Origin of the sequence: Occultella gossypii (assembly GCF_019947135.1) — a bacterium.
Lineage (GTDB): Bacteria > Actinomycetota > Actinomycetes > Actinomycetales > Beutenbergiaceae > Occultella > Occultella gossypii.
This window is the reverse complement of record NZ_JAGSHT010000011.1, coordinates 1-115,343: the sequence shown is the minus strand read 5'-3', so window position 1 is coordinate 115,343 and position 115,343 is coordinate 1. Positions and strand designations below refer to the sequence as shown.

84 protein-coding genes (1 of these 84 running past the window's edge) are annotated in these 115,343 nt (G+C 70.1%); 51 read left to right on the top strand and 33 right to left on the bottom strand.

Annotated features, from left to right (window positions below; all coding sequences use genetic code 11):
• Positions 1–1,089, bottom strand: partial view of a DUF4838 domain-containing protein gene (locus KCQ71_RS11765; protein ID WP_223406063.1) — the start only. 1,272 nt of this gene lie to the left of the window's left edge; the window shows 1,089 of its 2,361 coding nt (coding positions 1–1,089); the start codon lies at positions 1,087–1,089; its stop codon lies off the left edge, out of view.
• A gap of 119 nt (positions 1,090–1,208) precedes the next feature.
• Positions 1,209–2,714 (bottom strand): right-handed parallel beta-helix repeat-containing protein, encoded by a 1,506-nt coding sequence (locus tag KCQ71_RS11760; RefSeq protein WP_223406061.1) that lies wholly within the window; start codon positions 2,712–2,714, stop codon positions 1,209–1,211.
• 270 nt (positions 2,715–2,984) lie between these two features.
• On the opposite strand from KCQ71_RS11760, the gene KCQ71_RS11755 reads away from it, so the two are divergent.
• The 7 genes from KCQ71_RS11755 to KCQ71_RS11725 are packed head-to-tail and all read left to right on the top strand — an operon-like array spanning position 2,985 to position 12,850.
• A complete protein-coding gene (locus KCQ71_RS11755) occupies positions 2,985–5,123 on the top strand; it encodes an alpha/beta hydrolase family protein (protein WP_223406059.1) in 2,139 nt (712 codons plus the stop codon).
• Positions 5,120–6,532, top strand: coding sequence for a Gfo/Idh/MocA family protein (locus KCQ71_RS11750; protein ID WP_223406057.1), 1,413 nt, complete (start codon positions 5,120–5,122; stop codon positions 6,530–6,532). Before KCQ71_RS11755 ends, KCQ71_RS11750 begins: the two co-directional genes overlap by 4 nt.
• Entirely contained in the window at positions 6,529–7,737 is a 1,209-nt protein-coding gene (locus KCQ71_RS11745; protein WP_223406055.1) for a hypothetical protein, read from the top strand. The genes KCQ71_RS11750 and KCQ71_RS11745 overlap by 4 nt, the downstream gene beginning before the upstream one ends.
• The gene (locus KCQ71_RS11740) at positions 7,737–9,269 is read left to right on the top strand and encodes an NAD-dependent epimerase/dehydratase family protein (RefSeq protein ID WP_223406053.1); all 1,533 of its coding nucleotides are present in this window, start codon (positions 7,737–7,739) and stop codon (positions 9,267–9,269) included. The genes KCQ71_RS11745 and KCQ71_RS11740 overlap by 1 nt, the downstream gene beginning before the upstream one ends.
• A 1-nt stretch (position 9,270) precedes the next feature.
• The gene (locus tag KCQ71_RS11735; protein WP_223406051.1) at positions 9,271–10,038 is read left to right on the top strand and encodes a creatininase family protein; all 768 of its coding nucleotides are present in this window, start codon (positions 9,271–9,273) and stop codon (positions 10,036–10,038) included.
• Between the two features lie 2 nt (positions 10,039–10,040).
• Positions 10,041–11,573: a M81 family metallopeptidase gene (locus KCQ71_RS11730; protein ID WP_223406049.1), complete on the top strand. Its 1,533-nt coding sequence runs from the start codon at positions 10,041–10,043 to the stop codon at positions 11,571–11,573.
• Positions 11,570–12,850 (top strand): aspartate aminotransferase family protein, encoded by a 1,281-nt coding sequence (locus KCQ71_RS11725; protein WP_223406047.1) that lies wholly within the window; start codon positions 11,570–11,572, stop codon positions 12,848–12,850. The genes KCQ71_RS11730 and KCQ71_RS11725 overlap by 4 nt, the downstream gene beginning before the upstream one ends.
• A 26-nt stretch (positions 12,851–12,876) precedes the next feature.
• Here the strand turns inward: KCQ71_RS11725 and KCQ71_RS11720 are convergent, their stop codons facing one another.
• A complete protein-coding gene (locus KCQ71_RS11720; RefSeq protein WP_223406045.1) occupies positions 12,877–13,296 on the bottom strand; it encodes a RidA family protein in 420 nt (139 codons plus the stop codon).
• A gap of 81 nt (positions 13,297–13,377) precedes the next feature.
• On the opposite strand from KCQ71_RS11720, the gene KCQ71_RS11715 reads away from it, so the two are divergent.
• The 7 genes from KCQ71_RS11715 to KCQ71_RS11685 all read left to right on the top strand — a co-directional run bounded on the left by KCQ71_RS11715 (position 13,378) and on the right by KCQ71_RS11685 (position 20,991).
• Positions 13,378–14,418, top strand: coding sequence for a lactonase family protein (locus tag KCQ71_RS11715; protein ID WP_223406043.1), 1,041 nt, complete (start codon positions 13,378–13,380; stop codon positions 14,416–14,418).
• Positions 14,419–14,449: 31 nt separating this feature from the next.
• Positions 14,450–15,646: an ROK family transcriptional regulator gene (locus KCQ71_RS11710; protein ID WP_223406041.1), complete on the top strand. Its 1,197-nt coding sequence runs from the start codon at positions 14,450–14,452 to the stop codon at positions 15,644–15,646.
• 111 nt (positions 15,647–15,757) lie between these two features.
• Positions 15,758–16,999: a Gfo/Idh/MocA family protein gene (locus tag KCQ71_RS11705; protein WP_223406039.1), complete on the top strand. Its 1,242-nt coding sequence runs from the start codon at positions 15,758–15,760 to the stop codon at positions 16,997–16,999.
• 55 nt (positions 17,000–17,054) lie between these two features.
• Positions 17,055–17,972: a carbohydrate ABC transporter permease gene (locus KCQ71_RS11700; RefSeq protein ID WP_223406037.1), complete on the top strand. Its 918-nt coding sequence runs from the start codon at positions 17,055–17,057 to the stop codon at positions 17,970–17,972.
• A gap of 10 nt (positions 17,973–17,982) precedes the next feature.
• Positions 17,983–18,936 (top strand): carbohydrate ABC transporter permease, encoded by a 954-nt coding sequence (locus tag KCQ71_RS11695; RefSeq protein WP_223406035.1) that lies wholly within the window; start codon positions 17,983–17,985, stop codon positions 18,934–18,936.
• Positions 18,937–18,947: 11 nt separating this feature from the next.
• Positions 18,948–20,327: an ABC transporter substrate-binding protein gene (locus KCQ71_RS11690; RefSeq protein WP_223406033.1), complete on the top strand. Its 1,380-nt coding sequence runs from the start codon at positions 18,948–18,950 to the stop codon at positions 20,325–20,327.
• 133 nt (positions 20,328–20,460) lie between these two features.
• Positions 20,461–20,991 (top strand): hypothetical protein, encoded by a 531-nt coding sequence (locus KCQ71_RS11685; RefSeq protein WP_223406031.1) that lies wholly within the window; start codon positions 20,461–20,463, stop codon positions 20,989–20,991.
• A 70-nt stretch (positions 20,992–21,061) separates the two neighbouring features.
• On the opposite strand, the gene KCQ71_RS11680 is transcribed toward KCQ71_RS11685, so the two are convergent.
• Complete coding sequence (locus KCQ71_RS11680; RefSeq protein ID WP_223406029.1) at positions 21,062–23,116, bottom strand: elongation factor G; 2,055 nt, start codon at positions 23,114–23,116, stop codon at positions 21,062–21,064.
• A gap of 197 nt (positions 23,117–23,313) precedes the next feature.
• On the opposite strand from KCQ71_RS11680, the gene KCQ71_RS11675 reads away from it, so the two are divergent.
• From KCQ71_RS11675 to KCQ71_RS11665, 3 genes are all read left to right on the top strand, one after another.
• A complete protein-coding gene (locus KCQ71_RS11675; RefSeq protein ID WP_223406027.1) occupies positions 23,314–24,195 on the top strand; it encodes an Fpg/Nei family DNA glycosylase in 882 nt (293 codons plus the stop codon).
• Positions 24,196–24,286: 91 nt separating this feature from the next.
• Complete coding sequence (locus KCQ71_RS11670; RefSeq protein WP_223406025.1) at positions 24,287–24,544, top strand: antitoxin; 258 nt, start codon at positions 24,287–24,289, stop codon at positions 24,542–24,544.
• A complete protein-coding gene (locus tag KCQ71_RS11665; RefSeq protein ID WP_223406023.1) occupies positions 24,541–24,969 on the top strand; it encodes a type II toxin-antitoxin system VapC family toxin in 429 nt (142 codons plus the stop codon). The genes KCQ71_RS11670 and KCQ71_RS11665 overlap by 4 nt, the downstream gene beginning before the upstream one ends.
• 63 nt (positions 24,970–25,032) lie before the next feature.
• On the opposite strand, the gene KCQ71_RS11660 is transcribed toward KCQ71_RS11665, so the two are convergent.
• From KCQ71_RS11660 to KCQ71_RS11620, 9 genes are all read right to left on the bottom strand, one after another.
• Positions 25,033–26,412 (bottom strand): UDP-glucose dehydrogenase family protein, encoded by a 1,380-nt coding sequence (locus tag KCQ71_RS11660; RefSeq protein WP_223406021.1) that lies wholly within the window; start codon positions 26,410–26,412, stop codon positions 25,033–25,035.
• Complete coding sequence (locus tag KCQ71_RS11655) at positions 26,409–27,524, bottom strand: phosphotransferase family protein (RefSeq protein ID WP_223406019.1); 1,116 nt, start codon at positions 27,522–27,524, stop codon at positions 26,409–26,411. Before KCQ71_RS11655 ends, KCQ71_RS11660 begins: the two co-directional genes overlap by 4 nt.
• A complete protein-coding gene (locus KCQ71_RS11650) occupies positions 27,521–28,819 on the bottom strand; it encodes a phosphotransferase (RefSeq protein WP_223406017.1) in 1,299 nt (432 codons plus the stop codon). Before KCQ71_RS11650 ends, KCQ71_RS11655 begins: the two co-directional genes overlap by 4 nt.
• On the bottom strand, positions 28,803–30,707 hold the full coding sequence (locus KCQ71_RS11645; protein WP_223406015.1) for an ABC transporter ATP-binding protein: 1,905 nt from the start codon (positions 30,705–30,707) through the stop codon (positions 28,803–28,805). Before KCQ71_RS11645 ends, KCQ71_RS11650 begins: the two co-directional genes overlap by 17 nt.
• Positions 30,694–31,905 carry a glycosyltransferase family 4 protein gene (locus tag KCQ71_RS11640; RefSeq protein WP_223406013.1) on the bottom strand — a complete coding sequence of 404 codons (1,212 nt, stop codon included), beginning with the start codon at positions 31,903–31,905 and terminating at the stop codon, positions 30,694–30,696. The genes KCQ71_RS11645 and KCQ71_RS11640 overlap by 14 nt, the downstream gene beginning before the upstream one ends.
• On the bottom strand, positions 31,902–33,209 hold the full coding sequence (locus KCQ71_RS11635; protein ID WP_223406011.1) for a glycosyltransferase: 1,308 nt from the start codon (positions 33,207–33,209) through the stop codon (positions 31,902–31,904). The genes KCQ71_RS11640 and KCQ71_RS11635 overlap by 4 nt, the downstream gene beginning before the upstream one ends.
• A complete protein-coding gene (locus KCQ71_RS11630; protein WP_223406010.1) occupies positions 33,196–34,398 on the bottom strand; it encodes a glycosyltransferase family protein in 1,203 nt (400 codons plus the stop codon). Before KCQ71_RS11630 ends, KCQ71_RS11635 begins: the two co-directional genes overlap by 14 nt.
• Before the next feature lie 172 nt (positions 34,399–34,570).
• Positions 34,571–35,326, bottom strand: a complete 756-nt coding sequence (locus KCQ71_RS11625; protein ID WP_223406008.1) for a phosphotransferase — start codon at positions 35,324–35,326, stop codon at positions 34,571–34,573.
• Between the two features lie 42 nt (positions 35,327–35,368).
• Positions 35,369–37,318, bottom strand: coding sequence for a hypothetical protein (locus KCQ71_RS11620; RefSeq protein ID WP_223406006.1), 1,950 nt, complete (start codon positions 37,316–37,318; stop codon positions 35,369–35,371).
• A 227-nt stretch (positions 37,319–37,545) separates the two neighbouring features.
• Between KCQ71_RS11620 and KCQ71_RS11615 the strand changes: the two genes are divergently transcribed.
• Positions 37,546–38,640: a hypothetical protein gene (locus KCQ71_RS11615; protein WP_223406004.1), complete on the top strand. Its 1,095-nt coding sequence runs from the start codon at positions 37,546–37,548 to the stop codon at positions 38,638–38,640.
• On the opposite strand, the gene KCQ71_RS11610 is transcribed toward KCQ71_RS11615, so the two are convergent.
• The 4 genes from KCQ71_RS11610 to KCQ71_RS11595 form a co-directional block, all read right to left on the bottom strand.
• Positions 38,622–39,419 (bottom strand): YidC/Oxa1 family membrane protein insertase, encoded by a 798-nt coding sequence (locus tag KCQ71_RS11610; RefSeq protein ID WP_223406002.1) that lies wholly within the window; start codon positions 39,417–39,419, stop codon positions 38,622–38,624. The two genes, KCQ71_RS11615 and KCQ71_RS11610, sit on opposite strands and share 19 nt — an antisense overlap.
• Before the next feature lie 123 nt (positions 39,420–39,542).
• The gene (locus KCQ71_RS11605; protein WP_223406000.1) at positions 39,543–39,851 is read right to left on the bottom strand and encodes a DUF6412 domain-containing protein; all 309 of its coding nucleotides are present in this window, start codon (positions 39,849–39,851) and stop codon (positions 39,543–39,545) included.
• Positions 39,852–39,918: 67 nt separating this feature from the next.
• Positions 39,919–40,530, bottom strand: a complete 612-nt coding sequence (locus KCQ71_RS11600) for a histidine phosphatase family protein (protein ID WP_223405998.1) — start codon at positions 40,528–40,530, stop codon at positions 39,919–39,921.
• Positions 40,493–41,716, bottom strand: a complete 1,224-nt coding sequence (locus KCQ71_RS11595) for a PEP/pyruvate-binding domain-containing protein (protein WP_223405996.1) — start codon at positions 41,714–41,716, stop codon at positions 40,493–40,495. The genes KCQ71_RS11600 and KCQ71_RS11595 overlap by 38 nt, the downstream gene beginning before the upstream one ends.
• Before the next feature lie 56 nt (positions 41,717–41,772).
• Between KCQ71_RS11595 and KCQ71_RS11590 the strand changes: the two genes are divergently transcribed.
• From KCQ71_RS11590 to KCQ71_RS11565, 6 genes are all read left to right on the top strand, one after another.
• Entirely contained in the window at positions 41,773–42,159 is a 387-nt protein-coding gene (locus tag KCQ71_RS11590; protein WP_223405994.1) for an SANT/Myb-like DNA-binding domain-containing protein, read from the top strand.
• 2 nt (positions 42,160–42,161) lie between these two features.
• Complete coding sequence (locus KCQ71_RS11585) at positions 42,162–42,797, top strand: transcriptional regulator (protein ID WP_223405992.1); 636 nt, start codon at positions 42,162–42,164, stop codon at positions 42,795–42,797.
• Between the two features lie 82 nt (positions 42,798–42,879).
• Entirely contained in the window at positions 42,880–43,323 is a 444-nt protein-coding gene (locus KCQ71_RS11580; RefSeq protein ID WP_223405990.1) for a methylglyoxal synthase, read from the top strand.
• Positions 43,324–43,379: 56 nt separating this feature from the next.
• Positions 43,380–43,835, top strand: a complete 456-nt coding sequence (locus tag KCQ71_RS11575) for a hypothetical protein (RefSeq protein WP_223405988.1) — start codon at positions 43,380–43,382, stop codon at positions 43,833–43,835.
• Between the two features lie 45 nt (positions 43,836–43,880).
• Positions 43,881–44,672: a deoxyribonuclease IV gene (locus tag KCQ71_RS11570; RefSeq protein WP_223405986.1), complete on the top strand. Its 792-nt coding sequence runs from the start codon at positions 43,881–43,883 to the stop codon at positions 44,670–44,672.
• 165 nt (positions 44,673–44,837) lie between these two features.
• Positions 44,838–46,166 (top strand): DUF1254 domain-containing protein, encoded by a 1,329-nt coding sequence (locus tag KCQ71_RS11565; RefSeq protein ID WP_223405985.1) that lies wholly within the window; start codon positions 44,838–44,840, stop codon positions 46,164–46,166.
• Positions 46,167–46,230: 64 nt separating this feature from the next.
• Here KCQ71_RS11565 and KCQ71_RS11560 read toward each other — a convergent pair whose 3' ends face one another.
• On the bottom strand, positions 46,231–47,571 hold the full coding sequence (locus KCQ71_RS11560) for an ABC transporter substrate-binding protein (protein ID WP_223405984.1): 1,341 nt from the start codon (positions 47,569–47,571) through the stop codon (positions 46,231–46,233).
• Positions 47,572–47,839: 268 nt separating this feature from the next.
• Positions 47,840–48,214 carry an Hsp20/alpha crystallin family protein gene (locus KCQ71_RS11555; protein WP_372454008.1) on the bottom strand — a complete coding sequence of 125 codons (375 nt, stop codon included), beginning with the start codon at positions 48,212–48,214 and terminating at the stop codon, positions 47,840–47,842.
• A gap of 329 nt (positions 48,215–48,543) precedes the next feature.
• On the opposite strand from KCQ71_RS11555, the gene KCQ71_RS11550 reads away from it, so the two are divergent.
• On the top strand, positions 48,544–50,346 hold the full coding sequence (locus KCQ71_RS11550; protein WP_223405982.1) for a gamma-glutamyltransferase family protein: 1,803 nt from the start codon (positions 48,544–48,546) through the stop codon (positions 50,344–50,346).
• Positions 50,347–50,562: 216 nt separating this feature from the next.
• Positions 50,563–52,125, top strand: coding sequence for a peptidoglycan DD-metalloendopeptidase family protein (locus tag KCQ71_RS11545; protein ID WP_223405981.1), 1,563 nt, complete (start codon positions 50,563–50,565; stop codon positions 52,123–52,125).
• Between the two features lie 16 nt (positions 52,126–52,141).
• On the opposite strand, the gene KCQ71_RS11540 is transcribed toward KCQ71_RS11545, so the two are convergent.
• The gene (locus KCQ71_RS11540) at positions 52,142–53,089 is read right to left on the bottom strand and encodes a helix-turn-helix transcriptional regulator (protein ID WP_223405980.1); all 948 of its coding nucleotides are present in this window, start codon (positions 53,087–53,089) and stop codon (positions 52,142–52,144) included.
• Between the two features lie 146 nt (positions 53,090–53,235).
• On the opposite strand from KCQ71_RS11540, the gene KCQ71_RS11535 reads away from it, so the two are divergent.
• Positions 53,236–53,691 (top strand): DUF8738 domain-containing protein, encoded by a 456-nt coding sequence (locus KCQ71_RS11535; RefSeq protein WP_223405979.1) that lies wholly within the window; start codon positions 53,236–53,238, stop codon positions 53,689–53,691.
• A 49-nt stretch (positions 53,692–53,740) separates the two neighbouring features.
• On the opposite strand, the gene KCQ71_RS11530 is transcribed toward KCQ71_RS11535, so the two are convergent.
• Positions 53,741–54,409: a hemerythrin domain-containing protein gene (locus KCQ71_RS11530; RefSeq protein ID WP_223405978.1), complete on the bottom strand. Its 669-nt coding sequence runs from the start codon at positions 54,407–54,409 to the stop codon at positions 53,741–53,743.
• A gap of 249 nt (positions 54,410–54,658) precedes the next feature.
• On the opposite strand from KCQ71_RS11530, the gene KCQ71_RS11525 reads away from it, so the two are divergent.
• The 5 genes from KCQ71_RS11525 to KCQ71_RS11505 all read left to right on the top strand — a co-directional run bounded on the left by KCQ71_RS11525 (position 54,659) and on the right by KCQ71_RS11505 (position 64,142).
• Positions 54,659–55,639 carry an ATP-binding cassette domain-containing protein gene (locus KCQ71_RS11525; RefSeq protein ID WP_223405977.1) on the top strand — a complete coding sequence of 327 codons (981 nt, stop codon included), beginning with the start codon at positions 54,659–54,661 and terminating at the stop codon, positions 55,637–55,639.
• The gene (locus KCQ71_RS11520) at positions 55,636–56,457 is read left to right on the top strand and encodes an ABC transporter permease (RefSeq protein WP_223405976.1); all 822 of its coding nucleotides are present in this window, start codon (positions 55,636–55,638) and stop codon (positions 56,455–56,457) included. The genes KCQ71_RS11525 and KCQ71_RS11520 overlap by 4 nt, the downstream gene beginning before the upstream one ends.
• Before the next feature lie 124 nt (positions 56,458–56,581).
• Positions 56,582–57,799 (top strand): Gfo/Idh/MocA family protein, encoded by a 1,218-nt coding sequence (locus KCQ71_RS11515; protein WP_223405975.1) that lies wholly within the window; start codon positions 56,582–56,584, stop codon positions 57,797–57,799.
• Positions 57,800–58,142: 343 nt separating this feature from the next.
• Complete coding sequence (locus KCQ71_RS11510) at positions 58,143–62,720, top strand: golvesin C-terminal-like domain-containing protein (RefSeq protein WP_223405974.1); 4,578 nt, start codon at positions 58,143–58,145, stop codon at positions 62,718–62,720.
• 75 nt (positions 62,721–62,795) lie between these two features.
• On the top strand, positions 62,796–64,142 hold the full coding sequence (locus tag KCQ71_RS11505) for a Gfo/Idh/MocA family protein (RefSeq protein ID WP_223405973.1): 1,347 nt from the start codon (positions 62,796–62,798) through the stop codon (positions 64,140–64,142).
• A 321-nt stretch (positions 64,143–64,463) separates the two neighbouring features.
• Here the strand turns inward: KCQ71_RS11505 and KCQ71_RS11500 are convergent, their stop codons facing one another.
• Entirely contained in the window at positions 64,464–65,858 is a 1,395-nt protein-coding gene (locus KCQ71_RS11500; protein ID WP_223405972.1) for a hypothetical protein, read from the bottom strand.
• Positions 65,859–65,944: 86 nt separating this feature from the next.
• Here KCQ71_RS11500 and KCQ71_RS11495 point away from each other — a divergent pair, with 86 nt between their 5' ends.
• Complete coding sequence (locus tag KCQ71_RS11495; protein WP_223405971.1) at positions 65,945–67,990, top strand: beta-galactosidase; 2,046 nt, start codon at positions 65,945–65,947, stop codon at positions 67,988–67,990.
• A gap of 19 nt (positions 67,991–68,009) precedes the next feature.
• Positions 68,010–68,717, top strand: coding sequence for an IclR family transcriptional regulator (locus KCQ71_RS11490; protein WP_223405969.1), 708 nt, complete (start codon positions 68,010–68,012; stop codon positions 68,715–68,717).
• A gap of 15 nt (positions 68,718–68,732) precedes the next feature.
• On the opposite strand, the gene KCQ71_RS11485 is transcribed toward KCQ71_RS11490, so the two are convergent.
• Positions 68,733–70,619: a beta-N-acetylhexosaminidase gene (locus KCQ71_RS11485; protein ID WP_223405967.1), complete on the bottom strand. Its 1,887-nt coding sequence runs from the start codon at positions 70,617–70,619 to the stop codon at positions 68,733–68,735.
• Between the two features lie 63 nt (positions 70,620–70,682).
• Positions 70,683–71,879, bottom strand: a complete 1,197-nt coding sequence (locus KCQ71_RS11480) for an ROK family protein (RefSeq protein WP_223405965.1) — start codon at positions 71,877–71,879, stop codon at positions 70,683–70,685.
• 170 nt (positions 71,880–72,049) lie between these two features.
• On the opposite strand from KCQ71_RS11480, the gene KCQ71_RS11475 reads away from it, so the two are divergent.
• The 8 genes from KCQ71_RS11475 (at position 72,050) to abmR (ending at position 85,438) form a co-directional block, all read left to right on the top strand.
• Entirely contained in the window at positions 72,050–73,198 is a 1,149-nt protein-coding gene (locus KCQ71_RS11475; protein ID WP_223405963.1) for a hypothetical protein, read from the top strand.
• Between the two features lie 29 nt (positions 73,199–73,227).
• On the top strand, positions 73,228–74,691 hold the full coding sequence (locus KCQ71_RS11470) for an ABC transporter substrate-binding protein (protein WP_223405961.1): 1,464 nt from the start codon (positions 73,228–73,230) through the stop codon (positions 74,689–74,691).
• Positions 74,692–74,701: 10 nt separating this feature from the next.
• The gene (locus tag KCQ71_RS11465) at positions 74,702–75,625 is read left to right on the top strand and encodes a carbohydrate ABC transporter permease (protein WP_223405959.1); all 924 of its coding nucleotides are present in this window, start codon (positions 74,702–74,704) and stop codon (positions 75,623–75,625) included.
• Positions 75,622–76,524: a carbohydrate ABC transporter permease gene (locus tag KCQ71_RS11460; RefSeq protein WP_223405957.1), complete on the top strand. Its 903-nt coding sequence runs from the start codon at positions 75,622–75,624 to the stop codon at positions 76,522–76,524. The genes KCQ71_RS11465 and KCQ71_RS11460 overlap by 4 nt, the downstream gene beginning before the upstream one ends.
• Positions 76,525–76,549: 25 nt before the next feature.
• Positions 76,550–78,151 (top strand): FAD-dependent oxidoreductase, encoded by a 1,602-nt coding sequence (locus tag KCQ71_RS11455; RefSeq protein WP_223405955.1) that lies wholly within the window; start codon positions 76,550–76,552, stop codon positions 78,149–78,151.
• A 39-nt stretch (positions 78,152–78,190) separates the two neighbouring features.
• Positions 78,191–82,909: a golvesin C-terminal-like domain-containing protein gene (locus KCQ71_RS11450; protein ID WP_223405953.1), complete on the top strand. Its 4,719-nt coding sequence runs from the start codon at positions 78,191–78,193 to the stop codon at positions 82,907–82,909.
• On the top strand, positions 82,906–84,735 hold the full coding sequence (locus KCQ71_RS27615) for a hypothetical protein (RefSeq protein ID WP_223405951.1): 1,830 nt from the start codon (positions 82,906–82,908) through the stop codon (positions 84,733–84,735). The genes KCQ71_RS11450 and KCQ71_RS27615 overlap by 4 nt, the downstream gene beginning before the upstream one ends.
• A 94-nt stretch (positions 84,736–84,829) precedes the next feature.
• On the top strand, positions 84,830–85,438 hold the full coding sequence (gene abmR, locus KCQ71_RS11440; protein ID WP_283248666.1) for an ATP-binding transcription factor AbmR: 609 nt from the start codon (positions 84,830–84,832) through the stop codon (positions 85,436–85,438).
• Between the two features lie 53 nt (positions 85,439–85,491).
• Here abmR and KCQ71_RS11435 read toward each other — a convergent pair whose 3' ends face one another.
• From KCQ71_RS11435 to KCQ71_RS11425, 3 genes are all read right to left on the bottom strand, one after another.
• On the bottom strand, positions 85,492–86,376 hold the full coding sequence (locus tag KCQ71_RS11435) for a carbohydrate ABC transporter permease (protein WP_223405949.1): 885 nt from the start codon (positions 86,374–86,376) through the stop codon (positions 85,492–85,494).
• Complete coding sequence (locus tag KCQ71_RS11430; RefSeq protein WP_223405947.1) at positions 86,373–87,245, bottom strand: carbohydrate ABC transporter permease; 873 nt, start codon at positions 87,243–87,245, stop codon at positions 86,373–86,375. The genes KCQ71_RS11435 and KCQ71_RS11430 overlap by 4 nt, the downstream gene beginning before the upstream one ends.
• 105 nt (positions 87,246–87,350) lie before the next feature.
• Positions 87,351–87,833 carry a hypothetical protein gene (locus KCQ71_RS11425; RefSeq protein ID WP_223405945.1) on the bottom strand — a complete coding sequence of 161 codons (483 nt, stop codon included), beginning with the start codon at positions 87,831–87,833 and terminating at the stop codon, positions 87,351–87,353.
• Positions 87,834–88,032: 199 nt separating this feature from the next.
• Here KCQ71_RS11425 and KCQ71_RS11420 point away from each other — a divergent pair, with 199 nt between their 5' ends.
• The 4 genes from KCQ71_RS11420 to KCQ71_RS11405 all read left to right on the top strand — a co-directional run bounded on the left by KCQ71_RS11420 (position 88,033) and on the right by KCQ71_RS11405 (position 92,909).
• A complete protein-coding gene (locus KCQ71_RS11420; protein WP_223405943.1) occupies positions 88,033–90,942 on the top strand; it encodes an FAD-binding and (Fe-S)-binding domain-containing protein in 2,910 nt (969 codons plus the stop codon).
• Positions 90,943–90,994: 52 nt separating this feature from the next.
• Positions 90,995–91,342 (top strand): PadR family transcriptional regulator, encoded by a 348-nt coding sequence (locus tag KCQ71_RS11415; protein WP_223405941.1) that lies wholly within the window; start codon positions 90,995–90,997, stop codon positions 91,340–91,342.
• On the top strand, positions 91,339–92,040 hold the full coding sequence (locus KCQ71_RS11410) for an HAAS signaling domain-containing protein (protein WP_223405939.1): 702 nt from the start codon (positions 91,339–91,341) through the stop codon (positions 92,038–92,040). Before KCQ71_RS11415 ends, KCQ71_RS11410 begins: the two co-directional genes overlap by 4 nt.
• 116 nt (positions 92,041–92,156) lie before the next feature.
• On the top strand, positions 92,157–92,909 hold the full coding sequence (locus KCQ71_RS11405; RefSeq protein ID WP_223405937.1) for a hypothetical protein: 753 nt from the start codon (positions 92,157–92,159) through the stop codon (positions 92,907–92,909).
• Between the two features lie 28 nt (positions 92,910–92,937).
• On the opposite strand, the gene KCQ71_RS11400 is transcribed toward KCQ71_RS11405, so the two are convergent.
• Genes KCQ71_RS11400 through KCQ71_RS11390 form a run of 3 tightly spaced genes read right to left on the bottom strand, consistent with a single transcriptional unit; the run spans position 92,938 to position 94,539 of the window.
• Complete coding sequence (locus KCQ71_RS11400; RefSeq protein ID WP_223405935.1) at positions 92,938–93,414, bottom strand: NUDIX hydrolase; 477 nt, start codon at positions 93,412–93,414, stop codon at positions 92,938–92,940.
• Between the two features lie 40 nt (positions 93,415–93,454).
• Complete coding sequence (locus tag KCQ71_RS11395; protein ID WP_223405933.1) at positions 93,455–94,045, bottom strand: protein-L-isoaspartate O-methyltransferase family protein; 591 nt, start codon at positions 94,043–94,045, stop codon at positions 93,455–93,457.
• Positions 94,046–94,077: 32 nt separating this feature from the next.
• A complete protein-coding gene (locus KCQ71_RS11390; protein ID WP_223405931.1) occupies positions 94,078–94,539 on the bottom strand; it encodes a SprT-like domain-containing protein in 462 nt (153 codons plus the stop codon).
• Between the two features lie 120 nt (positions 94,540–94,659).
• On the opposite strand from KCQ71_RS11390, the gene KCQ71_RS11385 reads away from it, so the two are divergent.
• Positions 94,660–95,409, top strand: a complete 750-nt coding sequence (locus tag KCQ71_RS11385; protein WP_223405929.1) for a class I SAM-dependent methyltransferase — start codon at positions 94,660–94,662, stop codon at positions 95,407–95,409.
• A gap of 244 nt (positions 95,410–95,653) precedes the next feature.
• Positions 95,654–95,896 carry a hypothetical protein gene (locus tag KCQ71_RS11380; RefSeq protein ID WP_223405927.1) on the top strand — a complete coding sequence of 81 codons (243 nt, stop codon included), beginning with the start codon at positions 95,654–95,656 and terminating at the stop codon, positions 95,894–95,896.
• Between the two features lie 6 nt (positions 95,897–95,902).
• Here the strand turns inward: KCQ71_RS11380 and KCQ71_RS11375 are convergent, their stop codons facing one another.
• The 3 genes from KCQ71_RS11375 to KCQ71_RS11365 all read right to left on the bottom strand — a co-directional run bounded on the left by KCQ71_RS11375 (position 95,903) and on the right by KCQ71_RS11365 (position 99,322).
• Positions 95,903–97,111, bottom strand: a complete 1,209-nt coding sequence (locus KCQ71_RS11375; RefSeq protein WP_223405925.1) for a Dyp-type peroxidase — start codon at positions 97,109–97,111, stop codon at positions 95,903–95,905.
• Entirely contained in the window at positions 97,104–97,853 is a 750-nt protein-coding gene (locus KCQ71_RS11370; protein WP_223405923.1) for a hypothetical protein, read from the bottom strand. The genes KCQ71_RS11375 and KCQ71_RS11370 overlap by 8 nt, the downstream gene beginning before the upstream one ends.
• 122 nt (positions 97,854–97,975) lie before the next feature.
• Entirely contained in the window at positions 97,976–99,322 is a 1,347-nt protein-coding gene (locus tag KCQ71_RS11365; RefSeq protein WP_223405921.1) for a right-handed parallel beta-helix repeat-containing protein, read from the bottom strand.
• Between the two features lie 592 nt (positions 99,323–99,914).
• Here KCQ71_RS11365 and KCQ71_RS27610 point away from each other — a divergent pair.
• The 3 genes from KCQ71_RS27610 to KCQ71_RS11350 all read left to right on the top strand — a co-directional run.
• Positions 99,915–104,825, top strand: coding sequence for a CLIPPER-2 domain-containing protein (locus KCQ71_RS27610; RefSeq protein ID WP_223405920.1), 4,911 nt, complete (start codon positions 99,915–99,917; stop codon positions 104,823–104,825).
• Between the two features lie 452 nt (positions 104,826–105,277).
• Complete coding sequence (locus KCQ71_RS11355) at positions 105,278–110,131, top strand: SdrD B-like domain-containing protein (protein WP_223405918.1); 4,854 nt, start codon at positions 105,278–105,280, stop codon at positions 110,129–110,131.
• A 433-nt stretch (positions 110,132–110,564) separates the two neighbouring features.
• Positions 110,565–115,343: SdrD B-like domain-containing protein (locus tag KCQ71_RS11350; RefSeq protein WP_223405916.1), on the top strand; the 4,779-nt coding region annotated here is incomplete at its 3' end.

The window sequence follows — 115,343 nt, the reverse complement described above, 5'->3', positions numbered from 1 at the left end:
TGGACGCACGTAGTTCGCATAGGCGAGGAACGGGATCCGGAAATTCGAGTGCCCGCGCGCGTCGAGTTCGGCGAGCACCAGGTTGAGGAACCTGACGTAGCGATCGGTGATCGACGGCGAGTTGTTCAGTGGGTCGTAGTCCTCCGCGTCCCACTCGGGGTTCGGCTCGAGCACCGGGGGGAGGCCGTCCTTCGGGGACATCGAGATGAAGCGCGTCTGCGGGTCGGCCTCGAGGATCTCGAGGCAGGCCTCGACCACGCCGACGAGGGCGTCCGGCTGGGTCACGTCCAGGTGTGGGGTGACGACGCCGTTGGCGTCCTTCAGGTAGAGGTCGGGACGCTCGGTCCGTGGGTAGATGTTCGGGAAGTCCTGGGCGCCGATGTTCACCGGCCACAGCCGCATCCGGTCGTTCCACGGCTTCGGCTCGAGCGGGTCGAAGACCTTGGGCACGCCGGACTCGTGATACCGCCGCGGCGAGACGACCCGGACCTCGAAGTACGGGTCCGAGGTGGCGTCCTGGTGCGCCACCTCGAGCGTGCCGGTCGCCGGGGTGATGCGGCCGAGGTCGCCGGGCATGTACCAGCGCACCCCGAGGCTCTCCAGCAGCCCGTACGCGGCGTACAGGGTCGCGCGGTCGGTGTGCCCGATGAGCTGGAGCCCGTCGGCGTCGGCGAGGATGCGGTAGCCGTCCGGGTCGACCCCGGAGTCCCCGAGCTCGGCCACGGTGGCCTCCGCCTCGGGGGCAATGGCGCCGAGATAGATGGGCACGGTGCCGTCCGACGGCGCTTCGTTCACGATGGGCAGCTCGGCGCCCGTGATGAGCTGCACGTGCTCGACCAGCTCGGCCGCCGCCTGGACGACGTTGGCGTCGGCATCGGCCGCGTGCACGATCACGGCACGCGCTTCGCCGTCCTCGGTCAGGCGCAGGGTCGGACCCTCGGTCGGTTCGGCGTGCGCGGCACCGGCGTTGACCAGGTTGCCGACGAACGCGGCGGCACCGGCGGCGCCGGCGAGTTGCAAGGTGGTGCGACGGCGCATGTTCAGGCGATCGCGGACGGTCGCTCGCAGCGTGGGACGGTTCTCGGACATGCCGAAGTGCTCCTTCAGGTGAGGGGAGGGCTGCGCAGGGCCGACGGTCGACCCTGCAGATGGGTGGATGGGTGGTGGGGAACGGGCAGGGGCAGGTTTGGGCCCGCCGGACCCGCTTGTCAGGTATAGGTGCCGGGCGGGATGACGCCGGTCAGGCCCTCCCATGTCACGCGGGGCCCCGAGACGACGGTGTCGCCGTCGCCCGCGAGGACCTCCGCGTTCACGGTGATCGTGTAGTTCTTCGTGAAGCCGGCCGGATAGTTCTCGGTGAAGGTGCAGCCGGCCACGTGGCTGCCGATGATGAGGGCCAGGTATCCGGTGGAGGCGGGTTCCTGCCACTCGTGGGTGAACGTGCAACGACGCAACACCTCGGTGGTGTCCACATCGGGGAGGTAGACCGAACGCACCTGATGGGCGGTGAGGGTGCAGTCCTCGAGGAGGACGCCGTTCCCGTTCCCGCCGGGGCTGAACAGGTAGTTGCCGAGCCGGGCGACGGCACCGTTCGTCCACGGCCGGTCCTCGAACGTGCAGCCGAGGAACTGGGTGGCATCGACCGGTTCCTCGGTCGATCCGTAGGCCCGCGGCACCGTGCCGTAGATCTCGCAGTCCTGGAACACGAACCTCGGGCTGTCGACCCAGACGCTGTAGTACTCCGTGCCCCAGAACACGCACCGCACGAACGTCACATCCGTGGTGGTACGCAGGGCGCTGGCGAGCCCGGGGCCACGGTTGTCGATGAACTCGCAGTCCTCGAAGTAGCCGTCCCGTCCGAAGGTCGCCGAGTTCGGCTCGATGTCCAGGCCACCGTTGGGAGCACGGGTCACGCCACCCCGACCGGTGTGGCTGAACGAGCAGCGGTAGCAGCGGATGTCGCTGCCACCGCCCCAGGTGAACGCCTGCCTGCCGTTGTATTGGCTGCGGACCTCGGTGAACGTGTGCGGCGTGGCCGGACCGTCGGCCGGGTACTCGTGCCAGTTGACGCTGAGCCCGTCGAGCGCGTGGTGATGCGTGTGCACGTTCGTGACCGTCACGTCCGAGCACTGCTCGAAGCGCAGGCCGTAGGCGTGGATGTCCGGGGCGGTCGCGCCACCGATGACCAGGGCGCCGCAGTTCCCGTCCAGCTCGAGGTCCTCGATCACGACGCCGGTGCAGTTCTTGAACAGCATCACGTAGCCGAGATGGGCGCGGAAGGCGTAGTCGACGCCGACCATGTCCACCGGCTCGCCGGTGTCCGGATCGAACGAACCGTAGTGGAGCCCATCGGCCATGCGGAGGGTGGCGCCGTTGCCGACGATGGTCACCGGGACGCCCTCGACGGTGAACACCTCCCGGAGCTGGTAGTACGGCGTCGGGGCGGTCGAGCCGGCCTCGTGGAACTGGTCGCCCACCACATACGTCCCGGACGGGATCACGAGCGTGCCGCCGCCGGCGGCCTCCAGCAGCTGGGCGGCGGTCCGGAACGCGGCGGAGTCGTTCGTGACCCCGTCGCCGACGGCGCCGCAGTCCGCCCGCACGTCGATGACCTGGGTCGGTGCCAGGGGTACGTGTGGTCGCGTCGGCACCGCCGCGGCTGCGCCCGCTGCCGGTCCCGCCGACCCAGCCGCTGCCACGGCGCCGACTGCCACCGTTCCGAGAAAACTCCGACGACCCAGTGTTCGTCGCATGAATGCCCCGCCTCACGATCCTCATCGATGTGAACGGGGCCAGTATGCAAGCGATGTGAAAGCGCTGTCAAGGATTGCAAACGCCTACTAGAAACGATATTCGGGCGCGAGCGTTCACCCGACGCGGAGAACATGGGAACGTTGTCGCAACCGCTGTCATCGCCGGCGTCGGTGCGCTAGGGTCCTCCGTGAACCGAGAAACACACTGAGGATCCGGGGAGTTGACGCGCCATGGTGGGGCTGGGATTCACGGCCAACCTCGACGGCTATATCGACGTCGACACCGACCTGCAACGACACGTCTACGGCCGCACCGAGCGTCGGATCGCCGGCTGGCAGGCGGAGCGCGATCATCTCGCCGCCGGCGGCGTGGCGGACTATCAGGAGCAGGTTCGCGCCGCCGTGCTCGCCGGCATCGGCGACCTGCCGGACTCGCCGGCGGGACCGCCACCCGTCGAGTGGCTGGGCGAGGTGAGGCACCCCCGGCAGGCTCGGGCGCGGATCGACCGACTCATGCTCGAGACCCTGCCCGGGACGCGGGTGCCGGCCACGCTGTACCGGCCGGCCGCTGCTCTGACCGCCCCCTCCGGGTCGGTGCCGGCCGTGCTGTTCGTGTGCGGTCACGGGCCGCTGGGGAAGGCCTACCCCCGATACCAGTCGGTGTGCACCCAGCTCGCGGCCGCAGGGCTGGTGGTGCTGGTCCTGGACCCGGTCGGGCAGGGGGAGCGGTTCGGATACCTGGACGCGGACGGGAACGCGCTCGTGGCGGACGGGACCGTCGAGCACACCTACTCCGGCCTGCAGTCCTGGTGGGCCGGGTGGTCACCGGCCCGCTATTTCGTCACCGACGCCCGCCGGGGTCTCGACCTGCTCGAGTCGTTGCCGGTCGTGGATCCGGCCCGCCTCGCAATCACCGGGAACAGCGGTGGCGGCACGCTCTGTTCCCTGATGATGGCCCTGGAGCCTAGGCTGGCCGCGGCCGCGCCGGGGACGTACATCACCTCGCGTGGCCACTATCTCTGGTCCGGCCAGCGTCAGGATGCGGAGCAGATCCTGCTCGGTGGGACGGCCGCCGGCGTCGATCATGACGATCTGCTCGCCAGCATGGCCCCCCGGCCGGTGCAGGTCCTCGCCGTGGACTACGACTTCTTCCCGATCGAGGGCACGATCGCATCGGTCGACCGGGCCCGGCGCATCTACGGCCTCCTCGGCGCCGAGCAGGAGTTGCGCCTGGCCCGGGCCCGGTCCACGCACGAGTACGCCCCGGCCCTGGCACGAGCCGCCGTCGACTTCTTCACGGAGGTGTTCGACCTACCGCCGGCCGAACCGGTCCAACTCGACGACGACCAGGCTCTCGACCCCCGCCTGCTCTGGTGCACCACCAGTGGCCAGACCGCGCTGGACCACCCCGACACGAGGTTCCCGCACGACCTGGTCAGAGCGGAGTACCTGGATCGGATCTCCGCGACAGCCCAGCCCGCGGCCGATGACATCCGGCGATGGGTCGCCGAACGCGTCCGCGCCCAGCGCGAGGTGCCCGCCTGTCCGAGGGCTCGCTGGCTGCCCGGGCCGGCCGGTGCCGAGCACGCGTTCTGGCGGTCCGAGGTCGACCTGTGGGCCGCCGGCGTCCTGCTCCCCGATCCACCGACCGGCGCCGGCGCACAGGCGCGTGCCACCGGTCCGCGACACGACCCTGTGCAGGCTCCGGCGACGACGCCTGCCCTGACGCTCCTGCTCCTGCACGGTGGCACCGATGCCCTCACCGATGATCATCCGGAGGTGCTCGCCCGGGCTGCCGGTGCGCACGCCGAAGGGCCGGCCGTTGCCCTGGATGTGCGCGGGACCGGCGCGCTGACGCCGAGGGACCGGGACGGGCGAGCGTGGACGGACCAGTCCGGAACCAGTTACAAACTGCTCTGCGACCTGCTCTGGCTGGACGACTCGTTGGCCGCGGGCCGCGCCTTCGACGTGATCCGGGCGATCGACGTGCTGACGTCCGACCCGCACCTGCAGGAGCGCTATCCCGGCCTGGGGCCGGAGTCCGAGATCCACCTCGTCGGAGCCGGGGTGGGCGCGCAGGTCGCGACGCTCGCCGCGGTGAGTGATCCCAGGGTCGCCACGATTGCCGTCACCGATCTCGTGGACACCGACCGGGTCCTCACCGAGCGGCTCCACGATCGGGGGACCGGCGCCTGGCAGGGCCTCATCCCGGGGATGGCCCTGTGGGCATCCACCCGGATGCTGCGCGAGTTGCTCGGCACCCGGCTGCGTGAGCGTGCGACCCCGACGGCAGAGGCGGCGAGCACCGGTACCCACGGGCGGCCGGCCGCGCCCGATCCGATCCGCGAGCGTCCGGGAGGACCGACATGACCACACCGGAGCACGCCACCGAGACACCTCGCGAGAGCGGAAGGCGACGCTACGCCGTCGTCGGTCTCTCGAACCGTGGTGTGGCCAGCTTCGTGCGACCGCTCCTGGGCGTCGCCGATGCCGGGACCACGGCCGCCGACAACTCGGGGCTGGGCTACGGCGCGAGCGCGGACGACTTCTCCGGTCACGGCGAACTCGTCGCGGTGCTCGACATCGACCGGGCCCGTGCGGACGCGTTCGCCGCGACGATCCTGCCCCCGGGACATCCCGAGGTGCCGATCTATGCGCCGGACCAGTTCGCGGACCTGGTCCGCGAGGCGCGCCCGGACGTGGTGATCGTGACCTCTCCGGACCACACCCACGCCCGGTACCTCGAGGCAGCGCTGGCCGCGGGCGTCGACGTGGTCTCCGAGAAGCCCATGGTCGCCACCGCCGCCGACGCGGCCCGCGTGCTCGAGGCCGAGCGGGCCTCGCCCGCGACCGTACGCGTCACCCACAACCTGCGGTACACGTCCCGGCACCGGCAGATCAAGCGGATGGTCCTGGCCGGCGCGATCGGCCGGCCGCTGCACGTGAACATGGACTACCACGTGGACATCCGGCACGGCGCGAGCTACTTCCTGCGCTGGAACCGGGAACGGGCGAACTCCGGCGGCCTGACCATCCACAAGTCGACGCACCACCTGGACCTGATCTCCTGGTGGCTCGCGGACGCCCCGAGCACCGTCTACGCCGTCGGCGGCCGCGACTACTACGGCCCGGACAGCCCACACCGCCCCGCCGGTGCGAGCAACGCGCAGGTCCGCGAGCGCGACCCGTACTATCAGGCCCAACGCGGCAGCGGTGCGTTCCACGACGGTGCCGACGAGGCCCGGCGCGGGCTGTTCGACCTGCCCTACGAGGTGCAGTACCCGGCGGGCACCGACCTCTACCTCTACGACGACGAGATCGATATCGAGGACCACGTCGCCGCGCTCCTGACGTTCGCCTCCGGTGCCACCGCGGCGTACGCCGTCGACTTCTCCTCACCATGGGAGGGATACCGGGCCACCCTCACCGGCACCCACGGGACCATCGAGGTGTTCACCGGCCGCACGCCCGACGGCGAGGCGTTGCCCGGGTCCGGGCAGGTGACCCACCGCCCGCTCTTCGGTCCGGCCGAGGTGATCGACATCGAGAGCGTGTCGGGCGGACACGACGGCGCCGACCCGCTGATGCGACGCGACCTGTTCGTCGGCCCGGACGACGAGTCGGTGGCGCTGGGCCTCGGGGCGTCCGCGCGCGAAGGTGCGCTCGCCGTCGCGGCGGGGGAGGCGATCTGGCGGTCCGTCGAGGAGGGCCGGATCGTCTCGGTCGCCGAGCTCCTGCAGACGCCTGTGGTCCCGCCCCGAGCCGCGGCGCGACGATGACGACGACGGCGACCCAGCGGCGGCCGCGCGTCGCGATCATCGCGACCACCTGGTTCACGGACTCCCACGCGGATGTGATCGGCACACGCCTGGTCCAGGGCTACAGCTGGGCCGGTCACCGGATCGACCCGAGGGTCGAGGTCGCCTCGGTGTACGTCGAGCAGCTCGGCGCTCACGCCGGCGAGCGGCTCCGGCCGGACATCGCGGTCGAGCTGACCGACCGCCACGGGGTGCCGCGCTACCCCAGCGCCGCGGAGGCCATCGGCCTCGGCCGCGGTGGCGTGAACGTCGACGGCGTCGTCATCATCGGCGAGCACGGTGACTACGAGGAGAACGAGTTCGGCCAGAAGCTCTATCCCCGCCGGCGGCTGTTCGATGCGGTCGTGGCCACCATGATCGGGGCGGGACGGACCGTGCCGGTGTTCACCGACAAGCATCTGGCCTGGTCCTTCGCGGACGCGCACGCCATGTATGAGGTGGCGCGACGGCACGCGATCCCGCTGCTGGCCGGCTCGAGCGTGCCGCTCGCATGGCGGGAGCCGACGGGATCCGAGTGGCCGCTCGGCGCACCGATGACCGACGCCGTCGGGGTCTGTTACGGCTCCACGGAGGCGTATGGCTTCCACAGCCTCGAGGGGATCCAGGTATTCGCCGAACGCCGCGCGGGCGGGGAGAGCGGGGTTCGCTCCGTGCGTACGTTGACCGGCGCGGCCGCGGCCCGCGCGCTGACCGATGGCACGGTCGATGCGGAGCTCTTCGAACGCGCCCTCGCGACGCTGCAGGTCGACCCGCGCAGTGCCGAGGAGGCGCGGCGAGCACCACAGGCGGTCTTCCTGATCGAGTACCTGGACGGGCTGCGGGCAGCCTCGGTGAACTGCCAGGGCGCCGTGGCGGGCTTCGCGACCGCCGCGCGCGGGCCGGCGGACGAGGCCGCGGCCCAGCTGTGGCTGCAGGGCGGGCCGGAGTACGGCCACTTCATCTTCCTGGTTCGCCAGATCGAGTCGATGATGCTCGCCCGCCGGACGCCCTACCCGGTTGAGCGCACGCTGCTGACGACCGGGATCCTCGCCGCCGCGATGCGCTCGCTGCGTGGCGGCGCCCGCCTGGACACCCCGGAGCTCGCGATCTCCTACCAGCCCACCGCCCACGTTCCGGACACCGGTGTCCAGCTCCCGGTCCCCGGCGCGCCCGCGGGAGGCCAGTGATGCGGGTCCTGCTCGTCGATGTCCCGGACCCGTTGCGCGGTCCGTTGCGGGTGGCGCTGGGGGAGCGGCACGAGGTCGAGGAGTTCGACGGCGATGTGCGCGAGCCCGCCGCGTGGGCCGGGCGACCGGTGGTTGACGTGGTGGTGCACGGCGACCCGGACGCGGAGGCGGACGCGTCCACCCGGATCGAACGGGCCACCCTCGGTACCTGGAACCTGCTCACCACCACGTCCGCCACCCGCTACGTGCGCCTGTCCACGATGCGCCTCTTCGACTCCTACGACTCCGGGTGGGGCGTGACCGAGGAATGGTCGCCGCGACCCACGGCGCGGCCGCGCGACCTCGCGGCCCACCTGGCCGAGATCACCTCGCGGGAGCTGACGCGGTCGCGGCCGATCGAGGCCCGGGTGCTGCGCCTGGACGACGTGGTCGACCGGGCGGGGTTCGAGGCCGGACCAGCGCCGACGTGGCTGCACGTCGAGGATGCCGTGCGGGCGATCGTACGTGCCGTGGAGTTCCCGGCGGCGTCCTCCGAGCCGACCGGCCCGCGGTGGCGGGCCTGGCACATCGTGCGCGGCAGCGGCCGCTACCCCCTCGCCGACGCGCGCCGGGAGCCGTTGGCCTTCGCGCCGCGCCACCCCGGTCCGGCCCAGTTCCGTCCGGACGCGGCGGCACCGGCACCGGCCTGGCCGCAGCGCCCCGCGCGGCTTGCCGGCCTGCCGCGGCCGGAGCGCATCACGCTGTTCGGCGCGGGCGGCCCCTTGGGCGTCGTCACCTACGCGGCGCTGTCGGACCGGCACGTACTTCGGGTCACCGACGCCCGACCGCTCGCCGAGATCGCCGCCCGGCCGCCGCAGTCGGCGAACGCACCGGTCCCGGCCGGGGCCCCGCCGGCTCCGCATGAGGAGCTGGTCGTCGACATCGCCGACCTCGACGCGGTCCGGTCGGCGGCTGCTGGTGCGGACTGTTTGATCAACTGCGCGGTCGTGCGGGCGGACCCGGTCGGCGCGTTCCGGGTGAACGTGCTCGGTGCCCTGCACGCGATGCTTGCCGCGAGGGACGCCGGCGTCCCCCGGGTGGTGCACACCGGCCCGACCCTCACGCTGCCGCCGCACCCTCGTGGGTACACCGATGATCGCGACGTGGGGGAGGGGGCGCCGTCCCGGTCCGGGGACGACCTCTACTTCCTGACCAAACTGCTCGGCCAGGAGGTCTGCCGCGTCATGGCCGAGCAGCACGCCATCGCATGCCCGGTGCTGCTGTTCTGCGCCTTCGTGGACCCGACCCGGCCCCGGGAGCAACCGCTGCATCCGTTCGCGGTGTCCTGGGCCGACGCGGGCCGGGCGATGGCTGCCGCGGCGCGCGTCGAGAGCCTGCCGGAGCCGAGCCCGGTACTGAACGTCCTGGCCCCCTCCCCGCACGGGCGCTACCTGGGTGACCGGGTGCAGGACGTGCTCGGCTGGCACGCGGTGGACCGCCTCGACGCGTTCTGGCTGCGCGCAACCGCTCCGACATCGACACAAGGGACATGACATGGCCGCGCTGATCTTCGACGAGCTGACCCGTGCCGAACTGCGGGCGGTGGCGCCCGATGCCACCGTCGTGGTCCCGATCGGATCCACGGAACAGCACGGCCCGCACCTGCCCGTCTGCGTCGACGCGGCCGTGATCACTCACCTGGCCCGGGCCGCGGCGACGGTGGCGTCGGCGGCGGTGCCTGTGGTCGTCACGCCGACGCTGCCGTTCGGGTTCGCGCACCACCATCTGCCGTTCGGGGGCACGATCTCGATCTCGATGCGGGTCTACGTGGACGTCCTCGTGGACATCGCCACGAGCCTCGCCGCGGACGGGTTCCGGCGCATCCTGTTCGTCAACGGTCACGGTGGGAACGCCGTGCCGGCCGACGCGGCGGTCGACCGGCTCGCCTACGAGCAGGGTCTCGACGTCCACGTCGCGGCGACGAGCTACTGGACGGCGGCCGCGGACGTCCTCGCCGCGCTGGACCTCGACGATGCGCCCAAGCCCGGGCACGCTGGGTCGTTCGAGACGTCGTTGCTGCTCGCGCTCCGGCCCGAGCTGGTACGCACCGATGCCCTGCCCGCGAGCGAGGCGCGCCTCCAGCCACTCGCGTCCCAGGACGTGCCCGGCGGGACGGTCCGCCACCCCGGTGTCTGGCAGGCCAGCGACGGGCGCACGGATGACTCCCGTCTCGCGTCGGCAGCGGTCGGCGAGCGCGTCCTCGCGGAGATCGCGGAGGCGCTGAGTGCCTTCATCGTCGCCTTCCACAAGGCGGGGGAGTGATTGTGAACGCACTGCCCGACGGCGGCCGGTCGCTGGGCGGGCCGACGCCCGCCACCGCGCGGCTCGCCGTCCTCGGCCTCTCGCACGAGGCGAACACGTTCAGCCCTGGCCGGATCGACGCCGATCGACTGGCCGCGCTGACCCGACGAGGCCCGGAGATCATCCGCGAGCATATGGGCGCGAACACCATCGTGGCCGGCTACCTCGACGCGGCGGAGCGCGGCGGAGTCGACCTCGTCCCGCTGATCTTCGCGAGCACCACGCCCAGCGGGCCGTTCACGCCCGACGCCTTCGACGCCTACGTCGACGAGATGTGCCATCTCCTCGAGCTGCACGGACCGTGGGACGGGGTACTGCTCGCCCTCCACGGTGCCGCGGTGGCCGCGCACGTCGACGATGCCGACGGCGAGATCCTCCGCCGGGTCCGCGACCAGGTCGGCAACGTCCCCGTCGGCGTGACCCTCGACCTGCACGCCAACGTGAGCGCACGCATGGTGGCGCACTCGGACGTGCTCATCACGTTCCGCACCAACCCGCATGTGGATGCCCGTGACCGCGGCCGGGACGTGGCCGAGCTCGTCATCCGCGCGGCCCGGGGCGAGTCCCGACCGACCACGGCACTGACCCAGGTACCGGCAGCCATCGACATCCTGCGCCAGCACACCACCGAGGAGCCGATGGCCTCGCTCACGTCACAGGCAGCCCAGCTCGTCGACACCGACCCGCGCGTGCTCGGAGCTTCGGTGGCGGAAGGCTTCCCCTATGCCGATGTCGAGGAGATGGGCCTGAGCGTCGTCGTCGTCACTGAGGACGACCTCGCGCTCGCCAAGCAGCTCGCGGACGACCTCGCCCGGGAGGTCTGGAGCCGACGCGCGGAGCTCATCGGCACCGCGCCCAGCCCGGCCGAGGCGGTCCGCGCTGCGGATGACGCACGGGTCGGACCGGTACTCCTGCTCGACGTCGGAGACAACGTCGGCGGTGGCAGCCCCGGGGACTCCGTGGTGCTCCTGCGGGAGATCCAGGACCAGGGCGTCGCGGGCGCGCTGTCGATCGTGCAGGACCCCGACGCAGCGGGCGCGTGCCACGCTGCGGGGCTCGGTGCGCACATCGTCCTGGACATCGGGGGTCGCGCCATCGCCGAGACCGGCCCGCCGCTGCGGGTGGCGGGCGTGGTGCGGGCGCTGCACGACGGTCCGTTCGAGGACACCGGGCGCACCCACGCCGGGCAGCGCGCCTTCGACACGGGTCCGACGGCACTGGTGGCCTACGACGACGACTGCTTGGTGATCGTGACGTCGCGGCCGGAGATCCCGTCCGGGCTGGCCCAGCCCCGGGTGTTGGGGGTGGAGCCGACCGAGCGGCGCATCATCATCGGCAAGGGCGTGCAGTCCCCGCTTGCCGGGTACGCCGACATCGTGACCGAGGTCATTCGGGTCGACACCCCGGGCGTCACCGCGGCGAACCTGCACCATCTCAAGCACCGGAACCGGCGGGTGCCGTTGTTCCCCTACGAGACGATTGAGGAGTACGCATGAGCCTGATCGAGTCCTGGCCCGGGTCGGCCCAGCGCTGGGAGCGGGCCAAGGGCTCTCTCGGTGGTGGGGTCAGCACGGGGATGCGCGCGCAGATGAAGCCGCACCCGTTGTACTTCGAGTCCGGTCAGGGCGCCGAACTCCGGGACGTGGACGGGAACACCTACACCGACTACGTGCTCGGCTGGGGCCCGGTGATCATCGGCCACGCCCACCCGCATCTGGTCGAGACGGTGACCCGGCAGCTCCCGCTCGGGCAGACGTTCGGGGCCAGCCATGACCTGGAGTACGAGATCGCCGAACGGGTACTCGCCGCGATCCCCGGGATGGACCGGGTGCTCTGGTCCAACACCGGCACCGAGGCGGACCAGACCGCGCTGCGCCTGGCCCGGGCCGCGACCGGCCGGCGCCGGTTCGTGAAGTTCGAGGGCCACTACCACGGGTGGTCGGACGCGATGCTGCTCGGCTACCGCCCAGACGCGAACGGCGCCCTGGACCGACCCGCCTCGCGCGGGCAGAACCCGTCCGCGCTCACCGACGTGACCATCCTGCCCTGGAACGACGCCGCGGCGGTGCGCGCCGTGCTCACCGACCCCGACCAGGACATCGCCGCCGTCTTCACCGAACCGGTGCTGTGCAACTCCGGGGTGCTCGAACCCGCACCAGGATTCCTCGCCGAACTGCGCGCGATCTGCGACGAGACCGGCACCCTGCTCGTCTTCGACGAGGTGATCACGGGCTTCCGGATCGCCCACGGCGGCGGCACCGAACGCTACGGCGTCACCCCCGACCTGGTCGTGCTCGCCAAGGCCATCGCCGGCGGGTTCCCCCTCGCCGCACTCGCCGGACGCGGCGACCTCATCGACGAAGTCACCCGCGGCGTCGTGCACGCCGGCACCTACAACGGCAACCCCGTCGTCCTGGCCGCCGCCGGCGCCACCCTCGACGTCCTCGCCGAACCCGGCACCTACGAGCGGTTCGAAGACCTCGGCGGCGCCCTCGCCACCGGACTCGCGAGCGCATTCAGCGACGCCGGGCGACCTGCCGTCGTGCGCAACGTCGGACCCGTCGTCCAGGTCATCCCCGGCACCGACGCCGCTGAGACCTTCACCGACTTCACGACGGCGGACTGGGACTTCTACGACCGGCTCACCGTCGAACTGCTACGCCGCGGCGTATTCAGTCTGCCCGGCGGCCGGTGGTACCTCTCGACGGCACACACCGCCGCGGACGTCGAGCGCACCGTGGCAGCCGCCCGCGACGCGCTCGCCGCCCTCTGAGCGCGGTGCGGAAGGTGCTCGACCGGTCAGGCCCGTCGGCGGGCGACGGCGTCGATCTCCACCAGGAGGCCCGGCACGGCGAGTTCGACGCCGACGGTCGTCCGTGCCGGGAAGGGCGCACTGAGGAACTCCCGATAGACCGCGTCGAAGGAGCGGAAGTCACGGCGGATGTCGCTGAGGTAGATGCGAGCCTGCACGACGTCCACGAAGCCGAGGTCCGCCTCGGCCAGGACCGCTTCGATGTTGTGGAGCGTCTGCCGGGTCTGCTCCTCGACGCCTCGGCCGACGATCTCGCCGGTCTCGGGGTGGAAGGCGACCGCGCCGGAGACGAACACGAACTCGCCCGCCGCGACCCCGAGGGAGAGGGCCAGGTCGGACCGGGCCGTCCCGGACGGGTGGAGTGCGGTCCCGCCCCGCGCAGGGTCCGAACGTGAAGCAGTCTGCATGGATGCCACGGTAGGGACCACGGCCGACGAGGTCAACGAGCGACGGTGGGTCCAGGCGGCCGCCGATCACGGAGGACGACCATGACCCCTTCCGCAGGATCGCCCACCGTGTGGGCGGCGTCGTTCGACGTGCCGGAGGCCCCGGGCCTGCTCGCGGCCGGGCTCACGCGTTGGGCGCGTGCCCGAGTCGGAGATGCGCCCGAGGCTCACCTGGCCCTGCCCCGGCCCTCGTTCATCGCCCAGCACCCGACCCGGCCCGTGCTCTACGCCACGCACCACGAGACCGACGGTGCGGTGGTCGCAGTCCGGACCGACATAGCCGGCGGCGACGCACCCGTGGTGCTGTCCCGGCGCTCGAGCGGCGGAGCGATCCCGTGCCACCTGACCGTGCATCCGGAGGGAACGTGGCTCTATATCGCCAACTACGGCGATGGCACGGTCGGCGCGATCGCGCTCGATGATGACGGCGGGCTCACCGACGACGCCGTGGACCTGACGTTCAGCGGCAGCAGCGTGGACCCTCGTCGGCAGGCGTCGTCGCACCCGCACGCCACCACCGTCAGCCCCGGTGGCGGGTATCTGGTGGTCACGGACCTGGGAGCCGACGCGCTGCGTGCCTATCGACTCGTGGCCGGTCGGCCGGTCGGTGAGCCGATCGTGACGGCCCTGCCGGCCGGGGCCGGTCCGCGGCATCCCGCCTGGCACCGTGACACCCTGTACGTCGCGTGTGAGCTCAACGGCGAGGTGGCCGTCCTCGCCTGGGACGAGGCCGCCGGGCGCGCCGAGGTGACCGCGAGCGTGGCCGCCACGACGCAGCCGGCCGAGGCGTCGTTCTACCTCTCCGACATCGTGGTGCACGGCGACCACGTGATCGTCGGGGCGCGTGGCTGCGACACGCTCAGCGCCCTGGCGATCGGTGGCGCCGGCGGCCTGAGGCTCGTCACGGAGGTCGCGACGCCCGCCTGGCCGAACCACTTCGTCGTGGTGGGTACGGAGCTGCTGGTCGCAGCCACGCACGCGCACCGGATCGTGTCGCACCAGCTCGGTGGCTTCGACCCGATCGGCCCTGCGAGCATGGTGGCCGAGGTGGCGGCGCCGATGAGTCTCAGCCTAGTTCCTTGACAAGGTGAACGAACAGGGCCACGCTGGCCTTGTGCACCGCAGCACCGACGCCACCTCCCTCTCGAGCCTGCGCCCCACCACCAGGGCCGTGGTCCGGGAGCTCCTCCGTGCCGGGCCGCTGTCCCGCGCGGACCTCGCCCGGCGCCTGGACCTCTCCCCGGCGAGCCTGACGAAGCTCACCCGGCCCTTGGTGAATTCCGGCCTGGTTCGTGAAGAATCCGCGCAATCCGCACGTCCGGGGCGCCCTGGGGCGCCACTCGCGATGGATGTCGGTCGGCACCGCTTCCTCGGCATGAAGATCACCGGCGACGGGTTGTTCGGAGTCTCGGCGGATGCCGGCGGGACCGTGCAGGCGACCGTTCACCGCGACCTGCTCAGCACAGACATCACGATCGTGGCCAAGCAGATAGTTGAAGTAGTCAATGAACTCGACCCCGAGGGCATTGCCCAAGCGCTCGGCATCGGGCTCGCCGGACGGATGCTGCACTTCGACGACACGGTCCGTGACAACGGCTACCTGGGCTGGGACGACGTCCCGCTCGCCCGTCTGATCAGCGATGCCACCGGTGTCCCGACGGTGCTCAGCGGGGACGCCCGCGCACTCACCGCGGGCGTGCAGTGGTCCGGCCCCGGCCGTGGCTACGACGACTTCGCCGTGGTGACCATCGGAGTCGGGATCGGCGTCGGCCTGGTCCTCGGTGGCCAGGTCCGCGCCGGCGGGCACGGCACCGCCGGACATGTGGGCCACACCCCGGTCACGGACTCAGGGCCGCTGTGCGAACTCGGCCATCGCGGCTGTGCCGCGAGCCTGCTGAACGCCGCGGCGATCAGAGCGGCCGTCGGCGTGCCGCACGGGCGGGCGGACCTGGACCTGGCCGGCGTGGTCGCGCTCGCGGAAGCGGGGGACCTCGCCGCCCTGCGCGCGCTGACCGACGCCGGGCGCGCGCTCGGCACCCTCATCGCCTCGATCGTGAACCTCCTCGACCTGCCGGCCGTCATCCTCGCCGGTGACGGACTCGGCATCATGCCCGTGGCACGCGCCGCGATGGCGGCCGCGCTCGCCGAGCACCTCGACCCCGGCACCCGCGCCCCACATATCGAGGAGTTCGACTCGACCTTCGACGAGTGGGCCCGCGGCGCCGCCGTCGTGGCCTGCCAGTGGGTGCTCGCCGCACCCGAGACCGTCGGCACCCACCGACCGACCCAGCGGACGCCATCGCGAACCTGAGCAGACCGAGCACGACGGCCACCGCCGAACGAACCGGACCTCCGCCGTTGCCCAGCTACGGACCCGACCACCCACCGACCCGACCACAGCACCGACCATCCAGGAGCACCAGTGACCGCTTTCGCACCCGAACCGCACGCCCCCCTCGACCCCGACGCCGGCACCTTCAGCATCGGCATCGTCGGCGCGGGACAGTTCTCGAAGAGCTTCGCGACGCTCTGGGACCTGCACCCGAACGTCAGCCGGCTCGTCGTGACCGACCTCGTGCCCGAGCGTGCGGAGCAGCTCGCGGCCCGCTACGAGGGGGCCACCACGGTGGCCAGCTACGAGGAGATGCTCGCCAGCGACGTGGACGCCGTCGCGATCTTCACCCAGCGTTGGACCCACGCCCCGCTCGTGCTGGCCGCGCTCGCCGCGGGCAAGCACGTGTACTCCGCGGTGCCGATGGCCACCGAGATCACCGACATCGACGCGATCATCGCCGAGACCGACCGCACCGGCCTCACCTACATGATGGGCGAGACGAGCTACTACAACCCGGCCACCGTGCACCTGCGCAACAAGATCGCCGAGGGGGCGCTCGGCCAGGTGTTCTACGCCGAGGGCGACTACGTCCATGACATGGACCTCGGCTTCTATGCGGCCTATCAGTACAGCGGCGGCGAGGACTGGAAGGCGACGGCGAGCTACCCACCGATGCTGTACCCGACGCATGCCATCGGTGGCGTCCTCGGCGCGCTGCCCACCCAGGCGGTGAGCGTCAGCTGCCTCGGGGTCGAGGACCGCCGCGGCGACGGGGTCTTCGACCGCGAGGTCAGCCAGTTCGGCAACAGCTTCTCCAACGCCACGGCCCTCTTCGAGCTCTCCGACGGCGGCACCATGCGTACGAACGAGATGCGCCGGGTCGGCTACCCCTCGCACATCCGCGAGTCCCGGTTCCGGTTCTTCGGCACCGAGGCGAGCTTCGAGCAGCTCGCCCACCAGAGCGTGTGGAACGACAAGTCCGAGTCCACCGACATCTCCGAGAAGTTCGTGCCGCTGCGCTCGGACACCGACATCGCCGCGCTGGCGGACGTCGACCCGGCGCTGCGGGAGGCGTTCACCTCCGGCTCCGCGCCGGTGCACGACCGCAGCCGGCTCCCCGCCGTCTACGCGGACGCCCCGAACGGCCACGAGGGCTCCCACCACTTCCTCGCCGACGACTTCGTCCGCGCCGTCGTCACCGGCGCCGCGCCGCCGGTGGACGCTCGCCGGGCCGCCATGTTCACCGCACCCGGCATCGTGGCACACGCCTCCGCGCTCGCCGGCGGCGAGCGCCTGCCGATCCCCGACTACGCCCACCCGGCCGCCTGACCCCGAGCACCACCCGCCCGACCTGAATCGCCTGCAACGACGCAAGGAGTAGAACATGGCCCTGGCAACCCCCACCCGCGCCGGAGGGGAGGTCCGCCGTCGTCGACGCCGGGATGACACCCGGCTCGCGCTGGCGTTCATCCTGCCGGCCTCGATCGGCCTGGCCATGTTCTACTTCTGGCCGCTGCTGCGTGGCATCTACCTGAGCTTCACGTCCTGGGACCTGCTCAGCCCCGTCGAGTTCATCGGTCTGGACAACTACCGCGACATGATCGCGGACCCGGTGTTCTGGAACGCCGTGCGGGTGACCGTGCTGTATGTGGTCATCAACATCGGCGTGCAGACGGTGGTCGCGCTGGTGCTGGCGGTGCTGATGCAGCGGCTCAGCCAGTCCACGCTGCTGCGCGGGCTGGTGCTGACGCCGTTCCTGGTCTCGAACGTGGTCGCGGCCCTGGTGTTCCTGTGGATCCTCGACTTCCAGCTCGGCATCGGCAACCAGGCGCTGGAGTGGATCGGGCTGGACCGGATCGGGTTCTTCACCACCGAGGCCTGGGCGATCCCGACCATCGCGCTGGTCAACGTCTGGCGGCACATGGGCTACACGGCGCTGCTGATCTTCGCCGGGCTGCAGACCATCCCGCCGACGATGTACGAGGCCGGCCGGCTCGACGGCGCGTCCGAGACCCGGATGTTCTTCGGGATCACGGTCCCACTGCTGCGCCCGATCCTTGGCCTGGTCCTGATCGTCTCGGTCATCGGCTCCTTCCAGGTGTTCGACACCGTGGCCGTGACCACGGGCGGCGGTCCCGTGGACGCCAGCCGGGTGCTCCAGCTCTACATCTACGACAAGGCCTTCGGACAGTTCGACTTCGGCTACGCGTCGGCGCTCAGCGTGGCGCTGCTGATCATCCTGATGGTCGTCACGTTCCTCCAGTACCGCATCACGCGTGCGGGCCAGACGGACCTGAACTGAGGAGGCGGACATGACCGACATCGCAACGACGGGACTCGAACCCGTGACCGCACGCACCGCCGACCGGGCCGCCGCGCCCCGCCGCCGGCGCCCGCCGACGGTCGGCAAGGTGGTGGCCTGGGCAGTGATGATCGTCCTGCTGATCATCACCCTGTTCCCCTTCTACTGGATGCTGCGCACCGCGCTGTCCAGCAACGGTGCCCTCTACTCGAACGCCACCTCGCTCCTGCCGGTGGACTTCAGCTGGGGCGGCTTCGAGCGGGTCTTCGGCCTGCAGACCACCGAGGAGGCCATCGCGCAGGGCGGTTCCGGCGCCTCCATCGACTTCTGGCTGTACCTGCGCAACTCGGTGATCGTGGCCACCGTGGTGACCGCCTGCCAGGTCTTCTTCTCCGCCATGGCCGCCTACGCGTTCTCGCGGCTGCGCTGGAAGGGCCGCAACGCGGTGTTCAGCGTGTTCCTGCTCTCCCTGATGGTCCCGGCCATCTTCACGCTGCTGCCGAACTTCGTGATGATCCGTGACCTCGGCCTGATCGACACGCTGCTCGGCATCATGCTGCCGGGCCTGTTCATGACCCCGTTCGCGATCTTCTTCCTGCGGCAGTTCTTCATGAACGTGCCGATCGAGGTCGAGGAGGCTGCCCTGATCGACGGCGCCAGCAAGGTCCGGGTGTTCTTCTCCCTGATCATCCCGATGTCCGTGGGACCGATCGCGACGATCTCGATCCTGACCTACATCGGTTCCTGGAACGACTACTTCTGGCCGCTGATGGTCTCCTACACCGACGAGTCCCGGGTGCTGACGGTGGCCCTGGGCAACTTCAAGTCGCAGACGCCGCAGACCGGACCGGACTGGGCCGGCCTGATGGCCGCGACCCTGGTGGCGGCGCTGCCGATGATCCTGCTCTTCCTCGTGTTCGCGAAACGGATCGTCAACTCCATCGGCTTCAGCGGGATCAAGTGAGGCGGTCAATGATGAACATCAGGACACACTCCCGACGGCGTGGGCTCGCTTCGCGGGTCGCGAAGACCTCGGCGGCGCTCGCCGCCGTGGCGCTGGTGGCGGCCGGGTGCTCCGGTACCGCCGAGGGCGACGGCCGCACGGCCATCGACTACTGGCTCTGGGACGCCAACCAGCTGCCGGCGTACCAACGCTGCGCGGACGCGTTCGAGGAGCAGAACCCGGACCTGCAGATCCGGATCAGCCAGTACGGCTGGGACGACTACTGGAGCAAGCTCACCGCCGGCTTCGTGGCCGGCGCCGGCCCGGACGTGTTCACCGACCACCTGACCCGGTACCCGGAGTACGCCCAGCGCGGCCTGCTGGTGGACCTGTCCACCCTCGACGCCACGGCCGACATCGACGCGGGCGGGTTCCAGGAGGGCCTCGCCGACCTCTGGGTGGGCCAGGACGGCGGGCAGTACGGCATGCCCAAGGACTTCGACACGGTCGCGCTGTTCTACGACCGGAACGTGATCGAGGAGGCGGGTCTGGTCCCGGAGGACCTCGAGTCGCTGGACTGGAACCCCGAGGACGGTGGCTCCTTCGAGGAGCTCCTGGCGCATCTGAGCGTGGACGAGAACGGTATCCGCGGCGACGAGGAGGGCTTCGATCCGGACAACGTCGCCGTGTACGGCTACGCCTCGAACGGCTCGGGCGGAACGGACGGGCAGACCGCGTGGTCCTGGCTCGCCGCGTCGACGGGGTGGGAGTTCACGAACGCGGACGTGTGGGGTACCGAGTACCACTATGACGACCCCCGGCTGCAGGCCTCCCTGGCCTGGCTCTTCGGCCTGGTGGACAAGGGCTACATGGCCCCGTTCGAGGAGGTCGGCACCGCGCCGAACCCGCAGCAGGCGCTCGGCTCCGGCCGGGCGGCGCTCTCGGTGAACGGCTCCTGGATGCTCGGCACCTATGCCAATCTCGAGGGCGTCGACCTCGGCATCGCCTCCCTGCCGAGCGGCCCGATCGGGCACCCGGTCTCGATGTACAACGGCCTCGCCGATTCGGTCAGCGCGCAGTCCCCGGACCCGGAGGAGGCCGCCCGCTGGGTCGCGTTCCTCGGATCGGACGACTGCCAGAACCTCGTGGGTGAGGCGGGCGTGGTGCTCCCGGCGCGCCCCGCCGGCACCGAGGCGGCGATCGAGGCGTTCGCCGACCGCGGCCTGGACGTGTCGCCGTTCACGGACCTCGTGGACAACGGGTACACGGTGTACTTCCCGGTCACGGACGCGTACGGGTCGATCTCGGCACTCGGGGCCCCGATCATGGATGAGATCTACATCGGCAACCGGGACGTGGCCACCCTCACCGAGATGAACGAGGAGGTGAACGCGATCCTCTCCGGGGGCTGACGTCGGGCCGTCGCCGTGGTGGCCTGCGCATCGGGGTGCAGGCCGCCGCCCGACCCGGGCGCCGGGCCGGTCCCGATAGTGTGGCTGGATGCCCAACAGATGCCGTCGCCGTTCGCGCTTAGACGGATCGCGGATGGTCGGGCTGGTGCTTGCGCTGGCGCTCACTGGATGCGCTGGACCTGGGGGTTCGGCCGGTTCCGCTGCACCGGAGGAGAGTACCCCCGGCAGTCCCGAAGCGCCCTGGGGCGACGACCACACCCCGACGGCGATCATCGAGTTCGAGCAGGGCGGCGAGCACCACACCGTGTCCGGTGAGATCCCGGCCGGATTGATGTCGTGCGCCGACAATGGCGTGATCGCCATCGGCAGCAGTGCACCCGACCCCGCGATCGGCGTGATGTTCACCTACGAGCCGGGCACGTCCATCGCCAGCAGCGTCTGGATCGTCGGCGACGAGTACGCCGCGCAGGTGTTGGCCGACGGCGTCGTGACGTCCGCCCCTGCGGAGGACGGCGGGACGACCTACTCGGCGGTGGGGGCCACCGGGCGCGCGTCCGTCCTGCCGCGTGACGCCGACCTGACCGAGATCGGCGACTATGAATTCGGGCCCGATGACCAGGTCGAGGCGACCGCTTCGTTCACGGTCACGTGCCCGCCCGGGTGAAGGTCCGCCCGCCGCAGCCCGTGGTGTCCTGGTCGGTGGCGCCGGCCAGGTAGCGGGCGGCCCCGCGCGGTCAGCGGTCGGCACCGCGCAGGCGCGCCGGCTGCACGTCGTAGTGGTGGTGCTCGCTGCGCACCGATCCCCAGCCGCCGGTGAGGGCACGCAGGTCGAGCGGGTACCGGCCGCCGAGTTCCGCCGCCGGGACCAGCGCCTCGATCACCTGCGTGCCGCCGTCGAGGGTGCGGGTGGCGAGGACCTGGGCCCGGCGGGCGCCGAGGTCCGCCAGCACGTCCCCGGTGTTCGACTCGGGCACGCTCACCCGGACCGCGTGGATCGGCTCCAGGACCACGGTGCCGGCCTCGGCCACGGCACCGCGGAGCGCATGCGCGGCGGCGGCGCGGAACGCCATCTCCGAGGAGTCGACCGAGTGGTACTTGCCGTCCACGCACTCGGCCACGACGTCCACCACCGGATACCCGTGGGCGCCGCCCGAGGCCATCGCCTCGGACAGGCCACGTTCCACGGCGGGCAGGTACTGGCGCGGCACCGCCCCGCCCACCACCGTGCTCTCGAACGTCAGACCGGTCCCGCGTGGCGCGGGGGCGAACCGGACCCGCACCACGGCGAACTGCCCGTGCCCACCCGACTGCTTCTTCACCCTGCCCTCCACCTCCACCGGGGCGGCGAGCGTCTCGCGGAACGCGACCCGAACCGGCTCGGTGACGGCGCTCACCCCGAACTTGCGCTCCAGCCGCTCCAGGGAGACGTCCACGTGCATGTCCCCGGTTCCGCGCAGCAGCACCTGCCCGGTGTCGGCGACCTGCTCCGTGACCAGTGACGGGTCCTCCGCACACAGCTTGCGCAGCGCCTCCGGCAGCCGGTCCTCCTCCCCGGGCGTGGCGGCGTGCACCGCCACGGCGTACCCCGGGTCCGGCCGGTCCGACTCGCTCAGCGTGACCGGACGGCCGGGGCGGGCCAGCAGGGTGCGCATCGGGGAGTCGGTCAGCTTCGCGACGGCGGCGATGTCCCCGGCGGGCACCCGGATCGCCATCAGATGGTCCGCGCCACGGATCCGGAACAGGCCGTGCAGCCGTTCCGCCGTGCCGGTGGCCGTGTTCGTCAGGTGATCCTCGGCCTGCACCGTGCCGCTGAGCACCTTGATCAGCGCGATCTGCCCCACGAACGGATCGGTCAGGGTGCGGAACACGTGCACCAGCGGCTCCGCGTCGGGGTCGGCCGGCACGTCGGTCTCACGGCCGCCGACGAGCACCCGCGTCGGTCGCGGTGGCGGGCCGAGCAGGCAGATGTGATCGAGCAGTTCGGTGATGCCCACCCCGGTGATCGGAGAGCCCACGAACACCGGCACGACGCTCCCGGCCGCGATCTCGGCGGCCAGGGTGGCTGTGATCTCGGCCGGGGTGAGCGGGTCCCCGGCCAGGTAACGCTCCAGCTGGTCGTCGTCCCCGGTGACCACCTCCTCCACCAGGTCGGCGTGCAGCCGGTGCTGCTCGGCTGCGACCTCCGACGGCGCATCGACCGCATGGCTGCGCCCCTCGCCGTCGTAGTCGGTGTCGGTGTCGGTGAGCAGGTCCGCGATGCCGTGGAAGGCGCCGCGCTCGCCCAGCGGTAGTTCCGCCGGTCGGATGGTCGGTCCGAACCGGTCCTGGAGGTCGGTGAGCACCCGGTGGAAGTCCGCTCCGGACTTGTCCTCCTTCGTCACGAACACCAGTCCGGGCAGACCGAGCGCGGCGCACCTGGCCCAGGCCCGCTGGGTGCCCGGCTCGACGCCGTCGGTGGCGGCGACCACCAGTACGGCCAGGTCGGCCACCGATAGTGCGACGTCCACGGCGTGCCCGAAGTCGTCGTGCCCGGGGGTGTCGATCACGTTCAGCCGATAGCCGCGACCCGCCGTCGTCCAGTCCAGCGGGGCCAGTGCGAGCGTGGTGGAGATGCCGCGACGGGTGGCCTCGGGTTCGGTGTCGCACACCGTGGTGCCGTCCTCGGTGCGGCCCATCCGGCCGATCACGCCGGCGCGCTGCAGCAGCGCCTCGACCAGTGTGGTCTTGCCGCTGCCGCTATGGCCGATCACGGCGATGGTGCGGATGTCCTGCGTGCGCGGATCGTCCATATCTGTCTGCCTGTCCGTTCGGCTCGGGACGCCGGGGCCTTTCGATGCTAGACCCGCACGGCACGTCCCGGCAGATGCCGCGGGCGGCCATTCGCGGCACGGCCGACGGCACCCGCCACCGGCGCAGCGGTGCGCTCGGTGGATCCACGCCGTGGCATACGGTTGAGCCCGGCGACCTCGAAGACCCTGGGAGCATCGTGCCCGAAGGCCACACCATCCACGCCCTCGCGGGCCGGTTGAACCGCGCGTTCGCCGGTGGGCCGGTGCGGGTGACGAGCCCACAGGGCCGGTTCGCCGGCGGCGCGCAGGTCCTCGACCGGCGGGCCCTGGTGGAGGCCGGCGCGTGGGGCAAGAACCTGTTCGTGGAGTTCGACGGCGACGCCTGGCTGCACGTGCACCTCGGCCTGATCGGGTTGTTCCCCGTGGTGCCGTTGCCCGAGGACCTGCGCGGCGCCGACCCCGAGGACATCCCGGCCACCGGCGCCGTGCGGCTGCGGATCACGGGCGACGGGCACGTCGCGGACCTGCGCGGGCCCATGACCTGCGCGCTCGTCACCGCCGACGAGATCGCCACCTTCACCCGCAGGCTCGGCCCGGACCCGTTGCGTCCCGACGCGGACCCGGACCTCGGGTGGGCGAAGCTGAGCCGCAGCACCCGGCCCATCGCCGAGCTGCTCATGGACCAGGCGGTGGTGGCCGGGGTCGGGAACGTGTACCGGTGCGAGGTGCTGTTCCGGCACCGGGTGGACCCGATGCGCCCGGGCAAGGAGATCCGCCGGTCCACCTGGCGGGCGATCTGGGATGACCTGGTGCTGATGCTGCCGCTCGGCGTGGTCTACCACCAGATCCTCACGATGGACGACCAGATCGCCGCGGCCCAGGCGGAGATCGCCGCCGGTCAGGTGCCGGCGGAGACCGCGGACCTCACCGGGGAGAAACTCGGCGACCACTTCGAGCGGCGGTTCTTCCTGTACAAGCGCACCGGCGAGCCCTGTCTGGTCTGCGGCGCCAAGGTCCGTTCGAAGCCTCTCGCCGGCCGCACCCTGTACTGGTGCGGCCGCTGCCAGCGCCGCCGGTAGCCATGGCTCGAGCATTCCTGCGGCTCCCACCCAGCGCCCTTGGCTCACCTTGACAGCATGGCATCACTGACGATGATGCTATGCTGTCAACATGCGAACGACCGTGACTCTCGACTCCGATGTCGAGCAGATGCTGCGTGAGCGAATGGCCAGGGAGGGTGTCTCCTTCAAACGCGCTCTCAACGATGCGGTGCGCGCGGGAGTGCCGGCCTCGGATGTTCCGCGAGTCGACTTCTCGACCTCTTCCGTTTCCCTTGGAAGGCCGATCGTCGATCTCGACCGCGCGCTCCAGGTCGCATCCGAACTCGACGACGCTGACACGATCGCCAAGCTGCGTGCCGGTAGATGAAGCTCGTCGACGCCAACGTGCTGTTGTACGCGTACAACACGGACGCTGACCGTCACCTCGAGTCACGCGTCTGGCTGGACGGCGCTCTGACTGGCGCCGCCACCGTCGGATTCGCGTGGGTGCCGATGCTGGCCTTCATCCGGCTCGCGACGAAGCCCGGACTCTTCCCCCGACCGGCGACCATCGAACAGGCCGCCGCCCAGGTATCCGCCTGGCTGGCGCAGCCCAGTGCACAGATCGTGCAACCGACCGCCCGGCATGCGACAGTCCTCTCGGACCTCTTGAGTCAGACGAACGCGACCGGCAACCTGGTCACCGACGGCCATCTGGCTGCCCTGGCGATCGAACATCGCGCCACAGTGGTGTCCTACGACTCCGACTTCGATCGTTTCCCGGGCGTCCGCTGGGAGAGGCCCACGAGCTGACGGACCCATGAAGCACATGCTCTCGCCCAGCCGGAACGCCCTGTCCGACAGTGCCGGGCCGCGTCAGCCGACGAGTTCCAGCTCTGTCGCTGCCACCGGGGCAGCCGATTCGACGATCGGCTCCATCCGCGGCCGGCCCAGCCCGCGGTAGCTCCAGCCGGCCCGCCGCCAGGCGTCGGTGTCGAGGGCGTTGCGGCCGTCGATCACGCGGCGCTGCGCCACGAGGTCACCGGCCTGTGCGGGGTCCAGTTCGAGGAACTCCGACCACTCGGTGAGCAGCAGCACCAGATCGGCGCCGGCGAGCGCGTCGGCCGCCGAGTCCGCGTACGCCAGCGTCGGGAACACGGCCCGAGCGTTGTCCATCGCCTGCGGGTCGTAGACGCGCACCTGGGCACCGCGCAGCTGCAACTGGGCGGCCACGTTCAGCGCGGGGGAGTCGCGGACATCGTCGGTGAGCGGCTTGAACGCGGCACCGAGCACGGCGACCCTGCGCCCGAGGAGGCTGCCGCCGAGCTCGTCGGTGGCCATCTCGACCACCCGGTGGCGGCGGCGCATGTTGATGTCGTCGACCTCGCGCAGGAAGGTCAGTGCCTGATCCACCCCGAGCTCGCCGGCGCGCGCCATCATGGCGCGGATGTCCTTGGGCAGGCAGCCGCCGCCGAAGCCGAGCCCGGCCTTCAGGAAGGCGTGCCCGATCCGGGCGTCGTGACCGAGCGCCCGGGACACGTCGGTGACGTCGCCGCCGGTGGCCTCGCACAGTTCGGCGACGGCGTTGATGAAGGAGATCTTCGTCGCCAGGAACGCGTTCGCGGAGACCTTCACCAGCTCGGCGCTGACCAGGTCGGTCACCACCACCGGGGTCCCGGCGCCGATGGCGCGCTTGTACACCGTGCGCAGGGTCTGCTCCGCGGCCTCGCTGGTGACGCCGAGGACGAGCCGGTCCGGGCGCAGGGTGTCCTCGACCGAGCGGCCCTCCCGCAGGAATTCGGGGTTCCAGGCGATCTCGACCCGAACCCCCTCGGGCGCGAGGGCGTCCGCTACGGCCTGCAGCTCGTGCGCGGTGCCGACCGGCACGGTCGATTTGCCGACGATCAGCGCGTCCCGTCGCAGGTGCGGGACGAGACCGGCGACGGCGGCGCGTACGTGCGTGGTGTCCGCGCCCAGGCCGTCGGCTCGCTGGGGCGTGCCCACACACAGGAAGTGCACGTCGGCATCGGCGGCCTCGGCGATCGAGGTCGTGAACCGCAGCGCCCCGCCGTCGGTGTGGGCGCGCAACAGCTCGGGTAGCCCGGGCTCGTAGAACGGCAGCCGCCCGGCGCTCAGGTCGGCGATCTTCGCGGGGTCGGTGTCGACGCCGATGACGGCGAAGCCGAGCTCGGCCATGCAGGCGGCGTGGGTGGCGCCGAGGTATCCGGTGCCGATCACGCTGATCGTCGTGGTCATGAGAACTCCCAGGGGTCGTCGAGGACGCTCGTCGCGGCGTCCGTGCTTTCGGGTCGGAAGGCGTACACGGCGAGCAGCCGCAGCCGGGTCGCCAGGGCGTAGCCCGGCAGGGTGGTCCGCTCGACGGCGGTGGGCCGGTAGCCGCGCAGCACGCCGTCGGCACAGGCGTAGGCGAGCGCCCGGGTGGTGAGGCCCTGCTTGGCGCGCAGCTCGAGGTGCACGAGCAGGTTCGCCAGGTCCAGGGCCGGGTCGCCGACGGCGAGCAGATCCAGGTCGAGCATGCCGACGTCGTCGCCGGCGGTGAGCAGCTGCTTGTCGTGCAGGTCGCGGTGCAGCAGCACCGGCCGCGCGCATGGCACGAGCGTGGCCTCGGCGCGGGCGAGCATCGCGAGCGGGTCCGCCGCGGTCCGGGGCAACGCCCCGTACGCCTGCGCCAGCCCCAGCCACCGCCGCGTCACCGCGATCTCGGCGGCGCCGTCATGCATGACGGCCTCGCGCGGGGGCGCCGGTACCGCGTGCAGGCGGCGCAGGACCACCCCGACGGCGTGGCCCACCCGGGTCAGCGAGCCGGCGTCGGCGTCGGGTGCGGCGAGCGCCTCGTGCAGCGTGCGGCCCGGCAGCGCGGCGGTGGTCACGGTGGTCTCGTCGGCGCCGAGCACACGGGGAGTGCTCACCCCGGCGGCGGTGACCGCGGTGAGCGCGTCGACCAGGCCGGCCGCCCGGCCGGGCCGCACCACCTTCGTGAAGACGGTGCGGCCGTCGGCCTCGTGCCGCACCACGCCGCGGCGTTCCGGGCGGTGCGCCACCAGGTGCGCGCCGGGCGTCGTGGCGAGGGCCTTGAGGCCCGGGAGGCGCCGGTCGGCACCCCCCGACTGCAGGATGACGTGGCCGGCGACCCGATGGACGTGCGGCGAGGCACCCGCCCCGCGAGCCGTCGCCGAGGCGACGTGGTCGGCCCGGTCGCGGTCGGCGAACCACTGGCCGGCGACGCTCGCCCCGGAATCGGTGCGCACCATCAGCAGCGCGTGATCGTCCTCGCGTGGCATCGCCCGCTCGAGCGTGTGCCCCGCGCTGTGCAGGTCGTCGACCAGCTGCGCGAAGGAGCCGGTCACGACGCCACCACCAGCCGTTCGCGGACCAGATCCTCGACCCGCGCGAGGACGGCCTCGGTCGCCTCCGCCCAGTCGCCGCGCATGCCGCGGAACGGCTCGGCGGCCCGGCGCAGCAGCTGCGCCGCGAGGTGCAGGCGCAGGCGGGTCGCGTCCAGCGCCCCGGGGTAGCCCGCCGCGATGGCGGCGATGAGCGCCTCCGGCTCCGCCGCGCCGTCGAGAACGGCCTGCGCGGCGAGGCTTGCCACGTCCACCTCGGCCGGGCCGCGGGAGGCGTGGTCGAGGTCGATCAGGGTCACGGCGCCGTCTCCGGCCCGGACCACCTGGTCGAGCGAGAAGTCACCGTGCAGGCTCACCGGTGTCCCTGCGCCGGCACGGGACCAGCCTGCGGACAGTGCTGCGGTGAGGGCGTCGATCCGTGCGCGCAGGTGGGGGAGCAGCACGGTCACCTGGCGGGCGGTGCGCCGCGCGGCCGAGAGGTCGGTCCGGGGGTCGCGGGTCGGGAGGTTCGCCGCGGCGGCGTGCAGGGCGCCAAGGGCAGCGCCGACCGCGGCGAGGTCCCCGGCGGCTGCGGAAGCCTCGAGGGCCGCGCCCTGGCGGTACTCCAGGACCGCGAGGCCGGACCGCGTCCTCCGGCCGAGCAGTCGCGGGGTCGCGGCACCGGCCCGCTCGAGTGCGCGGAGGCGGTCGGTGGTGGCGGCCAGGTCGTCGGGTCGGTACGCCCGAAGGAGTAGGTCGGTGCCTGCGTCGGAGCGCACCGTGCCGACCCAGCGGCGCTGCGGTTTGTAGGCGAGCTGGCGCACGCCGACGCCGGAATCCAAACCCCCGACGTCACCGGCCACCCGCTGGACCAGCCGTTCGGTGCGGGCCGCGTCGCGCAGCGCGGCGGCGGCGGGTAGGTCGCGGTCGGCGGCGACGGTGGTCAGGATCGCGGTCAGGTCCTGGTCGGTCGCGAGGACGGAGCCGCCCGGTGCCCGCTCGACGGTCTTGCCGAGCTTGCGGACGCCGTCGGGGCCGTGGGCGGTCACGATCACGGTGCGGGTGCCCGCGGGGGTCGCCGGGAGCGCCGCCAGCTGCGGCGGCAGCGGCGCCGCGGTGGGGGTGCCCGGGCTCGTGACCTCGACAGCGGCCACGCAACTCGTGCCTGGCTTGTACCGCAGGTACCTAGGGGTGACCCGGAGGTCCGCACCGAGCAGGTCGCTCAGCCATTCCTGCAGCGCGACCCGGTCCAGCAGGACCGGCAGCGCGGTCAGCCGCGGGTCCCGCGCGGCAAGGATGCGGTCAGTTCGTGAGAGCAAGGGGCTGCTCCTTCCGTCCGGTGGGTGCGTCAGGCCGGGTGGGCCCTGCGTGCGGCGAGGGCTCCGTGTGTTCCGGCGGCCCTGGCGACGCCGCCACAAGAGCACCGCCGGTTCCGGCCGGGTCGACGTGCCGGCCCAGGACCGCGTCCGGGCGACCCGAGTCGGTGACCACGCCGCCGTCCACCCAGAACACCCGGTCGGCGTCCCGGGCGGCGGCCATGTCATGCGTGATGATGATCGTGGTGCGGCCCTCGGTGAGGCGGTTCATCGCCGCGATCACCTCGTCCTCGGTGCCCTTGTCGAGGCCGGTCATGGCCTCGTCGAGGATGACGATCGGCGCGTCCCGGACCGCCGCCCGCGCGATGGCGATCCGCTGGCGCTGGCCGCCGGAGAGCGTGGTGCCGCGTTCGCCGACGACGGTGTCGTACCCGTTCGGCATGGCGGTGATGAAGTCGTGCGCCCCGGCGAGCCGGGCGGCCGCCTCGACCTGCGCGTCGGTCGTGCCGGGCGCGCCGTCGGCGATGTTCTCCCGGATGGTGGTGGCGAACAGCAGACTCTCCTGGAGCACGATCGCGATCTGGGGTCGCAGGGACTCCAGGGTCAGGTCCCGCACGTCGATGCCGTCGATGCAGACCTGACCGGCCTCCGGGTCCCGGAGCCGGGACAGGAGCATCGCGATGCTGGACTTCCCGGCCCCGGACGGGCCGACCACGGCGACCCGTTCGCCGGGCCGCACGTGCAGGTCGAGCCCACGCAGCACGGGATGACCCGGCGTGTAGGACATCCACACGCCGCGCAGCCAGACGTCGCCGCGGAACCGGCGAGCGTGCCGCGCCCAGGAGGTGTTCACGACCTTCGGGGTCTCCTCCAGGACGTCGACGAGCCGTTCCCCAGAGGCCGCCGCCTGGGCGATCCGGCCGGTGTACTTGGCCAGATCCCGCATCGGCTTGAACGCGGCCTTCAGGTAGGTGATGAAGACGACGAGCTCACCGGGGGTGAGGGCGCCGGCGAGCACGCGGTTGGCTCCGATGTAGAGCACGGCGGCGGTGGCCAGGCCGACCAGCACGTCCGTCTTGCGCTCGAGACCGGCGGAGAGCTTCTTGGCCTTCACACCGTCCTTGAGAGTCTTCTGGTTGTTGCTCGCGAACGCGCCGCTCATCTTGTCCTCGAGCGAGTAGGACTGGATCACGCGCATCGCGGACAGGCTCTCGGTGGCCATCGAAGCCAGCTCGCCCTCGGCCTTGCGCTGCTGCCGGGACACGCCGTTGATCCGCTTGGACACCCGTGCCCCGGTGAGGAAGAAGATCGGCAGCACCGCGATCATGACGAGCGCGAGCGGGGCGTCCAGGATGAAGACCACGCCGACCATGGCGATCATGGTGACGACGTTGCCGATCAGCGGTAGGGCCGCGGTGACCGCGACCTCCTTGAGCCGGCCGACGTCGGAGGTGACCCGGGCCACCAGGTCACCGGTGCGGGAGTTGTCGTGGAAGGCCATCGACAGGGTCTGCAGGTGCGTGAACGCGTGGCCGCGGATCTTGGTGAGCAGGCGGTTCCCGGCGAGCGCGAACGCGATGGTCATCAGATACGAGGCGAACGCCCGCAGCGACACCACGACCAGCAGGCCGACGCACGCGAGGAGCAGCACCGTAGGGAGGCTGGCCGGCGCCTCGCCGGCGATCTCGGCCCCGCTGGCGGCGATGACGCCGTCGAGCACGAACTTCAGCGGCCACGGCTCGAGGAGTCGCATGAGCACCTCGGCGAACATGGCCGCCAGCCCGCCCACGAGCAGAGGGCGCTCGGAGCGCATGTGGGGCGCGACGTGCTTGACCGTCCGGCGCAGCCCGGGCAGGGCACCGCGCAAGGTGGTGGGTTTAGACGAGCTCATGGGACTCCTCGACCGTTCGCCGGTCCGGTGGCCCGGCCACGAGGCCGAGGATCCGCTCGACCACGTGGGTCCAGTCGTTCGTGGCCACGCTCGCCGGGCCGCGGCGACGCAGCTCGGCACGCCGGACGGGGTCGTCGCGCAGTTGCGCGATCGCGTCCGCGAGTGCCCCGGCGTCTCCCGGTGGCACGAGCGTGCCGAGCGTGCCCATGCCTCCGTCGCTCAGCAGCGTGGGCAGCCCGCCGATGCGGGACGCGACCACGGGCAGACCCGCGGCGAGGTACTCGTAGACCTTGAGCGGTGAGAAGTAGAAGTCGGCCAGCTCCGGGTACGGCGCGGTGGCGACGTCCATGCGATGCAGCAGGGCCGGCATGTCCACCGGGTCGACGGAGCCGGTGGCTTCGATCGCGTGGTCGATGCCGAGGTCCGCCGCGCGGTCGGCGAGTGCCCGCGCCTGCGGGCCATGGCCCACGAGCAGCAGCCGGAAGGTCGGATCGCGGCGCAGCAGCAGGGCAAGGGCGTCGAGGAGCACGTCGACGCCGTGCCACGGCTTGAGGGTGCCGACGAACCCGACCGTGAAGGTCGCGGCGTCGGCCGGGGTGACCGGCGCCTCGGCCGGGGTGATGGCCCGGGTGTCCACGCCGTTCGCGACGGTGTGTACGCGTTCGGGGGTGTGGGTGTGGTCGCGGGCCCAGTCGGCGACGGCGTCGGTGACGCAGACGACGGCGTCGGCGCGGCCGATCGCGTCGGTCGCGACGCGCTCCGCGCGGCCCATGTCGACGAGCCCGCGGTGCCGGGACGCCTCCTGCACCAGCGGTGCGTTCACCTCGAGCACGGCGCGGACGCCGTGCTCGGTCGCCCAGGCGGTAGCGGTGCGGCCCCAGAGGGCGTACCGCTCGTAGACGAGGTCGAGGGGGCCGGTCGCGCTCAGCTCGTCGAGGACCGCGCCGACCGCGGTGTCACTGTCCCGGGCGGAGTGCTCCCGGTCCGCCCGGTCCGCACCGGCGACCCCGGGCAGTAGGTGCACGGTGACGCCGCGCAGGTCCTCGGGTGGCTCGCCGTCGGTCCGGGGCGTGATCAGGTGTACCTGCGCTCCGGCGGCGGCCAGGACCCGGACGACGGCCCGGATGTGGACCGAGGCGCCCTTGCGTCCGAAGACGCCGATGCCGGGATCGGTGCTCACGTAGGCGATGCGCTTCATCGGGCCACCTCCGCAAGTTCGTCGGCACGGGCGGAGGCCGGCAGGGTCGGTGCTGTCGCCACCCGCGGTGCCGGTGGTGCCACCGGGGCCGGAGCGGCGGCGGTCCCGGCGTACAGGGCGTGCAGCACGGCGGCATTGCGGCGGGTGTCGAACACGTCCTCGACCAGGAGCCGACCCGCGGCTGCGCGCTCGCGGGCGCCGTCGGGGTCGGTGAGGACCCGCTCCAGGGCGTTCGCGAGCGCGATCGGGTCGGCCTCCGGTACGAGCAGGCCGGTCTCGGCGTCACGGACGGCCTCGGGCATGCCGGTCACGGGGGTGGCGACGACGGGGGTGCCGAGGGCGAGGGCCTCGAGGACCACGGTGGGCAGCCCGTCGCGGTTGCCGTCGGAACCGACCACGCAGGGTGCGGCGAACACGGCGGCGCGGGAGACGACGTCGGCCATCCGTCCCTGCGGCAGCGAACCGTGGAAAGTGACGCGGCCCTCGAGCCCGCGTGCGGTGACCTGCGCGCGTAGCGCGGACTCCTCCGGGCCGGAGCCGACGAGCGCGAGGCGCGCGGTCGAGCCGCGTTGAGCCAGGAGCGCCAGGGCATCGACGAGGTGCACGAAGCCCTTCTTCTCGACGAGGCGGCCGACGCCGACGATCACGGGGTCGGTGTGCGGGTCGGGCCGGGCGGCACGGTAGGTGAAGCTGTCCAGGTCCAGGCCGTTGTAGAGGCGGATCACGCCCTCGGCCGCCGCGCCGTACTCACGGTGCAGGTGGGTGAGGTTGTAGTCGCTGACGGTGATCACGAAGGCCGCGTCGGCGAGTTTGCGGCTCAAGTCGGCCGGGTCAACGTCGGCGTGGAAGATGTCCTTCGCGTGCGCCGTGAAGCTGTAGCCGATCCCGGCGATGCGGGCGGCGAGCCGCGCCACGGTGGTGGAGACCGAGCCGAAGTGCGCGTGCAGGTGGGTGATCCCGCGGCGGCGCACCTGGGCGGCCAGGTCGACGGCGGCAGCGGCGTCGTCGGGAGCCGCGTCGAGGAGCTCATCGAGGTGCCGCTCGAGATCCGGCAGATCTGGCCGGGCGGCGCGCAGGACCCGCCACAACTCGGTCGATCTGAGGTGGTGTGGCAGGTAGGTCACCGGGGCGGCGACCCGCGCGAGGGCTTCGTGGAACCGGCCGTCGGCGGGGGGACGCAGCGAGAAGATCTCGAGGTCGGCACCGCGCTCCTCGAGCGCGAGGATCTCGGTGACGATGAACGTCTCGGAGAAACGCGGGTACATCTTCAGGACGTAGCCGATGCGGGGTTCAGGCGGGAACACGCGAGGACTCCAAGGTGGTGGGGGCGGTGAGCAGGCGGCGGGCGAGCGCGGGGACGCTGCTCAGCCCGTCGAGGTCGATGCGGTGGGGCCGTGGACCGCGGCCGACGGCCTCGGCGAGCCACGCGCCGAGGCGCCTGGGGTCGGCCCGGTTCGGGCGCATGGTGTCGAGGTAGCCGGCCTCCGCGAGCCGGTCGGCGCGGATGGCCTGCTCGAGCCGGGGCCGCTCCCGCGGGACCACGAGCGCGGGCCGGGCGGCGGCGAGCACCTCGCAGACGGTGTTGTAGCCGCCCATCGTGACCACGGCGCGTGCGCCGCGGATGAGGTCGAGCGTGTCGGTGACGAACTCGTGCACCTGGAGGTCGTCACGGCCGGCCGCGGCCCGGTGGACGGCGGCGCGGGTGCCGGCGTCCATGTACGGGCCGGTGACCAGGACGCCGTGGTGGCCGGCTGGCAGCGGGGTCCGTGCGAACGAGCGGGCCAGGTCCGCGCCGTCCTGACCGCCGCCGACCATGCACAGCACGTACGGCTCGGCCGGGGCACCGGCGGCGGCTGCGGCACTGCCTGGCCGGGCGTCGAGCGAGCGGCCGCGGCCGTGACCCAGGTAGCCGGTGAAGCGGATCATCCGGGCGATGGCTTCGGGGAGCCGGTACTCGGCCACCATGTCGTAGACGCCGGCGTCCCCGTAGACCCAGACCTGGTCGTAGGAGGTCAGCAGGACCGAGGTGGTGTTCGCGTCCTGCCACTCGCGCCGGGTCACGTCGGGGCTGTCCAGCACGTCGCGAAGGCCGAGCACCACGCGGGTGCGTCCGTTCCCCCGGAGCGCCCGCAGGGCGCGGTCCAGCTCGCCGCCGAGACCACGGGCGACCTTGTCGACGATGAAGAGGTCCGGCGTGAACGAGGTGACCGCCGCCGCGATGAGGCGACCACGCAGGTCGAGCACCTCGGCCAGGCTGAGGTCGAGCACCCGGGCCCCGTAGCCGCCGTCGGCGTCCTTGCCCACGGCGGGGAGCGTGAGGACCTCGGTGTTCGCCGGCAGCGGGAGAGCGGTGGCCTCGGGGGCCCCGGTGAGCAGGAGGACATCGGTGTCGGCGTCCGCATCCACCAGGGCAGCGGCCAGCTCGACGTTGCGCCGGATGTGTCCGAGGCCCTGGGTGTCGTGCGAGTAGAGCGCGATCCGCCGACGCGTCATCAGTCCTCCAAGTGGTCGGGGGCAGCCCGGGAGGGACTGCCGCGAGGATGACCACGATCCGGCGCGCCGGTGAAACGGAGATGAACGACGGATGAGAGGACGCTCATCTTCCTCGGTGGCGCCCAGGCGTCAGGCGGGCCGCGCATGGGAGTGGGGCTCGCGCGCGGACCGCTCAGCGGTGCGTCGGGGCGAGCGCCGTCGCCCAGACCTCCTGATGCCGCGTCACGTACCGGTGGACCGCCCGCCAGTGGTCGCCGTGGCCCGCGGTGAACATCGAGCCCCAAGGTTCTACGCCGCGTCGATGGGACGTCTCGAGGAGGTCATGCATCGCGGCGGTCCGGCGGCCCATCACGGCGGGCAGATGTGAGCGCAGCACCGGGTCGGCGGCGTAGCCGTCGACGAGCGCGACCAGGCCCCGCGCCGCCTCGGCGGGTGCCTGGCTGGTGTCGGAGAGCGTGAAGGCCTGGGCGGTGTAGGCGAGGTCCCACAGTCGGGTGCTCGGGCCGGCGCCGTCCCAGTCGATGAACGTCCACCGCTCGCCGATGAGCAGGTTCCACGGGGCCAGGTCGTTGTGGCAGATCAGGTCGTCACCGGGAGCGGGTATCGCGACATCCCACCGCGCATCCGGGGCGGGCCGGAACGCGGTGGCGGCGTCATGGATGGCACGGACGAGGCGACCCACCCGCGCCAGTTCGGCCGGGGTGAGGGGGTCGGCGTCGAGTGCCAGGCGGCCCGGGACGTACTCGAGGATCTGCCGACCGCGGTCGTCGCGGCCGAGGACCGCGGGCACGTCCACACCGGTGTTTCGCACGGCGTCCATGAAGGCGTGGACGTGCGCGGTCGCCGCCGTCCAGGGCTTGCGCACGGTCGCGCCGACCCGCACCACGTCGCTGACGTTGCCGCCCGTCAGGGTCTCCTCGTCAGCCATGGAGGCAGGCTAGCCCGCCATCGGATCCACGGCCGAGGATCGCTACGGGCGGATCTGCAGCTTGTAGGTGAGGGACGTCCCGACGCTCGAGATGTCGAGATTGGTGATGACCCGCTTCTGGTCCCCGCCGAAGAGCGTGACGGCCGTCGGAGCCAGGCTCATATCGACGGCCGCGCCGTCGCCGATCGTCAGATCGAACGTGCTGTCGCCACGCCGGATCCGCACGCCGCGGGCCACGGCCGACCCGGCGCCGGCGACGACCGTCTCATCGTCGCCGACCAGGAACGTGACCGTGTCGCTCGGCCCGATGACGAGCGGGACACGCTCGGTGAAGGAGGTCTCGCCGGGTGCATCGACAACGATCCGGACGCACTCGGGCAGGCACCGGAACGTCCGCTGGATCCGGTCACCGGCGTCGGCGTAGGTGTAGGTGAACGGGAGGGTCTGGTGATACCGGCCACCGGTCTGGATGGTGCTGACGGACGCATCGGTGTAGCCGTCGGCAAGGATCGTGGTCCACGCGCTGTCGGTCCCCATCTGGGTGGCCACGAACGCGCCGGTGGCGTGGTGGTAGAAGAACGACGGGCCGCGGACCACCCGTGGCGAGAAAGCCCGGCCATGATGGGTCGCGAAGTAGTACCCGGAGCGCTTGGTGAACACGTAATGGGCGTCGAACCGCTCGTCGGAACGGGCCTCGACGAAGGAGTCGGAGCCCATGTACGGGAACGACGCGATCGCCGCCTGCCGCTCCGCCACGGTCGGGTAGACCGGCTCGTCCGCGGTGAGCCGGAGGTTCTGCGGCGCCGTGCCGCCGGCGCTGAGCCGGGTCACCTCGACCTCCCCGTCCGCCCAGGCCTGCTGCAGCGCGGCCAGGTGTTCGGCGGGCCAGTTGAGGGCGCGGACCACGTGCGACTCGTTGAAGATGTTCAGGTGGTCTGGGTAGTTGCTCGTGTCGGCTCCACGCAGGGCGGCCAGCGACCGCATGGACGTGCGGCTGGAGATGCCGTTCACGGTCCAGCCGGCGCCGTCGGGCTCCCAGAGGTAGTTGTACTGGCACCAGTCGAGGTGCTTGAGGGCGATCTGTCGGTAGCGATCGTCGCCGGTGCGTTCATAGGCGACGGCGAGGTCCCGAAGCGCGGTGTAGAGCGAGTAGTGGGCATCGAACGCCGCGTACTCGTACATGTAGCCGGCGCCCTGGCTCTGACCGTTCGCCATCAGGTAGTCGAGCCGCTCGTGGTACGAAGCCTCGATGTGTGGGGGCATCAGATGCAGGAACGCCGCGATCCCGGTCATCCCACCGATGATCTGGTTCACGTACCGCATACCGGCGTCCCAGACGTCCGCGACCGTCGGGTCGAGCAGGTACTCGGCGCCGAGCTGAAGCGAGGCCAGCACCTCCGCACGGACCTGGGGGTCCCAGCCGACCTCCTCCATCTTGACCGCCGCCTCGCCGAGGTAGATCAGGCCGAACCCGGTCGCCGCCCGGTTCTTGTCGGTGTAGCTGTAGGCGGGCCACCAACCCTCCGGTCCCTGGAGTTGGAGGTAGTAGCGCATCGCCGCGTACACGTGGTCGCGAAGGACCGGGTCGAGGTAGTACGGGTTCCACGGCGCCTCGTGGGTGTAGAAGAAGGCCAGGGTGTAGACGGACTCCTGGTTCCGAGCGTTCCACGGATCGGGGGCATAGGCGGAGTAGCCACCGTTGAACCAACCGACGGTCTCGGGATCGGTGTCCTCCATGTTGTTCGCGATGTCGGCAAGACTCACGAAGTACTGCGTGATGCGCTGCTCCTGAGGGGTGAACAACGAACGATCGAGCGTCGCGATGTCGTACGGGTCCATGTCCGGGATGGGCAGGGTGAGCACGTCACCGATGTCGGCCGCCGCCGGGCGGGCCTGACTGGCGAGAGCGATGCCCGCGACGCCGGCCGCGCTCATGCGCAACAGGGTGCGGCGGGAGAACGGGAGGGTGACGGCGGATTCCTGGCTGTGCACGGTATCTCCTTCGATGACGTGACCGGTGCCCTGTGGACGCGTCTCATCGGCGCACGGGGCGGTGGTTCGTGCGCTGCCGATGAGCATGCGCGACCTCTGATGTCGCGTTGCATCAACCTAGCGAGCGGCCGGGAACTCGCGCAAGGGTCGGCGCGCAGAGGCTGCTCGAACCGTTGGCAGGACGCGGCAGCGTTCGTGCTGCACCGACGTGCTGGCAGAGTTGGGCGATGACTGAATCGGACGTTGCTGCGACGCTGGGCCTCGGCTCCGCCGCCCTCGGGCGCACCCTGACCGACCCGGTGCCGCTCGGCGGGTCGACCCGGTCCCTGGTGCTGCGGGCGCGGACGTCCGACGGGACGAGCGTGGTCATCAAACACTTCGAGCCCGACGGCGGCGGCGCGACCGGCGAGGACGGCGACGGCGCGTACCGGCGGGAGGCGGCCGGGCTGGCGCACCTGGACCACACCCCGGACCTGCTCGCGGCCGACCCGGCCGCGCGGCTGGTGGTGATGACGGACGCGGGCTCGGCGCCGACGCTCGCGGATCTGCTGCGTGGCGCCGACCCGGACGTGGCCCGGGCAGCGTCGGCCCGCTGGGCCCGCGCCCTCGGTGACCTGTGCGGCGGGTCGAGCTCCGCCGTCGGGGCGGTCGCCTCGGCCATCGGTGAGACGGCCGACCCCGGGATCGAGACGAGGATCCGGGCCGGGCTGGACGCGATCGCCCGGGTGAGCGGCGCCGTCGTCCCGAAGGGCCTCGAGGCGGAACTCGCCGTCGTCCTCGGCCTGCTGGAGGACCGCGGCGTGCTGGTCGCGTCCCCGGGCGACACCTGCCCGGACAACGCGCTGCTCGAGCCGGACGGGCGCGTGGTTTTCCTGGACCTCGAGGGCACGGACGTCCACCACCCGGCCCTCGACGCCGCGTACGCACTGCTCCCGTTCGCGACCTGCTGGTGCGTCTACGAGCCGCCGCCCGGTTTCGTGGAGGACCTGCTCACCGAGTTCACCACCGGGCTCGCGGCGCACCTGCCCGAGGTGGCCGCGGACCCGCGCTGGCCGGGCCAGGTCCGGACCGCGTGCCTGGGCTGGCTCCTGATGATGACCGGCATCCTGCTCAAGTACACCGAGGACCCCGAGCGCCGGATGGGGCCCAAGGACTCCCCGGCCCTGACCTTCCGGGAGCATGTGCTGCTCCGGTGGCGCTGGGGCACGCGCCATCTGGCCGCCGACTTCCCGGCCGCGACCGCCTTCCTGGCCGACGCCGTCGCGGGCGTCGAACGGGACTGGGGCGCCCTGCGTCCGGCCGGCTACCCGGCGTTCGGCTGAACCTCCCCAGCCGCCGCAGCCGGAGCGGGTGGGTTGAGCAGCCGGCGCAGCACCAGGCGCTCGACCAGCGTCCAGGTCGTGGTGACCATCAGGTACAGGGCGGCGGCGAGCGGCACGAACGTGGCGAACACCGCGGTCAGGAACGGTAGGAACCCGAGGACCTTGGTGAGCCCGGACAGGTCCGGCACCCCCGGCTGCCGTTCCGTCGCGGCCGGCATCGGCGGCGGCATCAGGAGCCTGCGCGAGGCCTGCGCGGCGGCGACGATGACCACGACGATCACCGCGTACAGCACCCACGTCAGTGGGGTGGTCGTGCCCGCGCCGATGGCCGTGATCAGGCTGGTGCCGAGCGGGTTGCCGAGCAGCTCGTTCTCGAGCAGGTGGTTCGGGGCGCCGCCGATCGTCGGGGTGATGAACAGCCCGTAGACGGCGAGCAGCACCGGCATCTGCAGCAGGACGGGTCCGAAGCCGGCGAACGGGCTGGAGTTCTCCTCGCGGTAGAGCTCCATCATCTTGCGCTGCAGGACCTCCGGCTGCTTCTTGTACCGCTTCTGCAGGTCGGCGAGCTTCGGCGCGATCCGGCGCCGGGTCCGCTCCGCGCGGGCCTGGGACACCCCGACGGGGATGAGCACGGCGCGCACGAGCAGGGTGAAGACCACGATCGCCAGGGCCGCGGCGCTCCCGGCGGCGATCGGTTCGAGGAGGTCCGTCAACGTGGTGACGACGGAGTTGGCAACGGAGATGAGCGCCCTGATCGGCGCGAATTCGTACAGGTTCATGGGTTGGTCCTTGCGTCATACGGGCGGGTGGGGGCCGTATGGTCGCGCGGGCATGACGCCGCAATGCCTATGCCCGACGGCGTTGGTCGGGCTTGCCGCCTGTCGTGGCGGTGGGGCTGGGCGTCAGCGCGTGGCGACCGCGAGGACGCGGCCCGGTGCCCGGGGGCGCGGCTTGCCGGGGGTGTCCGGCGCGCTCTGCGGGCGCGGCTCGGGTGCGCGAGCGTGCTCCTGGCGCATCCGCGGGCCCCGCAGGCCGCCGAAGGTGGCCGCCACGGCGACGTGGTTGAGCGTGGCGGCGAGCAGCGCCACGGCGGCCAGACCCACGGCTCCGGCGACGGCGAGGGTGCCCAGACCCTGCGCGGACACATCGAAGCCGAGCACCACGATCAGGAATCGGGCGAGGTGCTCGAACTGCTCGAAGATCTGCGGCATGTGGCTCTCGATGGTCGGTTCTTCCGATCGAGGCTAACACCGGCTCCCCCGGGACGGCTCCTGCGACTCAGGGGCGGCGGATCGTCCGAGGGAATCCGGTCCAGCGGAACTCGGCGGGTAGGTGGCTCATGTCGTTGAACATCGTGATCGTGGGCGGGAGGCCGGATCGGTGCTCGATGACGGTCAGGGCCGTGTTGGCGCTGTCGAGGCCGAGCCAGCGCGCTGCTGGGGCCTCGAGCGCGTCGCGAACGAGCCATGCGATCGGATAGCTGTGGGTGATGAGCACCTCGTGGACGTCGGCAGCGTCGGCACCGTCGGCGGCCGCGGCGAATCGCGAGGTCAGGCTCCGAGCGATTCGGTGGCCGGCCGCGGCCTCGTCGGCGTCGTAGCCGTCGAAGAACGGCACCCAGGCGGTCGGCGTCTCCTCGGGCGCCGGAACGTAGGGCACGTGGTCGATCAGTTCGGCGGCCGCGGAGACGGGCGTTCCGTCCGGCAGGTGCGTGGCCAACTCACGTGCGCTCGCCTCCGCGCGGGGGAGCGGGGAGTGCCAGACGGCGTCGATCGGCAGGAGGGCGAGGCGGCGGCCCAGGAGCCGTGCCTGTTCCCGTCCCGTGTCGGTGAGCTCACCGAAGGGGTCGGCGTCACCGTGGCGCGCGATGTACAGGAACCTGGTTGCCATGATCGTCCTCCGCTGCGGGTCGGGGTGTGGTGACGGCACCCTCGGTGCCGTCGATGCTGATGAGGTCGCCGTCACGGATCGCGGTGGTGGCGTCCGGCACGCCGAGGACGGCGGGGATGCCCTGCTCGCGGGCGACGATGGCCGCGTGGGACAGGGCGCCACCGGTCTCGGTGACGATGCCGGCGGCGATGCGCAGCAACGCCGTCCAGGCCGGGTCGGTGTACGGGCAGACCACGATGTCGCCGGGCCGGACCCGCCCGAAGTCGGAGGGTCCGCCCAGGACCCGGGCGATCCCGGTCGCGATGCCGTGGGAGCCAGGTGTACCGGACAGCGTGGTGCCGCCCGCGATGGAGGTCGTCGTCGGCAGTGGTGGAACAGGCGCAGTGATCGGCCTGGCCTGCAGGATCCAGAGTTTGCCGTCGGCGAGCGCCCACTCGACGTCCTGCGGGCCTCCGAGCGCGGCGGCGATCCGGTGTCCGAGCGCGGTCAGGGCCAGGGTGGTCGCGGCGTCGAGCGCCGGCCGGGTCCGCTGGCGCTCCGGCACCTCGTTCGCCGTGACACCGGTGCCATCGTTGGCCCGATCCAGGCGGGTGGCCTTGCGGGCGATGGTGCTCCGGGTGCTTCCGTCCACAGCGATCTCGTAGGTGTCGGGGGTGACCGTGCCGCCGACCACGCTCGGGCCGAGGCCCCAGGACGCCTCGATGCGAGTGCTCGCGCCGGGGTGGGCCGGCGTGAACATCACGCCGGAGGCGTCCGCATCGACCAGGCGCTGGATGAGCACGGCCATCGACGCCTCCCCGGGCGATGCCTTGCGGTCGCTCCGGTACTCCAAGGCGCGCGCGGAGCGCAGCGACGCCCAGCAGGTTCGCACCGCCGCCAGGACGGCGGGCGTCCCGCGGACGCCCAGCACGCTGTCGTACTGACCGGCCGCCGAGGCGTCCGGTTGGTCTTCGGCGTCGGCCGAGGAGCGCACCGCCACCAGCGGATCGCCGAGCAGGGCGAGGTGCCTGGCGACCGCGTCCGAGAGCGCGTCGGGGACGGACAAGCCTGCGCCGTGCGTGGCGTGCACGGCGAACGGCACGACGAAGCCGTCGGGCACCGGCAGTCCTGCCCGCAGCAGCACGGCCAGCGCCGCCGCCTTGCCACCACAGGTGTCTGCGGTCGCGTCCGAGAGATCCGTGAGCACACTCCACCCATCAACGAAACATTGACAACATTGTGTTGATCGTGCAGGATCGGAGCATGGCACGCAAGCACGAGGTCGAAGCGCAGGGAACCGACCAGACCCGGGCACGACGAGAACAGGAGGCACAGGACCGGCTCCTGGCGCTCGGCGCCGACGCACTGGACCCACGGCCGTGGCGACCCGCCCCGGTGCCGCCCACCGCCGTCGACCTCACGCAGTTCGCGCTCTGGCGCTCCACCGACCTCACCCCGGAGGACCTGCTCAGCGCGCTCACCCTGCTGCCCGCGGCGCGGGCGGAGGTCGACGGCATGGAGGCGGGCCTGCTCTTCACGGCCCGCGGCGCGGGACTGACCTGGGCGCAGATCGCCGAGGCGATGGGATTCCGGTCGCCGCAGGCCTGCCAGCAACACTTCGCGCGACTCACCGACCGGCAGGGAGACTAGTCATGGCGCGGACCTCGGAACCGCAACTGCTCGTGCTGCACGCGGTGCGGCTCCTCGGGTTCGCCGACACCCCCGCCGTCGCCGACCGCGCCGGCACCGGCCCGGACGAGACCGCCGCGCTCCTGGACGAGGCGGCCCGCCGCGGATGGCTGCAGCGCTCGTCGTTCGCCGACCTCGGCGGCTGGTGGCTGACCGAGGACGGCAAGGGCGAGAACGAACGTGAACTTGCCCGCGAACGGGAATCGGCCGACCCCGGCGGCGTCATCGCGGCCACCTACCGCGAGTTCCTCCCACTCAACGCCTCGCTCCAGCGCGCCTGCACCGATTGGCAGCTGAAGCCGACCGCCTTGGACCGACTCGCCCCCAACGACCACACCGACGCGGACTGGGACGCCCGGGTCCTCGACGAGCTCACTGCCATCGGCGCCGCGCTGGCTCCGCTGGCCGAGCGCCTGACCGGCGTCCTGGTGCGCTTCGGCGGGTATCACGCCCGCTTCGACACGGCCCTCGAACGTGCCCGGGCCGGCCGGGGCGAATGGGTCGACGGGACCGACATCGACTCCTGCCATCGCGTGTGGTTCCAGCTCCACGAGGACCTCATCGCGACCCTTGGGGTGGACCGTGGTGCCGAGGGCTGAGCAACCTCTCAGCCAGAACCCAGCCCCGGTCCGGCACAGGCTCCTACGCTGAAGTCCCACGACGTCGACCGACGGAGACCCCATGCCCTGGCATATCGCACTCGTCGCCCACGACAACATGAAGGTCGAGCTCCTGCGCTGGGCGGAGTACAACCGGGACACCCTTGCCGAGCACGTGCTGTACGCGACCGGCACCACCGGCACCATGCTCGAGTTCGAGCTCGGGCTGCCCGTGCACCGGTTCCTCTCCGGCCCCGTCGGCGGCGATCAGCAGATCGGCGCCAAGATCGCCGAGGGCCAGGTCACGATGCTGATCTTCTTCTGGGACCCGCTCGAGGCGCAGCCGCACGACCCGGACGTCAAGGCCCTGCTGCGGATCGCCACGGTGTGGAATGTGCCGATGGCGTGCAACGTGGCCTCGGCGGACCTGATGATCTCCTCCCCGCTGCTGGGCAGCGACTACGAGCACCGCCGCCCGGACCTCACCCCGCGCGCCTGGGAGGACGGCCGTTCCGCGGGCGGGTAGTGCTGCCCATCGGCCGTTTACCTTTCAGTCATCTGGAGCCGCTAATCTCGGGCCTCATGGTCATCTGGAGAGGATGGGGAATCCTCGCAATCTTGTTCATCCCGCTCGGCGTGGTCGCGTTCGGCGGACTGTTCACGCTCATCCTCGGTGAGGAGAACTCATTGCTCGCCATCGGGATCGGCTTGATCCTCGGCGGTGTCGCGTGCTTCTTCGCCGGCCGCTGGTTCCAGGACTGGGACGCCGAGCGACGCACGAAGAGCTACATGGTGGCCCGTCAGGCGGAGGTGGACGCCACCGTCGCCTCCGGCCGGTTCCAGCCGGTTCCGGGTTATCAGCCCCGGGACCACGCCGAGGCCCAGCAGCTCGCCGGGCAGATGCTCGAGCGGGAGCAGGTGACGGTGAAGAAGCAGCTGCGCAACCGGCACACGATCTTCTTCATCCCGATGCAGTACTTCGGAATCGTGCTCGCGGCCGTCGGTCTCATCCCGATCTTCCTCAACTTCTCGAGCTGACCGCCGCCCGGCGCGGTGTCGGGGGAGGCGATTAGGCTCGACGGTATGACCGTCATCGGAGCCCACGTCGACCAGACCGACCCCATCGCCGAGGCCCGCGCCCGCGGCGCGGACGCGGTGCAGATCTTCCTAGGCGACCCGCAGGGGTGGAAGGGTCCGGAGGTTCGGTACGACGGCGGAGCATCAGCTCTCAAGGCGGCCGCCGCCGAGGCGGGGGTGACGTTGTACGTCCACTCGCCGTACGTCATCAACGTGGCGACCACGAACAACCGGATCCGGATCCCGAGCCGCAAGCTGCTCCAGCAGCACGTGAACCTCGCGGCCGAGATCGGGGCCGCCGGCATCGTGGTGCACGGCGGGCACGTGCTCGCCGCGGACGACCCGGCCAAGGGGTACGACAACTGGCGCAAATGCATCGACGGCATGGACATGCCGATCCCGGTGCTCATCGAGAACACGGCCGGCGGCACCAACTCGATGGCCCGGGGCGTGGCCAAGCTGGAGCAGCTGTGGGCGTCGGTGCTCGAAGCCGAGGGCGGCGCCGACGTCGGCTTCTGCCTGGACACCTGCCACGCCTACGCCGGCGGCGAGGAGCTCGCCGGACTGGTGGAGCGGGTGAAGGCCGTCACCGGGCGGATCGACCTGGTGCACGCCAACGACAGCCGCGATGCCTTCGACTCCGGCGCCGACCGGCACGCCAACCTCGGCCAGGGCTCCCTGCCCGAGGCGGAGCTGATCGATCTCATCCGCGAGGCCGGCACGCCGGTGATCGTCGAGACGCCGGGTGAAGCGGCCGAGCACTCGGCAGACATCGCCTGGCTGCGCGAGCGGCTCTGACCCGGCGCGACTCCATCGTGCGGGGCTGGGTCACGACGCGACGAGCGCGCCCATGAAGCCGTCCGGGGACGGAGGCCTACCTGACTCGGGCGGCCTTGGCTAGCATTCAGTACCGTGCTCAGGCGCGGCCATCCGAGGCAGGCCCAGGTCGATCCAAGGGGTTTCATGGACGTGCACAGAGCAGGGGAGATCGCTTTCGAGGCGTACCAGTACGCGTACTCGCTGGTGACGATGGACGTCACTCGGCGACAGGCGACGAACGTGCCGAACGCCACGGCGAAGCCGATGAAGGCGCCGGTCAATCAGTTCGCGCACTTCAGGCGGTATCCGGAGGCAACGGCACGGGAGGTGGTGCGGTTCAACTTCGACACGCTCTACTCCTTCGCCTGGCTCGACGTGACTGAGGAGCCTGTCGTGCTTTCCGTGCCCGATTCGGGCGGCCGCTACTACCTGACTCCGATGCTCGACATGTGGAGTGACGTCTTCGCCGTGCCCGGGACCCGGACCACGGGCGGTGTCGCGAGGGACTTCGCCGTGGTCGGGCCGGGGTGGTCGCAGTCGCTGCCGGACGGGATCGAGGTTCTGCGAGCCCCGACTCCCGTCACTTGGGTGATGGGACGCACGCAGTGCAATGGTCCCGGTGATTACGCGAACGTGCACGCCATCCAAGATGACTACCGGATCGTGCCCCTGAGCCAGTGGGGCTCGGACTTTGTCCCGCCGGGCGACGTCGACGTGGATCCCGCTGTCGACGACGTCACGGCGCCGCTCGATCAGGTCAACGCGATGAATGGGGTTGAGCTTCTCGCCTACTTCGCCGAACTGGTCAAGGTGCATCCGCCGCACCCGCACGACTACCCGATTCTTGAGCGCCTGAAGACGATCGGGCTCGTCGTCGGTGAGTCGTTCGACGTCGACGCCCTCACCTCCGAGCAGCGCGGCGTCATCAACGACAGCGCTGTCGCCGCGCTCCAGGACATGGTCGGCTCGGTCACCGATGGCAGCCTCGGCACGTGGGTGGGCCCGTGGGTGACGATCGAGGGTGGCACATACGGCACCGATTACCGCAGGCGCGCGATGGTCGCCATGGCTGGGCTGGGCTGCAACCTTCCCGAGGACGCGCTGTATCCAGGTACCGCGACGGACGCCGACGGCGGTCAACTCACCGGAGACCGCCGGTACGTGTTGCGCTTCGAGGCCGGGCAGCTGCCTCCTGCCGATGCGTTCTGGTCGTTGACGATGTACGACGAGGCGGGCTTCCAAGTCCCGAACCCCATCAACCGGTTCGCGATCGGTGACCGGGACGCCCTGCAGTTCGACGTCGATGGGTCGCTCGAACTCTACCTGCAGCAGGAATCGCCAGGACCCGGTCGCGAGTCGAACTGGCTACCGTCGCCCGCCGGCCCGTTCCAGCCGATGCTGCGCATCTACTCCCCGAAACCCGAGGCGCTCCGTCGAGGGATCGCCCTGCCGCCGATCCAACTCACCTCGTGAGCGCAACGACGACGGCCCGTCACCCACGAGGAGTGACGGGCCGCCGTCGGGCTTTGGCCGTCTACTACTCGGCCTGAGCCTCGTTGCCGGCGTCCTGCGCCTGCTGCAACGCCGTCGGGACGTCGAGGCGACCGGCGAACATCTCCTCGAAGTACGGCCCGTACGCGGTCATGCCGGCCTGCACCCGCGGCCCGATCGGGGCCGCGGTGGTGTCGCCCTGGGCGGCGTCGAGGAACACCTGGGTGTCCACGCCCTGCTCGGTCCAGTAGTCGGTGAACGAGGACTGGGCGTCCGTCGCGGCCGGGAACGAGGCGCCGTTCGCGCCGAGCGGGAGCTGGCCCTCGGCCGAGCCGAGCCACGCCAGGACGGCGGTGGTGGCCTCGAGGTTCTCGGTCGCGGCGTTGCCGAGCGCGGCCACCCCGTGCACCACGCCGACGCGACCCTCGGGTCCCTCGACCATCGGGGCCAGGCCCCACTCGAACTCGGCGTCCGCCATGGCCGGCAGCGAGTACTGGCCGGACTGGAAGAGGGCCATCTTGCCCTGCACGAACAGGTCGCGGGCGAGGTCGCCGTTCTGGCTTGTATCCGCCGCGGAGGGGGAGACGTGGTGGGTGTTGATCAGGTCGACCACGTACTGGAAGGCGGCCACGCCCTCGGGGGAGTTGAACGCGAACTGGTTGTCCTCGTCCTGGAACACGCCGCCGTTGGAGGCGAGGAAGTCGATGTAGATCGCCTGCAGGTCGTTCTGTGCGTTGAAGCCGAACTGGGCGACGTCATCGGGGTTGAACGCGGGATCGGCGGCGGTCACGCCGGCCGAGTCCACGGTGAGCTGCTGGGCGGCCGGCAGGAAGGTGTCGTCGGCGCCGGTGGGGTCCCACCGCAGCGTGGTCGGGTCGATGCCCGCCGCGTCCACGAGGTCCTTGTTGTAGAAGAGCGCGATCGAGTCCGAGAGCTGCGGCACGCCCCACAGCGAGCCGTCCCGGGTGTACAGGTCCACGATCGACTGGGTCCACTCGTCGTGCTCGTCGCCGAGGGCCTCGGTGATGTCGATCAGGTTGCCGTTGTCCGCGTAGAGCGCGAAGTTCGACGTGTTCGCCCAGAAGATGTCCGCCATCGTGCCCGAGCCGATGTCCTGCGGCAGGCGCTCCCAGTAGTTCGCCCACGGGACCACCTCCACGTCCACGGTGATCTCCGGGTTCGCTTCGGTGAACGCCGCGAAGGACTCCTCGTACGCGGTCGCCGCGGCCTCGTCCCAGAGCCGGAACGTCACGGTGGTGGACTCGCCGTCACCGGAACCTTCGTCACCGGAGTCGTCCGAGCTGCCGGGCGAGCAGGCCGCGAGCACCAGCGCGGTCGCCCCGAGCGCGCCCACGGCGCCGAGCAGTCGTCTCCTGCGGATGTCCATCGTTGTTTCCTTTCGCGTCGGGCGGAGTGCCCGTCCCCTCGAGGCACGGTAGCCCGGTGCGATGCCAGGAGCCCGCGGCCGGCCGGGTCGCGACCGAATCGTGATACGGACGAGGCGCGCCCGTGCGCCGCGCGTCCGGGTAGGTCGGCACCTTGGCGGCGGCGGGTGCTCAGCCCGCCTGTCAGCGCCGGAGGAGCCGGAGGCACGGGTGCGCGAACGCCCCGGGCTCGGCTCTGTCCGAGTCGAACCCTGGGCGTTCGCGCACGCGTCAGCCGGTCGACGCCGACTCGCTGGCCGCCGGCGCGCCTGCACCGAGCTGAGACGGCGACGCCACATGGGCGACCTCGATGCGGCGAGGCTTGGCCTGCTCACTCACCGGGATCGTCAAGGAGAGGACGCCGTCGGTGTAGGCGGCCGAGATCTGGTCGAGGGCCAGACCTTGACCCAAGGTCAACTGCCGGGCGAAGGTGCCGGAGGGGCGTTCGCGGACCAGCCAATCGGCCCCTGCCGATGGTGTCGTACGCTCGGCGCGGATGGTCAGTATCCGGTCCTCGACCGAGATGTCGATCGAGCCCGGATCCACACCAGGCAGGTCCATCGAGAGCACGTAATGGTCGGTCTCGCGCTGCAGGTCGATCGGCATCACCGCTGCGTCTCGGCTGCTCGTGGACAACGCCGAGAGCATCCTGTCGAGCTCGTGGAACGGGTCGAAACGTGTAGCCATCGCTCATCACCTCCTCGTCAGCGGGCCCCGACCTCCGAGGCCCAGTCACGATCCCGTCACCGGGGGTTCCCATGACGGGTGGCTACGTCCTTAGACTTAGCACTCGGCACACGAGAGTGCCAGCCTCGGCTTGTTCGCTCCTCGCGAACGCCATCTGGTCCCAGCGGGCGCTTCGCCGCCGGTGTGATGGTCGCAACCGATCCGGGCCGCCGCCAGCCACCGGCCCGGGCCGCTGCGATACTGACCCGATGTCGGCCACCGCGTTCACCACCCGTCCGGAACTGCTCGGCACGTTCGGAATGGTGGCCACCACGCACTGGCTCGCCTCCGCGGCCGGGATGGCCGTGCTGGAGGCCGGCGGGAACGCCTACGACGCCGCAGTCGCGGCCGGATTCGTGCTGCACGTGGTCGAGCCGCACCTCAACGGCGTCGGCGGGGACATGCCCGCGATCTGCCACGACGCGAAGACGGGTCGAACCTTCGTCGTCTGCGGGCAGGGCACCGCGCCCGCGGCCGCGACCCCGCAGGCTTACGCCGCCCAGGGCGTCGATGCGATCCCCGGTACCGGGCTGCTCGCCGCGACCGTCCCCGGCTCGTTCGGGGCGTGGCTGCTCATGCTCGAGCGGTACGGCACCCTGGGCCTGCGGGACGTGCTCGGCTACGCGATCGGTTACGCCCGCGACGGCTACCCGCTGGTGCGCCAGGCGGCGGACACGATCGCCGCGGTGGCCCCGGTGTTCGCCGAGCACTGGCAGGCCTCCGCGCAGATCTACACCCCCGGCGGGCAGGCGCCCGCGCCTCGCTCCCGGTTCGCCAACCCGATGCTGGCGGACACCCTGACGCGACTGGTCGCCGAGGGTGAGGCGGTCGGAAGCACGCGCGAGGCGCAGATCGAGGGCGCCCGCCGGGCGTTCTACTCGGGGTTCGTCGCCGAGGAGATCGACGCCTTCGCCGCCACCGAGCAGTGGGACTCGGACGGCACCCACCGCGGCCTGCTCACCGGCGCGGACCTCGACGGCTGGCGGGCCGGCGAGGAGGACCCGGTGGTCGCCGACTTCGCCGGCATCCAGGTCGCGAAGACGCAGGCCTGGGGGCAGGGGCCGGTCCTGCTCCAGCAGCTGCGGATCCTCGAGCAGTTCGACCTCGCCTCGATGGGCCCGGGCTCGGCGGACCTGGTGCACACCGTGGTGGAGTCCGCGAAGCTCGCGTTCGCCGACCGGGAAGCCTTCTACGGCGACCCCGACCACGTGGACGTCCCCATCGACGAGCTCATCTCGCCCGGATACGCCGCCGAGCGCGCACGACTCGTCGGCCCGACCGCGGACACAGCGCTGCGCCCGGGGTCACCGGCGGGCCGGTCGGCGCGCCTTCCGCAGGCGGTACTCGCCGCGATGGCCGACGGCGGTGCGTGGCCGGATGGTCTGGCGACCCCGCCGGCGCCGGGTCAGGGCGAGCCGACCGTCGCCCGCGGCGACACCTGTCACCTGGACGTGGTGGACCGGTGGGGCAACGTCGTGTCCGCGACGCCATCGGGCGGCTGGTTGCAGTCCTCGCCGACCATCCCCGGCCTCGGGTTCGCGCTCGGCACCCGCGCCCAGATGTTCTGGCTCGAGCCGGGACTGGCGTCCTCGCTGGCGCCGGGCACCCGTCCCCGGACCACCCTCAGCCCGAGCCTGCTGCTCCGGGACGGGCGTCCGTACCTGTCCTTCGGCACCCCCGGCGGGGATCAGCAGGATCAGTGGACGGTGCCGTTCCTGATCAACCACCTGGTCTTCGGGATGGACCTGCAGGCCGCCATCGATGCCCCGACCTGGCACTCCACGCACGGCCCGTCCTCGTTCGCGCCGCGTGCCGCCGAGCCGCTCGGGGTGCGCGCGGAGACCCGGCTCGGCGCCGACGTGCTCGCCGAACTGCGCCGCCGTGGGCATGACGTGAGCGACGCCGGCCCGTGGTCGCTCGGCCGGATCAGCGCTGCCGGGATCCGCGCCGACGGGATGCTGATGGCGGCCGCGAACCCGCGCGGCATGCAGGGCTACGCCGTCGGGCGCTGAGGCGACCCACGCCGTCGGGCCTGTGCGAAACGACCGGCGACCCACCGCGGTCGGGCCGGTACGAAGCGACCGGCGACCCACCGCCGTCGGGCCTGTACGAAGCGACATGGAGTCATGCCGTCGCCGACTCGACACGGCGGGGCGCCCCCGGCCGCCGACGGAACGCACTGGTACCTTCCACGAAGGAGTCAACCCTCACGAAGAAGCGAGGACGCCGTGCGCACCACCTCCTCAGGCCCCCGTCGGATCCGGCGATCTGTGGTCGCCGCGCTCGTTCTGGCGCTCGTGACGTCGCTGTTCGGCGCGGTGCCGGCGACGGCGGCACCCGCCACGTCCGGTGACGTCACCGCGCCGGTGGACACCGGCACGTATCGGATGTCCTCCGCGCAGGGGCCGCGCTGCCTGCCCATCATCATGGCCACGACCTGGCACAACGGACAGGACCTCGGCGGCGCGGTCGGGAACCGGCTCTATGCCGTCGCCGACGGTGTGGTCACCCGGGCTCAGCCGGACTCGTCCGCCGGTCAGTGGATCACCGTGCGGCACGTCATCGACGGCGTCACGATCACGATCGGGTACTCGCACGTTGTCAACGCGACCCAGTACGTGCGGGCGGGTCAGCGGGTGTCGCAGGGCCAGCGCATCGCGACCATGGGCAACACCGGCGTCTCCACGTCCCCGCACCTGCACCTGGAGGTGTGGCGTGGTGACTACGGCGGCACCCTGCTCGACCCGGAGACGTGGTTCCGGCAGCAGGGCATCGACCTGCGCGCCGGCGCCGATCTGATCACCCAGGTGCGCACGCCGAGCCAGTGCCGTTACTACGCGCAGGGGACCACCACGATCTACCGCTCCGCGTCGACGTCCTCGACGGTGCGGGGAACCGTGCCCTCGCGCACGGTGCTGACCTCGACGCCGGGGGCCTCCTCGGGCAACTTCATCCAGGTCAGGGCCGGCAACATCAGCGGGTGGGCGCCCCGCGCCAATGTCACCCCGACCGATGACGTCTACACCCAGCGGCACATGCTCGGTGATCACGACTACACCGGCGACGGCGTCCCTGACGTGCTGGCCGTGAGCGCGTCCGGCGCACTGCTGCAGTACCCGGGCAACGGCCGTGGCGGATTCCTGTCGATGCGGCGGGTCGGCAACGGCTGGACCGGGTTCGAGATCATCGCGACCGGGGACTTCAACGGGGACCGACGTTCCGACCTCGTCGCCGTCGACGCCTCGGGGCGGCTGTTCCTCTACCCGGGCACGGGTCAGGGCGGCTTCCGGGCCCGCGTGCAGATCGGACACGGCTGGGGCTCGTTCGCGCACCTGTTCGCGGTCGCCGACTTCAGCGGTGACCAGCGCACCGACCTGATCGCCGTGGACTCCACGGGCCGGATGTTCCGCTATCCGGGGCTCGGCAACGGCCGGGTCGGCGCCCGCACCCAGATCGGGCACGGCTGGGGCGCGTTCTCGACGATCATGGCCGGTGGCGACCTCAACGACGACAGCTCGTCGGACCTCATCGCCGTCGACTCCAGCGGCCGGCTGTTCGTCTACTACGCGAACTCGGAGGGCGTGATGAACGCCGGCCAGCAGATCGGTCAGGGCTGGCGCAACTTCACCCTCGTCCCAGTGGGCGACTTCAACCGGGACGACTACTCCGACTTCCTCGGCATCAACAACACCACGGGAGCGGCCTACCTGTACCGGGGCGACGGCAAGGGGCGCGTCGGATCGGCGATCCAGGTCGGCACCGGCTGGGCCTCCTTCATCCAGGTCCTGTAGCTCGACCCGCCCGGGCTCACGTGGAGCGGGCGAGGCGGGCCGTCATGGCGCCGACCGCGTCCCGGAGCTCGGCGGGGCCCTCGACGGTGAAGTCCGCGTCGAACATGCAGAACCACGCGGCGAGCGCGTTGTACGTCCAGGAACCGGCCTCGACCCAGCAGGAGTCCTCGTCGCGGGCCACCACGGTGCCCTGCCTCTGGATCCACGGGGCCACCGTGGTGGCCGGTGCGTGCAGGAGCACCCGGCCCCGGGCCGGCCACTGGGCGGCGCCCCGCACCTGGCTGCGCAGATAGTCGGCGAGGTCCTCTTCGGGCAGCTCCCGTGGGGTGAACCGCGCGCCGTGCGGAGTCCGCGGCGTCATCCGGTCCGCCCGGAACGTCCGCCACGCCTCCCGGTCCAGGCACCACGCGACGAGGTACCAGCGGGTGCCCCAGCTGACCAGCCGGTGCGGTTCGACCCGCCGCAACGACGGCGTCCCGTCCTTGGCCACGTAGTCGAACCTGAGCACGTGGTGATCCCGGCACACCGCGCCCAGCTCCAGGAGCAGGTTGGCGTCGACCTGGGGCGCCGCCGTCGTGGTCGGCACCGACGTGAACTGGAGCGCGTCCACGCGGTGCCGTAGCCGGGACGGCATCACCTGCCGCACCGTGGTCAGCGCCCGCAGTGCCGCCTCCTCGATCCCGGCGACCCCACTGCTCGCGGTCTGCAGGGCGACGGCGACCGCCACCGCCTGCTCGTCGTCGAGCAGCAGCGGCGGCAGCTCGGTGCCGGCGCCGAGGCGATACCCGCCGTCGGGTCCCTTCGTGGCCTGGACCGGATAGCCGAGCTCGCGCAGGCGGTCCACGTCCCTGCGGACCGTGCGCGGGCTGACATCGAGCCGCTCGGCGAGGTCCGCGCCGGGCCAGTCCCGGCGCGCCTGGAGCAGCGAAAGCAACTTGAGCAGTCGTCCGGACGTCTCCCACATGCCACCAGTCTGGCACCGGAAGCGGTCAGCACCTGTCCGCTTCCGTGGCCGGACACGCGTCGCCGGATCGTTGTCGAAGCGTCATAGCGGTGGTCCGTTCCGCGCCATAGACTCGGGATCCGACGGTCGGCGGAGGGGTGGTCAGGGTGGCGCGATCCAGAGCGGTGTTGGCTGGGGTGTTCCTGTGGGGTGCGTTGCTCGGGCTGTCCGGGTGCGGCGGTGCGGAGGAACCCGGCGGGGGTGATCCCCCTAGCGACTCCACGGAGGAGACGCAGGAACCCACGGACGACGCCACCGACGAGACGACCGGCTCGGGCGACGCCGACGACCCCGCGGTGAGCGCCGCCGTCGACGACCTGGCCGAACGGCTCGGCGTGGACACCGGGGACATCGAGGTGGGCCCCTTGGAGGCCGTCACCTGGCGCGACGGAGCGATCGGCTGCCCCGTGCCGGATCAGGTGTACACACAGGCGCTCGTCGAGGGCCGGCGGCTGATCCTCACCGCGGAGGGCGAGGAGTACGCCTACCACGGCGCCGGCGAGGACGCGTTGGTGTACTGCGAGACGCCCGAGGAGCCGCTCGAGACGGACGCCGCGTCCTGATTGCTGGGCCGTGCTCGGCATCAGCCCTGAGGTCGGACACGGGGACTCGTCAACCGGCGAGCCCGTAGACCTTCGCCCGGTGTGCCTCGAACTGGCGCCGTCCGACCAGGCTGAACAGCACCCGGGCCGGCACCGGCAGGTTCGCGCGCATCCAGGCCTGACGCTCCGCCGGGTCGTCGAACGCGTCCAGCATCATGCCGAGCTGGATGAACTGACGGTCGCGTGGCACCGAGCCCCGGCCGTGCTCGCCGAGGACGTCCCACTCCGCCTGCGTCATCGACACCTGAGCGACCGGCAGGATCTGGTTCTCCTCCTGGCCGAGGTGGCGCAGTAGCGTGGCGAGCAGTTCGTCGAGCACCGCGGCGACCGGCTCCCGGTCGGCGGCGGACGCGCCGGCTCGCCAGGCAGGCAGGGCCTCGCGCAGATCGGTGATCAGCGCGGCAGCGTCCGCGTGCTGGGCGCGCATCCGTCCCACGTGCAGCGCACAGCCGGGCGAGCGCGTCTCGAGCTTGTCCCAGAGGAATTCGTCCTCGGTGTGGTGATGGGCATGCAGGCCGTCAGCGATCTCCGAGACATGGTCGGCGACGATCGCGGCGCGGGGCACGTCGCCCTCGGCCACGCCGCGGACGAGGACGGGCGCGTCGGTGAACACCCGGCGCAGGAGGCGATGGATGACGAACATGTCATCGGTGTTGCAGGTCAACGCGGACGTGCTCATGGGGGACCTCTTGAACGTGGGGAGCCGACCGGCCCGGGTGGGGGAGTGAGCCGAGCGTAGGTTCGAGCGGACCCGCGGGGACAGGGTGAAAGCGCCCGTGGGAAGGGTGAAAGTGCGGGCGCGGACGGGGCAGTAAGGGGGGCGAACTCAGACGCCGGACCTCCGCGCGAACGTCCTGAGGTAGCGGACCGACTCTGACCTCTACTGCTCGTAGCGTCGTTCCCACAACGACCGAGGAGGCACCACGCCATGATCCACACCGAAGGCCTGACGAAGGACTTCGTCGTCAGCCGCAAGGAGACCGTGCATGCCGTGCGCGGCATCGATCTCGACGTCGCACCGGGGGAGCTCGTCGCGATCCTCGGCCCGAACGGGGCCGGCAAGACCACCACGATGCGGATGCTCACCACCCTGCTCGCCCCGACGTCCGGTTCGGCGCGGGTGGCCGGGTTCGACGTCGTGACCCAGCCCGGGCAGGTGCGCCGCCGGATCGGCTACGTCGGCCAGGGGAACGGCGCCGGGCACAACCAGCGCGCCGCGGACGAGCTGTACTCGCAGGGCGTCACCTACGGCTTGTCCCGCGCCGACTCGCGCCGCCGGGCCGGCGAACTGCTCGACTCCCTCGACCTCGCCGGAAAGGCACAGCGTAAGGTGACCGACCTCTCCGGCGGTCAGCGCCGCCGTCTGGATGTCGCGATGGGACTCATGCACGCCCCGCCGCTGCTCGTCCTCGATGAGCCCTCCACCGGCCTGGACCCGCAGAACCGGGCGAACCTGTGGGAGCACATCACCGCGATGCGCACGGCGTTCGACATCACTGTGCTGCTCACCACCCACTACCTCGACGAGGCCGACTCGATGGCCGAGCGGGTGGTCGTGGTGGACCACGGCGAGGTGATCGCCGACGACACCCCGGACGCTCTCAAGACCCAGTTCGCCGGGGACCTGCTCGTGGTCACCACGCAGGAGCCCGACGGCGCAGCGCAGCTCGCGCGGGTCGTCGAACGTTGGCAGGGGGCGACCGAGGTGACCCTGACCGGCACCCGGATCAGCGCGCGGATCGCGAACGGCACCACCCGCGTGGCCGAGCTCGTCCACACGGCCGACGCGGCCGCCGTCGGGCTCGCCGACGTGCAGGTGCGCCGCCCCACCCTGGACGACGTGTTCCTGAACCTGACCGGACGGAGCCTGCGCGAGAGCGGGACCGAGAACGAGGAGGTGGCGGCATGAGCGCGACGACCCTGACCCCGCCCGGTGCCGTGATGACCGAGTCGCGGGTGGAGCGGAGCTCCTTCTCCCGCGACACCGGCATCGTGCTGATGCGCGAACTGCGCCCGATGCTACGGGACCCGTTCTCGCTGATCTTCGGGCTCGTACAGCCGATCGTGTTCCTGGCCCTGTTCGGGCCGCTGCTCGGCGGCAGCCTGGCCGGATCCGTGCCGGGCGGAAGTGTCTGGCAGTGGTTCGTGCCGGCGATCCTGGTGATGACGGCGCTGTTCGGGTCGTCGACGGTGGGCTCGAACCTGCTCTACGAGATGCAGACCGGCGCGCACGAACGGATGCTCGTCACCCCACTGTCCCGTTCGTCGCTCCTGGTGGGCCGGGCCCTGAAGGAGATGGTCACCCTCGGTGCGCAGGCCGTCCTGATCGTGGCGGTGATGGTGCCGTTCGGGTTGCGGCTCCACCCCGCCGGCGCCCTGCTCGGCCTCGCGCTGCTCGCCGTGTTCGGGATCGGTCTCGGCTCGCTCAGTTACGCGCTCGCGATCGCCGTGCGCAAGCAGGACTGGATGTTCTGGGTGGTGCAGCAGACGTTCCTGTTCCCGCTGATGATCCTGTCCGGGATGCTGCTGCCCCTGGAGTCCGGGCCCGGCTGGATGCAGGTGCTCTCCCGGTTCAACCCGCTCACCTACATCGTCGACGCCGAGCGGGCGCTGTTCTCCGGCGAGATCGCCACGGCGACCGTGGGCTGGGGCGTGGTCGCCGCGGCGGCGACCCTCGCCGTCGGGCTCGCGGTCGGGATCCGAGGGATGCGGCGCAGCGGCGGCTGACTCGCCTCGAGGGATGCGGCGCATCGGGACGGGCCCGGTGCGCCGCACCCGTGCCTGCGCTAGAGGCGATCCGCTCGCCGGACCGGTGGTGCGTCGGCGCCGCGGATCGTGCCAGGATTGCTACATGAAGATCGGCGTCATCGGAACCGGCCAGTTCGCGCGCAGTTTCATCTCCTTGTGGCAGCTCCACCCGGACGTCGAGGCGGTCTACGTCTGCGACCTCGTCCAGGAGCGGGCCGCGGAACACGTGGAGAAGTACGGCCTTGCCGGCTCGTTCGCGACCGCGGAGGAGCTGCTCGCGTCCGACGTGGACGCCGTCGCCGTGATGACCCAGCGGTGGAGCCACGGCGAGTTGGTGCTGCAAGCACTGCGGGCGGGCAAGCACGTGTACTCGTCGGTGCCGATGGCGATGACGGAGCAGGAGATCACCGCGATCGTGGCGGAGGTCGAAGCGACCGGGCTGATCTACATGATGGGGGAGACGAGCTACTACAACCCCGCCGTGGTGTGGGCGCGGGAGAAGATCGGCGCGGGCGAGCTCGGCCGCGTGTTCTACTCCGAGGGCGACTATGTGCACGACATGGATAACGGCTTCTACGCCGCCTACCGCTACAGCGGCGGGGAGGACTGGAAGTCGACGGCCAGCTACCCGCCGATGCTGTACCCGACGCACGCGATCGGCGGCGTGCTGGGCGCGCTGCCCACGTACGCGACGAGCGTGAGTTGCATCGGCATCGTCGACGACCGCGGCGACGGCGTCTTCGACGCGGACGTGTCCCGGTGGGGCAACACCTTCTCCAACATGACCGCGCTGTTCGACCTCGCCGACGGCGGGGCCATGCGCACCAACGAGTTCCGTCGGGTCGGCTACTGGAAGGGCCACGAGTCGCGGTTCCGCTTCTTCGGCACTGAGGCCGTCATGGAGCAGACCGGCTCGGGCGCGACCCTGAGCGTCAAGACCGAGGGCGAGGACTACGCCAAGGGCGCCACCCTCGACATCAGCGACCTGTTCCACACCAAGGCCGGGCAGCTGCCCGAGGACTTCGGTGACGTCGACCCGGCCCTGATGCAGAGCTTCAGCTCCGGTCTGGCGAAGGTCCACGACTCCTCGCGGCTGCCGAAGGAGTTCGACGGCGCCCACAACGGACACGAGGGCGCGCACCACTTCCTCGCGGACGACTTCGTCCGCGGCGTCACCACGAACACCCAGCCCCCGATCAACGCCTGGACGGCGGCCCGGTTCACCCTTCCCGGCGTGGTCGCCTACGAGTCGGCCAAGCAGGGCGGCGTGCGGCTGCCGATCCCCGACCTCGGAGCGGGGCCGGCGAAGCCGAACTGGTGATCGCCGGACTCTGGCCTCGGTGGTCACTCCGGTGATCTCGGGTTCCTGACGGCGGGCTGCGCAGTTGCCGATGCAACTGGCGTGAGATCGCGAGCGCGCTCATCCCCATCACGTCGCGTGTGTCGAACGACTCGCTGAGCAGCAGCGGCGGTTGGAACGCGTCCAGCGGACCGGTCGGGTGAGGTCAAGTCCCCGAGGTGGCGGTCGATCTTCTCGGGTGGACCTGGCAGCAGGCTCCGTCCCCGCAGCGAGAGTTGTCTCGCGAAGCACTGGTGCTATAGAAGCGATGGTGCTTATATAGGCACACACGTGTCCCATCGATGACGACTTGGGAGAGATGGCTATGACCCATGCAGGTAACGACGACCATGAGACTGCGAGGCGAGGACTGTCACGCCGATCCGCGATCGGCCTGCTGCTGACGGCAGGAGTGCTCCCTTCCGTGCTGCCCGACGGACTCCTGCATCCGTCGCCGGCGTTTGCCGATCCCGTCGAACCGGGCGTCACCGACCTCCCGCTCGCGGACCTGCCCAAGGCCGATGTCCGGATGACCATGCTCGGGTCGATCACGGGCGACCACCATCGCATCGGGTTCTTCCGGGCCGCCTGGGACGACGACGGCGGGACCACACGGACAGCTGTCGTGCGTGACCTCGAGCTCCGGGTGGGCTCGCAGTGGGTGAGGCTGAACACCGAGTTGCAGCGGTTCGACGAGCAGTGGGTGATCTACACCGGGCAGCCGATGGGCGGCACCTTCTACGGGACGGGCGACCCGCACTGGCTGACGGTTCGGTCCGTGACCTTCCTCTCCGACACGGTGGCCGAGCTGACCGCCTCGGTTCCGGACGCGGCGGAGGTCGTGATGAGGTGGGACGTCTCGGGCGCGATGCCCGAGATCCAGTGGAGCCTGACCGCGCTGCGCGACGACAGTTTCGTGCTCGGGTACTGGTCCGGTGTGGTGCTGGACGAGGACGACGTCGACGAGGTGCTGTGTGGGCCGCGGCAGCACTCGCGCGTGATCGACTGGCAGGAGCCGATGGCGTGGGAGCTCTTCGCGCCGATGTCATTGCTGCAGTCCACGGTCGCGGGGCACACCGTGACTTCCGGCGTCTACATCCCGGCCGACGTGCTCGAGTTCGAGCATCCGTACCAGGGCTGGAGCGGCCAGCCGTTCGGCATGAGCCTGCGGAACACGAGCGAACACATTCAAGCGTGTGTCTCGGCGCCGGCCGGTGGCGAGCGTGCCGCGCTCTCAGAGGGAGAGTCCATCGGGTACGCGTTCGCGATCGCGCTCAGGCCGGAACCGCTGTACGAGACACAGGTGGCGATCTCGCGCGAGGAGTACGGCTTCACGCGCTACCGGAGCAACGTCCATGGTCAATCGATGACCGACACCGTGCACAACCTCATCGATCTGGTCGGTCTGGAGCCCGACGGCGATGACTCCGTCGACTTCGTCCCCTCCTTCTCTGGCTGGTGGTCGCGGGCCAAGAGCTTCTGCAACATCGAGCACGATCAGCAGACCCGCACGTCGACCTCGAGTGTGCTGCTCAGTGCCAACCTCATCGCCACGGCCGGGGAGCAGGCCACCATGTTCTGGGACCGGCGTGCGCGCCCCACCGCGGAGCACATCATCTCGCGCCGCGAGATCGGATACTCGCCCGTGCCGGGGGCGGCACGGGATCAGCCGCTGTGCGGGATCGGTGCCGGTGACATCAACACCATCAGCGCTCTGTCCGTCGCTCTCCAGGGCAGGACGGCCGGCTTGCAGCGAATCGCCATGAAGTCGTTGGTCGCAGCCCGGATATACGACCCGCGATCGCGCACCCCGTTCAGTCGTGCGCTCGGCGCCTACCAGCTGACCGGTGACCCGGGCTGGCTCGCGGAGGCGAGCGCGCTCGGCAAGCGCTACCTGCGGCAGCAGGCGCAGAGTCCGGCGACGACGAGCGCCAGCATCGATCAGTTCGGCCTCGAGGCCATCGGCCCATGGATCGAGCTGCTGGAGCTGTACGACCTGACCGAGGACGACGAGTTCCTTCAGGCCGCCTACCGGGCTGCCAAGCACTTCACTGCGCAGTTCCACCTGCGCCCGATCCCATCCGGCACTGTGACATCTCCGGTGGGCGAGCTCGATCTGAGCACGTACGGCAAGTGGGGCAAGCCCGAGTACTCGCGCACCGAGCCGCCAACGGAGACGGTCGACGCCTGGGAGGTGTCGACCACCGGGCTGACCTACGAGGCTCTCGCGACGTGGTTGCGAGAACCGAACACCGGCGGCGGCCTGCGTCTCAACCCCGTGCTGGCACCGTTCCTGGCTCGGTTGGCCGCGCTCGTCGACGACGACTTCATGCGCGATCTGGTCAATGCCATGGTCGTGGGTCGCTTCACGACCTACCCGGGCTACTACAACCGGCAGCTCGTCGCGTGGCAGTCCAGTCCCGACTACCCCTACGAGGGCCCCGCGGAGCTCGCATCCATCTACTACCACCACATCCCGGCGCAGCTGGGGCTGGCGATCCATCACCTGATCGCCGAGCACGAGGCCGCTTCCGCGGGCGGGATCGCGTTCCCGTCCACCTTCGAGTGCGTTTTCGTCTACTTCAAGTACCACACGTACGGTCACGCCCCGGGGACGTTCTACGGCACCGAGGGTGCCTGGCCGTTCTTCCCGCGCGGCATTGTCACCGCGAGCAACCCACAGCTCAACTGGGTGACCGCCGTCTCGGAGAATGCGTTCCATCTCAGTCTGACGAACGCCTCGGGCACCGCCCAGAGCGGTCGGGTCACGTTCGATGAAGCCCTGACAGGCGTCGATCCCGCGGAGAGCTACGACCTCGTCATCCACACAGATGCAGGGACGACGAGTGGCCGCGTCGTCGGCGGATCGCTCGACGTCACGCTGCCGGCGCACGGCCATGTGGCATTGAGCGTCCCCGGTGCCGGGGTGCTGATGCCCTGGCAGGTGGAGCAAGACGTCGTCGACCGTTCGACAGTCTCCTACCACCTGGACGACTTTGACGATGGTGGTGAAGGAAACCAGACCGCCGACGACCGCATGTACGGGATGCTGATCCCTCGCCCGGACCGTTCCGGCTATGACGCCTTCCTGCAGTGCAGTGCACCGCACACGAGCGTGGTGTCGGTCCGATACCGCGTCGGTCGCGGGCCGTGGCAGGAGGACGCCTCGAAGGTGTTCCCCTACGAGTGGACCGTTGGGGTCGATGATCCGGTAGCTACGTTCACCTATCAGGTCACCGTCGACGGCGAGACGCGTCCCGAGCGCACGCTGTGGCTACCAGGCAGCGTGACCGGACTCCCGTCACGCGGGTATCAGGTCGGTGGTGAGCTGCTGACCGAGGTCGGGTCGACGACGGCGCTCGGGTCGTTCACGCTGACGGCTCGGCTGCGTACGTCGGTGGCGTTCAACGATGCTGGCCTCGACCTGTACCTGCCCTCGGGCTGGTCGATCGACCGCGACGACGTGGTCGTCAGCATGGCCGCCGGCGAGGTGCGGGACGAGGTGTTCGTGGTGACGCCGCCGTTGGGCACCTCGGTGATGACCCGGAACCTGACCGCGAGCCTCACCTGGCTCGATGAGGGCGGTAGCTCCCATCGGACGATTCTCGACCCGACACAGATCGAGGTCTTCTCCGCGTTGGAGGTGCTGGATCTGGGTATCGGGCAGTACCGCAGTGATGGGCCCCATGACCCGTTGACGGTCACGATGGTGCTGATGAACCGCAGTCCGCAGCCGAGAAGCGGGACGGCCACCCTGGTGGTTCCGCAGGGGTGGACCGCGTCGAGTACGTCGATCCCGTGGAGCGCCCCCGGCCGGGACCTCGTAGAGGTCGCGGTCACCCTGACACCGGATGTTGCTACCGGTGTCATAGGGAAGCTAGCGATCTCGCCGGGTGCCGGGCTTGCCGAGAAGCAGGTGTCGTTGCCGTTGCTTGACCCTGCCGAGCAGATCGTCACGCCGGCGCGTCCGGGCTATCGGGAGATCGGCTCGTGGCTGGCGAGTTCACTGCCGGGATGGAGCGGCTCGGCCACGAAGTACAACCCCGAGGGGGTCCTCGGAGCCGAGGTGGAGTGGTCGGCAACGATCTACGAAACAGGCTCGTACGAGGTATCGGTGTGGTACCCGAACCATGCGGTCACATCGACGGACGTACGGTTCACCGTCACGGCGGGGGAGCTTGTCGAGGCCTATCAGGTGAACATGCGCGAGGGCGCCGGTGATTGGCGGGTCATCGGGAACTACGACATGGTTCCTGGCGATCGCGTCGCCGTCCGTGCCATGGCGACCGGGGACTCCCACACGCGCACCAACGCCGCGCGGTTCCGGCTGCTGCCGGACACGGCCCGCCCGGAGACGATGCTCGTGGCGCCGGCCACCGCCGGGCCGTTCCGTGAGTTGGCGATCCGGGTAGACGCTACCGACGCCGTCGGCCTCCGGAAGATCGTGGCGAACATCTACCAGGGTGGTGAGCTCGTGCAGAGCACGCAGACAGCGGTGGACGACCTGCGAGCATCCACCCACACCGCGACAGTGCAGCTACCGGACGGTGCGTACCTGATCCGGTACAACGCCCACGACTCGATCGGGAACGTCTCGCAGACGAAGGAGTTCCCGGTCACAATCGACGCCACCGCCCCGACCGTCACAGTCAAGTCCGGTCCCGAGTTCACGACCGGTGACTCGGGTGCCTACGAGATGGTCAGTTTCAAGCTGTTCGACGAGGGGGGGATCGACCGGTTCATCCTCAACGACGTCGAGCGGGACCTGACCGACAACGCGTGGTCGGACATCAACTTCGTCGAGCCGGGCACCTTCGGAGCCGTCGTCGGCGAGAACACGCTCGTGGTCTACGACAGGGCAGGCAACACCACGACGACCACGTTCACTCTCGCTGGTAGCTGAGTGGCCACCGACGTGAGTTCGTGCGGTCCGAGGCCCGCAGTCCCTGCTCACCCGAACCCAGAGGTCAGACCCCGCATGAGTGACACGGCCGCACCGAGGCGCAGATTCGCCGTCATCGGAACCGGGCACCGGTCCGAGATGTATGTGAAGGCTCTCGCAGGAGCCTTCTGCGACATCGGGCAGATCGTCGCGTTCGTGGACCCCAACGAGGTCCGGATGCATTACTACGACGGCGTCGCTCGCGAGAGTGGGCAGAGCGAGCCGATCCTTCACTACGGTCCGGACGACTTCGAGCGGATGGTCGCCGAGACCAGCCCGGACGGGCTCGTGGTGAGCTCGGTCGACGCGACCCATGCGCGCTACATCGTCGCCGGCCTGGAGCGTGGCCTGGACGTCGTCTCGGAAAAGCCGATGACGATCGACGGGCCGTCGATGGTGGCGATCCGAAGAGCTGCAGAGCAGTCGTCGGGCACGCTGCGGGTGGGCTTCAACTACCGCTACTCACCACGCAACGCCCTCGTGCGGGAGCTCATCGCGTCCGGTCGCATCGGTGAGGTCACCTCGGTGCACTTCGAGTGGTGCCTGGACACCCTGCACGGTGCCGACTACTTCCGCCGCTGGCACCGCAACAAGGCGAGGTCCGGCGGGCTCGAGGTGCACAAGTCCTCGCATCACTTCGACCTCGTGAACTGGTGGCTCGCCGACATCCCGGAGCGCGTGTTCGCCTCCGGCGGGCTGAAGTTCTACGGCGCGCAGAACGCGCGGCGTCGCGGGCTGGGGGAGCGGCCGGCGCTGGGGCGCGACCTCCCCGCCGACGACCCGTTCCGGTTCGACCTGGCCGACCAGGAACGGCTGCGCGGGTTGTACCTCGACGCCGAGGGCATCGATGGCTACCACCGCGACCAGGACGTGTTCGGCGAGGGCATCGACATCGAGGACAATCTGAGCGTCGTGGTCGCCTACCGCGGCGGGGCGTCGCTGGCGTACACGTTGTGCGCGCACTCCCCGTGGGAGGGCTACCGGGTCGGGATCAATGGCACCGAGGGGCGGATCGAGATCGATGTCGTCGAGCGCGGGTCGAACCTGCCCAGCGGCGGGACCGGGCTGCTCGGGCCGTACTTCGTGCTCGACCCCAGCGCCGAGGCCGCCGGTGACCCCGACGACCGCTACCGCCCGCATCGCTCGCGGGTGCTCCTGCAGAGGCACTGGGAGCCCGCCCTGGAGATCCCGATCCCCGGGGCCGAGGGCGCGCATGGGGGAGGTGACGACATGATGCTCCGCGCGATCTTCCGTGGTGAGGACGACCCGCTCGGTCGGGCGGCGGGATACGAGGACGGCATCAGGTCCAGTGTGATCGGCGCCGCGGTGAACCTCTCGCTCCGCGACGGAAAGGTGGTCCTGGTGCAGGACCTCCTCGCGTGAGCGTGCCAGGAACAGGCATACCGCATGACCAGAACGCAGATCCGCACAGGGCGCTGCCAGCGGCCTCGGCGCACCCGTGGTGCCAGCACGTCGTTTCGCGCGCGCCGGCGCCGAGATCGTCGCCGGGGTCGACCGGTGCCAGGCTCGCAGGTGCCGTGACGGTCGACGTCGAGGACATCTCGGCTATCACGTGGCGCCTCGACGACGGGCGCTGATCGGCTCCCGGCAGTGCCGGTGGACCAGGCGCGCTGACGTCCATCAGGCCCGCTGACGCCGCGCGGCGGTGCGTGACCCCCGGGCACCGTCCTCGGCGGAGGCGACTCAGGTGTAGAAGAGTTGCGCGCTCGCGGTGGTGTCCGTGTCGCTGACGACGCGGACCCAGTGGGCGGAGAAGCCGGTCGGGAACGTGTGGCTCACCGTCTCCCCGGCCGGCACGTCGAACGTGGCGTGCCTGCTGAAGCGCCCGTGTCCGTGGAAGTCGATCTCGACCGTGAAGCGGGCGTCTTGGGTGCCCAGGTTCTCGATGTGCACGCACTTGTTCTCGAACCCGGTCATCAGGTAGGGGTCCGACGGCACCCCGGCAGCGACCGGCGCCATCCACCATGGCCCGCCCCACCCGGAGGGCTTGCCGAAACTCCACAGATCGTCGGTCTTGCCCATCCAGAGCCCCGACTGGGGCTCCGCTGTCGTCGGGCTAAGGCCACGGCTCGGGGAGGCGTGGTCGGCCCCGAGCACGAGCATGCCGCGCCAGGAGCAGAAGTCGCCCAGCACCCACAGGTGGGTCGACACCGGGCGGACGCCCCAGATGCGGCCCCCGTACGCCCACGGTGACAGCTCGTAGAACATGCCGTGGTGGTCCATGAGCAGCCTCTCGTGCTCGGTCTCGCGGATGCGAGGCCACTCGGTCTGCCACTTGTGGTCGAACGTGTGCGACGCCTTCGGGAGCCGGTAGGTGGTCCAGGTGTCGTCGGACTCGGTGTAGACCTTCAGGATCGCGGAGGCCTGATCCCACCCGCTGGCGAAGATCGTGCCGCCAAATTCGTGGCGGCCGCTGATCGCGGTGAAGGGCTTGCGCTCGAGCACGGTCCAGCGCTCGCCGTCGAACTCGGCGAGGCGGCCCTCGCTGCGCTCGCCCGCCCAGTCCTCCTCGTGATACTCGTTCGAGCACACGACCAGCCGCCCGAAGCCCGTGTAGCAGTCCTTGTAGTGGACGCGCACGCCGTTGCCGGTGCCGAGTTCGACGTTGAGGTCCGCCACCTGCTCGCACGCCAAGGTGCGCACGTTCAGCTGGAACAGTTCACCCTCCATGCCGAGCACGTAGACGAGGTTCTCGGGATCGGTCAGGTGCCGCGTGGTGCCGCAGACGCGGATCGGCTCCAGCTCCGGCACCGTGCGGATCCTGTGCTCGGCATCGATGACGTGCGGCCCGATGATCACCTGGTTGGACGGGTAGTGCACAAACCGGTTCGTGTAGGTGCCGTCGATGCCAAGGGTCTCCGGGACGACCTCCATCGACAGGTCGGAGCTGATCCTGCGCAGGCTCACCCCGGCACCGCTCTGGCGCTTGTGCGAGTTGTAGTTCTGCACGTACAGCGCGCCCGCCCACGGCATGAGCGCACCGACGCCGATCTCGCTGCGCGGCGGCCCGAGGTCACCGATCTGTGCCAGGTGGGGAAAGACCCCCGAGACGTTCTGTTGCGAGATGAGGCCAGTCACGCCGTGCTCCTTGGGTGTTCGGTCGTCAAAGTGTTGCTACAGTAGCACCTAACGACAGGATGCCCACGCGGACGGCGGAGGAAGAAATGCGCGCTCAGAGCACGACACCGGCCGGCTTCCACATCGGAGCCTCGTACTACCCCGAGCACTGGCCGGAGGCCCGGTGGAAGCGCGATCTGGGGGCGATGGCCGGTCTCGGGTTCACCACCGTGCGGATGCTGGAGTTCGCGTGGTCACGGCTGGAGCCGAGCCCGCAGGAGTACCGGTTCGACTGGGTCGATCGCGCTGCGGACATGTGCGCGGCCTTTGGGCTCGCCATGATGCTCGGAACACCGACGGCGGCCCCGCCGGTGTGGCTGACCAGCGCGTACCCGGACATCCTCCCCGTCGGCCCGGACGGCCTAAGGCGGCAGCCGGGCGGCCGGCGTCACTACTGCCTGCACAACCCGCGCTATCGGGAGGCCGCACGCGGCGTGGTCGAGCGGCTGGCCGACCACCTGGCTCCCCGCACCGACATCGTGGCCTGGCAGGTCGACAACGAGGTCGGGGCGTACCGGTCGACGTTCTGCTACTGCGATCAGTGCGAGGCCGCGTTCCGGGTCTGGTTGCGGTCCCGATACGAGGATGTCGAGACGCTCAATGAGCTGTGGGGAAACGTGTTCTGGTCGCAGGAGGTGCGGGCTTGGGAGGAGGTGCAGATCCCGCGGCCGGCCATGAACGGCTGGACCGGTTCCAACAAGTCGGCGCTGCTGGACTTCTGGCGCTTCAGCTCCGACGCGCTCGCGGACTTTGTCGGCGAGCAAGCCGATGCGCTTCGCGTCCGGTTCCCGCAGGTGCCGGTCACGACCAACTGGACCTCACTGAGTTCAGCGGCGTTCGACCGCGAGGTGATGGCGCAGCGCCTGGACTTCACGAGTTGGGACAACTACGAGCTCGACCTTTACGGCGCAGCTTTCAACCACGACGTGGTCCGTGGTGCCAAGCGTGCCCCGCAGGCGACCTGGATCGCGGAGCAGCGCTGCGCGCCACCCGACAACCGGCAGCACGTGCCGCTGCTACGCGACGGCGAGGTCACCTCGATGACCCTGCACAACATCGCCTGTGGGTCCGACGCCACGATCTACTTCCGGCTCGAGCAGGCGCTGTTCGGCGCCGAGAACGCGCACGGCGGCATCCTCGACCGCAGCGGTGGCGCCGACACCCGCATCTACCGGGAACTCGCGGCCTCGGTGCCCCGACTGCGGCAGATCGGTGACGCCGTCGCCGGGTCGCAGGTGCGCGCCCGGGTGGCGATCGTCCATGACGCCGATTCCAGTGCCACCGTGACCGGTCCGTTCCCGCACCTGGTCAAGAAGCGCTCGCAGCTGGTCCGCCATCTCGACCATCTGGTCCGTCCGTATCACCGGGCCCTGCAGCGCCTGGGTGTCGACGTCGACGTCATCCCCCCGACCCGCGACCTGGGCGCGTACGACGTGGTCATCCTTGCGGGACAGGTCATCGCGACCCCTGAGGTCGTGGCCCCGCTGCGGGACTATGTCGCTGCCGGTGGACACCTCGTCGCGACGCCGTTCACCGCTCATGTCGACTCCAACGCCAACCTCCTCGAGGCTACGGTGCCGGCCGGGCTGGCCGACATCTTCGGACTCGTCGTGCCCGAGCAGGACTTCCTCGCCGACGGCGAGACCATCGCGCTGACCCGGGGTCTGCGGGGGATGCTCTGCTGCGACCTGCTGAGGCTCGAGGGCGCGACGGCGCGGCATGAGTATCTGGACACCTGGTACTCGGAGACGGTGGCCATCAGCTCGCATACCTATGGGAGGGGCAATGCGTCCTACGTGGGCACCGTGCTGGACGACCGCTCGACCAGGACGCTGCTGGCGGAGATCCTCACCGAAGCCGGTGTCCAGTGGCTCGACCTACCCCAGGACGTGCACGTCAGGAGGCGGTTCCGACGGACGTCGGGACCCGACCAGGTGCAGGAGTACCTCTTCGTCGTCAATGCCGGCGACACCGAGCAGACCGTGACGATCGAGGGGAGCTACCGCGACCTGGAGACCGGGGACATGCAGGACCAGCCACTACGAGTGCGGGCGCGGGACGCCGTCGTTCTCTGCCGTGATGGCTCGGGGTGAGCTCACCTAGACTGCGTGCATGTTGCCGGCCCAACCGAATCAGTCCTTGATCGATGGGCTCGCCTGTTTGCATGCACTTGCCGCCAGCCCTGCTGCGCTGGGATCGCGGGAGCTCGCCCGACTGCTCGAGTTCGAGCCGACGCGCACGAACCGGCTGCTGAAGACCCTCGCGCACCTGGGCCTCGCCGAGCAGGACGAGAAGCGGAAATACCGGGTGGGCCCAGCCATCCACGTGCTGGGTGTCGAGAGCCTGCACACGTCGGGCTTCATCGATCGCGCCGTCGAGGTGCTCAAGGGTCTCGACGGGGAGCACCTGACGGTCGCCATGGGTGTGCTCTGGCAGGACGTGGTCTGCTACCTCTACCACCAGTACCCCTCCCACACCGACGGCGGGACGGTGCGCCACCGGCCGGTTCCGGCGTCGACGTCGGGTCTCGGGCTCGCGTTGATGGCGCAGATGTCCGACGACGAGTTACGGGCCCTGTACGCGGTTCGCAGCGGCGCGCAGCGGGACGGACCCACGGGCCTGCTAGAGCAGGTCGCCGATGCCCGTCGACAGGGGTATGCGCTCTTCGCGGCCGGCGGAGGTGAGCGAACCATCGCGATCGTGCTGGGCGGGTCGTTGCACGCAGCGATCGGTGTTTCGGGCATCTTTCCCGACGGCGATATCCCCGGCCTGGTCAGCGACCTCCGATCCGCGGCTGCTCAGATCACCGAGACCGGCTGAGTCGCTGGACAGCCCTCAGTTCACCGGGCTCGGACTGGCGACCCTGTCGTGTCGCATGATCTGCCCACCCGCGCCAGGCCCGAACATCGAGAGCTGCTCGACATCCAGCTCCTCGATGCGCTGCGCCGGGTCGGACAGCCAGGCGGTCAGGGTCACCTGCAGCGTGTCCAGGCGAGCGAGCATGCCCCCGAGACGCAGGTCGATGACCTCCCACCCGAAGACCTTGTGGTGGGCGAGCCAGCGCGACCGCGCCGAGACCCGAAGCGAGCGGACGCCGTCGACGACGGCCGGGATCAGCCGGTCGACGATGTCTCGCACGGCCTCGGCATCACCGGCTCGGTACGCCGGGCGAAGCCGCTGGTGCAGCTCGACCTTGTGCTCGAGCACGCGCGCGACGTCGATCACGGTCGAGATGATCTGGTCGGCGGCCGTCCCGCCTTGGGTGGCCGCGGCGAGATCGTCGGCGAGCCGCCGGAACCGTGGCGCGAGCGGCACGGTGGGCAGCGGCACGAGGTCGAGCAACGGGTCCGACCAGAGCAGCCAGGCGCCTGGGTTCCCGAACAACTCGGCGTGGTCGGGACTGGCGTCGGACTCGGACAGAGGACGGTCGATCTCGTCCGCGCGCAGCCACGTCGACAGCGTCCCGTCGCACGAGCCTCGGAAATTCGCCGCCGTGAACGGCGAGCTCGTGGCGTCGGTGTACGCGACATCGCAGAAGTGCTGGACGGCCGGCAGCGTCGAGAACAGGTCGGCCTGGGCGCCGTCGTTGCCCCACGTCGTCAGCATCACCTCCGACAGGCCCGCCCGGCGGGCAGCCCGCAGACCCGGCGTCAGCGCGGCGATCGACGACGTGTTCTGCGACCACAGCCGCGACCAGCAGGAGACGCCCGCCGCGAACACCGGCTCATGGCCCGCCTGCTGGTGCCGCTCGATCTGTCGGAGGTAGTGGTCCTCGTCCAGGCTGAGGTAGTCCCAGTGCACCAGCGTGGCGTTGTCCGGGATCGGCGCGATCTCCTTGGGCGGGAATGGCACCTCGAGATCGTGCATGTCGTGACGGAGCGAGGCGAACTTCAGGTACATGTCGCTCCAGATCATCGGCTGCAGTCCGAGCTCGTCGCACAGGTCCGCGACACGTCGGAGGTGACGGTTGACCAGCTCGATCGGCTCCTGCGAGCCGTGCCGGGAGCGGTGCGCACCGCTCCCGATCCCGTAGGTCTCGTCCATGCCGACGTGGATCCGGCGGGAGCGCACCGGTGCGCTCGCGGCCTCGAGCATCTTGCGGATGAGCTCATAGGTACGGGGCTCGTCGACCAGCAGCACCTGCGTGTTATCGCGTACCGGCGCGTAGACGGGCCACTGGAGCACGTTCGCCAGGTGGCCGAGCGTCTGGATGCACGGGATCAGGTCGATGCCCATCCGCGCGGCGGCGTCGTCGATCGCGGTGATCTCCTGGGCTGAGTACCGCCCGCGTGCGTGCCCGAAGTACGGCTCGTCCGGGACCTCGTAGATGTCCTCGGTGTAGAGCATCACGCTGGTCGCGCCCATCAGGGCGAACCGCCGGACGAGGCCGATCGCTGCCTCGACGGTCAGCACCGCGTTGCGGGAGACGTCGAGCATCACCGTGATCGTCTCGAACGAGGTCTCCTCCGACCGAGCGGTCACCGCACCCGTCTCGAGCAGCTCGCCCATCGCGGCGGCGAAGCCGCGCAGGCCTTCCGCTGTGGTGCCATAGCTGACCTCGGCGCCGCGTTCCAGCGGGCGGATCAGCAGGCCGCCACTGCGCCCGGGACGCAGCGAGATCTTGAAGCCGTCTCCGCCGAGCCGGCCGGGCAGTTCGCTGAGGGCATCGGCGACCGCCTGGTGCATCGGGTCGGCCGCATCGGCGTGAACGGTGATCTGCATTGAACATCCATGTCTCGAGGTGGTGCTTCGGGTGCCGCGGGCATCGTCGTGGCCTAAACGGGCTCAGCCGGTGGCGATGACGCGGCGCAGCGGCTTGGGGAACTCGTCGAGCCGGTCGGCGGCGGCGTCGATGAGAGTGTCGACATGGTTGAGCGCGATGCGGACCGCGCCCAGGGTCACGGCATCTGGTCCGAGGGGGGACGCCTCCAGCCGTGGCATGCGCGCGGTGAGCGGCTCGAGATGGCGGCGCAGCGGTTCGAGCAGGGTGTCGCCACTTGCGGAGAGTCCGCCACCGATGACGACCAGCTCGGGGTCGATGGTCGCGACGAGGGCAGCCACGCCTTCGGCCAGTGCCTGCGTGTAGTCCTCGACCCGCCGCCGCGCCGCCTCCGAACCGTCGCGGGCGTCATCGAAGACCGACTTGATGTCGACCTCCTCGCTCGGGTCCGCCTTCAGCCGCGCGGCCGCGCCGCGCCATCGCAGGAATGGCAGATGGTGGAGCTCGCCGGTGAAGCCGCCGAAACCGGTGAGGAGTCGACCGTCGATCATGACGCCCGCTCCGATCGACTGCCCCACTGCAACGTTGACCAGGCTGGTCGTATCCTGCCCGGCGCCCCGCCAGTGCTCACCGACGGTTGCGATGTTGCAGTCGTTGCCGACCAGGACGTGCCGCTCGAGGCGGCTGCGCAACTCGGTCTCGAGGTCGACGCCTGTCCAGCCAGGCATGCCTCCCGCGGCCACGACCCTGCCCTCGTGGATCACACCACGGGCTCCGGCGGCGACGACCCACACCTGGCTGTAGCGGATCCGCGCCTGCTGACAGCAGTCCTCAAGCACGGTTCTGGCCGCCTGCAACCGTTCGGCCGCCTCCGCGTCGGGAGCGATCTCGACCGTCGACGTCGCCAGCGGCTCGCCGGCGAGGTCGGCCACCACGGCGCGGACGCGGTGGCGGCCGAGGTCGACCCCAGCAACATGCCCGGCTTCCGCGCGGAACCGGTACCGGCGCGGTGCCGGGCCGATCTGCGGGGTCGCCGGCTGGGCCGGCTTCTCGGCTGCGATCCAACGAAGTTCGAGGAGTTGGTTGACGATCTGCTGCGCCGACGTGCGGGACACCCCGACGGTGTCACCGATCTGTGCGACCGTCGCCGGTCCGGACCGGAAGCGGGCCAGTGCGGCGCCCAGGTTGATCCTGCGCAACAGCGACTGGTCGCCGCCTGTGGATCGGCCGGCGGCACTGCTCGCACGTGTTTGGGGGGCCACATGGATAGCCTACAGCCATCTGGCGGAGACTCACAGGAAACAAACCTGTTAAAGAACCTGCAGGTCAGAATGGTTGACACGAACATGATGGTGCGTGCAAGATCAAGCACGCAACGCACCGAAGGGTGCTCTGGCCGCCACGGTGACGTGGCCAACATGAGGAGATCAGCGTGGTCTCGCCGCGGTATCTGACCAGCTTCGAGCAGTACCGGTACTTCACCTACCCGCACCTCAACGGGTTCGTGACGGACGAGCACGGTGTCACGACGGGGGTCGTCGTCGGACAGATCGACCTCGACCCCGCCGAGATGAGTCTTCACGTCATCGACCTCCCGAGCGGCGCTGCGCGTGAGGTCTGCCGGTTCACCAACCCGATCGATGCGACGAATCCTTACAGCTGGTACGACGTAGCCACGGACGGCAGCCGCATCGTCACGATGTTCAGCAACGAGGTGATCTGCATCGACATCGATGCCGGTGGCGCCGTCACCACACGGCCCGTCTTCACACCGCCGGCCAACCACGAGCTCTCGGTGATCGTCACCCTGCACCCGGCCTTCGACCGGTGCCTGGCGTCGTACTACCCGCGGGGCAAGAAGACCGGCCCGAGCGTCCTGGTGGAGATCGATCTGACCACCGGTGAGGCGACCCAGCTCCTCGACTCCGCGACCGAACTGGCGCACTTCCAGTACTGCGAGGCGGACCCGGACTGGATCGGGTTCGCGAACCAGAGCCGCTTCAAGCACAACTACGGCCCGTACAACCGACTCTGGGCCATGCATCCGGTGCATGCGCCACGCGGCATGAAGATCTGGGACCAGATCGCCGGCGACGGCATCGTGCCCACCGGTCACGAGGCGTGGGCGTTCCATGATGTCAGCTGCATCACCGTCGCCGCCGACACCACTCGGCCCTCGAACACCCCCTGCGAGGGCACACCGGGCCTCTGGCAGATCTGGCCCGACGGGCGCGAGCCCCGGCTGATCGTCGAGGCGGCAGACTACAACCACGCCTCGATCAGCCGGCAGGGCGACCTCGCGGTCGTCGACGCCGGGCCGCTTCGACCACCATGGCTGTTCCCAACCTCGCCCGAGGACCCGATCGACCCCGCGGCCTCCGCCGGACGGATCGAACTCGTCAGCATGACCGGGGAGTTCGCTCCCATCGCGCTCGCCGAGATGCACTTCGGCGACGTACACCCGCGACACGGACACCCGGGGTTCTCGCCCGACGGCGCCTTTGTCGCGTTCACCGACACCGACCCGTTCACCCAACGATCCCGGGTCGGCCTCGCCGACGTGCGGTCGGCTCGACGCTGAGCCACCGCCACCTAACCGAAGGAAGACAGATGACCCACGTTCGCCATGCCCAGATATCTCGTCGAGGTGTGCTCACCGCGGGCCTCGGCGCCGCAGCCGGTCTCGGCCTCGCAGCCTGTGGATCGTCCGAGGAGCCGAGCGGGGGCAGCAGCAGCAGCGGCAGCGGCCCGACCGTCGAGTTGACCATTGCCCTCATCCCCGACCCGCCGGGCGCCAGTGAGTTCTATCGCGCGCAGCTGGACAAGTTCGAAGCCGCCAACCCCGGCATCAAGATCAACGTCGTCGAGAACCCGGGGGACCAGCAGCTCAGCGCCGTCGAGCTGATGTTCCAGCAGGGCAACGCTCCGGACATCTATCGCGCCCAGGCTGCCGGCTTCGACCGGATGTACTCGCGGGGCTGGGCGCACTCGCTCGAGGAGTTCGTCACTGACGACTTCCTGGCCCGATTCCCGGACGGATCGCTGGACCCGGCGAGCTCAGGTCTGCACCGCAATGGCGAGCTCTACTCGATCCCACTCGTCTGGGGTAGGTGGTCCGCGATGGACCTGTTCGTCTACAACCGGTCACTGCTGTCCGCGAGTGGGTTCGACGCGGCGCCGACCACCTGGGGCGAGATCGAGGAGATCGCCCGTGCGGTCACGACCGACGGCGGCGGCCGGATCTTCGGGATGGCGCCGGAGCAGGCCTCGGGCATCGTGCGGCTCTCCCGTCAGGGCGTGCCGTACTCGATCCCGGGCGACGGCATCAACCTGCTCACCGGCGAGCCGGACACCGCGAACTCCACGATGGTGGAGGCCGTCGAGCTGATGCGACGAATGAACGCCGACGGATCGCTGATCACCGGCTGGGAGAGTTGGGACAGTGCGCGCTCGTACACCGAGTTCGCGGCAGGCAGCTTTGCGATGTACACGGCCCAGTCCTGGCACATCGCCGAGATCCGCAACCTCAACCCCGACATCGAACTGGGCATCGTCGACATGCCGGTCCCGGACTCGGGCCGAGCCTCCTACACGCCGATCCTGCAGCAGTTCGACCCGCTGTGGTCGATGTCATCGGAGACGGAGCACCCCGAGGAGGCCTGGCTACTCCTGGACTTCCTCGCGTCCGAGGACTTCTACCGGGCCTATTACGAGCAGTTCGGGACCCTGACCGCCATGCAGAGCGTGTGGGAGGACGACGTGCGAGCCAATCCCGACCTGTCGGCGGTGCTCGACGTGGCAGAGACGACGATGAAGGTCGTTCCGAACCCGAAGCTCGCCAGCGAGGGCGGCGCCGCTGTCTTCAATGCACGGGCCGAGCGTCCCGAGCTCCGCTTCACCGACGCGGCGCTGGAGTCGATGATCAAGAACGAGGAGTTCGCGCCCAAGGCAGAGGCGCTCGACCAGCAGTTGCGCACGTTCCTGGACGGGATCTTCGCCAGTGGCGACGCCTCGGCCGAGGACATCACCTTCCCCAGCTGGGACCCATTGCAGCCCTACGACGCGGCGAACTGAGGTCGACCACGTGGCGGTCCGGACTCGGCGAACGGCAGCCAAACGTCGGGAGTACCTCTGGTGCTACGTCCTGCTGCTGCCGTTGCTGCTGGCATTCGGTGGGTTCACCTTGTGGCCCATCGTCGCCAGCTGGTGGTACTCGTTCTTCGACTGGGACGGCGTCGGCACCCCCACCGAGTGGGTGGGGGTGGCCAACTTCATCGAGGTGCTGACCGCCCCGGACTTCTGGAGCGCTTTCTGGCACTCGTTCCTGTTCTCCTTGGTCGCGCTCTTCATCGAACTTCCGCTCGCGCTGGCGTTCGCGATCCTGCTGAACAACGTCCGGCTCCGTGGTCGCAACATGTACCGCCTCGCCCTGTTCGTGCCTGTGGTCACCACTACGGCGGTGGTCGGCATCGTCTTCGTCGCGCTGCTCGACCCGGTGCGCGGGGCCGTCAACGAGGTCCTGTTCGCGACCGGCCTCGTCGACTCCCCGATCAACTTCCTGGGATCGACGGTGACGGCGCTCCCCACCGTGATGGGGATCGACCTCTGGAAGGGTTTCGGGATCTCGCTGATCTACTGGCTGGCTGCGCTGCAGACAGTCCCGAAGGAACTTATCGAGGCCGCCCAGCTCGACGGCGCCCGCAGGTTCGCGATCGTGCGCCACATCATGGTGCCGGTGATGGCGCCGATCGCGATCGTCATCATGCTGCTGCTGTTCCAGCGCAGCCTCGGCACCTTCGACCTCGTCCAGGCGATGACCGCAGGTGGTCCGGTCTACTCGACCGACGTCGTGCCGACGTACATCTTCCGCTACGCGTTCTCGCCTGAGATGCAGGCCCCGCGGTACGGGTTCGCGTGCGCGGCCGGAGTGATCTTCGGGCTGCTCACGCTGGTGCTCACGCTGCTGCAGGCACCTGCACTGAAATACCGGAAGAGAGTCGCGGCATGAGCGCCACCCTCACCTCGACAGATCCGAGCCGCACTGCGGACGGGATGCCGAAACTGTTCCCCAGCAGGCGGTCGGTCGGTCGCTGGCGGCCGCACCTGTGGCACCTGTTCCTCATCCCGTTCTGCGTGCTGTGGGTATATCCCTTCATCTGGATGTTCTCGGCAGCCTTCAAGTCGCAGCGCGAGATGCTGCTCGGCGGGCTCAGCCTCATCCCGGAGGAGCCGACACTCGACAACTTCACACGCGCCTGGACGACTGCCAAGTTCGGTGAGTACACGGTCAACACGATCATCTTCACGGTGCTCGTAGTGGGCATCGTGCTGGTTGTCACGTCGCTGGCCGGTTACGCGCTCTCCCGCCCCGGTCTGCCGTTCAAGAAACTGATCATCGGCGTCCTGGTCGCCGCCATGTTCATCCCGCACGGCTACACGATCATCCCCGTGTTCATCCTCGTGAACGAGCTGGGGTTGGGCAACAGCCTGCTAGGCGCGGCACTGGCCCAGGCGGGTCCCGTGCACGTGGTCCCGGTGCTGCTGTTCATGGGCTTCTTCTCAGGCATGCCGTCCGAGCTGGAAGATGCGGCGAAGGTCGATGGTGCCGGCTTCTTCCGGACCTTCCTCTCGATCATGCTGCCGCTGTCCAAGCCGGTGATCGGCACCGTCGCGCTTCAGAACTTCATCGGTGCCTGGAGCGCGTTCTTCGTCCCGCTCGTGTTCACCCTGGGCAACCCGAGCCTGCGCACCCTCGGTGTCGGCATGTACAACTTCTTCGGCCAGGAGTCGACCGACTTCGCCGGCCTCGCCGCGGGCGCGACGATCAGCGTGCTGCCCACCATCATCGTCTTCCTGCTGCTGCAGAAGACCTTCATCGAGGGCATCGCCGGTGCCGTCAAGAGCTGATCGGACCTCACTGATGCACTTGGACATGCGTTCCGACATCCTCGTGGTGGGTGGTGGGCTCGGCGGTGTGGCGGCGGCGCTCACCGCGCTGCGGCGCGGACACGCCGTGGTGCTGACCGAGGAGTACGCCTGGCTCGGCGGGCAGCTGACGTCGCAGGCGGTCCCTCCGGACGAGCACCCGTGGATCGAGATGTTCGGCGCCACCCGCACCTACCTGGACCTGCGGGACCGGATCCGCGGGTACTACCGGGCGAACTACCCCCTCACCGACGCGGCCCGTGCGCAGCGGTACCTCAACCCGGGCGCGGGTTGGGTGAGCAAGCTCTGCCACGAGCCCCGGGTCGCCGTAGCGGTCATCGAGGAGCTTCTCGCCCCCTGGCGGACCTCGGGTGCATTGCGGGTCCTGCAGCCGGTCCGGCCGGTTGGCGCCGATGTCGATGGCGACCGGGTACGGGCCGTCACCCTGCGTGACCTGCGCACCGGCGCTGAGTTCGCAGTGGCGGCGAGCTACGTCATCGACGCGACCGAGACCGGCGAACTGCTGCCGCTCACGGGAACGGAGTACAGCGTAGGGGCCGAGGCGCAGTCAGAGACCGGCGAGCCGAGCGCGCCCGCCATCGCGAATCCCGAGAACATCCAGGCGCTGAGCTACTGCTTCGCCGTCGACCACGTCGATGGCGACCACGCGATCGACCGGCCGGAGCAGTACGAGCACTGGCGGTCGGTGCAGCCCGACTTCTGGGGCTCTCCCCTGCTGAGCTTCTCGGCACCGAACCCGCGCACCCTGGAGCCGCTCCCACGCGTGTTCGACCCGAACCCTGGTGACGACGTGCTGGCGGTCGATGCCGACCAGTCCAAGCAGGGCGGCGACGTCAACCTGTGGACGTTCCGCCGGATCGTTGCGCGCGAGATGTTCGAGCCCGGCCACGTCGCGAGCGACGTCACGCTCGTGAACTGGCCGAGCATCGACTACTTCGAAGGGCCGGTGATCGACGTACCCGAGGACGTAGCAGCAGCGCGGCTCGCGGATGCGAAGCAGTTGAGCCGTTCGATGCTGTATTGGATGCAGACCGAGGCCCCGCGGTCCGACGGCGGCACCGGCTTTCCCGGTCTGCGTCTGCGAGGTGACCTGCTCGGTTCGGCCGACGGACTGGCGCAGGCGCCCTATCACCGCGAGAGCCGGCGCATCGTCGCCAGGACCCGGATCGCCGAACAGGACGTGTCGTACGCGGTGCGCGGCGACGCGGGCGCTCGCCGATACGACGACGTGGTCGGGATCGGGATGTACCGCATCGACCTGCACCCCTCCACCGGCGGCGACAACTACATCGACGTGGCCAGTTCCCCGTTCCAGATCCCGCTCGGTGCGCTGGTGCCGGTCCGGCTGCGGAACCTGCTCCCGGCCTGCAAGAACATCGGCACCACCCACATCACCAACGGCTGCTACCGGCTGCACCCCGTGGAGTGGAACATCGGCGAGGTCGCCGGCCACCTGGCCGCTCGCGGGATCGAGTCGGGCCACGCGCCGCAGCAGATCCATGCCGACGAACGTCTCACCCACGACCTGCAGCGCGACCTTGAGCGGGCCGGCATCCAACTCGCCTGGCCCCAGGTCCGCGCGTACTGACCACCGCATCCCATCCGCGACGAAGCGAGGAGACAGCGCATGACGACGACATCAGGTGAGCCCACGGCACCCGGGACACCACGCGGCATGAGCAGGCGGCAGGCGATCGGCTTGCTCCTGGGCGCTGCCGTGCTGCCGACCGCGATCGGCGTGCAACCCGCGGCCGCGGCGCCCACCCGCCGGCGGTCCACCACGCTGGCTGACCCGCTACGTCGACTGGAGACCCCGAACCTGCACATCCGCCGCCTCGCCCGCCTCGAGAGCGACCGGTACCGGATGACGTTCTCGCAGGCGCGGTGGCGAGGCGGCGCGACGATCGTGCGCGACCTCGAGGTCCGGCGAGACGGCGCCTGGATCGCCGCCACCGACCCGGATAGGCGCCTGGACGAGCAGTGGGTGGTGTACCAGCACGGCACCCCGGGACACCCGCGCTCGACACCGCACTGGGTCGGCTTCGGAGAGTTGCGACGCAGCGGCGCGAACTCGGTGGAGTTGCGTGCCGGCGACCCCACCGTGTTCGAACTGGTGGTGCAGTGGACCCTCGACGGCGACCACCCCGAGGCGCAGTTCGTGATCACCGCTCAGACCGACGGCGAGTTCGTGGTGGCCTACCAGTCGGGTGAGGTGACCGATCTCGCCGGCGTAGACGAGGTGCTCTGCGGGGCGCAGCAGCACGCGAAGGTGGTCCTCCCCGATCCGCAGCCACGTGGCGCGTGGGAGTTGTTCGCGCCGATGGCGCTCACCCAACGAGAGATCGACGGCGGACCGCTCACCACGGGGGTGTTCGTGCCTGCCGAGGTGCTGGAGTTCGAGCACGAGCAGGCCATCGGGGGTGACGACCAGCCCTTCGGGATGAGTCTGCGCAACGACTCGCTCGACATCACGCCCACGATCTACGCGCCGCAACCGGGACTGCGTGCCGCCATGACTGCCGGCGAGAGCCGCGGTTTCACGTTCGGGATCTGCGCCTTCCCGGGCTCGCTCTATGAGAGCTTCACCGCGCTCGCGCGGGAGGTCTACGACTATCGCGCGTACCGCAGCAACGTCTACGGCTCCTCGCTCACGGACACCATCCACACCATGCTCGACCTCGCCGTCGTCGAGCCGGCGTCCGAGGACAGCGAGGACTTCGTCCCCTCGTTCTCCGGCTGGTGGAGCCGCGCGAAGGGCTTCATGAACGTCGAGATCACGGATGACATCCGGGTCGCCGCGGGTGGCGTGCTGCAGTCGGCGCACCTGCTCACCTCGACCGCGGACGACGCACCGCTCTACGAGCACAGGGCGCGACCCATGGTCGAGTACCAGCTCTCCCGCGGCAGCATCGCGTACTCGCCGCTGAGTAAGCCGGGGCAGGTGGCCAACCAGCACCGGCTCGGCTACGTCGCCGGCGACGCGATCATGCTGAACGCCCTATACGAGCTCAGCGGGCACCGGGCCGGCGGGATCCGGCGGCTCGGTGTCGAGAGCATCGCGGCGGACGAGGTCGGCAGGGACCGGCCCCGGTTCGCCGTCGAGCTCGCCGCCTACCAGTTGACGCGCGATGGCTCCCACCTCACCGCAGCACTGCGCCTGGCTCGGGACTACATCGAGCACGAGATCGACGCGCCGTACACCCTGGTCACGGAGGAGCGGTCGTTCTGGATCAGCAACAGCAGGTTCTGGTCCGACCTCGTCGTGCTGTACGAGGTGACGGGCGAGGCCGACATCCTGGCGGCCGCGTACCGCGAGGCGCAGCGCTTCATCACCCAGGTGATGCTTCGCCCGGTACCCGAGGGTGAGGTGACAGTAGGGGAGCCCCCGGTTGCGATGCAGCAGTACGACTGGCCATCCGACGGGCTCCCGGCGTACCCCCGAACCGACGTCGAGGTCGAGACGGTGCCGGCCTGGTACGTCTCGACGACCGGGCTCGGCATCGAGGGCCTGTCCACGTACAAGATCAGCACGTCGGCCAGTGTCAACGCCGGCGGTGGTTTCGTGTTCAACCCCTGCTACGCAGGCGTGTTGCTGCGGCTCGGCCACTACGTCGACGACGACCTGATCGTCGACCTCGCCCACAACATGGTGATCGGGCGGTACACGAACTACCCCGGCTACTACAGCCGCGACTTCCAGACGATCCAGATGAAGCCGGACTTCCCGCTCCAGGGCCCCAGCGGAGTCACGGCGATCTACCCCCACCACATGCCTGCCCAGATCGGGATGACGATCGACTACCTGGTCTCCGAACACACGGTGCGCTCTGCCGGGCAGATCGACTTCCCGGGCGTGCACGAGGCGGACTACGTCTACTTCCGGTACACCCTGTTCGGCCACGCGCCGGGCACGTTCTACGGCGAGGACGGCGTGTGGCCGTGGTTCCCCCGCGGCATCGTCGAGGTCGACAACCCGGCGGTCAACTGGCTGACCGGGGTCGGCAACGGCTCGCTATATCTCAGCCTCACCAACACCACCGGCGCAGCGCAGGCCGTCACCATCTCTCTCGCGACCGACCTCGTGGGTCTGCAACCGGGCGATCTCGTTGACGTCCAGACGGTCAGCGAGCCGGCGAGCCCGACGGCGTCCCTGCCGGCCGGGCAGATCTCCGTCACGGTGCCGCCGCACGGCATCGTGGCGCTCGCCGCCCGAGACGTCGAGGTCCGCGCGCCCTGGCACGTGCCGGCGGTCGACGGCGATCACGGCACCACGACCTTCCATGCCCGGCCCGCAGATGCGAACCTCGGGATCGTGCGCGGGGTGCTGCTGCCGCGCGCAGGTCGAAATGCCGGCTACGACGCGTACGTGCTGGTCGACAGCCTCGAGGAGGTCACGCTCGAGCACCGGATCGACGAGGGGACCTGGGTGCCGTCGGCGGTGCAGCCGTATCCCTACGAGTGGACCATTCCGGTCGATGGGATCACCGCATCCTTCAGCTATCGGGTCGTCGCCGATGCGGTCACCACCGACCCGGTGACGCTCCGGCTGCCCGCTGCGCAGACCGGAACCCACACCGTCGCGGACGTGCTCGTGGACGTCGACGCACCCAGCACCACGGTCGCGGGCGCCGACGTCTCGGTCCGGGTGACGGTGCGCAACGGGACGTCAACCGCGCTCGCGAGCACCGCCGTCGACCTCGGCCTGCCGAGCGGCTGGACGCCGGCACCTGATGCCGCGCCGACCGACCCGATCCCGGCCTTCGGAGCGGCAAGCTGGACCTACGACGTCACGGTGCCGGCGGGCGAGCCGACCGGTGACGTGGCGCTCGCGGCCACGGTCACCTGGGCCGGCGGCTCGGCGCAGTCGGAGCCGTTCCAGCTCACCGTTCGCGACCCGCGGCGCCTCATCGGCGTGATCGCCGGCATGCCGCGGGTTGCCGAGCCCGGGCAGCAGTTCGCGGTGACCGCGACCGTGAGCAATCCCGGCTCCCAGCCACTCGACATCCCGGTCACGATCTCCGGCCCGGCCGGCTGGGCGATCGACGTACCGACCGCGCAGGTGAGCGTGCCGGCGGGGGACATCGGGCGCCACACGGTCACGGTGACCGCCCCGACGGAGCTGCCGTGGGGGACCAGCCCCCGCTTCACCGCGAACCTGGACGGCATCTGGTCGGCGAACGTCGCCGTCGCGGTCGCCACCGAGCCGCAGGTGGTGCACGTGCAGAGCCCTTGGCCGCAGTACCAGGAGACCGGGCAGTGGCGCTTCAGCGGTCTCGCCGGCTGGGGCGGCACCCGCAGCCGCTACAACCTCGACAGCCTCCTCGGTGGCACCGCCCGCTGGGTTCCGGACATCCCCGAGGCGGGGTCCTACGAGGTGTCGGTCTGGTACCCCGCCCACACCGTCTCGACCACGCAGGCGGCGTTCGTGGTCCGGCATGGAGGCGGTGCGGACACCGTGGTGGTGGACCAGACGTCGGGCGGCGGCGCATGGCGATCGCTCGGGTACTACGATTTCGCGGCCGGTCGCAGCGGCGACGTCTATCTCGAAGTGTTGGACGCCGGGACCCATCGCACCAGTGCGGTCCGGTTCCGTCCCGTCACCGACGCCGATCTCGACGCGAACCTGTTGGTGAGCGCGGAAGATGTCGCGGCCCCCGGCGGGACGACCACAGTGACGATCACTGTTGCGGCGGGGCCGGCGGCAGGCGTTGCAGGCTGCCTCTCAATCGGGGTGCCCGCCGGCTGGAGCGCCGCCCCGGGCGCGGTCGACGTCGACGTCGCCGCCGGTGGCGAGCAGACGATCGAGGTGGCCGTCCAAGCATCGGCGAGCGCCGCCGTCGGGGCCTTGCACGAGGTGACCGTGACCCTGGGTGAGCTGACCACGACGGCGATCGTCGCCGTCGGCGAGGTCGATCCCACCAACCAGGTGGTCATCGATACCGGGAGTGGCGCAAGCGCGTACGCAGAGACCGGCGCCTGGGCGCAGTCCAATCTGCGTGGCTGGGACGGCGGCGTCACTCGGTGGATCGCGCCGGCGACGGCCGGGACGGCCGCGTGGACGCCCGCGCTGCCCGCGAATGGTCGCTACCTCGTCAGCGTCTGGTTCCCGGGAGAGATCAACAACAGCACCCGTGCCGTCTACCAGGTCACCCACGCCGGCGGGCAGGCTGAGGTCGAGCTGGACCAGCGTGAGGGTTCGGCCTGGATCGAGCTCGGGATCTGGGACCTGGACGCGGCGACCGTAGCGGTTGCCCTGACGGGTTTGGACACGGGCAGACTGCGTGCGGATGCGGTCCGTGCCGAGCGGCTGGAAGCAGCAGAGAGCGAGATGGAGTGCGACACGTGAGCAACGACCATGAACAGGTACGGGCATCGGTACGACGTGCCCTGGAGCTCGTGAGCTCCCAGGAGCAGGTGCGGCGCTGGGAGAGCGCGGAACTGTCCGTACAGGCAGAGGCGGGGTTCGCCGTCGACCACGGCGAGAACGCGACCCGGGTGAGCTACCACGCCCTCGCGGACGCGATGCGGGCAGCGCTCGCGCTCCGCGAGGAGCCGACCACGATCCGGGCGATCCACGCACAGAGGGAGCTGCGGCGACTCAGCGTGATGATCGACATGTCCCGCAACGCCGTGATGAGGGTGGAGACCGTGGAGCGGTACCTCGCGAGCGCCGCGCTCATGGGCTACTCGACGCTGTACCTCTACCTCGAAGACACCTACGAGGTTCCGGGTCAGCCGTACATCGGCCACGGGCGCGGTCGGTACAGCCAGGACGAGCTCCGCCGGATCGATGACATCGCGCACGGCTTCGGCATCGAGGTCGTGCCGGTGATCCAGACCCTCGGGCACCTGCGACAGATCCTGAAGTGGCCGCCGTTCGCCGGGATCCGCGTCGCACCGGAGGTGATCCGCATCGGGGACGAGGGCGGCTTGGAGCTGATCCGGGCGATGATCTCCGCCGCGACGGCTCCGTTCCGGTCGGCGCGGGTACACCTCGGCCTGGATGAGGCGTACGGGTTCGCGGACGGCGCCCCCGACCCGTCCGACCGCATGGGCTGGTTCCTGCGGCACGTCGACGACGTCGCCGCGATCTGCCGCGAGCTGGGGGTCGAGCCGATGATGTGGAGCGACATGCTCTTCGACGTCGAGCACGGCGCGAAGGACTACTACCGCACCGACCGCACCATCGCGACGCAGACGCTGGACGCCCTGCCGCACGGCCTCACGCTGGTGTACTGGGACTACTTCCATCACACCGACTCCTACTACGCGCAGAAGCTGCGCCAGCATCAACCGCTGCCCACGGTGATGGCCGGTGGGTGCGCGAGCTGGGGTCGGCTTTGGACGCGGCTGCCGGAGTCGATCACTGCCTGCACCGCTGCCGTCGGCGGGGCGATCGCCGCCGGCGTGGACGAGGCGATGATCACGATGTGGGGCAACGACGGAAACGAGTGCGACTACTTCTCCTGCCTGCCTGCGCTCGCCCACGCGGCGGACCGCGCGTACGGACTGACCGCGCAGGAGACGGACGCCGGTCTTGCTTCCCTCGGGGTGAGTCAGGAGTTGTGGGTGGCGGCGTCGGAGATCGACGACCCGTTCGACGACACCGATCGCACGGGTGCCATCGAACCGCCGAACCCCAGCAAGTGGCTGCTGTGGCTGGACCCACTGATCTCGTTCGGGGAGATCGGGCTCTCGGACGAGGTCGCCGAGCGGATGCACAAGCTCGGTGCGCGGCTGAGTCTCGCCGAGACCTCGAGCGGCCCGGATCGGCGGCTCGGGGTCATCGCCCAGCTGTGCCGGGCGCTCGGGCTGAAGACGGAGCTTCACCTTGCTCTACGTCCCGCCTACCTGGCCGGCGACCGCCTTGCGGCGAAACGCCTGGCGACGGAGCTCGTGCCGGAGGTGGAGACCGCCGTCGCACGACTCGAGCAGGCGCACCGCGACCGGTGGCTCGCGGACAACAAGGTCTTCGGCTGGGAGGTCCTCCAACGCCGCTACGCCGGTCTGCTCGCGCGACTGGCGAGCACCCGGCGAGAGCTGATCGAGTGGAGCGAGGGCAACCTCGACCTGATCGAGTCGCTCGAGATCGAGCCGCTACGCGTCGCACCTGACACCGTCAGCGCGACGGTGCCCTGGACGGTGTTCGCAACTCCGGCGGGCATGGCGTAGTGGCGACGACCGGCTAGAGGAGAGCCACGCCGTAGACCCCCCGCCCTAACGGTGTAATCATGTAATCCTGTAAGCGGTCCGAGAAGGCGGAGACATGATGACCCGAGATGAGTACGACGAGACCCGCGAAGGTCACGAGCAGGCCGGGAGACGTGGGCGCGGCCGTGGCCGCGGCGGTGGCCCGGGCGGACGTGGGCGTGGTGGCTGGCAGGTCGCCGGCCTACCGGCTGCCGACGACGCCGAGGACTGGTTCCGCGGTCGGCTGCCGAAGGCGTGGTTCAGCGAGGTCGAGGTGACCGTCGACCGCGAGGAGATCCTGGTGGTCGGCACCCTCGCCGAGGAGGCCGACGGCGCCGAGGCGGAGGGCCGGATCAGCCGGTTCCGCGCCGAGACCAGGGCCGAGCGGATCGAGATCGCCGAGGAGGCCCAGGCCCGCTACCAACGCAAGGTCTCATGGGGCGCACGCCTCGGTGAGAGCGAGGCGCTCTTCACCCACGTCGCCGCGCCGGTGATGACACGCCTGCGTCAGCCCGAGCGGCGGGTGCTCGACACCCTCGTCGACGCCGGGGTGGCCCGGTCCCGCTCGGACGCGCTCGCCTGGTCGGTGCAGCTCGTCGGTGAGCACGCCGACGAATGGCTCGGCCAGCTCCGCGAGGCCATGGCGGAGGTCGACAAGTTGCGCTCGGACGGGCCCGGCCTCTGAGAGCAGCTACTAACGCGATTTCTCCGAGCTCACCTCACGTCAGGAGTACCGCCTCATCGCACCCCGGTCACCCCGAGCGAGGAGGTGATCTGCTTCTGGAACACCAGGAACAGGATCACCAGCGGCGCGAGCGCGATCGTGGTCGCGGCCATGACGAGCGTCCAGTTGCCGTTGTACTGCGTCTGCAGGGCGGCGGTGGCGACGGTGATGACGTTCCACTCCGGCGCCGGCGCGATGATCAGCGGCCACATGAAGTTGTTCCACTGGCTCACCACGGTGATCAGCAGCAGGGTCGCCAGGATCGGCTTGTTCATCGGGACCATCACCTGCCAGAGCCGGCGCAGCACCCCGGCGCCGTCGATCTTCGCGGCGTCCAGCACGTCGGAGGGGGTGGACCGGAAATTCTCCCGGAGCAGGAAGATCGCGTAGGGGGAGCCGAACAGGAACGGCACCACGAGGCCGGCGAACGAGTTCTTCAGGCCGAGCGTCGTCATCATCGAGTACAGCGGGATGATCGTGACGACCGCGGGGATCATCAGCGTGGACAGGTAGACCCAGAACAGCGCGTCCCGGCCGGGGAAGTCCAGCTGGGCGAACGCGTAGGCGGCCAGGATCGACGTGAGCATCTGGCCGAGCACGAGCACCAGGACCACCTGCGCCGTCACCGCGATCGGCACCACGAAGTTGTACTGCTCGGAGAACAGCGCCGTGAAGTTCTCGACCGTGACCGGCTCCGGCAGCGTCAATGGCCACGTGGTGTTGAACTGCTTCGGGGTCTTCAGCGATGTCATCACCGAGAACACGAACGGGCCGAGCATGAGCAGGCCACCGGCGATGAGGAATGCGTAGGTGAGCGCGTTCGCGAACACCCGGGACGCGCGCCAGGACGGCGCTCCGGGCCGGACCGGTCGGGTGTGGCTGCGGGTGGTCTCGGTCATGACATGTCGTAGGTGATCCGGCGCTGGAAATAGCGCTGCTGGACGAGAGTGACGCCGACGAGCACCACGAACAGCACCACGGCCATCGCGGCGGCCCGGCCGAGCCGCAACCCGACGAACGCCTCGTCGTAGATGCGGGCGGCGATGACGTCGGTGCGGAACGCGGGGCCACCGCCGGTCATCGCGTAGATCGAGTCGAACACCTGAAACGAGGAGATGACTGAGGTGACGGTCACGAAGAACATCGTCGGGCGCAGCAGCGGCAGCGTGATCGAGACGAGCGTGCGGACCCCGCCCGCGCCGTCGAGCATGGCGGCCTCGTACACGGCCCGTGGGATCTGCTGGAGCCCAGCCAGGAAGAACAGCGAGATGTACCCCACCGTGGACCAGACCTGCACGAACACCACGGCCGGCAGCGCCAGGTCGGGGTCGGTGAGCCACTCGACCCGGCGCCCGATGATCGCGTTCAGCGCACCGTTGGTGGGGTCGAAGATCCACTTCCACACCACGCCAAGGGCCAGCGGAGCGCAGACCCAGGGCAGCACGTACAGCACCCGCAGCCAACTGGTGCCGGGCAGGCCCCGGTTGATCGCGATGGCGAGCAGCAGACCCATCCCGATCGAGATCGGGATGGCCAGCAGCACGAACAGGGCCGTGACCAGGAGCGAGTTCCCGAACCGGCCCGACGTGAGGATGTAGGCGTAGTTCTCCAGGCCCACCCATTCGGGCGCACTGATCAGGTTCCACCGCATGAAGGACAGCGCGACCACGATCAGCACCGGCAGCAGCAGGAAGCCGATCACACCGATCAGACTCGGGAGCAGCATCGCGTACGCCGAACGCGCCTCGTGGCGCTGGCGTGCGTTCATGCGTTCACTCCCGGCTGTCGTCTGGGAGCGAGCCTAGCCAGATCGTGCCGGTCGTCAGGGCAGGCGCGGCTGCCGTCTCGAACGGTGAGGACGGTGCCCGAGGTGTCAGTGCAGCGCGACCTGGACGCCGAGGTAGACGAGCACGCCGAGCACGAGCGCCCAGGCCGCCACGGCCACGACGCCCCAGCCGAAGACCCTGGCCTTCGGTGCGCCGAAGCCGACCATCGCGGCGGCGGTGACGTGGCTGGGGAGCAGCAGCGGACCGAGGAAACTCACGCCCGGAACGCCCCAACGGTCCAACACCCGCCGCATGCGCTGCTTCTTGGGGTTCGCCTCCGGGACCCGGTTCCGGGTGACACCGGCGCGCACGGCCGACGTGATCGCGATGATCACGGCGAGCGCGATCGCGTTCCCGACCACCGCCGCCGGGATCGCGATCGCGGGGTGGATGCCCGCCACGATCCCGATGATCGACGCACCCTCCGCCTCCACGTAGGGGATGAGCGCCGCGAGCACGACGCCCACCCAGCGCAGCAGCGGGGGCAGGGACTCGGTGAACGCCTGAAGGTCGATGAGGAGGTCGGACATCGCGGAGAGCACGCCTCTCGATTGGGGTTGCTCTCAGCCTCTCGGTGGCGGGACGCCGGCACCAGGGTGCTCCCTCACCGGTTCGGCATGACATCTCTCATGCGGCGCGGTCGGGGTCGGCGCGGCAGCCCTCTGCGCCGGGTGCCGCGGCATGGACACGAGCCACGGCCCGGCCGCGAACCGGTCTAGGTTTGGCCCCATGACCGTCACCACGGAACCGCTCGAGGAGGTGCGGCGCGCCGCAGGCCCGCAGGCGTGGAGCGAACGAGCCGCGGATCTCGCCGTGATGGCGCACGACGCCTCCCACTACCTGCTCCGGCCGCAGGCGGTGCTCACCCCGGGTTCCCTGCCCGAGCTGGTCGCCGCCCTGGTGGCCGCGAACGACGCCGGGCAGAGCGTCACGTTCCGCGCGGGCGGCACGTCGCTGTCCGGGCAGGCCGGTGGGTCCGGGGTACTCATCGACGTGCGCCGTCACCTTGCCGAGGTGGAGGTGCTCGACGGCGGAGCCCGGGTCCGGTGTGGACCGGGCGCCGTGCTGCGGCGCGTCAATGTGACGCTCGCCCGGTACGGGCGCAAGCTCGGCCCCGATCCCGCCAGTGAGATCGCCTGCACGATCGGCGGCGTGGTGGCGAACAACTCCTCCGGGATGACCAGTTCGGTCACCGCCACGGCCTACCGGACGCTGAGCTCGATGCAGTTCGTGCTGCCGTCCGGGACCACGATCGACACGGCCCGGCCGGACGCGGACGAGCGCCTGCGCGCGCTCGAGCCGGCCCTGCACGCCGGCCTGATCCGGCTCCGGGACACCGTGCGCGCGGACTCACGGCTGCGCGCCATCATCACCCACCAGTTCTCGATGAAGAACACGATGGGCTACGGCCTGAACGCCCTGGTCGACCACGACCAGCCGGCCGACATCCTCGCGCACCTCATGATCGGCTCCGAGGGCACCCTCGGTTACGTCGCCTCCGTGGTGCTGGACACGGTCCCGGTCCTGGCCAAGGCGGCCACCAGCCTGCTGGTGTTCGACTCGATCGAGCGGGCGACCGACGCGTTGCCGGCGCTGCTCGGGGCCGGTGCCCGCGCCGTCGAACTCATGGACGCGGCGTCCCTGCGGGTGGCGCAGGCCGACCGCAGTGCCCCGGCCTCGATCGCCTCGATCCCCGTTGTGGACCACACGGCGCTGTTGGTGGAGTTCCAGGCCCCCGACGCCGCCACGCTCGCCGAGTTCACCGGTGCGGCCGACCCGGTGATCCGCGGACTCGACCTCAGCGCCCCGGCGGCACTCACGCAGGACCCCACCGAGCGGGCCGGCCTGTGGGCCGTGCGCAAGGGCCTGTACGCGGCCGTCGCAGGGGCCCGGCCGAAAGGCACCACGAACCTGCTCGAGGACGTCGCAGTGCCGGCGGAGGTCCTCACCGAGACCGTCCGCGGACTGCTCGCCCTGCTCGCCCGGCACGGTTACGACGATGCGGTCACGTTCGGGCACGCCCGGGACGCGAACCTGCACTTCATGATCAACCCGCATCTGGACGACCCGCGCGAACTCGCCACCTACGAGGCGTTCACCGAGGACCTCGTGGAGCTCATCCTCGGCGCGAACGGCACGCTCAAGGCCGAGCACGGCACCGGGCGGATCATGTCCGCCTACGTGCGCCGCCAGTACGGCGACGAGCTGTACGAGGTGATGACCGAGCTCAAGCGGCTCTGCGACCCGCGCGGGATCCTCAACCCCGGGGTGCTCCTGGACGACGACCCGCGGGCACACCTGGAGAACCTGAAGACGGTGACGGGAGTCGACCCGGCCGTCGACTCCTGTGTGGAGTGCGGGTTCTGCGAGCCGGGCTGCCCGTCGCGCAACACCACGACGACGCCCCGGCAGCGGATCATCCTGATGCGGGAGATCGCCGCCGCCGGACCCGAGCGTCGCGCCGAGCTCGAGGCGGCGTTCTCCTACGACGCGGTGCAGACCTGTGCCGCGGACTCCCTCTGCGTCACGGCCTGCCCCGTCAAGATCGACACCGGCAAGGTGATGAAGTCGTTCCGCGCGGCCGGGCACGGGCCCGCCGCCCAGCGCGCGGGCGCGGCCGCGACCGGAGCCTGGTCCGCCGCGACGTCCGGACTGCGCCTGGGCCTGACCGTCGCGAACGCGGTTCCGTCCGCGCTGCTCGCCGGCGCCACGTCCGCGGCGCGGACAGTGCTGCCGCACGAACTCCTCCCACAGCTGGGTGCCGGGCTGCCCGGCCCGGGCACGGCCAGGTCGAAGTTGGCGGACCTGCCCGCGGTGGAGGCCTCGCCCGCCCGGAGTGGTGCGAGATCGGGCGACGGCGGCCCGTCAGTATCCGGGTCGGAGCTCGCCGACCTGGTCTTCTTTCCATCCTGCACCGGGGCGATGTTCGGTCCCGAAGGGCGTGGCGAGGGCGCCGCCGCGGCGTTCCTCTCGTTGTGCGCGCGGGCGGGCCTTCGGGCAGTCCTGCCCGACGGCGTCGACGCCTTGTGCTGCGGCACCCCGTGGGAGTCGAAGGGCTTCGTCGACGGGCAGGCCGCCATGGCGGCGCGCGTGTTCGACGGCGTGTGGGCCGCGACCGACGACGGCCGTCGCCCGCTCGTCTGCGATGCATCATCCTGCACGCACGGTCTGGACACTCTGGCCGCGCACCTGGACCCGATGCGAGCAGCACGCTGGGACACCCTCGAGGTGCTCGACACCGTCACCTACGCGCGGCGCGAGCTGCTGCCCCGGATCGAGGTGCCGGCCGGCCAGGAACTGGCGAGCCTCGCCGTCCACCCGACCTGCTCCACCGTGCACCTCGGCGCGACGGACGATCTCGTCGCCGTGGCGGGCGCAGTCGCCCGCGACGTGCGGGTCCCGGACGACTGGGGCTGTTGCGGATTCGCGGGTGATCGCGGCCTCCTGCATCCCGAGCTGACCGCCGGCGCCACCGAGGCCGAGGCCGCCGAGATCAAGCGCCTCGAGGCGACCGAGGGCCCGTTCGCCGGCTACGCCTCGTGCAACCGCACCTGCGAGATGGGCATGACCCGGGCCACCGGGCGGCCCTACCGGCACGTGCTGGAGCTCCTGGAGGAGGTCACCCGACCGCTCGGGTGATCGGCCCTCGAAGGCATTGTGCGCCGTCGGCTTGCCTGCTACCGTGTGAAGCATGGTACCTGTTGACAGCGGGATCCTCTCGCATCTGCGAAGAGGGGCACTCGAGTACTGCGTGCTCGCGATGCTGCGTGAAGGTCCCACGTACGGGTTCGACATCGCCCGCAGGCTCACTGGCGACGGGATCCTGATGGCCAGCGAGGGCACGCTCTACCCGCTGCTGTCCCGGCTGCGGAAGTCCGGTCTCGTGGAGACCACCTGGCAGGAGTCGACCAGCGGTCCACCGCGGCGCTACTACGCGCTCACCGGAGCCGGGGCGCTTGCCCTCGACTCGTTCACTGCCACCTGGCGGCCGTTCCGCGACGCGGTCGATGCCGCACTCAACAAGGGAGAACCGTCATGAACCGCACCCAGCATCCGATCGTGTCGGCCTACCTCGACGATCTCACCCGCGCGCTCGCGGACCTCGCGCCCGCGGATCGCGCCGAGGTGCTGGCCGGTGTCCGCGAGCACATCGACGCGGGCCTGGCCGAGCGGGAGAACGCGACCGACGCCGACGTCGCGGCCGTGCTCGCCGAGCTCGGCCCGCCCGAGGCGGTCGCGCGCGCCGCGTACGACGAACAGAGCGACGGCGGGGGCGTGGTCCCGGTCCGGCCGGTGCGTTGGGCGGACCGGGCCTGGGTGCCGGTGCTGGTGGCGGTGCTCCAGGCACTCGGCGTCGTGCTCCTGCTCGTCGGCGTGGCAGGTAACGCGGCCTACGTCACCATCGAGACCGACGGCGGATCGGGCGGCACACAGACGCTCTACACCTCCACGTTCGGGGCCGTGTTCGCGGCGGGCCTGCTCGTGCTGCCGCTCTGGATCGTCGTGGCGCTGTTCGTCGGCAACTCCCGACTGTGGCGCACACGCGAGAAGGTCGGGCAGATGGTGCTGCTTCCCGCCGTCGGGCTGGTGCTGTGGCTGCTGCCGGACCTCGGCTGGGCGGTGGCCGGACCGCCGGGACTGACGGTCGCCTCGATCGTTGCGATGATCGTGATCGTCGCCGGCGGCGGTTGGCTGCTGGTCGTCCTGACCAGCGCGGCCCGCGGCCGGGTTTCGTAACTGACGGCCGCCTGACGCTGCCCCTGGATGTGCCCGATCGGACTCGCGTCGCCGGCACGTGCCTCCTTAGCCTGCAGTCGGGCTCAGGGCGTGGGCCCTGCGACGAAGGTGGTTGGATGCGGCAGGGCGGTCTTCGAGACGAGCCAGAGGCGCACACTGGGGACCGCGTGCGGAGCCGGTCGTCGGGCGTCACGACGCGTTTCGATCCCGGAGCCGCGGGACCACCGGCTCACCTGCGGTCGATCTCCCCGGCTCTGCAGCGGATGGTCGGGAATGCCGCCACCACTGTCGTGATCCAGCGCGCCACCGGCAACTCGGCGGTCGATGCGGCCGTGCGGCGCGTGCGGGCCAAGGGCGAGGGCGTTCTGGACGATGCGACCCTGGGCGTGGTGCTCAGGTACGCCCACGGCGCCAAGAACTCCGATTCCGGCAAGTGGGAGACCTACATGGAATCGATGGTCGTCAGCCACACCGAGTGGCTGCGCAAGCGTAGCCACGTGATGTTCGGTGCGATGAACGACGAGCGGCCCACCGGCCTGCACAGCATCGCGGCCGGGCCCCGTGTCGTGGAGCCACTGGGCAATCCGACGCCCGGCAGCACCTTCTATCGGCAATGGGTCGGCAAGCCGAACGCGTACTACGACGCGAGCCCCAAGAAGAAGAAGTGGGCGAAGCCGTCGTCGTTCTTCCCCGCGAACTGGTCCGAGGACCAGATCAAGGCCCTTGTGATACTCGACAAGGCGGCGGACTACCGCCCGCAGGCAGCGCGGGGAATGGCGCTCGCGGTCAACGACGAGTCGGTGTTCCCGAATCTGCAAGCGCCGATGCCGCCCCTGCCTGCGGGGCGGGTGAAGACGAAGGACGTGTAGCCCCCACGCATGGTCCGGACGCCGGAACTCAGCGGCCGGCGAAACCGAAGGTGATGATCGGCGCCAGGGTCCCGGCCCGGATGGCGTCCAGGACAGCCAACTCGTGCGGCACCACCGGGTCAGGCAGGGCGTTCAGGGGGAACCAGGCGAGTTCGGCCGCCTTGTCCGCCTCCATCAGCGACGGATCGCCGGACCAGGTCCGGCACGCGAAGAAGAAGTCGACGCGCTCGTCGATCGGGCGGCCGTTGCCGTGCGTGCGGTGCATGGCGCAAAGGGGTTCGAGGTCGGACTCGGCGATCGTGACGCCGAGTTCCTCCCGGGCCTCCCGGACGGCAGCGGCGTGCACTGACTCGTCGGCCTCGACGTGCCCGGCCGCGGCGTGGGCCCAGTGCTCGTCCATGTAGCCGGTGCCGCGCCGCAGCGACAGCAGCACCTCCTCAGCGGTGGGAGTCTGACGGCGGAGCAGGACGTAGGCGGCGGGCACCACCTGGAAGCGATCGGTCACGCTCCCACCGTAGCGACGCGGTGCCGAGCGTGGCTGAACATCACCCGGGCTCGGGTTCGATGAGCGGCACGAAGCGGTAGCTGCCGGGCGCCTGCTCGGCGGAAGGGACGCCGTCGGCCATCGTGACGATCGTCATCCGGCCCCGGACGGGAACGACCATCCGGCCACCGTCGGCGAGCTGCTCGGCCAGCGCCCGGGGCACGGCGCGGGCCTCCGCGGAGACCAGGATCCGGTCGTACGGAGCGCGCCACGGCCAGCCGAGCACGCCGTCGACCGCCACATGGACCTGGGCGTGGGTGATGCCGGCCCGGGCGACGTTCGCCCGCCCGAACTCGGCCAGCTGCGGGCGGAGCTCCACGCCGTCGACGTAGCCGGTCGACCCGACCAGGTGGGCAAGGAGTGCTGTGGTCCAACCGGATCCGCTGCCGACGTCCAGCACCCGGTGGCCCGTCTCCACGGCGAGCAGCTCGAGCATGATCCGCACCGTCGTGGGCTGGGAGCACGTCTGACCGTCGGCCAGGTGCAGCGGCTGGTCCAGGCCGGTGTTGCGGCGCTGGGCCCGGGGCAGGAAATCCGCGCGCGAGACGGACCGCATCGCGGCGGCGACGACCGCGTGCGCCGAGCCATCCATCGCGCACCTGCTCCCGTTCGGGTCCGTCCAGACTAGCGCCGCACGTTCGCCTCCCGTCGTTGCCAGACGATCAGGTGGGCCGTGGAGAACCTGGCCGAGCACCGTCCGCACGCCAGCGCACGGGTGGGGCGCCGGAACCGGGCGTGCTCGTGTCCGGCCGGGCAGGTCCCGACCCAGGGTGCGGGAACCTCGCCGGCGCCGGCCGGCACCCGGCGTTGCGCGGTGCAGCCGATCTCGAGGGCGATCCGGCGCCACCGCGGCCCGTGGCCTGCTCCGTGGCCCGCCAGCGCGTGGGCGATCTCGTGCAGCAGGGTGTCGCGCACCTGTGCGGGTTCGTGCAGCGCGGTCAGGTACCGGCTGATCGTGATCCGACGGCGGTCGTAGCGGCACGCACCCGCCCTGCGCTTGGCGTTGTCGAACCCGAAGGTCCAGCCGGTGAGGCCGTGCTCGGCCATGAGTTCGCGGCCGAGCGCTTCGGCATCGGTGAGGTCCATCTCGATCCTCGCTGTCGTAGGGAGTGGCAACTGTGCGCGACGCTAGGCGGCGCCTCGGACACTGCTGCCTGGGCCTGTGGACGGCGCGCGAGCTGCTCGCTTCGGCGGGACAATGGTGCCGTGAGAAACCGCAGTTTCATGACCGAACACGCCCGGTCCTTCGATCGCGCGGCCGCGGTGTACGCGGCGACCCGACCCTCTTACCCTTCGGCCGCCGTCGACTGGCTGGTGCCGGAGTCCGCGGCGCGGGTCCTCGACCTGGCGGCCGGCACCGGCAAACTGACCCGGCTCCTGGTCGACCGCGGCGGTCTGCAGGTGGTGGCCGTGGACCCGTCGCCGAACATGCTCGGCGAGCTGCACGCACACGTGCCCGTTGTGCCCACGTTCGTGGGGACAGCCGAACGGATTCCGCTCCCGGACCACGCGGTGGACGCGGTGACCGTGGCACAGGCATGGCACTGGGTGGACCCGGCCACGGCGGTGCCCGAGATCGCGCGAGTACTGCGGCCCGGCGGCACGCTCGGCCTGGTCTGGAACACCCGCGACGAATCGGTGGCGTGGGTGGCCGAGTTCGGCGACATCCTGACCCGGCTGCACGACCGCGACGAGCAGGAACTCGCACCGGTCGTCGGCGCCCCGTTCGGGCCCGTCGAGAGCATCCGGATCCCGTGGCAGCAGACGCTGACGGGGGACGGACTCCTGGACCTGGTGCGTTCGCGCAGCTACTTCATCACCGCGAGCCCGGAGCAGCAGGCGGACGTCCTCGGCGCGGTCGGGGACCTGCTCGCCGGCCACGCGGAACTCGCCGGCCGGGACCATATCGAACTGCCTTACCTGGCCGACTGCTTCCGCACCCGTCTGCCGGACTGAGGGCCATCACACACGGCGGTCACCCGCGATTCACCCTGACTTCACCGCGGTGGCTCCTGGTTCACCATCGGTGCATTCCGCCAATCTGATCCTAGGGGCCCGAAGCCGCCGCACGTGCGGACGGAATGGGCGATCAGGGGTGGGGCCAGTGCACAGACCAGAGCCATCGGCGGCCGTTCATCGAAATGGGGGTCCGGTCAGTCGATCGGGTCAGACGTGGTGGCGAAGAAGGCTCGCTGCCGCCGTGGCCGTGGTGCCCGCCGGCGTGGCCATCGCCGGGGTGCCGACGATGGCCTGGGCCGCCAACACCGTGGGCCTGGAGCCTGCAGCAGAGGCAGTCGACCTGGATGCACGAGGAGCACTGATGATGCTCGTCGGACTCGTGCTGTTGGGCTGGCTCTTCGTGGTGGAACATCACCGGGGGAGCGCTCGGACGAGGAGGAGGTCCGGGACGAAGAGGCCGAGCGGCCTCCCGCCACAGGCCTGAGGGAGCTCAGCCCAGGGTGGCACCGAGCGGGTGCTCGGCGTCGAAGCCCGGCAGCACCAGGAACGTGGCGCTCGCCGTCGTCGTCACGTACGTCATCAGGTCGTCGACCTCGTCGAGCCGGTGCTGCGTCGCGGCGAACGTGCGCAGGTCCCGCTGGAAGCAGATGAACAGCAGCCCGGCGTCCGCGACACCGTCCGGGGTGCGGCCGTTGTCGAACGCGTATCCGCGCCGCAGCATCAGGTGGCTCCCGGTGAACGACGGATGCGCGGCGCGCGCGTGCGACCGCGCCGGGATGCGGAACTCGCCCTCCGGGGTCTTCGCGAGCAGATCCACCTCGTCCATCGGCCCGCCGCCGGACAGCGGGGCGCCGGTGGCGTGCTCGCGCCCGATGACGCGCTCCCGATCGGGCACGGGCTCGGCGCGGAACGTCGCGGTGTCCACCCGCAGCCGCCGAACCACCGCGATGGTGCCCCCCGCCGCGGGCCCGTCCGGCAGCCACACGTGCTCGGCCAGTTCCTCCTCGCCGCGCGGCACGATGACGCCGTCGTGGAACCCCAGGGGGTTGCGCGCCACGGTGCCGGTGCCGTGCGCGCGGAAGCCTCGCTGCGCCCAGCGCAGGACCCCGTGCCCGACGGCGTCGCTCACCTCGGTCAGGGCGGTGTCGGCGTCGTTCGGGTCGTGGGAGTAGGCCGCGAGGAACAGGTCGCCGCCGCTGTGGCTGGGGTCGAGCTCGGTGTCGCCGGCGAAGGCCGGCAGATCCTCGGCACCGGGCAGGTCCGGCCCCAGCAGGCGCACCAGTCTCGGGCCCAGCCCGACGGTGATGGTGAGGTCGCCCGGGCCGTCGGGCAGGGCAGGGTGTGGCGGGGAGGTCGCCGTCGTGAGCGCGGTGATGAGGGTGCCGAGGTCGGCGCACAGGGCGAGCATCTCGGCGGCGGTGGTCGCTGCGTCGAGATCGAGTACCGCGATCGAACCGTGTCGCTGCGGGGTCCCGGGGCGGTCCACGCCAGCCTGGGTGGCGCCGTGCACGGGCACCGGACCGGGCGCTTCGGGAGTTCCGGTGTCGCCGGGTTCCGCCGAGCCCGACTCCGCTCCGCGGGCGCCGCGGCTGCCCAGCACGAGCCCCGCGCCGATCCCGCCGATGCCGCCGAGGCCGACCCCGGCCAGGCCGCGCAGCACCTGCCGCCTGCCGGGCGCGGTTCCCTCCGTGTCAGCCACCCTCACCGCCGAGGAAGTCCTGCGCGAACTCGACGTCGGCGGCCGGGCCGAACTCGACCGGGGTCCACTCGCCGGCGCCGCCGAGGCGCACCTCCAGCCGAAGGATGGTGCCGTCGTCGGTGACCCAGTAGCGCACCGTGGCGTCGCTGCCGTCACCGGCAGCGGTGGAGGTGGCCGGGTCGTAGACGACGTCCGCTGTCGGCCCGGCGATCACGTCCACACTCACGCCGTCGACGTCGTCCACGCGTAGCCAGCGCGCGTCGGTCTGGCTGAGCAGCAGGGCGTTGTCCGGGCGGTCCGCGCCGAGGTCGACGACAAGGGCCAGGAGCGTGTGCAGGCGGGACGCGTCCGGGGCCAGCTCCGAACTCGTCCACTCCTGCGCTGCCGCACCGGCGAGTCCGGGAGCGGGCAGCGGCGCCGGCTCGCCGGGGGTCCACGGGTAGGTGCTCAAGCCTGACGGCGTCCACGCGAGCAGCAGCGACTCCGAGCCGGCCGCGTCCGCGACGGCGCCGTAGCCGACGTGGTTCACCCAGTCGACCCACGCGTCGACCGCATAGGTGACCCCGGAGTCGGTGACCTCGAACGAGACCTCGCGGACGCCGTCGTCGTAGTTGCGGAACCGGGCGACGGCGAGACGTTCGGCTTCCTCCGACGTCAGCGGGCGCGGACCCGCGCCGGCCGTCGTGGCGTCGGGCTCAACCGGCTGCTCGGCATCCCCGCTGCACCCGGCCAGGAACACCACGGTGGCGATCAGAACCGCCAGCAGCGCTCGCGTACGGGACCGTCTCCCGGCAAGCGCGTCCTGTCTCAGCCAAGGGCCCGGCTGTGCCTGCGCAGCCCGTGGCGCCGGGCGAACCCGGTGCATCAGGCGACCCCGCTGCGATCGGCGAGCAGGCTCGCCTCCGGCACCGGGAAGTCTGCTTCGGCGGGCATGGTGACCTGGGCCGGCAACGGGCCGGGGATCTCCTCGACGGCGGCGCCCGGCTGGAGCGACGGCTGCGCCGGTGGCGCCGGCACCTGGAGGAAGCTCATGCCGACCGGAACGTCCACGCGCGGCCAGGCTCCGCCGTCGGCGATCTCGCCCGCGTTGCCACCCGGGCAGGTGACCCGGAGCAGCGAGGCCGGGAGCGCCGTCGTCGCGGCTGTGCCGTCGAAGCAGTTCCCGGACGACGGGGCGCGGGCCGCGGAGGTGTCGGCGAGGTCGAACCCGTTCGCGCCGACGATGTTGTCGAGGATCTGGTTGCCGACCGCCGGGAGGTCCTCGGCGTTGCTCAACTGGACGCCGACCACGGGATTGCCCTCGATCCGGTTCGCGACCACCCGGTTCCCCTGGCCGCCGTTGATCGCCAGGCCCACGCCGAAGCCGCCAAGGGCGTGGGCGGGGGAGTCCGCGCTGGTGTTGTCGCTGACGAGGTTGCCGACCACGAGGTTGTCGCGTTGGGGGGTGAACGCCTCCTGATAGTTCGAGATCAGCGTCATCCCGATGCGGTTGTGGGAGAACCGGTTACCGGCGATCGTGACCGAGTCGGAGGCGTTGGCGTTCTCGAACCCGATGGCGTTGCGCTCGGCCACGTTGCCGGCCACGAGGATGTCGCACTGCTCGCACTGGCCCACGTAGAAACCGGAGTCTGCGGAGCCGGACGCGTAGGAGTTCGTGATCGTGCCGTGCTGGGCGTTGAACGCGTAGATGCCGTACAAGCCGTTGTTGTAGGACGTCACGTGGTCGATCGCGAAGCGCTGCACCGGCGGGAACCGGGACGGGTCGAGTTCGGTGTAGCCAGGGCCGCCGTGGGCGAGAGGACCGTTCTCGTCATGCAGGCCGGTGACCAGGACGCCGTAGAACAGGGTCGAGTGCACGGTGAGGTTCTCGATCCGGACGCCGTCGGCCGAGGCGAAGACCCCGAAGGAGCGGGTGCCGCCACCGTCGATCACCACGGTGTTGCGGTCGGTGCCACGCAGGGTGACGTCCTCGACGTCGACGGTGACCTCCTCGGCATACGTCCCGGGTTCGACCAGCACCAGGCCGCCGGGGGCCACCAGATCCATCGCCGCCGAGATCGTGGCGGCGTCGCCCGGGACGTGCACGAGGTCGTTCGGCTCTGCGGTGGGTTCCGAACTCGGGCTGCTGCCGCAGCCGGCCACCAGGACAGTGACGATCGCTGCCGCGGAGACGACGGCGCGCCAACGGCGGATCCCCCCTGCACTGCTCATGGTCGCCGAGTCTAGGGAGCGGTCCGTGGCGATCCGGAAGGCCCGGCACCCAAGGATCCGCGAGAAAGTGCCGGATTCACAGAGAGCGTCAACGCGGTATCACCCTCACTTCACCCTCATTTCACCCTGATGCGCTCGCGCCGATTTCTCGCGACCAGAGGTGGGATCCGGCACCGCTCCAGATCCGACGCTCGCTTGGCAGATTCATCGCAGCAGCGCCTGGGTGCCTGCCGGAAGCCGACCATCGCGTCGGCCGCCTTGTGGCCGCGAATTACCGGGAATCGGTGTGAATTGCGGGCCTGAGCCCTCAGCTGCTGTCGAGTTCCGCCGCCCTTGTGACGGTGGCAACCGAACGAGTGCATTCACTCCGCTGCGGCCGAATCAGGAGGTCCGAAGGTCGCGAGTCCAGCTCGGAACGCGCAGTATTGAGTCGGTTGTCTCCCCCGGTTTGCTCCTGCCATAGTGCGATCGCAACTCACCACCACATCTGGATACTCCTCAAGGGGGACCGGCAGGCATGCACCTCGGCAGACGCGCACGCGGCACATCACGATTCACGGCAGCGGTCGCGGCCCTGATAGGAGTGGCCTTGGTGGCGATCGGGTTGGCGGCGCCGGCCGGCGCGGCACCCGGAGACCTCACCACGACTGTCACCTGGGTGCAGCCGAACACGGCGACGCCGGTCGATCAGCTGCGTGGAACGCTCGATAGCCGCCAAGGTCTGAACAGCCAGGTTGGCCTTGCGGTCGGCTACGCGTGTGGGCCGGCGGAGTGCATCGGGACCACGATCCAGATCGCCCCGATGCCAGTGGACCCCTACTACGGCGCCTACCGGTTCGCCACCCTCGACGGCCAGTCACTTCCGGCCGGAGCGACCATCGTGGGCAACGCTGCCACCGGGTACACGGTGAACATGGGCACGATCGCAGCCGGCGCGTCCGGCTCGTTCCAGATGCTCTACCGCTACCAATCGCGGCCTGTGGGCCCCTCGCCGCAGTCGTTCTTCCCCGAAGGCTTCGAGGTCGCAGCCACCACCACGATCGCAGCCAGCGGAATCGAACCGACGAGCGCCACCGACTCCATCACCTGGCACATCGACACACCCGAGCCGGCTGTGGCATTCCTCGGGACGGAACCCGCGCGTGCCGGAGTGGACTACACCTACCGACTGGTGATGGCCTCGGGTTGCCTCTGGGAGCGCAGCACCGCCGGTCATGGTGAGCCGATGGTGGAGTGCGCGGAGTCCTACTCGGCGACCAACACGCTGCCCACCGGAGCACAGTTCGTCTCCGCCACCCACGGTGGGACCTACGACGCCTCATCGAATATGGTGACGTGGTCCGCCACGGGTCGGGACGCAGCCACGGGCTGGGGTGCCGTCACCGGCTCTGGCAGTGTTGTCCGCAACGTGACCGTGCAGTTCCCCGAATCGATGGTGCCCGATCCGGGCCAGTGCGTCATCCAGGTCACCTCGGCACTGGCCGTGGACGCGGTCTACCTCAGTGGCGCTACCGGCACCGCCGCCACCACGACCACCCATGACCTCAATGCCTGTGAGCCCTTCGGGAACGGCGAGGTCGTGAAGAGCTCCACCCGGACGATGGGTACGGTCGCGGAGCCGATCGTGTGGACGGGCACCTCTGGCGAGTACTGGGACGTCCGAGTGGCAAACCGCTCGAACGTGCCGGCCGTCGCGACCATCGTCGACGACACCCTGGACCTGGACGGCCTGGACGTCTACGCCGTACGCCTCACCGCCGCCGGAACCATCACCTACACCCTCGACGACGGCAGCACGGGCACCGTGACTGGGACCGCCTTCAACGCCCCGGCAGGTCGGCACATCGCCAGCGCGACGGTGGTCAGTTCGCCCATTCCGGGTCCGAACCTGATGGAGTCCGACCAATCCCGCGTGAACTACTTCTACGCGAGGTTCGTCTATCGCACGGCCGACGAAGCGCCCGACGGCGGCTACACGGGTACCAACACCGCCTCGGCGACCTTGACGTTCCCCGGCACTCCGGAACTCAGTTCGCTCGACCTCGGCTCCTCGGGGAAGACGGTCACCGTGATCGACCGTCCAGCTACCCTCAGCCCGCGACTGGGCCGCGTGGTGACCGGCGGCGGCAACCCGGTGCCCGGCACCCCCGTCACCTTCACGGGTTCGGCCATCACCAGCAACCAGGATCCAGGCGTCGACTACCAACCTCAGTACGTGTTCGTGGCGCCGGAGAACTGGGCTATCACCCCCGGATCCGCGACCATTGCGGGGATCACCGATGCGACCTTCACCTACCGCACCGTCCTGATCGACGGTGTCGAACGGCAGAGCGTGGTCGCGACGCGGCCGCCAGGCACGGTGTGGGGTGTGAACACGACCTGGCCCACGCTCACCGTGGTGGCGAGCCCGACGGCGTCCGCCATCGCAGGGGCGAGCGCGCGTGCCTTGTTCTATATGGGTGACGCGATGCACAACTACGGCCCCACCGACGCGATCTGGGGTGCGACCGGGGGCACGACGTTCGGCGCGTACCGGTACGTCGACGCCGCCGATCTGGACGGCGACGGCATGACCACGGAGAACTTCGCCTACACCTACGCCGACACCGTCAACGGTGCCACGTCGGCGTTGAACGTGGTGAAGGAGATCTGCCTGCCGGACGCGGGCGCGGCGGATGGCTGTGACTGGATCTCCGACTCCAGCACCCCGGTGCAGGTGGACCCGGACGCCACGGACATCACCTACCGGGTCACGGTCGCCAACGGCGGGAACTCACCGCTGAGCAACGTCGTCGCCTACGACGTGCTGCCCCACCAGGGCGACTTCGGCACGAGCGCATCGACCGCGACCGTGCCGCGAGGCTCCACGCTGGATGAGGCGCTGGCGGCCGCGCCCGACGCCACGGGTGACGTTGCGTTGACCTTCTCCCCATCGACGAACCCGTGCCGCGAGGAGGTCTACCCGGGCGGTCCCGCCGGGTGTGACAACACCTGGGGCACGGCGGCGCCCGACGCCGTCTCGATCCGTGCCGATGCCGGCACCATCGACGTCGGTGAGGTGGTCTCGTTCACCTACACGGCCCGGATCGTGAGCGCAGCGACCGCAGGCGACCTTGCCTGCAACTCGGTGGCCGTGGGTTCGGCAACCACGCCGGTCACCGAGCCGGCGGCGGTCTGCGCACTGATCGCCGAAGCCGATCTGGCCGTGACCGTCGACCCGCTGGCGGACTGGCAGCAGGACCGCCCGCGCTCGGTCACGGTCACCGCGACCAACCTGGCCGGATCGCCAGAGGCTCCCGCTCGCGTCGCGATCACCATCCCTGCGGGCGTCACGCTGCAGTCCCTGCCCACCACCACCGACTCGACCTGCACAGTGCCGGGTGTTGCTCCCATCGAAGGTCCGGTGGACCTGGACTGCGTGGTGACGGCGGGTCTCAGTGTGGATCAGACCCTCACGCTGAACCTCGACCTGGTGCCGACCGTGGAGACCGAGATCTGCCTGACGGCCGCAGTCACCGGTACGTACGCCGATCCTGAGCTGGCCAACAACGAGGCCAGCTCCTGTGTCACGCCCGCATCGGCCTACACCGTGCCCGGCCTGACCAAAACCGACGGCGTCGGTGTCGTTGCGGCGGGCGAGACGACCACCTACACGATCGCCGTCTCCAACCCGCTCGTGGGGGAGACGCTGACCGACGTGACGGTGACCGATCCGCTGCCTGCCGGTGCGACGTTCGTGTCCGCGACGGAAGGCGGCAGCGCCACCGACGGCGTCGTGACCTGGACCATTGCGAGCCTGCCGGCCGCGGCGACCGTCTCCCTTGAGGTTGTGGTGCAGGCGCCGGCTGACGCGTCGGCGCAGATGACCAACGTGGTGACCGCTACCGCACCGGACCCGGCGTTCCCCGGAACTACGCTGACCAACTCCGCCACCGACGTCGACGACCTGGCTGCCATCACGCTCGACAAGGCCGTGGTCTTCGACGGAGAGCCTCGAGCCGGAGAGATCGTGACGTTCCTGTTCACCATCTCCAACAGCGGCACCGCCGACCTGGCCGAGATGGCCATCGATGACCCGATGCCCGGTCTCGGCCAGATCGCGTACGGGTGGGCTGGAGACGAGGGCGTGCTCCCTGCGGGAAGCTCGGTGGTCGCGACGGCTGAGTACGAGCTGACCCAGGCCGATGTGGACGCCGGAACCATCACCAACACGGCCACTGCGTCGGGCTCCGGCCAGGACGACGTGACCGTGTCCGTGACCGACGGCGCGGACCTCGCCCTCGCGGCGCTCCCGGCGTTGGTAGTCGCCAAGAGCGCCGCAGGGGAACCGGCCGCGGCCGCTGGTGATGAGGTGACCTTCGTGATCCAGGTGACCAACTCCGGCAACGTCACGCTCCAAGACGTCGATGTCGCCGACGAGCTGGAAGGGTTGCCGGCCCTGGACTACCAGTGGCCAGGTACCGCCGGTGAGCTCGCGCCCGGCGAGCAGGTGTTGGCCACGGCCACGTACGCGGTCACCCAGCTCGACGTCGAGAACGGCGGCGTGAGGAACGTGGCCACGTCCACGGCGACCGCCGTGCGCGGTGGGGACGTTGCGGGCGAGGCAGAGGTGACGGTTCCGGTGGTGGGCACCCCCGCCCTCGAGGTGCGCAAGACCCATGCGGGCGACGTCGCAGCGGCCGGAGCGGAGATCGACTACCTGTTCGAGGTGGAGAACACCGGGAATCTGACGCTGACCGGGGTGGGCGTCACCGATCACCTCGCCGGCGTCTCGACACCGGTCGTGACGTGGCCCGGCGAGCCGGGAGTCCTCGCACCGGGGGAGGTCGCCACTGCGCTTGCCCAGTACGTGGTTGCGCAGGCCGAGGTTGACAGGGGCGAGGTGGTGAACACCGTTTCCGCGACCGGCCAGTCAGTCCAGGGCCCGGCATCCGCCGCCGCGCAGGACGTGCTCACCATCCCCGAGCAGGCCGCGATCGAGTTCACGAAGACCGCCGACGTCACCCGCGCCGCGGTGGGGGACACGCTCGCCTACACGTTCGTCCTGACGAACACCGGGAACGTGACGCTGACCGGCGCGAGCATCTCCGATCCCTTGGTGGGACTGACCACGATCCAGTACCAGTGGCCCGCCGCGGTCGGCGTGCTCACGCCCGGCGAGAGCGTCACGGCCACGGCGTCCTATGTGGTTCTTGCAGACGTGGCGGCAACCGGCGCGGTGACGAACACGGCCGCCGCGCACGCCGCGACGGTGCAGGGCACGGACGTCGTCGCCGAGGCGAGTGTCACCGTGGAGCTGGACGGGCCTCCCGCTGATCCGGGTGTGGACCCAGCGCCCGGCGAGCCGAACGACGGAGCGGCAGGCGGCGGCAACGAGGACCTGCCGTCAACCGGAACCCAGGCGCTCGCCGGCGTCGGCGCGGCCGGCTTGTTGGTGGCGCTCGGGGTAATCCTGCTCGGTGTGAACCGTCGTCGGGAGGATACGGTCTCGAACGCGACCTGAGCACAGTCTCGGGCGGCGTCGGGCACGCCGTCTGACGCAACGCGTAAGCCGAACAGGTGTCGCACCGCGTCCCTACCGGGGCCGGGGCGACACCTGTTCTGCCTTCCGGTGGGGATGCGCCCGAATGCGGGCGGCGCGCAGGGTCTCGGGCTGGGTCACCGTCGAGCGGGAGGTTCGCCCACTTCACCCTGGCTTCATCCCGGGCTCATCCTCGCTTCACCGTGTCTCCCTCTAGCCGGGTGTCGCGCGGGCTCGGAAGGGTGGCTGGCGGAGAGCCCTGCCTTATATAGAGGGCCATCTGCAGCTTGAGTTGTCGGCATGAGGTCGACGAACGTTGGGGAGGATCACGCGTGAGAGCAAGGCAAGTCGTTGATGGCCGTGGGCCAGGACGTAGGGGGCACGCCCGTCGGGGCGGATTGCGTCGGGGCAGCGCTCTGCTCGGGCTGGCCGGATTGGTCGGCACATCGCTGACCGCGTTCGGGATTCCCCTGGCGGCCCAGGCCGCCGAGGGTGACCCGATCACCGGCACCATCTGGCAGGACTACGACGCCAACGGCGTCTTCGACACCTATGAGGATGGCCTGGCCGGCATCGAGGTCTACGGCTACGACGCCGACGGCGCCGTGGCGGGGCCCGTGGTCACGGACGTGGACGGCGCCTACTCGCTGCCTGTCAGTTCGGGCGCTGGGCGGTGGCGGGTCGAGGCGAATGTGCCGGACACCGCGCAGTGGGCGCAGTGGCGCGACTCCGTGGTCGGTGCAGCCGGCGACACGACCAACGGAACGACTGTGCAGTTCGTCGACGTGGCCGACGGCACAGGTGCCGCAGGTGTGGACTTCTCCTTCCAGGTGCCCAGCGCCTACGTGGAGAACAACCCCTACGTGTATCTCCCCGAATACCGACTCGGGGCGTCGGATGGCGTCGAAGGAGACCTCATCGGTGGCGAAGCGATCCTGTATGACGCGATGAGCGCGGCGGCGCTTGAGACGGTGCCCACAACCGTGCGGGTGCCGTTCCGTGAGATGGGTGCGACGAACGGCTCGGCGTGGCAGCGAGCCACCGAACCAGGCGGACTCGGCCAGATGTTCACTGCAGCCTACGTGCGCCGCCACGCGGGCCTGGGACCGGGCGGTATCGGCGCCATCTATCGGATCACCCCCGACGGCGACAGTATGGCAGCACCGACCGGATCGGCCGAGGTCTTCGTTGACCTCACCGACTGGGGCATCGATGTTGGCAGTGATTCGACGGACGGAGCGGGCGCCGGTGACCCGTTGGGTCTGCGTCCGGCCGTCACCGCGGAGAATCCGGCCTACGACTGGGAGCGGGACGCGCAGGCATTCGACCGGGTCGGTCGCACCGGCCTCGGAACGATGACATTCTCGCCCGACGAGACGCAGATGTTCGTGGTCAACCTGTACAACAGGTCGTTGGTGCGGATCACGACCGGAACTCCCGCGACATCGGTACAGAATGTCGAGGAGTTCGACCTAGGCTTCACCGGGGATATGCGCCCGTTCGGTGTCTCCTCGGACCCGGTCACGGGGTATATGTACCTCACCGTCACCAACACGGCCGAATCCACGCAGGACTCCGCCGATCTGGTCGGGTACGTCTATCGCTTCACTCCGGACGACCCCTCGAACCTCGAACCCGTGCTCAGCTTTCCCATGGACTACGAACGCGAGTCGCGGGTCGTCACACCCGCAGGACCGGTTCTCAATCCCCAAGACGTCAGTTGGCGTCCGTGGGTGCGTGGAGTCGAGGACTTTGTCATCGACGCCACGGGCCAAATCAACAACTGGCCGATGCCGCTCCTCGCGGATGCAAGGATCCTTCACGGTCAGCTGGTGCTCGGAGTCCGCGACTACTGGGGTGACCTGGTCGGCTCCAACACCCCGCTTGGCCCCGACCCGACGAGCCCGGTCGACAACACGACCGTCATCAGCGTTCGCTCGTACGGCGACGTCTACCTGGCCGACGGCAATGACGACGGCACCTTCACCTTGGAGAACGACGGCGTGGTCGATGGCGTCATCGGTGCCGGCGTGGCGGCCAATCAGTTCGGCCCCGGTGGCTACAAGTACTTCGACGACTCTTGGGCGCAGGACGCCAACGGGTACGTCTACAACGGCCAGGCGCTCGGGTCGATCGTGACCATTCCGAGCCGGGATGATGGCGTGCTGACCACCGCGGTACACGCCGCGAACGGGTCGTTCCAGGTGGGGGTTCGGCGCCTCTATCAGGCCAGCGGCGAGAATGTACTGCCGCGGGGCGCGATCGTGATCCAGAACGAGAGTCCCCTGACCGTCCCACCCACGCCGATGGTGACGAGCAAGGGCAACGGCTTGGGTTCGATGTCGATCGCCGCGTCGGCGGCGCCGATCGAGATCGGGAACTACGTCTGGTTCGACAACGACAACGATGGTGTGCAGGACCCGGACGAGCTGCCTGTTGAGGGTGCGACGGTGAACCTGTATGAGGTCGATGATGCGGGTGTGCGCACGTTGGTGAGCACCACCACCACGAACGCGTCGGGTGAGTACTACTTCTCCTCCAACGATGCGGCGTATGCCCTGAAGACGAACACCAGCTATGTCGTAGGTGTGGACAACCCGGCCGACTATGCCGCTGGCGGGGTGTTGGAGAACTGGTATCCGACGGTTCCGGATACCGGTAATGCCAATTCGGTGGACGCGGATCGCAACGATTCCGATGGTCTGGTCGAGGAGTCGGAGGCGGGTTCGTTCCCGTTTGCGGCGATCACTACGGGTGGTCCGGGGGAGAATGACCACACGATCGACTTCGGGTATGCGAACATCGACTACGAGTTCGACAAGCGGACGGTGTCTGGTCCGACGGAGAGTCCGGATGACGACGGCACCTGGGTGGTCGAGTACGAGCTGGTGGCCGAGAACACGGGTGCGATCGATGGTGCCTATGGGCTCACCGATGATCTGACCGGGTATGGCGAGGGCATCGAGGTGGTCGACACCGAGGTGGTCTCCGGTCCTGATGGTGCGGCGTTGAACCCGGACTGGGACGGGGTCGACGACTTGCGGGTCATCATCGTGGACCAGCCGATCGATGCGCAGTCCACGATCGAGAACGGCACCGAGCACGTGTATCTGATCCGGGTCACCGTCGCACTGACCGTTGACGCGGTCACCGGTGAGGCCACGCCCACGCCCGAGGCGCTCACGTGCACCCCGGACCAGCAGCCGGGCGATCCGACCACGGGGTTGTTCAACGTGGCCACGATGGATCCGGTCAATCATGAGGATCTGGTTGATACCGAGTGTGGTGATCTGCCGTTGGTGACCCTCGACAAGACGGTCACGGTGGAGCCGCACGTGGTGGACCCGGTGACCAATCCGGGTGAGTACGAGATCTCCTACGGCCTGACGGTCACCAACACCACGACCACGGCTACCGATTATGACCTTGAGGACCGGTTGCGGTTCGGTGAGGGCATCTCGATCGTCGAGGGTTCGGTGGTCGCCGCGAACGTGACTCCTGGCGGGGTGGAGGTCAACGCGGCCTATGACGGCACGAGTGATGCGTTGATCGTTTCCGATGTTCCGATCGCCGGTGGTCAGGTCGACACCTACACGGTCACCGTGAGGTACACGGTGGAGCTGCCGGCCGAGGTCACTGATCCTGATCCGTCTGCTTGTGGTGCCGGTGGTGCCGTGGCCGAGGGTGAGGAGTCGGGTCTGTATAACGATGCGAACACGTCGTTCAACGGGTACGTCGACTTCGATGATGAGTGCCGTGAGGTGGGTGAGGTCACGCATGACAAGTCGCTGATCTCGGCCACGCCGATCGGTGATGGTCAGTGGGAGGTCGTCTACGGCGTCGAGGTCACGAACAAGGGCGTCGAGGCGGTCGCGTATGACCTGGCCGACGAACTGCACTTCGGTGAGGGCATCACGGTGGCCTCCACCGAGGTGACCTCGGTCCCCGACGGCGTCACCCCGGCCGACCCGGTCTGGGACGGACAGGACAATCTGACCGTGGCGACCGGCGTCACGATTCTGGGCACCGATGATGACGGGTACGCACCGCAGCAGTACGTGCTGACCGTGATCGCCGACGTCCCGTTGCAGTTGGCTGACCCGGTCGACGGTGTCGACCCGGCCACCTGTGGCACGGCCGAGGACGGTGCCGTGGATTCCACGGATCGTGCGTTCAACAACGTCTCCACGGTGGTCGATGAGGTCGGGTCCGTTGAGGAGGATGACGCGTGCGCCGGTCCGCCGGAGTTCGAGATCACCAAGACGGTGACCGACGGTTCCCCGGTCGGCAACGGTGATGGGACCTGGACGGTCACCTACGAGATCGAGGTCACCAACACCGGTGAGCTCGAGGGTGTCTACGACGTCACCGACCGGCTCCGGTTCGCTGCGGAGGCCCAGATCGCCTCCTCCGCGGTCAGCTCCACTCCCGACGGGGTGACGGCTTCCGATTCCTGGACCGGTCAGGGCGCTGAAGGTGCGCCGGAGAACGTGATCGCCGCGGATGTCGCTCTGGCCGGCGGCGCCACGCACACCTATCAGGTGCAGGTGGTGGTCGCGATGGTCCCGGAGGAGCTCACCGATGAGGTGCTGGCTTGCCCGGTACCTGGTTCGGACGAGAACCAGGGTCTGGCGAACACGGCCGGTCTGGGTCACAACGACCTGACCGCTGACGCGGAGGCATGTGTGGTGCCGCCGAGGATCGCGATCGACAAGACGATCGTCGAAGGCCCCACTCAGGATGGTGAGTCGTACTCGATCACGTACCAGATCGAGGTCACGAACACCGGCGGGGTGACCGGGTCGTACGACCTGTCCGACCAGCTTCGCTACGGCGAAGGCATCGAGGTCGACACCGCCGAGGTCACCCAGACCCCGGAGGGTGTCAGTGCACTCGAGACCTGGACCGGTCAGGGTGAGGCCGAGAGCCGCGAGAACGTGATCGCCACCGACGTCGGGATCGACGCCGGCGAGGTGCACGTCTACCGGGTCACGGTCACCGGGACCCTGGATGGTGACGTGGTCACGGCCGAGTCGCTGGAATGCGGACCCGATGGGGCAACCGGAGATGATGCGGGACTGCTGAACGTGGCAGTTGCCGACCACAACTCCACCGACCTCACCGGCGACGCCTGCGCACCGCTGCTGCCCCCGGACGACCCGGGTGCACAGCTGCCGGACACCGGAGCTAACGGCCTGACCAACCTGGCCATCGGTGCCGGACTACTCACCATCCTCGGCGGAGCACTGCTCGTGGCGGTCACCCGTCACCGCGCACGAACCCACTGAGGAATCCGACCGGCCCGTCCGGACCCTGGCCGGTCACGCCCCCCCGATCCCCACTCACGTGGGGGCCGGGGGGCGCTCTCGGTTCAGGGCGAGGTCGGGACAGCCCGTGTCGATTGCCCGCGCAGCCGGAGACCAGGACGGGGCGAGGCTCGGCGGCCGAAGCACGTCAAACGTCCGCAGAACGGCCGGTGGTCTCACCCCGGCTTCACCCTGGTTTCGCCCCCGCTTCACCGCGCATCGGTCTGGTGGGTGGAACGCCTACTCCCGAATGCTGGGCAGGTGGTGAGCCCTGCCGTTGCTATCGGGGCGTGCCGTGACGTTCCACCGTCGGCAACGGGCCGGCCGGGTTTTCGGGGAGGACCATCAGGTGAGTTCTGAGCAAGGAGTTCGTGGCCGAGGGCCAGGAAGCCGGGGGCGACGTCGCCGGGGTGGGGTGAGGCGAGGAAGCGCCCTGCTGGGACTGGTGGGTCTCGTGGGTACCTCGCTGACGGCGTTCGGGCTGCCTCTGGCGGCCCAGGCCGCCGAGGGTGACCCGATCACGGGCACGATCTGGCAGGACTACGACGCCAACGGCGTCTTCGACTCCTTCGAGGACGGACTCCCTGGCATCGAAGTGTCCGCCTACGACTCCGATGGAGCCGTGGCCGGCCCGGTCGTCACTGGCGCGGATGGGGCCTACACGCTGCCGGTCACCTCCGATGCGACGCAGTGGCGCGTCGAGGCCAACGTGCCGGACACACCAGCGTGGGCGCAGTGGCGTGACTCGGTCGTCGGAACCGGTGGTGCGGGCGCGAACGGAACCACCGTCCAGTTCGTCGACGGGGTGCCGACGGCGGAGGTGGACTTCTCGTTCCAGGTGCCCACCGCGTTCGTCGAGAACAACCCGCGGGTCTACATTCCCATCCTTCAGTTCGGGGTCTCGGACGGCGAGAGCGCCGGCGAGCCCGGGTCCGGCGTGATCTTCTGGGACGCGCAGAGTGCCAGTGGCGCAGGTGCGGCTCCCGTGCCCCAGACCGGCGTCGTGCCGTTCAGCCAGGTCGGCGCGACGAACGGCTCGGCAGTGCTGCGCGCCGAGGACATGGGCGACACTCCGACCGCGTTCGCGGCGGCGTACCTGCGCCGGCACATCGGTTTCGGCCCGGGTGGGATCGGTGCCATCTATCGCGTGACGCCCGACGGGGCGGACTGGTCGGCGCCGACAGCTTCGGCCGACGTCTACGTCAACGTCGCCGACTGGGGCATCAACCTCGGCGGACCGGACATCACCGCGGACCCCACCGACCCGAACGGCTTCCGACCGAACACGACCGCCGAGAACCCGGCCTATGACTGGGACCGTGATGCGCAGGCTTGGGACGACGTGGGTCGCGCGGGTCTCGGCCTGATCTCGATGAGCCCGGACGAGCGGTACCTCTTCGCAGTGAACCTCCACAACCGCTCCCTCATCAGGATCGACACCGGCGGAAACCCATCTGGAGCACCGGTGGCGGTCGAGGAGTTCGAGCTCGACGCGTACTTCCCGGACGATTCGGACATCCGCCCCTTCGGGGTGAGCGTGGATGCGCTCACCGGGACGATGTACCTGACCGCAACGAACACCGCGGAGATGAGCCAGGACATCCCGGACCTCCACGGCTACGTGTACTCGTTCAGCGCGGAGGCGCCCGGCGACCTGACCGAGGTCCTGGACTTCCCGTTGGACTTCGAACGCGGTGGTTTCTCCCCGACATTCGTTCCGTGGGCGACCGAACTCGGTCACTTTCCGATCGAGCTCGGGCCTGAGGGCAACGCCGTGGTGCGCTACCCGCAGCCGGTTGTGGCGAGCGTGCAGGTGCTGCACGGAGACCTCATCCTCGCGATCCGTGATCTGGTCGGTGATCAGTTCGGCAACTTGACGCTGCTCTCCGGTGACCCCACCGACGGCAATAGTCTCCAGGTGTCGCACGTGCGCTCCGAAGGTGATGTCTTCATCGCCGCCCCGAACGGTGACGGAACGTTCACACTCGAGAACAACGGCCTCCACAGCGGCGTCCTCGGAAACGGTGCGCAGCAGGGCGATCAAGGACCGGGCGGACTGCGCTACTTCGACACCGGATACACCCCGCTGAACCAGGACAACGAGTCCACCGGGTCCGTGGTGGTCATGCCGAGCCGGCCTGACGGGATCATGACCACCGGCGTGCACGTGGCCAACGCGGGGCTGCAGGAAGGCACCCGACGCCTCTACCAGGACACCGGAGCCGGCTTCGACCCGAGCGGGGCGCTGATCAGGAGCACCCTGGGCTCGCAGGTGACGACCAAGGGCAATGGCCTGGGCACGGCCTCGGTCCTGGCTTCGGCCGCGCCGATCGAGATCGGGAACTACGTCTGGTTCGATATCGACAACGACGGCATCCAGGATCCGGACGAGCCGCCGGTGGCGGGCGCCACCGTCAACCTGTACGAGGTGGACGGTGACGGCAACCGCACGCTGGTGAGCACCACGATCACGAGCGCGTCGGGTGAGTACTACTTCTCCTCGAACGATGCGGCGTACGCGTTGCAGACGAACACTGACTATGTGGTGGGTGTGGACAACCCGGCTGATTATGCGGCTGGTGGGGTGTTGGAGAACTGGTACCCGACGGTCGCGGACACCGGTGACGTGAACTCGGTGGATGCCGATCGCAACGACTCTGACGGCCTGGTGGAAGAGACCGAGGCGGGTTCGTTCCCGTTTGCGGCGATCACTACGGGTGGTCCGGGTGAGAATGACCACACGATCGACTTCGGGTACTCGAATATCGATTACGAGTTCGATAAGCGGACGGTGTCTGGTCCGACGGAGAGTCCGGATGATGATGGCACCTGGGTGGTCGAGTACGAGCTGGTCGCGGAGAACACGGGTGCGATCGATGGTGCCTATGGGCTCACCGATGATCTGACCGGGTATGGCGAGGGCATCGAGGTGGTCGACACCGAGGTGGTCTCCGGTCCTGATGGTGCGGCGTTGAACCCGGACTGGGACGGGGTCGACGACTTGCGGGTCATCATCGTGGACCAGCCGATCGATGCGCAGTCCACGATCGAGAACGGCACCGAGCACGTGTATCTGATCCGGGTCACCGTCGCACTGACCGTTGACGCGGTCACCGGTGAGGCCACGCCCACGCCCGAGGCGCTCACGTGCACCCCGGACCAGCAGCCGGGCGATCCGACCACGGGGTTGTTCAACGTGGCCACGATGGATCCGGTCAATCATGAGGATCTGGTTGATACCGAGTGTGGTGATCTGCCGTTGGTGACCCTCGACAAGACGGTCACGGTGGAGCCGCACGTGGTGGACCCGGTGACCAATCCGGGTGAGTACGAGATCTCCTACGGCCTGACGGTCACCAACACCACGACCACGGCTACCGATTATGACCTTGAGGACCGGTTGCGGTTCGGTGAGGGCATCTCGATCGTCGAGGGTTCGGTGGTCGCCGCGAACGTGACTCCTGGCGGGGTGGAGGTCAACGCGGCCTATGACGGCACGAGTGATGCGTTGATCGTTTCCGATGTTCCGATCGCCGGTGGTCAGGTCGACACCTACACGGTCACCGTGAGGTACACGGTGGAGCTGCCGGCCGAGGTCACTGATCCTGATCCGTCTGCTTGTGGTGCCGGTGGTGCCGTGGCCGAGGGTGAGGAGTCGGGTCTGTATAACGATGCGAACACGTCGTTCAACGGGTACGTCGACTTCGATGATGAGTGCCGTGAGGTGGGTGAGGTCACGCATGACAAGTCGCTGATCTCGGCCACGCCGATCGGTGATGGTCAGTGGGAGGTCGTCTACGGCGTCGAGGTCACGAACAAGGGCGTCGAGGCGGTCGCGTATGACCTGGCCGACGAACTGCACTTCGGTGAGGGCATCACGGTGGCCTCCACCGAGGTGACCTCGGTCCCCGACGGCGTCACCCCGGCCGACCCGGTCTGGGACGGACAGGACAATCTGACCGTGGCGACCGGCGTCACGATTCTGGGCACCGATGATGACGGGTACGCACCGCAGCAGTACGTGCTGACCGTGATCGCCGACGTCCCGTTGCAGTTGGCTGACCCGGTCGACGGTGTCGACCCGGCCACCTGTGGCACGGCCGAGGACGGTGCCGTGGATTCCACGGATCGTGCGTTCAACAACGTCTCCACGGTGGTCGATGAGGTCGGGTCCGTTGAGGAGGATGACGCGTGCGCCGGTCCGCCGGAGTTCGAGATCACCAAGACGGTGACCGACGGTTCCCCGGTCGGCAACGGTGATGGGACCTGGACGGTCACCTACGAGATCGAGGTCACCAACACCGGTGAGCTCGAGGGTGTCTACGACGTCACCGACCGGCTCCGGTTCGCTGCGGAGGCCCAGATCGCCTCCTCCGCGGTCAGCTCCACTCCCGACGGGGTGACGGCTTCCGATTCCTGGACCGGTCAGGGCGCTGAAGGTGCGCCGGAGAACGTGATCGCCGCGGATGTCGCTCTGGCCGGCGGCGCCACGCACACCTATCAGGTGCAGGTGGTGGTCGCGATGGTCCCGGAGGAGCTCACCGATGAGGTGCTGGCTTGCCCGGTACCTGGTTCGGACGAGAACCAGGGTCTGGCGAACACGGCCGGTCTGGGTCACAACGACCTGACCGCTGACGCGGAGGCATGTGTGGTGCCGCCGAGGATCGCGATCGACAAGACGATCGTCGAAGGCCCCACTCAGGATGGTGAGTCGTACTCGATCACGTACCAGATCGAGGTCACGAACACCGGCGGGGTGACCGGGTCGTACGACCTGTCCGACCAGCTTCGCTACGGCGAAGGCATCGAGGTCGACACCGCCGAGGTCACCCAGACCCCGGAGGGTGTCAGTGCACTCGAGACCTGGACCGGTCAGGGTGAGGCCGAGAGCCGCGAGAACGTGATCGCCACCGACGTCGGGATCGACGCCGGCGAGGTGCACGTCTACCGGGTCACGGTCACCGGGACCCTGGATGGTGACGTGGTCACGGCCGAGTCGCTGGAATGCGGACCCGATGGGGCAACCGGAGATGATGCGGGACTGCTGAACGTGGCAGTTGCCGACCACAACTCCACCGACCTCACCGGCGACGCCTGCGCACCGCTGCTGCCCCCGGACGACCCGGGTGCACAGCTGCCGGACACCGGAGCTAACGGCCTGACCAACCTGGCCATCGGTGCCGGACTACTCACC

Bases quoted from the DNA above. Each gene is read 5' to 3' on its own strand.
- KCQ71_RS11755 (WP_223406059.1), top strand. From the start codon at position 2,985: ATGGTGGGGCTGGGATTCACGGCCAACCTCGACGGCTATATCGACGTC.
- KCQ71_RS11750 (WP_223406057.1), top strand. From the start codon at position 5,120: ATGACCACACCGGAGCACGCCACCGAGACACCTCGCGAGAGCGGAAGG.
- KCQ71_RS11745 (WP_223406055.1), top strand. From the start codon at position 6,529: ATGACGACGACGGCGACCCAGCGGCGGCCGCGCGTCGCGATCATCGCG.
- KCQ71_RS11740 (WP_223406053.1), top strand. From the start codon at position 7,737: ATGCGGGTCCTGCTCGTCGATGTCCCGGACCCGTTGCGCGGTCCGTTG.
- KCQ71_RS11735 (WP_223406051.1), top strand. From the start codon at position 9,271: ATGGCCGCGCTGATCTTCGACGAGCTGACCCGTGCCGAACTGCGGGCG.
- KCQ71_RS11725 (WP_223406047.1), top strand. From the start codon at position 11,570: ATGAGCCTGATCGAGTCCTGGCCCGGGTCGGCCCAGCGCTGGGAGCGG.
- KCQ71_RS11720 (WP_223406045.1), bottom strand. From the start codon at position 13,296: ATGCAGACTGCTTCACGTTCGGACCCTGCGCGGGGCGGGACCGCACTC.
- KCQ71_RS11715 (WP_223406043.1), top strand. From the start codon at position 13,378: ATGACCCCTTCCGCAGGATCGCCCACCGTGTGGGCGGCGTCGTTCGAC.
- KCQ71_RS11700 (WP_223406037.1), top strand. From the start codon at position 17,055: ATGGCCCTGGCAACCCCCACCCGCGCCGGAGGGGAGGTCCGCCGTCGT.
- KCQ71_RS11695 (WP_223406035.1), top strand. From the start codon at position 17,983: ATGACCGACATCGCAACGACGGGACTCGAACCCGTGACCGCACGCACC.
- KCQ71_RS11690 (WP_223406033.1), top strand. From the start codon at position 18,948: ATGAACATCAGGACACACTCCCGACGGCGTGGGCTCGCTTCGCGGGTC.
- KCQ71_RS11685 (WP_223406031.1), top strand. From the start codon at position 20,461: ATGGTCGGGCTGGTGCTTGCGCTGGCGCTCACTGGATGCGCTGGACCT.
- KCQ71_RS11680 (WP_223406029.1), bottom strand. From the start codon at position 23,116: ATGGACGATCCGCGCACGCAGGACATCCGCACCATCGCCGTGATCGGC.
- KCQ71_RS11670 (WP_223406025.1), top strand. From the start codon at position 24,287: ATGCGAACGACCGTGACTCTCGACTCCGATGTCGAGCAGATGCTGCGT.
- KCQ71_RS11665 (WP_223406023.1), top strand. From the start codon at position 24,541: ATGAAGCTCGTCGACGCCAACGTGCTGTTGTACGCGTACAACACGGAC.
- KCQ71_RS11660 (WP_223406021.1), bottom strand. From the start codon at position 26,412: ATGACCACGACGATCAGCGTGATCGGCACCGGATACCTCGGCGCCACC.
- KCQ71_RS11645 (WP_223406015.1), bottom strand. From the start codon at position 30,707: ATGAGCTCGTCTAAACCCACCACCTTGCGCGGTGCCCTGCCCGGGCTG.
- KCQ71_RS11640 (WP_223406013.1), bottom strand. From the start codon at position 31,905: ATGAAGCGCATCGCCTACGTGAGCACCGATCCCGGCATCGGCGTCTTC.
- KCQ71_RS11630 (WP_223406010.1), bottom strand. From the start codon at position 34,398: ATGACGCGTCGGCGGATCGCGCTCTACTCGCACGACACCCAGGGCCTC.
- KCQ71_RS11625 (WP_223406008.1), bottom strand. From the start codon at position 35,326: ATGGCTGACGAGGAGACCCTGACGGGCGGCAACGTCAGCGACGTGGTG.
- KCQ71_RS11615 (WP_223406004.1), top strand. From the start codon at position 37,546: ATGACTGAATCGGACGTTGCTGCGACGCTGGGCCTCGGCTCCGCCGCC.
- KCQ71_RS11610 (WP_223406002.1), bottom strand. From the start codon at position 39,419: ATGAACCTGTACGAATTCGCGCCGATCAGGGCGCTCATCTCCGTTGCC.
- KCQ71_RS11605 (WP_223406000.1), bottom strand. From the start codon at position 39,851: ATGCCGCAGATCTTCGAGCAGTTCGAGCACCTCGCCCGATTCCTGATC.
- KCQ71_RS11600 (WP_223405998.1), bottom strand. From the start codon at position 40,530: ATGGCAACCAGGTTCCTGTACATCGCGCGCCACGGTGACGCCGACCCC.
- KCQ71_RS11590 (WP_223405994.1), top strand. From the start codon at position 41,773: ATGGCACGCAAGCACGAGGTCGAAGCGCAGGGAACCGACCAGACCCGG.
- KCQ71_RS11585 (WP_223405992.1), top strand. From the start codon at position 42,162: ATGGCGCGGACCTCGGAACCGCAACTGCTCGTGCTGCACGCGGTGCGG.
- KCQ71_RS11580 (WP_223405990.1), top strand. From the start codon at position 42,880: ATGCCCTGGCATATCGCACTCGTCGCCCACGACAACATGAAGGTCGAG.
- KCQ71_RS11575 (WP_223405988.1), top strand. From the start codon at position 43,380: ATGGTCATCTGGAGAGGATGGGGAATCCTCGCAATCTTGTTCATCCCG.
- KCQ71_RS11570 (WP_223405986.1), top strand. From the start codon at position 43,881: ATGACCGTCATCGGAGCCCACGTCGACCAGACCGACCCCATCGCCGAG.
- KCQ71_RS11565 (WP_223405985.1), top strand. From the start codon at position 44,838: ATGGACGTGCACAGAGCAGGGGAGATCGCTTTCGAGGCGTACCAGTAC.
- KCQ71_RS11560 (WP_223405984.1), bottom strand. From the start codon at position 47,571: ATGGACATCCGCAGGAGACGACTGCTCGGCGCCGTGGGCGCGCTCGGG.
- KCQ71_RS11555 (WP_372454008.1), bottom strand. From the start codon at position 48,214: ATGCCGATCGACCTGCAGCGCGAGACCGACCATTACGTGCTCTCGATG.
- KCQ71_RS11550 (WP_223405982.1), top strand. From the start codon at position 48,544: ATGTCGGCCACCGCGTTCACCACCCGTCCGGAACTGCTCGGCACGTTC.
- KCQ71_RS11540 (WP_223405980.1), bottom strand. From the start codon at position 53,089: ATGTGGGAGACGTCCGGACGACTGCTCAAGTTGCTTTCGCTGCTCCAG.
- KCQ71_RS11530 (WP_223405978.1), bottom strand. From the start codon at position 54,409: ATGAGCACGTCCGCGTTGACCTGCAACACCGATGACATGTTCGTCATC.
- KCQ71_RS11525 (WP_223405977.1), top strand. From the start codon at position 54,659: ATGATCCACACCGAAGGCCTGACGAAGGACTTCGTCGTCAGCCGCAAG.
- KCQ71_RS11520 (WP_223405976.1), top strand. From the start codon at position 55,636: ATGAGCGCGACGACCCTGACCCCGCCCGGTGCCGTGATGACCGAGTCG.
- KCQ71_RS11515 (WP_223405975.1), top strand. From the start codon at position 56,582: ATGAAGATCGGCGTCATCGGAACCGGCCAGTTCGCGCGCAGTTTCATC.
- KCQ71_RS11510 (WP_223405974.1), top strand. From the start codon at position 58,143: ATGACCCATGCAGGTAACGACGACCATGAGACTGCGAGGCGAGGACTG.
- KCQ71_RS11505 (WP_223405973.1), top strand. From the start codon at position 62,796: ATGAGTGACACGGCCGCACCGAGGCGCAGATTCGCCGTCATCGGAACC.
- KCQ71_RS11495 (WP_223405971.1), top strand. From the start codon at position 65,945: ATGCGCGCTCAGAGCACGACACCGGCCGGCTTCCACATCGGAGCCTCG.
- KCQ71_RS11490 (WP_223405969.1), top strand. From the start codon at position 68,010: ATGTTGCCGGCCCAACCGAATCAGTCCTTGATCGATGGGCTCGCCTGT.
- KCQ71_RS11485 (WP_223405967.1), bottom strand. From the start codon at position 70,619: ATGCAGATCACCGTTCACGCCGATGCGGCCGACCCGATGCACCAGGCG.
- KCQ71_RS11470 (WP_223405961.1), top strand. From the start codon at position 73,228: ATGACCCACGTTCGCCATGCCCAGATATCTCGTCGAGGTGTGCTCACC.
- KCQ71_RS11460 (WP_223405957.1), top strand. From the start codon at position 75,622: ATGAGCGCCACCCTCACCTCGACAGATCCGAGCCGCACTGCGGACGGG.
- KCQ71_RS11455 (WP_223405955.1), top strand. From the start codon at position 76,550: ATGCGTTCCGACATCCTCGTGGTGGGTGGTGGGCTCGGCGGTGTGGCG.
- KCQ71_RS11450 (WP_223405953.1), top strand. From the start codon at position 78,191: ATGACGACGACATCAGGTGAGCCCACGGCACCCGGGACACCACGCGGC.
- abmR (WP_283248666.1), top strand. From the start codon at position 84,830: ATGATGACCCGAGATGAGTACGACGAGACCCGCGAAGGTCACGAGCAG.
- KCQ71_RS11435 (WP_223405949.1), bottom strand. From the start codon at position 86,376: ATGACCGAGACCACCCGCAGCCACACCCGACCGGTCCGGCCCGGAGCG.
- KCQ71_RS11430 (WP_223405947.1), bottom strand. From the start codon at position 87,245: ATGAACGCACGCCAGCGCCACGAGGCGCGTTCGGCGTACGCGATGCTG.
- KCQ71_RS11425 (WP_223405945.1), bottom strand. From the start codon at position 87,833: ATGTCCGACCTCCTCATCGACCTTCAGGCGTTCACCGAGTCCCTGCCC.
- KCQ71_RS11420 (WP_223405943.1), top strand. From the start codon at position 88,033: ATGACCGTCACCACGGAACCGCTCGAGGAGGTGCGGCGCGCCGCAGGC.
- KCQ71_RS11415 (WP_223405941.1), top strand. From the start codon at position 90,995: ATGGTACCTGTTGACAGCGGGATCCTCTCGCATCTGCGAAGAGGGGCA.
- KCQ71_RS11410 (WP_223405939.1), top strand. From the start codon at position 91,339: ATGAACCGCACCCAGCATCCGATCGTGTCGGCCTACCTCGACGATCTC.
- KCQ71_RS11405 (WP_223405937.1), top strand. From the start codon at position 92,157: ATGCGGCAGGGCGGTCTTCGAGACGAGCCAGAGGCGCACACTGGGGAC.
- KCQ71_RS11395 (WP_223405933.1), bottom strand. From the start codon at position 94,045: ATGGATGGCTCGGCGCACGCGGTCGTCGCCGCCGCGATGCGGTCCGTC.
- KCQ71_RS11390 (WP_223405931.1), bottom strand. From the start codon at position 94,539: ATGGACCTCACCGATGCCGAAGCGCTCGGCCGCGAACTCATGGCCGAG.
- KCQ71_RS11365 (WP_223405921.1), bottom strand. From the start codon at position 99,322: ATGAGCAGTGCAGGGGGGATCCGCCGTTGGCGCGCCGTCGTCTCCGCG.